Source organism: Hyphomicrobium sp. DY-1 (assembly GCF_047497105.1).
In the GTDB taxonomy this organism is placed as follows: Bacteria; Pseudomonadota; Alphaproteobacteria; order Rhizobiales; family Hyphomicrobiaceae; genus Hyphomicrobium_B.
This window is the reverse complement of record NZ_CP134870.1, coordinates 4,035,185-4,150,527: the sequence shown is the minus strand read 5'-3', so window position 1 is coordinate 4,150,527 and position 115,343 is coordinate 4,035,185. Positions and strand designations below refer to the sequence as shown.

The window sequence follows — 115,343 nt, the reverse complement described above, 5'->3', positions numbered from 1 at the left end:
GACTATGACTTCGCAGGCTCTGGCCAGTCGGAAACTTGGTACGGCAAGGCCGGTATCCGTCAGCGCTGGACGCCGCTTGGCCACACTATCCTGTATGGTGAGTACGAGAACGCCAGAGGTTCCGGCGACTTCTCGCAGTCCGAACTGGCGGATATTGGTGCAACCCATGACCGCACGGAAGTCATCGGCGGCGGTGTAGTCCAGGAAATCGACTCTGCTGCGATGTCGATCTGGGTCAAGTATCGCCACCTCGACTATAGCGACAACAATACCAGCGATATCGGTTACGAAAACTTCCAGTACGTCGGTATGGGCGCTCTGATCAACTTCTGATCCGAAGCCAGAACCACAAAATCGAAATTGAAGGCCGCCCTCACCGGGCGGCCTTTTTATTTGTGTGCACATGAATTCCCTGATGCGTGGAAAACCCACAGTGCGACTTCCGTGGCGCGCACAAAAATAATGCCTTCAAAAACAGTCATTTAGATTAGTTTTCGGGCATTCGCCCAACAATCCGGCCAGTTGCCCCTGCGCCACATTGTCGGATTCGTCGCGGTCGTTTCGCAAACCGCAATTGTTGCCAACCCACGAATCACGGACTTTCCCGGCAAGCGGCGAAGTCACTTGGTAGGTGTTCCGCCGTGGATCGCTTTTGATGCGGCCGACAATACGGCGAACGCCAAGTACCGCGTCTACTACTAGAAGTGATTGAAGACGGGAGAAGGTAGAATGAGGAAGATGAAGGTAGGCGCTTTGGTCGCTGCAGGCGTCCTCGCTGGCGGTTTCGCCGCGACGAACGCTTCTGCGGCAGACTTGGGCGGCAATTGCTGCGCAGATCTAGAAGAGCGGATCGCAGAATTGGAAGCGACGACGGCACGCAAAGGCAACCGCAAGGTCTCGCTCACCGTGTCGGGCTGGGTTGGACAGCAGGTTATGTGGTGGGACGACGGCTCTGAGTCGAACGCCTACGTCACGGACCTCGGCTCAACGCTCGGCAGCCACGTGAAGTTCACCGGCCAAGCCACAATTCTTCCCGGCTGGACAGCAGGTTACGTCCTGCACATCGAAGCCATCGGCTCCGATAGCTTGACGACCAATCAAGATACGCCGGACGGCCGCAACGCACTAAGCCAGAGCGCCGGTCAGACGAACGGCGTTTCGACGCTGCAGTCCTTCTGGTTCATCAAGAGCGACCAGCTGGGCAAGGTCTCGGTCGGTAAGCAGTCGGACGCGGCTGATAACGCAGCGATCTTGGTTGACGGTTCGGGCTCGCTCGTTCCGGCGAACTGGGTGGCGTTCGACGTCAATAGCTTCGGTATCCGCACCAAAGCTGGCGGTTTCGTCGGCGGTCCGACGGCCACTGACTCGGCGCTTCACTGGGGCGGCGCCTACTGCCAAAGCGCTGGTGGCGCCTGGGGTGACTGCTTCGGCGTTCCGCGCAACGTCGTTCGTTACGACTCGCCGACCTTTGGCGGCTTCTCGGTGTCCGCATCGTGGGGTGAAGACGACATCTGGGCCATCACCACGCGTTACGCCGGTGAATGGCATGACTTCAAGGTTGCTGCCGTTGCGTCTTACGCTGAAAGCACGGACGAAGGCCTTAATGGTATTGTCAACAACAACACGCAACAGTACTTCCAGGCCGGTGCTTACATTGAGCATATCCCGACAGGTTTGTTCGCCTATGGCGCTTACGGACATGACGCCTATGCCAACGATGTTGTTGGCTTCGGAGACGGTGGACAGTCTGAGACCTATTATCTGAAGGGTGGCATTCGTCAGCGTTGGGTTCCGCTCGGCCATACGGTTCTCTACGGCGAGTATGAGCACATCAAGGGCTCAGGTGTCTTTTCGCAGTCTGATCTGGCTGGCATCGGCGCCACCGAAGATACCACGAAGGTTTGGGGTCTCGGCGTTGTCCAGGAAATCGACGCAGCTGCGATGTCGATCTGGGTTAAGTATCGTCACCTCGACTACGATGATAATAACCTCAGCGGCATCGCCTACGACAACTTCGACTATGTCGGCATGGGCGCTCTGATCAACTTCTGATCTGAAGCCAGACGATCGAAATACGAGAAGCCGCCCTTTGGGCGGCTTCTTTGCGTTAGAACGTGCTTGCGGCGCTCCGCTCATTGTCTCGACGCTCCAAAACACCTAGTTGTGCCCCCATGTTCCAGGCCTTCTTCACAGAGCTGCGCTCAGCCAAACTACCGGTCACGCTCAAAGAATATCTGACCTTGCTTGAAGCCGTACGCTCGGGCATCGCAGGCGGCCGCGTCGAAGATTTCTATTATCTGGCGCGCGCCACGCTCATTAAGGACGAGAGCAATCTCGATCGCTTCGATCAGATCTTCGCCCATGTCTTCAAAGGCCTCGAAAGCCTGCCCGACGCCGCGGAAGCCGAAATTCCCGAGGAATGGCTGCGCCGTGTGAGCACGCTTCACCTTTCAGAAGAAGACAAGAAGCGCATCGAAGCGCTCGGCGGTTGGGACAAAATCATGGAGGAGCTGAAGAAGCGCCTCGCCGAGCAGAAAGAACGCCATCAGGGCGGCAACAAATGGATCGGCACCGGCGGCACGTCACCCTTTGGCGCGTATGGCTACAATCCGGCTGGCGTCCGTATCGGCCAGAAGGAAAGCCGCCATCGCCGCGCGATCAAAGTCTGGGACAAGCGCGAGTTCAAGGACTTGGCCGGCACGGCGGAAATCGGCACACGCACGATCAAGGTTGCCCTACGCCGCTTGCGCCAGTTCGCCAGGACGGGCGCCGCCTCAGAGCTGGACCTCGACGGCACCATCCGCGGCACCGCCGAAAAGGGCTACCTCGATATTCGCATGCGGGCCGAGCGGCACAACACCGTCAAGCTCCTCATGTTCTTCGACATCGGCGGCTCGATGGACGATCACATCAAGGAAGTCGAAGAGCTGTTCTCGGCGGCCCGCTCGGAGTTCAAGCATCTTGAGTACTATTACTTCCACAACTGCCTCTATGAAGGCGTCTGGAAGGATAACGCCCGTCGCTACACCAACAAGATCGACACCTGGCAGGTTCTGCACACTTACCCTGCCGACTACAAAGTGATCTTCATCGGCGATGCCTCGATGAACCCCTACGAGATCACCGTTGCCGGCGGCTCTGTCGAGCACATGAACGAAGAACCGGGTGCGGTCTGGCTGAAACGTGTTGCTGACATCTACAAGCACACGATCTGGCTCAATCCTGTGGATCCAAGACACTGGCATTGGACACCCTCGATCGGCATTGTGAGCAAACTGCTTGGCGGACGCATGTATCCGTTGACTCTCGACGGTCTTGACGCCGGTATGCGCGCCCTGATGCGCTGATGCCCCGTTTCGGCCCCACTCGTGGCCGATGACGCCTAAAGTTGTATTGCGACTCGTTTGTCTCAAACCGTGGGAAATGGCGCCTGAGCCATTGACCGGCCGCGGCGACTAGGCCATCTCAAATGCGATATCGGGGGTGGGGGGAACATTCCCAATGAGAAACGCCAAACTGATCCTGACCGTGGCCGCGACCGTTGCTCTCGGCGGCTGCGGCGCCTCGCTGCCGAAACTGCCGACCACAGGTTCGCTTCTGGGCGGCTCCAGCACGGCAAAAGAAAACCGCGACCCGAACGACCCCGTCGCCCGCGCCATGGGCGTCGCCGCGACCTCGGCCCGTGCTCTGAAATGCGGTTACAATTTCGATCCGGGCAAACTGAAGAGCCAATACCTCGCCTACGAAACGGCATCCGCACCCACCCTGGGCGAGAAATTATCCAACGTCTACGACACCGCATTCAACGGCGTGACGAAGGCGATCTCCGCGAAGGAGCAGGAAGAAGACTACTGCACGCCTGATCGCACGGCCCGGATTAAGGAAGCACTCAATCGCAATCTTGCCGGCGATTACACGCCTCCTCCCTCCGAAGCGCCAGAAGACAGCGGCGGCTTGTTTAGCGGCTTCGGAAACAGCGGCACCGGCGATGAAACCAGCGAGAAGATGAAGGAAGTCTTCCAGTAATACCGCAGTCACGCTTCTCGGAACGCATGCGTGCAACAGATTCTATGGGCTGAAATCGCGATCAAGGGGACAACCGGCGTCGTACTGGTCGTGGTCCCTCTCATCACATTGACGCTGGCCGGCATCGAGAAGCCAAACTCCGGACTCTGGCCGCGACTCACTGGCGCGCTGATCCTCTCAATCGCAGTCAGCGTCTGGATCGGCCTCACTTATCCTGAAGCCCGCGGCTCCATCGGACCTGCCGCGCTAGTGCCGATCAATCTGATATCTGCAGCAATTCTGATTGCGGCGCTGGTCATGGGCGCCGCTGCCCCGACGCGCCGCGGCAAATTGATCGTCGCTGCGGGTGCCGTCGTCCTGCTTGCCCTTGGATTTCTGGAAATCGCCCACGCCTGAGCGTGGGGAGACCGCGAACGTTATTTCACGCCGAGCTTCTTCTGCAGGCTCGAAGACGACGTCGTGTATTGGAACATCACTTTCTTGTCCGGATAGACGATCCGTTGTGCGGCCTGAGCCATCAGCGCCCCCTCGTGGAAGCCCGACAGAATGAGCTTCAGCTTGCCCGGATAGGTGTTGATATCACCGATGGCGAAGATGCCATGCTCGCTCGTCTCGAAACGCTCGGTATCTACGGGGATGAGATTCTCGTGAAGATTGAGGCCCCAATCCGCGACAGGGCCGAGCTTCATCGTCAGACCGAAGAACGGCAGCATGGCCGTGCAGGGAATTTTTTCGCTGCCTGAGGCCGTTTTTACTTCGAGCGCCGACAGCTGCCCGTCTGCCCCGTCGAGCGCAGTCACCTGGCCGATCATCAACCGGACGGACGCCTCCTCCACCATCTTGCGCATTTTTTCGACGGAATGGGGGGCTGCCCGGAATTCATCGCGGCGATGGATCAGTGTCAGGCTCTTTGCGACCGGAGCAAGGTTGAGCGTCCAGTCGAGCGCGCTGTCTCCGCCACCGACGATGACGATATCCTTGCCGCGCATGGATTCGATCTTGCGCACCGAATAGAAGACCGACTTGCCTTCGAAGGCTTCGATGCCGTTGAGTGGTGGGCGCTTCGGCGTGAACGATCCGCCGCCGGCTGCAATCACAACGACCTTGGCAATGAATTCCGTGCCGGCATCCGTAATAAGGTGATAGCGACCGTCGGCGTACTTCTTCAAGCCATCGATACGCTCGCTAAAATGGAAGACCGGGTTGAACGGCTTAATTTGCTCCATCAGTCGTTCGGTCAATTCCTGCCCCGTCACTATAGGCAGCGCCGGGACATCGTAGATCGGCTTTTCCGGATAGAGCTCGGCGCACTGACCGCCAGGCCGATCCAGAATATCGACAACATGCGCCTTGATATCGAGAAGGCCTAATTCGAACACGGCAAAGAGCCCGCACGGACCTGCGCCGATGATAACGGCATCGGTCTCGATTGGTGCGCTCACTTCGGAAGAAGCGGATGCAATAGAAATCGTTTCGGCCATCACGATCGTCCGTTGAATGTCTTTGATCAGAACTGCTTTGCGGGCACGCGGACGACCAGACCGTCGATCGCATCGGAGATCTTGATCTGGCAAGACAAGCGGCTGCCCTCGCGCACGTCGAACGCGAAATCCAGCATGTCCTCTTCCATGTCGCTCGCCTTGCCGACCTTGTCGCGCCAGGCGTCGTCAACGTAGACATGACAGGTCGCACAGGCGCACGCGCCCCCGCATTCTGCCTCGATCCCAGCAATGTCGTTGAGCTTCGCTGCTTCCATGACGGTCAGACCGTTTTCCGCTTCCACCGTCTGACTCTCGCCGTCAGGCTGGATGAACGTAATTTTCGTCATGGTTGCGCGTGTGTCCTTGAGGCTTGAATGGGCCGTTGAGAACGGCCTCAGACGGATGGGGATCGTTGGTTAGCGGGCACACTTAATTGGACGCCGCCAGTATTTCAAGCCGAACGCGGGGGATGCGGCGGGAGGGCCACAGAAGATCGGTCAGCCGCTAGGCTTTACACGCCGTTTCCTTGACGAAAGTACTGGCTTCTGCGGCGGCGGCCTCAAGTTTTGCGATCGCCTCGGAACAAGCACCGGTCGTCACGTTCGCAGGAAGCGTCTCCGCTTCCTGCGCCAGCGCAGCGATCCGCCACGCTCCAACAGCCCTGCTCGATCCCTTGAGCGCATGCGCCGCGATTTTCCAGTCCCGCTCAGTCTCGGCCGACTTCAGAGAGGCAATGGTTTCAGGCAGCTGCGCGAGGAAAAGCCCGAGAATTTCGGCCTCGAGAGCCTTGTCTCCAAGGGTATATCTCCTCAGATGAGCGAGATCGACCGGCACGTCTATCGGCCTGTCGCTTCTATCCGGGGTGTGCAGATCATACGATCGAGCCCGCGGAGCATCCATACGTCACACCTAAACCGATGGCGGTCAGAAAGGCGTATTCCCGCCATCCTGGCCGCAACTTTTGGGGATAGAATAGTCCCAGAACCGCAATAACTCTGGGTAAACCGGACCGGGGTGTTTCGGCCAACGTCATAAACGGCTACTTAACCTACGACGTGAGGCCGCAGCCGCATCGGAGGAGCGCCTGCCGCCGCAATCCGGCCGTATTATCGGTCCCAATTCGCTAACCCCCTAAGATGCATAGACATTTCTTATGGTTACGCATGTCTTTCCATTTTGCGGGCAATTAAAACTCTTATAGGGTGCGAATGGGAGTTCCGGTGGCCTGAAGCGCACGGGCTTGTGCCGCGTACCGGATCGAGTGGGGGACATTGCGCAATGTCGCAAGATCAGATTGCGAAACTCATGGCTATTGCGGGCAGAACACCGCCCGTCGAACCGTCCCTGGACGGCATCCCTAACGATGCCCAACCCGCGACGGACGCCAAGGAGCCTGCCTCTAGACCGGCGCCCTCCCTTCCCCCGCCGCTGCTTTCAATCGATGCCGCCCAGGCGCCAGCCGCGACGGCCGCGGCCTTAGCTCTTCCCGCGCCAGCGCCGATGCCGCCGCCCGACAAAGAACAGCCCGCAGACGAACCCACCACCGAGCCGCCAGCCCGCCGCGTCGCGCGTCGCCGCCCGGCAGGACCGGTCCGTGGTAAAATCGCCGCCAACGACGACATCCCGAGCATCGGCGGCCTGATCTACGCGCTCGAACAGAAGCCGTCGAACAAGGTTTTTCGTTACGCCGCCATCGGCAGCGCCGTCTGGGCCGTCGTCGGACTGATCGTTGGCGCCTTGACGCTTGCACCCGGATGGCAAGCAGGCGAGCCCCTGTCGTCGCTCCTGCTGCATCCGACGACGTTCTACACCGCGACCGCCATCATCGCGCCGATCGCCATCATCTGGCTGTTAGCCCTTCTGTCGTGGCACATCGCATCGCTGGCACTTAAATCCGCAACGATGAGCGAAGTCGCCATTCGCCTCGCCGAGCCCGACCGCACGGCGGAACAATCAATCGCTAGCCTGGGTCAGGCTGTCCGCCGCCAAGTCTCGTTCATGAACGACGCCGTGTCCCGCGCCCTTGGTCGCGCCGGCGAACTTGAAGCACTCGTGCACAATCACGTCGCCGAACTCGAACGCTCCTACGAGCACAACGAGCGCCGCATCCGCGAGCTGATCAACGAACTCGGAGGCGAACGTCACGCCCTTCTCGACACGTCCACCAACGTCACCGAAACGCTGAAGACGCTCGGCACCGAAATTCCGACGCTGATCGAAAAGCTCTCGACGCAACAGCTGACGCTTCGCGGCATCATCGCTAATGCAGGCGAAAATCTCGCCAACCTCGAAGGCTCGCTTGCCACCGCCACGGGCCGCTTCGAAAATGCCGTCGGTTCGCGCACGCTTCAGCTTCAATCGGTTCTCGAAGACTACACCACTGCCTTCTCGACCGCGCTTGGCGCTCGCACGGAACAGATGCGCGCCACGTTCGACGGTTACATGCAGACGCTCGATACGACGCTCGGCAACCGCACTGAAAACCTCCAGACTGTTTTCGAAGAATATGCGCGCGCGCTCGACACCACTCTGTCTAACCGCGCCCAGGCTCTCGACATCCAGCTCGTCGAACGAACGCGTTCGCTCGATGAAGCCTTCCAGAAGCGGCTTGAGCTATTCGACGATCAGATCATGCGCTCGACGACCGCCATCGACCATGCGGTCAGCGAAAAGGCGTCTCTGCTGACGAATGCCCTGCAGCTCCATTCGCAGACCTTCCGTGAAACGATTGCGCAGCAGGCGACGGAACTCGACGATTCCGTCGTGAACGGCATCAACGCCGTCCGCCGGACGAGCGAAAACATCACACGTCAGACGATGAAGGCCATTGACGGGCTTTCGAAACAGTCGGGCATCCTGCAGGACGTCGCCGATAATCTGTTCCAGCAGATCCACGGCGTCACCAACCGCTTCGAGAACCAGGGCGAGCAGATCCTCAAAGCCGCCAACGTCCTCGACACCGCCAACCTTCGCATCGAGTCGACGCTGCAGACGCGGCACGCCGAGCTTTCGCACACCATCGATCGCCTCTCGGGCAAAGCCGACGAATTTGGCCGCACCATCGCCGGTTATTCATCGAACCTCGAAGGTTCGCTCGAAAATATCGAACTCAAGGCCCGTGCCATTGCCGAGGAGCTGCGCGACACCGCCGAGAGCCGCTCGCGCGCCTTGATGGCCGAACTCGATCGCGTCAAGCATGAGACCGAGGCCCAGAGCGATCGTGCGCTATCCGATCTCCGTCATCGCTTCCAGAACGTATCGGGCGAACTGTCTCGCGAATTCGAAACGCTATCGACCCGCCTCTCATCGGCATCCGAAGAAACCCGCCTCCGGGCAGCCGAGGCCGCCGCCACCCTGGCGAGCGAGCAGGCCCGCATTCGCGAAGAAGCCTCTCGCCTCCCGACTTCGACGCGCGAGACGGCGGAATCGATGCGCCGCGCCCTGCAGGATCAGTTGCGCGCCATCGAACAGTTGACGCAAATTTCCCAACGCGCCAACGCTCCCCGCGAAATCATGCGCCCTGAGCCAGCTCCCGCGCCCGCGCGTCTCGCGCCGACACCGTCGCTGACCTCCGCGCTTATCCAACAGGAAAATGCGCCCAGCCGCAGCCGCGCCAGCGTCCAACAGGACCAACGCGAGGGCTGGTCCCTCGGCGATCTCCTTGCCCGCGCCTCGCACGAAGAAGACCACGCGCCGGTCCGCAACGTTCCGCCAGCGCCGGAACCTGCACCGCCACCGCATTCGGCTCCGCCTCACTCAACCGCTCCGGTGCGCCTCGATGTCGGCATGATCTCCCGCGCGCTCGATCCGCAGACGGCCGGCGCCATCTGGAACCGCATTCGCGCGGGTCAGAGGAACGTCCTGGTCCGCAGCATTTACGCTCCGGAAGCGCGTATGCTGTTCGACGAAATCGCCGCCCGCGCCCAGACCGACGCGGACCTGTCGCAGTCGATTTTCCGCTACCTCACCGACTTCGAACGGATCATCAAGGAAGCCGACACGCGTGACCCGTCAGGCCGCACGGCGCAAAGCCATCTCGTGTCCGATACCGGCCGCGTCTATCTCTTCCTCGCGCACGCAGTCGGCCGGATTCGCTAACCGGCAAAGGCCGCCATGTCGCCTGTCCGCATGCCGCCTATCCGCATCGAAGCGCGACACGAGGCATGGCCACTCAGAGAAGCCTTCGTCATCTCACGTGGCGCGAAAACCGCGGCCGATGTCGTCGTCGTCGAAATAACGGACGGAACGCACAAAGGCCGCGGCGAAGCCGTCCCCTATGGCCGCTATGGCGAGACAGTCGATGGCGTCCTCGACGCCATCCGAACAGCCGCCGGCCGAATTTCAACGCACGCCGACCTGCCGCGCGAGCTCAAACCCGGCGCGGCCCTCAATGCCCTCGACTGCGCCTTCTGGGACCTCGAAAGCAAACAGACCGGCATCCCAGTTTCGAAGCGTGCTGCGCTTCCCGAACCCGCGCCGAAAGTCACCGCCTTCACCTTGAGTCTCGCCGCTCCCGAAGAGATGGCGGCAAAAGCCGCTAGCGTGGCCCCGCTCTCGCTCTTGAAGCTGAAGCTCGGCGGTGACGGCGACGACGCACGCATGCGCGCCGTCCGGCAGGCCCGCCCAGACGCTCATCTTGTTGCCGACGCCAACGAAGCCTGGACAGCAGAAACGTTGACGCCTCTGCTGGCGATCGCGGCTGAGTGTGGCATCGAATTAATCGAACAGCCGCTTCCCGCCAGTCAGGATAGCATCCTCCGTGACACTCCCCACCTCGTCCCTATTTGTGCCGACGAAAGCGTTCATACCGCCGATGATATCCCGCATCTCATCGGACTCTACGACGCTGTGAACGTCAAGCTCGACAAGGCGGGCGGCTTGACCGGTGCAAGCAGCCTCGTCGCAGAAGCACGCCGCAACGGTCTCAAGATCATGATCGGCTCGATGGTCGGAACATCACTCGCCGTTGCGCCCGCGATGCTGCTGGCACCGTGTGCCGACTGGATCGACCTCGACGGCCCGCTTCTGCTGGCGCGGGATCGCGAGCACGGCCTGCGCATCGACAACGGCATCGTTCAGCCGCCAAGCCCTGAGCTGTGGGGCTAACGCGCCTTACACTGGATCCGCCGCCGCCATCGTCGAGCCGCTGCGATTCCGGAGCAGCCAAAGTGCTGCGCCAAGCGCCACCATCGAGATCGCGACCATCCCGAGATACGACAGCGACCCGGCGCGCACGTAGATCCATCCGGCAACCAGCGTCGCCGCACCGAGCGCGACACCGGCAGCCATCGTTGCGTAGAGTGATTGCGCAGTTCCCTGCTTATCGCGCGCCACGTTTTCGTGGATGAAGTGGATCGCGCCTATGTGGCAAGCGCCATAGGTCGCGCCATGCAGCAATTGCAGCGGAATGAGCGCCGCAAGCGGCGGCTCGAACGCCATCCCCGACCAACGCACAATCGACGCCAACGCGGCAAGCGCGATCAGGCGTAATGATCCAATCCGCGCGACCGCCCGTCCGGAAACGGAAAACAGCATGACCTCGGCAAAGACGCCGACGGCCCACAGCGTTCCGCACCACGCCGCCGAAAGGCCCTGCTTTTCCCAAAGCAGAATCCCGAACGTGAAGAACGTAGCGTGCGCTGCCATAACGAGACCAGCCGCTACGAGAAACAGACAAAATTGCTTCTGGCTCAGGAGATCGTGCAATACGGATGACCGCCACAACGGCAGCGCTGGCTTGATCGCATCTTCAAACCGCTCGTCCGGAGGCAGGAAATGTCCGGCAGCAACAGTCAGAACGCACCCGAACGCGATCAGCCAAATACCGGCTCCGCCGCCGAAAGCGTAGATCATCAACCCGCCGATAAAATTTGCCGCCACGAACGATAGGGATCCCCACAGCCGCATTTGCCCATAGTCGAGGCCGCGGTAGCGAACACCCGTCACCGCGATCGTCTCGATCAGCGGCATGATCGTCGAGTTGCAGAGCATCAGCGCGATCGCGAACAACAGCACCGGCCAGAACGATGCTGATTCAGCCAGCGCCAACACCAGCGCGATCGTCAGCCACGTGAGCAGCACGAGATACCGGCGGTGCGCTCCGCTCCGATCTGCCGCCATCGCAACTACGGGTGACACGAACACGCGCAGAAACAGAGGCGCTGCGATTACCGTGCTGATCTCGCCAGCCGACAGTCCGCGCCAGTTCAGCCAGACTGGGAGAAATGGCGTGTGCATGCCGTAAAAGACGAACAACGCACCGTAAAATAGCGCGACGCGCATCGCGAAACTGCGCTTTGCGTCATCCCCGCTGACCATGCCCGTCCTCCCATCTCTATGCTCATGCCACACTATAACGCGGAAGGCGTAGCGCTGCCCGATAAGTCCTGTTTAGTTCAGCCGGAGGTTGTGTCTTCGCCACTTGCGAATCGCATACCCGTTGAGGCGATTTTTTGCGGAGCACAACTGGCATGCAGGCTCTCACTTCGCCCGTTACCGACGATATTGAAACCGAATACCGCGCCATTGAGGCGACACTGCTCGAAACCGCACGCGGGCGCTGGTTCCTGGCCGAGCACGGCCGCCGCGCGCGCCGCCTGGACAGCGCCCTGCTTGAAGACGCCATTCGCCGTCTACAAGGCTCCCTGCGCGAGCCGCCGGCGCTGCTCGGCCAGCTCAAGGCCGAAATCGAAGCCGTCCGATCCCAGATGGCCGAGACCCGAGCCGCCCTCCTGGCACGTCCTACGATGGATGAAAGCGTGCTGCCGACACATGCCATGCTCAAGGCTGCCGAAGATATTCACGACATCGCCTGGTCGCTCCAGGCCAATCCGTTTGATCCGCAAGGCTGCGAGCAAATCGCCCGCAATGCCGGCAAGCTCTATGCCATGAGCCAATCGCAGGCCGCCCAATCGAACCGCGTCGTGGCCGCTGCGAGCGCACTTGAAATATCGGCTAACAAACTCGAAGGCGTTCTCGAAAGCATCCTGCACGAGTTGCAGGTTGATGAGGCCGAGTAGCTGCCGGGCATAGTGACACAAAAAAGCCGGGCGACATGCCCGGCTTTTTTTGTGGGGTAGCTGATCTTACCACCTCGTCCGCATGCCGAACGAGACAAGATCGACAGCAGCTTGCGATTCCCCTTTGAATTCCAAAGTTGGGAGCGGCGCGAGAGTGCCTGTTCCTTCCGGCGTACTAATGTCTACACCGCCGTCCTGAATGAAGATGTGCGAATAGCCGATGTCGAACGTTGTTGCGTCGGTCCATTTGTAGCTCGCGCCGACACTCAGCCAAACGCGATTATTGTCTGGAATTTGAACGATCCGCCCCGTCGCAGAATCGATGGGCGACATTTCGTAGGCGACACCGGTCCGCAACGTCAAATTGGGCGTATAGTCGTATTCACCGCCCACAGAAAAGAACCAGCCGTCAGCCCAGTTTGTCGGCAGGTTGAGGCCACCCCCTATCGATGGCAACGACAGCGGCAGGTTCTTGAATCGGCTCCAATTCGTCCACTCTACGGTACCGAGCAGCCGGGTTGTCGGCGTTATGACCTGCCGCGCACTGAGAGTGACGATATCTGGAAGGTTGACCGTAGCGGTCCCCGGTAGGCCGCCAAGGCCACTGAAAGATCCATCAATGTCATGGGTCAATTGAGACCGATAGCCGAGACCAATGGTTGTTCCGGTAAATGGCTCAAGGGTGATACCCGCGGTGCCTCCGAATGCCCAATCCGCTCCGCCGAACCTATCGAGTTTTTGCGTCAGCAGATCGCGAAATTGAAGCTTCGCTTGCGCCCATTCTATCTGAAGTCCCGCGCCGATCGTAATTCCCGGCGCGATGCGATAGGCGATCGTCGGGTTAGCATTGATCGTCAGAAGTTTGGTCGTCACTCCGAGATAGGAGCCCGGATAGTTCACGTTATCGGGCTTCGTCGCAAGGCCGAACGGCGAATTCATCGCAAGACCAACCCAGAGGTCTTTGTTGATCTGGAGGGCGGCATAACTTGCACCGCTCACCGCATCGATGCCTATGTTGCCACTGCTCCCAGAACCAACCAGCGGATTGCTAACGTCCACATTCGCGTAGGGAAGAATCAATGTGTAGGACGATTCAGTGTTCAAACCCGGAAACTGGGCCGTTGCAGCTGGGTTCCAAAACATCGAGCCGAGGCTTCCGCCTGCCGCCGACCCTGCCGAAGCCGAACCCAGAAACACGGTCGATTGCTCGTGGATATCGAAACCGCCGGCGGAAGCCGCGCCCATGTGCGCCAGCATGGCTGCAGAGCTAATCCCCAAAAGGCGGAACGCATTTTTTATTATATTGATTTTGCTCAAAGACAGCATTCGTGACCCCCAGGACGACTCAGCGCCTTCCCCACAAATGCCACAATAGCTCCATCGCCCCCGCGCCACATCAGGGTTTCAAACATGAAACTCAGTGTTCGGATTTGATGACTAAGCGCTGTGCTTCTTGGGCAACAAAAAACCGGCCCGCCGAAGCGGACCGGTTCTTGCCAAGCCGAGTCTCAATCCCTCGAAACGTCGCTTGGCGCTCCCCCCGGAGTCCTTAAGCGGCGGACGTGCCACCGAAATCGCGCGCAAGCTGCCAAAGTCCTACTGATGGTGCAAGACTTGACTCTTCACGCAGGGGGCGAGTCGGTGCAGGACGATGCGCCCTCGCAACAGATCGCACGTTGGAAACCCAAAAACGTTGAACCCCGAAAATCAGCCTACAGTTTTCTGAGTGCAAAATTGTGGTCAATCGGGCCATTGCGACCTTTTCCAACATGCAAGTGCGAACCCGACGATAACGCGCCCCAAACGAAGCCCTTGGCATCGGCGACAGCCACATCGAGAGGCTTGCCGAGAGCCATACCGGCAGCAATCGCCGCCGATAATGTACAGCCCGTGCCGTGTGTATTGCTTGTGACGATACGTGGTCGACGAAACGACGCATGCGTTTTGCCGTCGAACAACATATCGATCACATCCTCCCCACTCCCATGGCCGCCTTTGAGCAGAACAGCGCCGCAGCCGAACTGCATTAGCGCCTCGGCTTGTGCGCGCATATCAGCCTCGGTCGTCGCTTCCGGACGATCGAGCAAACGGCTGGCCTCGGGAAGGTTGGGCGTGATGAGGCTCGCGCGCGGAAGGAGTGCGTGGCGCACCGCATCAATAGCGTCTGGCTTCAGCAGCACATCGCCGCTGGTCGCCACCATGACCGGATCGACGACGACAGGCGCGGCGCCCATCTCACCCAGAAGCGACGCCACGATCTCGACGGTGGCGACATCTCCGAGCATGCCGGTCTTCATCGCGCCAAGCGAAAGATCCGAGACGACAGACCGGTATTGGGCTGCGATGAAATCCGGAGGGATCGCAAACACACCAGATACGCCGGTCGTGTTCTGCGCCGTCAACGCCGTTATTACGCTGGCGCCGTAAACGCCGAGCGCAGCAAACGTCTTGAGATCGGCCTGAATGCCGGCGCCGCCCGACGGGTCCGAGCCTGCAATCGTCAGTGCAATCGGAGGCGTTTTAGCGCTCATGGCGTCGACAGCTTTCAGTGCGCACCTTGCTTCAAAATCTCGGCACCGAGATCGGCCGGCGTAACGTAGGATTCAATCCTGCCGAGTGCCGGAAAGTTTTCGATCATCCACTGACTGAACCAGTTCTGCGCGCCGAACACGAACAGCAAGCCGGTCACGACGAGCAGCAAGCCCATCACCCGCTCGAGCGTCACGAAGTGCCGCTTGAACTTCTGCATGAAGCCGAGAAACGGCCTGACAGCGACGGCCGCCAAAATAAACGGAACCCCGAGCCCCAGCGAATAGATCAAAAGCAGTTTGACGCCGGTCGCGAGGCTGTTCTCGCTCGCTGCGAGCGTCAGCACGGTTGCGAGCACGGGCCCGATGCACGGCGTCCACCCGAACGCAAACGCAAGCCCCATGATGTACGCGCCGAAGAAGCTTGCCTCCATCTCGGCCGCCGAATAGCGCGCTTCCTTATAGAACGCGTGAATTTTCAAGATGCCAAGGAAGTGCAAGCCGAACAGGATGATGACGACGCCGGCCGCAGTTCCGAGCGCCGCTCGATAGGACAGCAGAACCTGACCGATAGTGCTCGCACCGGCACCGAGGCTGACGAACACCGTCGTGAAGCCAAGCACGAAGAAAACGGCGGACGCGACGACGCGCAACCAGACGCGCCGGTCGATCTTGTCTTCCCCTGTCAGCTGATCGAGGGTCGTGCCGCCGATGTAACCCAGATAAGGGGGCACCAGAGGCAACACACATGGCGAGAGAAAACTTACCAGTCCCGCGAGCGCGACACCGAGGTAGATATGGACATCTGCCAGCATGCTGCCTTCTTTCAAACTGCCCGCGGGCTAATGCACTTTCTCGCGCGTGAGCGCCGCGATGCCGGGCAACTCACGCCCCTCGAGCCATTCGAGGAACGCGCCGCCCGCGGTCGAGACATACGTGAAATCGTCAGTCACACCGGCAGCATTCAAGGCGGCGACCGTATCGCCGCCGCCGGCAACCGACACAAGCTTACCAGCTTTCGTCAATTGCGCGGCAGCGCGCGCCAGCGCGAATGTGCCCTCTCCGAACGGCGAAATTTCGAAAGCACCGAGCGGGCCGTTCCACAGCAGCGTTTTCGACGCTGCAAGCACATCGGTGGTGCGCGCAACGGACTTTGGACCAACATCCAATATCATGGCGTCGAACGGCACCTCGTCGACTGACACCACTTCGTTCGCCGCGCCTTCCTTGAACTCGCGCGCGATGACGGCATCGACCGGCAGAATGATCTCACAACCCTTCTGTTTGGCTTCCGTCATAATATCGCGCGCCGTCGCATGAAATTCGGGTTCGGCTAGCGACTTGCCGACCATCACGCCGGACGCCTGCAAAAACGTATTCGCCATGCCGCCGCCGATGATCAGCTTGTCGACCTTCGCGACGAGATTCGTCAAAACCGGAATTTTAGTCGACACCTTCGCCCCGCCGACCACGGCCGCCGTCGGGCGCTGCGGTATTTCCAGCGCCGTTCTGAGTGCGTTGATTTCTTCCATCAACAGCGGACCTGCGAAAGACGGCAGGAAGTTGGTCAGTCCTTCCGTAGATGCATGAGCGCGATGTGCGCACGAAAAAGCATCGCCCACGAAAATGTCGCCGAGCTTCGCGAGCTCTTCGGCGAATTTCGGATCGTTCTTTTCTTCGCCTTTGTGGAAGCGCAGATTTTCGAGCAGCGCGACGTCACCGTTCTTGAGCGCGCCGACCGTCGCTTGTGCCTGTTCCCCGATACAGTCCGGCCCGAATGCAATCTGCCGCCCCAGAAGCTGCTGCATCGCGTCTGCGATCGGCCGCAGCGACAAGTCCGCTTCCGGTCCGTTCTTCGGCCGTCCGAAATGCGAGATGACGATAACCTTCGCCCCGCGATCAGCCAGCGCCTTCACGCCCGGCAGCACGCGCTCCAGACGCGTCGCATCCGTCACCTTCCCGTCCTTGACCGGAACGTTCAGATCCGCCCGCACGATCACGCGCTTTCCCGCGACGTCGATGCCGTCCGTCGTCTTCAACTTATCGAGGTTCATCAAGACACCACTACGGTTTGCGCTGCGTCTGCGTTTCAGTGCGTCACGAAGTTTTTCCGATCGCCTTGCGCGCAGCCGCTACCACATGCGCCGCGGTAATGCCGAAGTGCTCGTAAAGCTTCGACGCCGGCGCCGAAGCACCAAACCCATGCATGCCGATGAACACATCCGATTTGCGCAGCCATTCGTACCAGCTCTGCGGTACGCCCGCTTCGATCGCAATACGCGGTGCGTCTCCCAAAACTTCGTTCTGGTAGCTTTCGGGCTGGGCGCGGAACAATTCGAACGACGGCATCGAAACCACCGCGGCCTTGATCCCATCCTTCGCCAAAGTAGCAGCGGCTTCGGCAGCGAGACCAACTTCCGAACCGGTTGCAAGAAGCGTCACGTCGCGCGCACCTTCCGTCGGTGTCAGCACATAGGCACCTTTGGCACTAAGGTTCTGATCGCCCTTGGTGCGAAGGTTCGGTACGGCTTGGCGTGAAAGCGCCAGCACCGACGGTGTGTCAGCCGTTACGAGCGCCAACTCCCAGCACTCGGCCGTCTCGATGCCATCGGCCGGACGGAAAACGTGCAAATTCGGAATGACGCGCAGCGCGCTCAAATGCTCGACCGGCTGATGCGTTGGCCCATCCTCGCCGAGGCCGATGGAATCGTGCGTCAGAACGTAGATCACACGCTGCTGCATCAATGCCGAGAGACGGATCGAAGCCCGGCAGTAATCGGAAAAGACGAGGAACGTGCCGCCATAAGGCACGAACGAGCCCGACAGCGCGATGCCGTTCATCGCTGCTGCCATGCCGTGCTCGCGCACGCCATAGTGCATATAGTTGCCCGCGAAGTTGTCGGGCGTAACGGACACATGATGTTTCGTGCGGGTACCATTCGATCCCGAAAGATCCGCAGAGCCGCCGATGATCTCAGGCAGCACCGGAATGAGTCGCTCGATCGTCATCTGCGACCAGACACGCGTCGCGCGCTTGGCGCTGTCGGCCGCGAAATCGTTCTTCGCGGCAATGATCGCATTCGCAACGGTGGCCTTGAGATCGCGACCCGAGACCAGCGCCTTCGTCGCGTCATCCGCTTTGGCTTCGCGCTTCGTCCAGTCGTCACGCATCTTCGCATGGCGGCTTCCGACAGCACGCCACGCCGACAAGATGTGTTCAGGGATTTCGAAAGCCTCGTATGGCCAGCCAAGCTGCGCGCGCGTGGCCTTGATCTCATCCGCACCCAGTGCTTCGCCGTGCGCCGACGATTTTCCAGCTTTGTTCGGCGAGCCATAGCCGATCTGCGTCTTGCACGCGATCAACCACGGCTTCGAAGGATCGGCCCTCGCCGTCTTGATCGCTGCTGAAATCGCCGCCACGTCATGACCGTCAACGCGGATCGTATTCCAGCCGGACGCCTCGAAGCGCTTCACCTCGCTGTCCGACACCGCAAGGCTCGTCGCGCCGTCAATGGTGATCGAGTTGTCGTCCCAGAACACGATCAGCTTGCCGAGCTTCAAATGCCCGGCCAGCGAGATTGCTTCCTGGCTGATGCCTTCCATCAGGCAGCCGTCACCGGCAATGACATAAGTGTGGTAATCGACAAGATCTGAGCCGACACGCGCCGCGAGCAGCTTCTCCGAAATCGCCATTCCAACCGCATTGGCGATGCCTTGGCCCAGCGGCCCCGTCGTCGTCTCAATGCCTGGTGCATGACCATATTCCGGATGGCCCGCCGTCTTCGATCCGAACTGCCGGAAATTCTTGATCTCCTCGATCGTCATTTCCGGATAGCCGGTAAGATAGAGGAGCGAATAAAGAAGCATCGAACCGTGACCAGCCGAGAGAACGAAACGATCCCGGTTGGGCCACTGTGGCGCGCTGGCGTCGAACTTCAGCGCTTCGGTGAAGAGGACCGTGGCAACGTCCGCCATCCCCATCGGCATGCCCGGATGCCCCGAATTGGCAGCCTGAACCGCATCCATCGAGAGCGCGCGGATGGCGTTAGCCATATCCTTGAGGCTCGGCGTTGAGGATGTCTCCGCCACGACTTGAGCTTTGCTCATTATCTTACTTAAGTCCGTTCCGCTAAGCGCCGCTGGCGCGCTGTAAAGTGGTGGGACATTTACCGGGGGATTGCAGCGGCGTCTACCGCGCGCGCAAGGGTAGCGCACGGCAAAAAACAGGGCGTTTCAGGCCTCGCCGCCCCGCGACGGACCAAGTGTCACGCTCAGGACGCGATACCGCCCGCCTTGACCTTGCTCTCCCGCTGGCCCTTGGCGTCGCGTTGGGCCTTCTCAGCCTGCGCCAGCTTGGCCTCCTCGACCTCGTCTTCGCGGAAGAGCTTTTCGAGCATAGCCTGAGACGTCCGAGCCCGTTCCAAGAGCTTCTCGACATCGGTCGCAAGCTTGTAATCCTCGTTCAGACGCCGCTCGTCATGGTCGCGAAACGTCTGCACGGTGCGGTTCGCCACACGCTCTGAATACCCGAGACCAAGCATCAGCGTCCTCGTGAGATCGAGAGATGCCAGAAACGTCTCGCGCCGCATCGCAGCAACGCCGAGATCGAGCAGCCTGTAGGCATGCATGCGATCGCGCGCCCGCGCATAGATCGGCACATGCGGATAATGCGTCTTGACGATTTCCGCCGCACGCATCGACGCTTCCACGTCGTCGATAGCCAACACAAAGGCTTTCGCCTTGTCAGTTTGCGCAGCCTCCAGAACCTCCGGTCGACTTGCATCGCCATAGAAGGCCTTGTTGCCGAACCGTTTGACGAAATCCACCTGCTCGACACTGATGTCCAGCGCCGTAAACGGCACGCCTTTGGCGCGCAACACGCGGGCCACGATCTGGCCGAACCGGCCGAAGCCGGCAATCACCACATGCCCATCGTTGTCAGGCAGCGGATCGAATGCCCGCATCTCGACCTTCGACTTCTTCGAAAATAGCCGATCGACGCCCAGCAACAGCGGTGTCATCGCCATCGACAGCGTTACGATGACCGCCATGATCTGCGACGACCCACTGCCTAGCACACCCGCCGCTTGTCCCACCGACAGCAAAACGAATGCGAATTCACCGCCTTGCGAAAGCGCGAACGCAAGCCGTCGCGCCGGTCCCGACTCAAGCCCCTGCCAGCGTCCGAGCAGATACAGAATGACCGACTTGACCACGATCAGGGTGAGAGTTGCCGATATGATCAGTGCCGGCGCCGAAATCAGCAGCCCGAGATTGAGCGACATGCCGATCGCGGTGAAGAAGATGCCAAGCAGCAAGCCCTCGAACGGCGCAATGTCGGCTTCAAGCTCATGTCGATAGCTGCTCTCTGCGAGCAGCGCGCCAGCGATGAAAGCGCCAAGAGAGGCTGAAAGCCCCACAGCTTCCATGATCAGCGTAATGCCGACGACCGTCAGCAGCGCTGCAGCGGTCATCGCTTCCTTGACGCGCGACAGGGCCACGAGGCGCAGCAACGCATCGAGAACATAACGACCTACGACCACGACCAGAACGATCGTCCCCAAGCCCTTCGCGAGCGCAAAATAATCGATCCCAGTATGGGTCTTGACTGCCGACACGGCGAAGTACGGCGCCAAAGCGATCAGCGGAATGGCCGCGATATCCTGAAACAACAGGATGGAGAACCCTAAACGGCCGTGCCGGGTCGAGAGCTCGCCGTTCTCTTCCATCACCTGAAGCGCGAATGCCGTCGAAGACAGCGCCAGCGCCGTCCCAGCAAACAGCGACGGCTGCCATTCGCTGCCGAGGAAGAAAATGCCGACGCAAGCCAGCGCAAGGCCTGTAATGGCGACCTGCAGCGTTCCGAGCCCGAAAATGGCCTGACGCATGGCCCATAGTCGCCGCGGACGAAGCTCCAGACCGATTAGGAAAAGCAATAGAACGACGCCGAATTCGGCGAAGTGCAGAACCTGCTCGGCGTCCTGCACGGAAAACATGCGCCCAATTCCGTAAGGACCGAGAATGACGCCGGCAACCAAATAGCCAAGCACAGCAGCTATACCGAGCCACCGTGCAAGCGGAGCAGCAAGCGCCAACGCGGCCAACAAGACTGCCAGTTCATTCAGTGTCACATCGTCCCCCGTTGTCGCGGCGCCCTCGCACGCTCAAGGCAATTTAAGCAGAGATCTCCAATACGCCACCCCGCACCGTTGTATGACAACCCAAATCTGGACCACCAATGAACGTGGACTGACTGACGCGCGCAGAATTTCACGTCTTGTCTCGCAGCAGGTGCGACACAGTGAAGTCAATGGATTATTGGCTATCGCCGAAGGAAATCTGCCGGTGATGAATCCAGAGATTTCAATCCGAAATTCTAAGGCAGCGGGTGCGCATCGACGACGAGGCCACCGATCTCTTGCCAACCGTCAGTACCATCGCGAAACCATGAGACATTGGTATAACCAAAGCTCAGCGCCCGTTTCGCGGCATTCCAGCTCATCCAGCAGTTTCGGAGACAGAAAAAGACCAGCGGTTTTGCCTTGTCCCCGGCTGTGAGCTTTTCCAGATTGTGCTTGAAATAATTCTCATACCCGGACGACAGCGCCCCATAGCCGACGTTCGGCAGCCAGACCGCATTTTCGATGGTCATGTGCGTAGTCTCCCGCCAGATCGTACCGGGCGGCAGCCCTGCGGGCTTCGGCGGATGCGGATAAACGTCGATAAACACCGCGTGGCCCTCGGACCAGACTTTCATGGCCTGGCTGCTTGATAGGACCGTAGCGCCCTTCAGCGTCAACGGCACCGGCGACCGATATTTGTCGGTGCGATAGCTATTCGGTTCGGGCGGCGGCGGGCCGACGGGCGACGGCCCGGAAACGTCTTCGGCCAACGCGCGATCAACGGAGACGAGGGCAAGGCAGCCTAACGTACTTGATGCCGCGATCACCGCCGCCAGAAACTTTGGCAAGGCCGATTTCAGCGGCATCCGCGGATCTCCAATGGCAGCCCAAAGAATAGGCCCCGCACCGTCGCCAAACGATGAGCGGGGCCGATATCACTAATGCGTTTTTGCTTAGGGCGTAGCAGCCGCTGGTGCAGGTGTCGTCGCGGCCGCATTCGACGGCGCCGGCAGATCGGTTTCCGACTGTCGCGGCTTGGTGACCATCTCGGTCGATGTATCATCATCGACAAGCAATGGCACGCCGTAGTCGAGCAGCACCTTGTCGATGTCGGCGCGACGCTTGCGGATTACCTCATTGAGTCGCCGCTTCCAGTTGTCGTCTCCGTTACGCACACCCATCGTGATGCGGAACGCGATACGTGCAGCTCCGTTGTCTTTGACGAGGGGAACGACAACCAGCGGCTCACCGTCGCGCTTCGCCCAATAGGCTGCCATCGGTCCCCACAGAATACCGGCTGCAATGTCACCCTTACGGATATCATTCATCATGTCTTCAGCCGGGTTTTCATAGCGGCGATCGACGATCATCGGATAGCCGTGGACGTTGGCCATCAGTCCGTATTTCGCTGCGAGCGTAGCGCCGGCCGAGCCCTGCTGCATGCCGATGCGCTTACCCTGAAGGCGCGGATCGCTGAGCGATTCAACGCCGTCGAGGCCGGTCCCTTTCTTGTAAATGAGCGCCGAGGTCGAACGATAAATGGCGTTGGTGTTGAGCACCATGTCGTCGCCTTGTCCCCACCCGATCACCAGATCGCAGCGCTTGGCGTTGAGCGTCATGCGAACGAAGCCGGTTGCCTTAGGGAACCACGTATAAACGACAGGAAGTTTCAGTTCGTCGCCGATAATGTTTGCGATCTTGTTTTCGAAGCCTTCGCCTTTCTGGTTCGAAAAGGGAAGATCGGCCGGGTCGGCGCAAACGCGAAGCTCTTTGCGATTGACGAGATCGGCCTTGGGAGTTTCAGCGGCCTGCGCCGCGCCTGCGAATGCAAAGATCATAGACACGGTCGTCGCGATCACTCCGAGCGCCAAAGTCGGCGCTGAGAAGTTCGAAATCTTGAGCGCTTGTTTCCTCACGTGAGTAACCTTTTTGTTATGGCGGCGTGAACGTCGCGGCCCTTGATATGGACTGGGGGCACGTCGCGCTTGCGACCCGCCCCCGATCCATTGAATGCCGATAGTCCTGGGCTGCATCACGCGACACCGACGCGCGAGGCAGGCTTCTCATATGAGAAGGTCGGGAAAAACTTCCAGACCTCAGCCGGTGCAGTCGTCGGCAGCTTTCTTGGCTTCCGGCGAGATGTCTTCACGGCCATTCGGGCGACCCGGAGGGAGACCAGTCTTCGGATCGGTTGCGTAGTAGGAACGGGCTTTGATGTAGGTATAGATATCGTCGATGTAGCACATGATGTTCTTATCTTCGCCGAACGACGGCATGACGAACTCTGTGCCACCGCGGTTCACCTTTCGGCCACTCGAAACGGTCGCAATGAAGGTGTTATAATCCATCGTCTTCAGCGAATCGGCGAGAGCCGGAGCGAACGTGCTGCCTAGCGCGTTCGGACCGTGGCAAACGTGGCAGGCGTCGTGATAGCGACGGAAGCCGTTCCAGGTACCCCAGTCCACCATGTAGTCTTTCGTCACGACCGGCATAGGATCGCCGTCTTTGTTGCGATAACGGCCGTCTTCGAATTTGATGCCATCCTTCTTCGCCAGTTCACTGACAGGGTTCGGATAGACGGCATCGCCATCGGGCTTGCGCGAGCCCGGAGGCGGGGCGTTCGGATCGTCCGGATTGGGAGCGGCATCTTCCGCAACTTGCATCAGCTTCGCAGCGGGAGCCGCCGCGTGTGCTTCGTCAGTCTTCGTCTGCTCCTTCGCAGCGGCAGCGCCTGCAGCCCCGAACGTCATCAATGCGACTGCAAGTGTCTTAATCAACTTGTTCACGAGGATCCTCTTCTCCTGGATTGAATTGCGTGGGTCGCCACCGCCCATTGGTCTTTTTTTATAGAGCCCTTTTTCCGAACGGACCCCTTGTTGCTGTCCGATAGAACAGTGCGCAGGATAAATACCTGCGCAAACTTGCCTGTTAGACTATTACAAATTGTCGCCCTCGTAGCAGATTGTGCCATTTTCTTGAAAGATGTTTTTTCGGCCACTGCATTAATTCGGCGCAATTTTCACGGCAAAGAGCCGGCACGGGTTGCCCCGCACCGGCTCCTGTATGTCTAGGCTCGAGCCTATGGGAGAGCGAACACGGTGAGCGAGCCACCGAGGTTCGTGTACTCCGAGAGGCCAGCGTAGCCACCAACGGCACCGAGACCGTCGGTCGGGTTCGTCAAGCCCGCAGCGAGACCGATACCGGCCCAGCCACCAACGCCCGAGAACACGGCTACGTACTGCTTGCCACCCTGCTCATATGTCATGGCGTTGCCGATGATGCCCGACGGCGTCTTGAACTTGAACAGTTCCTTGCCGGTCTTCTGGTCGACGGCTTTGAAGTAGCCTTCGAGCGTGCCGTAGAAGGCAACGCCGCCGGCTGTCGTCAGAGCACCTGACCACACCGAGAACTGCTCAGGCTTCGACCAGACGATCTTACCCTTCGTTGCGTCCCAAGCGATGAAGTTACCCATACGCTCCGGCTTATCCGGGCCAGGGAACATCGAAAGCGTGGCGCCGACGTAAGGCTGACCAGCCGTGTACGAGACCTTGAACGGTTCGTAGTCCATGCAGACGTGGTTCGTCGGCACGTAGAACAGCTTGGTCAGAGGCGAGAACGCCGCTGGCTGCTGGTCCTTAGAACCGAGAGCCGCAGGGCAGATGCCCTTTGTGTTGAAGTCCGCGCCGTTCTTGAACGTCGAGTACTTCGCCACACGGATCGGACGGCCATAGTTCGGGCTCGACTTGTCGAGATCGATGCCGGTCGCCCAGTTGACGATCGGATCATACTTCTCGGCAACGAGCGGTTCACCCGTCACGCGATCCCAGGTATAGCCGAAGCCGTTACGGTCGAAGTGAACCGCAACCTTGCGCTCCTGACCCTTGATGTCGAGGGTGGCCAGGATCGGCTCGTTGATGCCGTCATAGTCCCACTCGTCGAACGGTGTCATCTGGTAGGCCCACTTGGCGATACCGGTGTCGACGTCGCGAGCGAACATCGTCATCGACCACTTCTGGTCGATCGGCTTGCCATCCGGTCCCGCACGCTGAGCGGGGTTCCAGGTCGAGGGGTTACCCGTTCCGTAGTAGATCAGGTTGAGGTCCGGATCGAAGGCCATGTAGCCCCAGGTCGAACCGCCGCCGATCTTCCACTGATCGCCGTTCCAGGTCTTCAGAGAAGAATCCTTGCCGACCGGCTTGCCGAGCGACATGGTCTTCTCCGGATCGACGAGGATGTCGGAGTCAGGACCCATCGAGTAGGCGCGCCACACCTTTTTACCGGTGTTGATGTCGTAGGCGGTGACGTGGCAGCGAACGCCGAATTCAGCGCCCGAGATACCGATGATCACCTTGTCCTTCGTGACGAGCGGAGCACCCGTGCCCGTTTCGCCCTTCTTCGGATCGCCGTCAACGACCTTCCACAGTTCCTTACCCGTCTTCGCGTCGAGAGCGACGAGAGCGGTATCGGCCTGATGGAGGAAGATCTTGCCTTCGGCATACTGCACGCCACGGTTGACCGTGTCGCAGCACATGACGGGGATAACGGACGGATCCTGCTTAGGCGTGTACTTCCAGATGATCTTCTGCTCGTCAGCGAGGTTCAGAGCATAGACGATGTTCGGGAACGCCGAGTGAAGGTACATCACGTCGCCGATCACGAGCGGGCCGCCTTCATGGCCGCGAAGAACGCCCGTCGAGAACGTCCAAGCCACTTTCAGCTGACCGACGTTTTCGGTCGTGATCTGGTCCAGCTTTGAGTAGCGGGTACCAGCATAGTCACCGGACTGAATTGCCCAGTTGTTCGGATCGCTGGACAACTTGATCACATTCTCGTTCGCCCATGCGGACGCCGAGAATGCGGCAGTTGCCAACAAACCGCATGCGAATGCACTTTTGCGCATCGCGCTTCCTCCGTTTAAGACAAATGTCTTGCCACGCTTGCAAGTCGATCCCGCGAACTGCCGATATCTCCCAAATCCGATCTCAGGTTTTGCGGGATTTTTTCCCGTCTTTGCCCGGCCGGAGCAGGAGTTCTTCACGAAACCGTGTAGAAACCGGTAGTCCGCGTGAACGGGGGGCATGTAGACACTTTTTTTTTCAAGCCGCAACACGAAGTGCGACGATCATTCTCGTGCGGCAAATTAGGACAACCCTTCTGACCCAAAAAACCCCTGTGTTTATGGGGGAAAATTGCGTCGCAGCAAAAATGGTGCGCTGCACGTCTAATTGTTCCCGAATGTGAAAATCGCGGCGTCCGATCACACAAACTCGCGCTTTCGTGAAGGGCGTAAATTCAAATGCCGCGGAAAGAGGCGCATACTAGGAGCTGTAATCAATTGGCTCGCATGCATGACCGATTATCCCTTCATCGTTGGAAAACCTTCCCGAAAAGACTTTCTCCGAGGCGCTGCGCTGACAGCACTGCTGCCACTCCTGCCCCAGATCTCGCGCGCCGAGGCTGAACGGATCGGAGTTCTTGAAATCGCTCCAGGAATTTTCGTTCACGTCGGCAAATACCAGCTCGTGAACAAGGCCAACCGGGGCGACATTTCCAATCCGTGTTGTATCGTCGGCTCGGAGGCGGCTGCCGTCATCGACACCAGTGGATCATTCGCTATGGGAAGCGATCTCCACGCCGCCATCAAGCAGATCACGGACAAGCCCATTCGCTACGTGATCAACACGCACATGCATCCCGATCACGTGATGGGCAATGCCGCCTTCAAGGCGCCGAACCTGGAATTCGTGGGCCATTACAAGCTTCCCGCCGCACTTTACGCGCGTAAGGAAAGCTATCTGGCGAATGCCCGCGAGCGCCTCGGCGAAGCCGCTTTTAAAGGCACCGAAATCATCCCGCCGACGGTGCTCGTCAAAGACACTCTCGAACTCGACCTTGGCAGGCGTGTCCTGACGCTCAAGACCCGGCCGACAGCTCACACCGACAATGACTTGACGATCCACGACCAACCGACCGGGACGTTCTTTTTAGGCGATCTCTTGTTCTCGGGGCACATTCCGACGCTCGATGGCTCGATCGTCGGCTGGCTCAAGCTCATTCCCGAACTGATGCAGGAAAAGGCCGAGCGCGCCGTCCCAGGCCATGGGCCAAAGTCCATGACTTGGCCTGACGCCATCCTGCCCGTGCAGCGCTACCTGACAGTCTTGGCAACCGACGTCCGCAAGATGATCAAGGACGGAAAAACGCTCGAACAGGCCGTCGCGACTGCGGCTCAGTCCGAGCGCGATAAATGGGCCCTTTTCGACGAGCACAATCCGCGCAACGTCACAGCGGCCTACACCGAGCTTGAGTGGGAATAAAAGACGATGCCGTGCCCGGCGGCCGGTTCCCCTTTGGGGCGTCGCCGGGCACAAACATCAAAAGCAGCGCAATTCGCCTTCAACCTGCGCGCGGCGCAGGTTTTTGACCTTTTCCTGGAATTCCGGCGCGTGGGTCCACGCGACGTTCTCGCCACCCTTCAGGCCGACGGAGATGAGCGTCTCGGCTTCTTCATACTGCGCATAAGGCAGAATGTTTGCGATCTCGTCGATCGAGCACGAGCACTTTTCGAGCATCGGCCGCGTCTGGCCATTTACGGCCATACACGCGTAAACATAGTCGGCGCGCGCAACAGTCGGATAGTCGTTGGCCGGCAATTCCTGCGCCCACAAATGCGTCGTGAAACCTGGAACGAGAATCGCCGCAATCGCGAGAAAACCGCTCGCGCCGGCATTCACAAGACGGCTTTTCATTTGACGTCTCCTACACCATCAAGGGTCAACGTCTCTTTGAGCGAAGGACCTTTTTTGTCGTTGTTCGTATAGTCCGAAACCATCTTCGCAAAATAGCCCGGGATCTTGTCCGATAGCGCAATCGTGAATACTGAGCCCTCGAAGCCGTTCATCCGTGCCTTCGCCGGATCGTTGATATAGGGCGTGAGGCTCACGCGATAACCATCGATGGCTTGCCCTTTGTAGTCGATCTTTACCGGCGCAATCTTCGCGTCCTGCGCCAAGCTCTTCTTGAACATGTTCTTGAGATAGGCGCCGTCGCCACCGGCAAGAAGCCTGAAATGCGCCACCGCATCGTCGAGATAGACGACGAGCATCGGATTGCCGTCCATGTCGGTGATTTCTTGCGGATCTCTCGCGCGGTCACCCGAATAGATCTGCAGCCGAACGTTCTTTTTGCCCGGTGCGCCATCGCTCTCGACCGTCAGCGTAATGTTATCGGAAAAGCCGGGCCCCAAGGCCTTTGGATCCGATGGCGTGCGCTCGAACTTGTAGACGAGGTTCGTACCCGGCGCGACGGACGCAATGTGAGGCCGTTCGAACAGAATGTCGGCCGGCTTTGGAGTTTCCTCCGCCGATAGGCTGGCCGACGCCATGCACATTACCGCAAGAGCTGCCAGACCGGCATAACGGAATGAAAACTTTGACATAAAGGGCGATCCTCCTAGATCGTCTAGGTAATTTTTCCCGGCTATTTAGCGGGACATGGATCGCTTGAACAGAGATTGAGAGAAATCTGCCAAACACCGCAGGGCCGCTTGCCGGGTTGCAAAACATCCTGAAAGTTGCCGGAAGAACGGCAACTCACAACTTACAAGCCGGTAACCCTGCAAAATTTAACGAAGAAACTTACCGAAGGCGCGCGGCCCGTCAGCGACGGCTGCCCTCCCCGTAACGGCGAGCTTCACGGGATCGATACGAAGCAAAACGTCTTCGCCCCAGCATGAGACGTAAACATTTTTTTCGCCGGGATCGGCTTCAATCCCTTCCGCATGATCGCACGTGTCGATCCGCTTGACCGGAGCGAGCGTTGCCAGATCGAAAACCGTAACCGTCCCTCCGTATTGGTCCGTAACGAACCCTTTCCCCTGCGCGAGCGCCACAGCATAAGGACGGCGTCCTGTCTTGACGCTGCCAACGACTTTCCGCGCTGCAATATCAATGACGGTTGCGTCGTCGCTCTTCACGTTCGCGGTATAGGCACGCTCGCCACGCGCGTCGATCGTAATGCCGAAAGGACGCTTGCCGACCGGAATTGATGCCAGCACCTTACGGCTCGCAACATCAACAATCGAAATTGCATCGCTGTCGCGATCCGCAGACAGGAGCAATTTTCCGTCGGGCGTCACGGCGAGGCCGGAGGGCGAGTCACCGACCCTGATCTCCCCAACCACGGTCAGGCTCTGCGTATCGATGATGCGAACTTTGTGCGTATACCAGTCGGCGACGTACACCTCCGGCCGCATCGGATTGGCTGCGATCCCGAGGGGCCCGCCGTCAAGGAAAAGCCGCCGCTGCACCTTGCGCGCAACGGCATCGACCTCGATCAGCTCCTTGCTGTCGGGCGCAGTGATGTAAGCCGTCGCCTTATCGGGAGAAAGCGCGATGCCGGCAGGCTTGCCGGTCACAGTCAGCCGCGCCGTTTCCTTCATCGTATCGAGATCGACAAAGGACAGCGTATCGGACGTCTGATCCGTCAACAGTGCTTCGTGCGCCGACGCAGGCAAGGCCATCGCGCATACCGCGATCAGGCCTTGCCCAAGCTTCAAAAGGCGCAATTTATGTGCGTTTTTACGCACTCAGCCGCCGCTCTCGACCTTCTTCTTCAGGTCCTGGAGACCTTGCTTGTAGAGGTCAGTCACGGCCTTGAGCGCCACTTCGTCCGTCAGGTTCGGCGGCGGATCGTTCAGCATGTAGCCGCGATAGAAACCACCCCACCACGTCACTGTCGACTTATCGGCGCCGTCAGCTTCAACCGTAATGTGCGAGGAGTAATCGTTGACGGGTAGAACCTTCACATCGACCTTCGTGATCTCGTAGGCGTACATGTGATCTTCCGGGTTGTACTTGTCGAGCATCTCTTCGACCGTACCACCGTTCTTGAGTGTGAGTGTACGCGTGGCGTTAACTTCGTTGCCGCCCTTGCCTTCGGTCTTGGCGACGATACCAAGCCAGCTCATGTCCTGGAAGTTACCGACAACTTTCCAGACTTTGTCGACGGGCGCGTTGATCTCAATTGTTTCCGTAACCTTCTGGCGGCTCGGACCATGTGCCCAAGCTGCCCCAGCGAGCGAGAGCGGCGCGAGTCCGACGATCGTTGCGGCGATCACCAAGCGTTTCAGCATACATTTCCTCCGGAGATTTCTGGTGTGGGACCCAGCCCTGAGCCCGACAACGAGCGGGCGGACATTATGCGTGTTCAGCATCGACGGAAAGACGGCAAAATGTGTCGCATTCGATCTGCCCCTTCGCTGTGCTTGACCGTTAGCGTCGCGTTGTTTTACCTGCGCCGGCGTACTTTGGTCGAATCCCGCGGCCGAGAGGCTCTGGGTCCATGAGGAGCTCGATTTGGAATCCGAAAAGTCGAGGAACGGCGCGAACCACTTTGAGAACGTCCCCTGCCCGTTTTGTGGCATCCTTTGCGATGATCTCGATATCGGCCCTTCCGGTGATGGACTGAAAGTCCTCAAGAACGGCTGCGTAAAATCTGTTGCTGGTTTCGAGCGGCCGCTCAGCGAGCCGAAACCGCAGATCGATGGCAAGGACGTTACGCTCGACGAAGCCGTCGCTGCCGCTGCCCGCCTCATCAATGAGAGCCGTCTGCCGATCTTCGGCGGCCTTGGCACCGACGTCGACGGCATTCGCGCGGCCATTGCCCTAGCTGAAAAAGGCGGCGGCATCGTCGATCATGCGCTGAGCGATGGACAATATCGCAATTTCCGTGTGCTCCAGTCGACGGGCTGGGTTTTGACGACGCTGACGGAAGCCCGCAACCGCGCCGATCTCTTCATCGTTGCGGGCAGCGATATCCATCAGCATCACCCGCGCTTCTTCGAGCGCATCGTGTGCAACGAAGCCTCGATGTTTGCTGACGATCCGCCGAAGCGGACAGTCGTGTTCCTTGGCGATCAGCTCGACCAGTCCGCAGTAAAAGGCAAACGCATCGGCGAAGTTCTGTCGCTGCCCGTTCAGCCCGATCGTATCGCCGAAATTCTCGACGCTATGCGCGCCATGAACAAGGGCGGCACCGTCTCGGGCGATAGCATCGGTGGTCTGCCGCGCGCCGCCGTCGAAGATCTCCTCGCGCGTTGTAAAGCAGCGAGCTACGGTGTTATCATCTGGGCGCCGCCGAGCTTGACCTTCCCGAATGCTGATCTCACCGTCCAGGCGATCTCCGAGTTTGTCAAAGAGATCAACCTGACCTCGCGGTTCGCCGGCCTCTCCCTTGGCGGCCATGACGGCGCAACGTCCGCCGGCGCGGTATGCAGCTGGCAGTCAGGCTTCCCGCTGCGCATATCATATGCGTCCGGAAAACCCGACTATGACCCCGAGCGCTATTCGGCAAACCGTTTGCTCGCGGCGAAAGAAGGCGATCTGCTGTTGTGGCTCTCGTCGTTCTCGTCGAACATTACGGAGCCAGAGACGGACGTCCCGACGATCTTCCTCGGCGCACCTGGCATCAAGCCGTCGCGCACACCGAAGGTCTATATTCCGGTGGGCACGCCGGGCGTCGATCACGCCGGCACAATGGTGCGCGTCGACAATGTCGTCTCACTGCCGTTGAGACAACTTCGCCAGTCGACGCTTCCGCGCGCGGCTGACGTCCTCGAAAAAATTGAAGCTGCCCTCTAGGCACAATTCCGAGATCGCGAATGCTCATCAAGCTCACCGGCGGCAAAGTCTACGACCCCGCGAATGGGGTCGACGGCGAGGTCCGCGATATCTTCATCGAGGATGGCCGCATCGTCTCCCCGGATCCGAATGCCAAGGTCGCGCATGAATACGCGCTCCACGGCAGAGTGATCATGGCCGGCGGCATCGACCCACACTCGCACATCGGCGGCGGCAAGATGACGATCGCCCGCATGATGCTGCCCGAAGATCATATGCACGACACCGTTGCACGCACGGATCTGACGCGCGCGGGCGTCGGCCATGCCGTCCCGTCGACGATGCTGACCGGCTATCGCTACGCCGAAATGGGCTACACCGCCGCGTTCGAACCGGCGATGCTGCCCGCCAACGCCCGCCAGGCGCACATGGAGATGGCCGACACGTCGATCATCGACAAGGGCGCCTTCGTCATGCTTGGCTCGGATGACTTCTTCCTGCGCCAGGTCGCAGGCAAGAAAGACTTCTCCGCAATCAAGGATTATATCGCCTGGACAATGCACGCGGCACAAGCGATCGCCGTCAAGGTCGTCAATCCGGGCGGCATCAGCGCCTTCAAGTTCAATCAGCGCAAGCTCGACCTGAACGAGAAGCACGTCTACTACGGCGTCACCCCGCGGGATATCATCGTCACGTTGGCGCGCGGCCTGAAGGAACTCGGCGTCGTCCATCCGCTGCACGTTCACGGCTGCAACCTGGGCGTACCAGGCGGCTATGAAACGACGCTTGAGACGATCAAGGGCGCGGAAGGCCTGCCGATCCATCTCACGCACATTCAGTTCCACAGTTACGGAACCGAAGGCGATCTGAAGTTCTCATCGGCGGCGGCCCCCATCGCGGAAGCAATCAACGACAATCCGAACGTCTCGTGCGACGTCGGTCAGGTCATGTTCGGCCAGACGTGCACGGCTTCCGGCGACTCGATGCGCCAGTTCGTGACCTCGCGTTCTGCAAGCCCGAAGAAGTGGGTCGTGATGGATATCGAGTGCGACGCCGGTTGCGGTGTCGTACCGTTCAAGTATCGCGACAAGAGCTTCGTCAACGCGCTGCAGTGGGCGATCGGTCTGGAGCTGTTCCTGCTGGTCAACGATCCGTGGCGTCTCTTCCTCACGACCGACCATCCGAACGGCGGCCCATTCACCTGGTATCCGCACCTCATCCGCTTGCTGATGGACAAAGCCTTCCGCAACGACATGATGCAGAAGATCAACCCGGACGCGCTGAAGTATTCGACGCTGGCCTCGCTCGATCGCGAATATTCGCTCTACGAGATCGCGATCATGACGCGCGCCGGCCCGGCACGCAGCCTCGGCCTGAAGGATCGCGGTCACCTCGGCGTCGGCGCCTGGGCCGACATCACGGTCTATGATGACAATCCGGATCGCGAAGCAATGTTCACGACACCCGAATTGCTGTTCAAGAACGGCGAACTCATCGTGCGCAACGGCAAGATCATCAAGGTCGTCAACGGTGCAACGCACGTCGCGCGGCCGTCGTACGATCCCTCGATCGAAAAATCTCTCAAACCTTACTTCGAAGATTATCACACGATCCGCATGGATAATTTCCGCCTCTCCGATGACGAGATTATCAACGGTGGCCGCGGCTCGCTGATCATCCAACCGACCGGGGCGCGCGTAGCATGAGCAAGACCGTTAACGGTATCTCGATCGACGATACGTTCGCCGAAGCCTTCGGCATGAGCGGCACCGGGATCATCATCACCGCCGACTCGATGAAGTGGGCGAAAATAGCGGCGACGGTTGCGACAGGCTTCGGCACCTCCGTTATCGGCGCCGGCGCTGAATGCGGTATCGACAAGGAACTGTCGGAGGACGAAACGCCTGATGGTCGTCCCGGCGTTCGCATTCTGATCTTCGGATTTTCGCCTGATGCCCTGCTCCCGCAGGTCCGCAATCGTATCGGCCAGTGCGTGCTGACGAGCCCCGGCTCGGCTTGCTATGCGGGCCTCAAGGCCGAAAAGACGATGCCTCTCGGAAAAGGCACGCGTTTATTCGGCGACGGCTATCAGACGGCTAAAAAACTCGGCGATAGCCGCTACTGGCGCGTACCCGTCATGGACGGTGAGTTTATCATCGAGGAAGACACTGGCGTCACGACGGATGCTGTGGGCGGCGGCAACATGTTGATCGTCGGCCGCGACCGCAAAGGCCTTCTCGAAACGGCAGAACACGCCGTCGAAGAGATCGCCAAGATCGACGACGTCATCACGCCGTTCCCCGGCGGCATAGTTCGTTCCGGCTCGAAGGTCGGTGCGAAATACGCCGGCATGCACGCCTCGACTAACGACGCGTTCTGCCCGACCCTGCGCGGCACGGTCAAACACAGTGAGCTATCACCTGATACCCTCGCCGTGCTCGAAATCGTCATCGACGGTCTGACGTCCAAAGCCGTCGCCGACGCCATGCATGCAGGTCTCAAAGCCGTGACGGATGTCGGCGCCAGCCGCGGCGTTACGCGGATCACCGCCGGCAATTACGGCGGCAAGCTCGGACAGCATCATTATCATCTGAAGGATCTGATCTGATGAGCGGCCTCACGCTGCGCTTCAAGGCGCCCGCGACGGAGCGGATCACTCTCGACGGCATCACGCCATCTAAGCTCGCTGCGCTATCGGCACACGAGATCGGCAAGCTAAATGTCGGCATCGAAAAGGGCGGCGTCGCCCTAGGTGACGCATTCGATATTTCCGGCAGCGCCGGCGACACCTTGACCATCGAAGGCGCAACGTCGGAGATTGATTTCGTCGGCGGTGGCCTCGATAGCGGCACGATCCGCGTCATCGGCAATATCGGGTCGTTCGCTGCGCGCCTGATGACCGGCGGCAAGATCGAAGTTCGCGGCAATGTCGGTGACTATCTGGCGTCGGGTTCCACCGGCGGCATGATCCTCGTTTCCGGCAACGCCGGAGACAATCTTGGCGGCGTCGCGACCGGCGATCGTTTCGGCATGCTCGGCGGTACCGTTGTCATCGAAGGCAACATTGGCGCCCGCGCCGGAGACAAGATGCGTCGTGGCATTATCGTCGTCAAAGGCAAGACCGGCCCTGGCGCCGGTTCGCGTATGATCGGCGGCACCATGTGGGCGGAAGGCGGCTTCGGTGCCGAACCCGGTCTTATGATGCGCCGCGGCACACTGATCGGCCCGAGCGTCGAAAGCCTGCTGCCGACGTTCGTCGATTGCGGCAAACACGATCTCGTGATCTTGCGCGTCATCGCCCGCTATCTGAAGGAAACGCTTGGCCATCTCGCGCCTAAGCCCATGCCCTTGTTTGTCCAGAAGATTGGCGGTGACACCGCCACGATTGGACGGGGCGAAATCCTATTGCCTGCGGCTTAGCGGCCGGCCTTTGCGGTTGCCGACATAAGAAACGGATTCCCGGTGCGTAGCGTCTCAGTATGATGACGCTTCAACGACGCATCGCCCGGGAAACCTCGCCATGATCGCCCTCATTTTGTCGGCTTGCTTGACGAACGATCCAAACGTCTGCCGCGACTATAAAATCCCGATTGATGCGGACGTCGACGCAAGAACGTGCATGGCGCATGCCCAGCCACAGTTCGCCCGATGGTCTGCAGATCATCCCGGCTGGACTGTTAAACGTTGGCATTGCGGTCCGACCAGCGAAGATAAAATCTGAGCTATCAAGCGGCCTGATTGTCAGCCTTCTCGATTATCGGCCTGACGTGGCGATCGAATACTTTTGCGAAGCCACGCTGCTGACTTCGATGACGAACTTCTGCCGGATCGCCCGCTCGAAATCACCGTAACCCAGCGCCGGCAGAACGAAACTGCTCGGACCGCCCATAACATGCTCGCGATACCATTGTTCGAGCGGCGGCTTCCCCCCGGGAACGGCTTTCGGCAGCAGTGCTGAATCCTCGGGCGTGTCGAGCAAGATCGGCAATCCGTTGATCGTCACGCCATTGCTGACGAGTTCGTTGCGGACTTTATCGATCGGCTCCTCGGCATTGCAATTGTCGGGGCCGTCGCCCGAAACGTCGATGATGATGCGCGAGGCCTTCGCGGGAATCTGCGGCACGATCTTGTCGTTCGCAGATCGCAGCATCCGCGTCATGCAGGTGAATTCCCCGCCCTGCTGCGGCAGGGATCGCACGCGCTTCGCCGCAGCCAATGCGTCAGCCTTGTTCGCAATCCTGATCCACGGAATGACGAACGACGGCGTGTCGGCCCACGTCACCATGGAAAACAGAATGCCGCCCGCCGAACCGCCGGTAATGGCATCGATGACGCCGGGATCTTCCAGCGCCTTCGCAATACCTTCCATCTGCAGCTTATAGCGGCCTTCGTCGACGGAGTTCGATACGTCGACAGACACAACCAGCGCCGTATCGACCGGCGGCCCTTCTTGCGCGTTGGCAGACGTCACAGCGAAGCCAACACCGGCGACAATAGCCAAGATCGCTGCGATGGTCGCTCGTCCCTGTCCGACAAAATTAAAAATGCGAGGCTCCTGCAGGCGCAAGCGCGGCGCGAACGCCGAATTCCTACCAAGCTAGCAAACAGGCATGATTGCGCAAGCCATCTGCGCCAGTCGTAATACTCGCGCTTGCTACGCGCCATTTCTTCACTGAAGAGGCATCCTTGTGCATCGCCACATATTTTCTCCGTCGCGCGAGAGAGCTCGGACTAGGCCAAAAGGTCGATAAGGCTCACGACGAAACGCTAGTAAGCGTTCCTGCCCGTCAGCAATGAAATCGGCGTCATCGCGATGATGTAAAGATCGAGAAGCACCGACCAATGGTCGATGTAATAGAGGTCGTGCTCGACGCGCCGGACAAGCTTCTCGTGGGTATCGGTTTCCCCACGCCAGCCGTTGATCTGCGCCCAGCCGGTGACACCCGGCTTCATGCGGTGGCGCGCGAAATAGCCCCGCACGACATTTTCGTAGAGATCTCGCTCCGCGCGGGCGCCCGTTGCATGCGGCCGCGGTCCAACGAGAGACATCTGCCCTTGCACTACGTTGATGAGCTGCGGAAGCTCATCGAGACTCGTGCGCCGAATGATCCGGCCGACACGAGTGACACGCGGATCATCGCGCGTAACGAGCTTGCTCGCCGTGGCGTCCTGCTGATCGACATACATCGAGCGGAACTTCAGGACTTCGATCAGCTCATTGTTGAAGCCATATCGCTTCTGCCGGAAGAAAATCGGTCCGCGGCTTTCGAGACGGATCGCAATCGCGACGATCGCCATGATTGGCGACGCCAGAATCAATAGCAGCGAACCGATCAGCCGATCTTCGACCGCCTTGAGCATATGATCCCAGTCGCCGAGCGGCTTGTCCATCGCCGCCAGCATCGGCACCTGACCGATGAAGCTATAGGCTCGCGAGTTGATCCGGAGCTTTGAATTCAGCGCCGAGATCCGTACATCGACTTGCAATGCAAAAAGCTTGTCGAGAATCTGCATCAAACGCTCTTCGGCGCGCGCCGGCACCGTAACGATCAAGAGATCGACACTCGACTTGCGGCAGAAGTCTGCCAGGTCTTCGAATGTCCCGAGCCGCGCGACACCTCCGAAGTCGCCGGCTGAGCGATCATCTTGCCGGTCGTCGAAGATGCCCAGAATGCACAAGTGATTGTTCGGGTCGTTGTTCAACTCGCGGATAAGATGCTCCGCATCCTTACCGCCGCCAACTATGACCGTCCGACGGACCAGGACGCCCGCGCGTGTCAACCGACGAGCCACCAACGCCGCAACGAAACGCACGAAACACAAAAGGATGGCCGACAGCTCCATCCATCCACCGACGTCCTCCGGCGACACCGACGTCTCGCCCGCAAGAAAAATCACGCCCGATACCGCGAGAGAGACGACGGCAACGGAAATCAGAACCTTCCAGACTTGCTGCACAAACTTGCGGAGAGATGGAATTGTATATGACCACTGCACGCGCAGCGCGGCAATGAACAACCCAGCCACAAAGACCGTCGCCCAGAAGCTGCGCCACGTGGGCGTGAAAGATTCATGAAGTAGTAAGTTGACCAGCGGCCAAGCGGCCATCACCGACAGGGCGTCGGCGCATGCGACGGCGAATAGCAATTTTGGCCGTGAGGCGTTGCCACGGCGGTCGAAAAACAGCGACCTCAGCCGAGGCGCCCACTCCGACACGTGAGCCGAAGCATCCTTCTCGAAAATGGATCGGGCTCGACCCGTTTCCTCAATCATTGCGCAAACCGCGTACCCGCCAACTGCCAAAATGGGCATACGCGCATGCCAGTGAGGCTCTGGTAAATGAAAGCGCCGGAGGCATCCGTAGAATAGAAAAGGGTCACAAAACAAAATCGGCACGGCAAAGATAACGTAATTGTGTGCCGCAAAATGATACGCTCGGCCGCGGTCCTTTGATCTCGACATCAATCCTGATGCGCGGGCTGTTCCCTTGGGAACAGGTAACCCCGCCACCGCTTCCTACCTTATGGCTAACGGAGAGACGTTCCGTTCGTCGGCCTTCCCGACCCGACGCAACTGCGCCCCCACGCACGTCCCTGAATCCTCAGACCTGCGCGCGAAGGCCCCGTCACTCGACGGCACGAAGGCCGAATGCACTCGCATCTGATCAAGGAGACAGCAATGTCGAAACGATTCTTATTTCCGCTGGTCGCCGGAGCTTTCGCTCTAGCTGCCGGCGCCTGCGCCGCGGTGGCGGGGCCAATAACGCCACTAACAACCCTGACGTCAGGCGACGTTCAAGGATTCCTCGTCCCAGTGCACGCCGGTGGCGGTGGCGGGTTTGGAGGCGGTGGTGGCGGCGGCCACGGAGGTGGCTTCGGTGGCGGCGGAGGCCACAGCGGAGGCTTCGGGGGCGGAGGCTTTCATGGCGGTTTTGGCGGTGGAGGGTTTCACGGTGGTGGGTTCCATGGTGGCAGCTTCGGGGGCTTCCACGGCGGTCACCTTCACGGTGGACACATGGCGGGACGATCGCACGTCCGCACCCAGTCTCTGGCCCGCGCGAACCTAAATCACGGTCGCCATTTCCATCACGGACATGGACACGGTCATCACCACCGTCACCGCTTCTTCATCGGCGGCTATCCCTACTTCTATTATGACGACGGCTACTATGATGACGACTATGGCGACGATTGCTGGTGGAGCAGCCGCTATGATCGCTGGGCCTGCCCGGATTATTGAGCGCAACTGATACCCAATTTGGCCAGCGCCCCCGAACCTTTTCGTTCTGGGGCGCTTTCCCTATCGGCCGTCAAGCGATGGTCTTGATTGGTCGTTAACCTGTATTCTGAGGTTTTCGAGCCACACGCCCTGGCAGAGACAACGATTACGGAGCATGCGCTAATCAATAGGCAACCTGATTGAGATTATGTTGGAGGCCTCTGTTTTCTCGCATCAGCTGCATATTTAAGGTCTGACAAATGTTCAGTTTGCGTCTTCAGTGGAAGCGTTCGATCGTCCGGTTGGCAACCATCGCGTTATCAACCCTGGCCATCAGTGCCGCCCTTACCCCCGCAGACGCCGGAAAACGCAATCAGCGCCCTATCGAAGAGACGGCCCGGGAAACCCTATCCGGCCCTCCCGTCATCGCGATCGTCTCCATCAAAGATCAACGCGTTACGGTCTATGACGCAAACGGTGGCTCCATGAGCGGCCGGGTATCGAGCGGCCGCGACGGCTACGAGACTCCGGTTGGTGTCTACAGCGTCCTTCAAAAAGAAGAAGAACACTATTCGAACCTCTACGATGACGCCTCGATGCCCTTCATGCAGCGGATTACATGGTCGGGCATTGCCCTGCACGCCGGTCAGTTGCCCGGTTATCCCGCGTCCCATGGCTGCGTTCGCATGCCCGACAGCTTTGCCCAGCGCCTTTTCCCGCTGACGAAACTCGGCATGCGTGTCGTTGTTGCTTACGATGACGTCGCGCCGGTCGAGATTTCTCACCCGCTGCTAATGAAGCCGACGCCGCTGCAATCCGTCCAGACCGCGACGGCCATCCCGATGTCGTACCAGGATCCGATCGTGAACGATCCCGATTCCAGCCCGACGTTCTCTCCTGACCTACGCGCATGGCCGGAACGCCAAGTGGAACTCAATGCCCTGAAATCAATCGCCGAGGGCAAGCAGATCCTTGCCGACGCCGCCCTCGATCAGGCCAAGGAGATGGAGCAGATCATCGCCGACAAGAAGGCGCCCCGAGACAGGGCCGCGAAAGCGCTGCGCAAAGCCGAAGCGGTCAAAAAGTCCGCCGACAGCCGTTTGGCCGCGATCGACAAGCGCCTGGCGAACGCCAAGTCCGATAAGCTCAAGAAGAAATGGACAACAGAGAAGGAACGCGCCGCCAAGAAATCCGATGAAGCTGCTGCAAAAGTTGCTACGGCCACAGAAGCTTTGCAGGCCGCCGAGGCCGAATTGCAGAAGGCAACAGATCAGGCCGCCCCGGCATTGGCGGCACGAGATCAGGCGGTTGCCGTTCTCAATGAAGCCAAACGCAAGGCGTTGCCGATCTCCGTCTTCATAAGCCTGAAGACGCAACGGCTCTATGTCCGTCAAGGCAACGAGCCCGTTTTCGACGCGCCCGTCACCATCGCCGATCCGCAACAGCCCATCGGCACGCACGTCTTCACGGCCGTTGGATACAAAAATGGCGGCAAGGACGTGAGCTGGACGGCTGTTTCGCTCGAACACACCGACAACGCCGATTATGCGTATAACGAAGACCGCCGGTATAGGCTCAACGATGCCAACACGCCTCCCCCGACGAACGTGGCCGAAGCGAGCGCAGCACTCGATCGCATCACTATCTCGCCGGAGGTGTCCGCCAGGTTGAGCAGCGCCGTATGGCCGGGATCATCGCTGATCGTCTCGGACGAACCGATGAGCAAGGAAACCGGAAAAGCCACGGATTTTATCGTCCTCATCAGCACGGAACCTCAGGGCGGCATCAAGAAGCGGCCAAAGCAGTTCTTCCGCAACGATAACTTCATGAGCGACAGCGCCGATGACTACTACTACGGCTATGATCGCTACGGACGCCGGACCTATCCTCGCCAACGATCAATGTTTGGCTGGTGGTGAAACTATCCCAAATCTTGGCGCGCCCGCGTTACGGCACGGATCGATTTCAAAGTGGCGTCCGCCGTTCCGCGGCCCGGCATGGTTGCAAGCACGACCTTTAGCGGCGGTGCCATGACGTTCCCCGTGCCCAATTGCCCTGAGGGTCGCTCCGACATATGCAGGCGGCGTATTCCTTGAAATTGCCGCGAGAAAGATATTGCCTCCCGGAATAAGGGCCGGGAGGAACCACAATGAACGCGCACGAACGTCTTCCGAACGACATCACCGCATTGGGTGTTATCGAGCAGCTTCGGGACGCCCTGAAGTTTGCCGACAACGAGCTTCAGAAACGCTGCGTCATCTCAACTAAGGTGCGGGAGGCACTCGACTTAGCGGAACGCATACTTGCGAGCGCCCAGCACCGGTACGACTGACCGAAATAGGCATTGGCATAATCGAACGACGGCCGGCGACGGAACGGCTGCCCCGCGCAGCGATGCGCTGTGAACTGCACCGACCACCATGCTCGGATCGTCAGCGGCGAAAGCAGCCAAGGCGCCAAGACCGCCGCATGCGGGCCATCAACACCGAGCTATGCGACAGAAGTCGATCCCAGACGCCCAGGTTCACCGTCTCGTCGAACAACTCTTCGAATTCAGCGCGACGGCTAAGGCCTAGTCGGCTCCGATGCGGATAATAAAAGACCAGGGCGGGCGAACGCCGCCACCAAACCTTGAATTCTGCGTCCGACATATTTTTCGGTGAGACCGGCCAAAGCAGCCCGCCGATCTTGGCCATATCGGCCGTGATAAGATCGTAAACTGCGCTCGCGATGCCCTTGCGCTGACAAGACCGCGAAACCTCGGCGCTGCTAATGACGCAGATGCCGTTCTTCGGCTTTACGATATCGCAAAACCCGATCGGCTCCTCGCCGATGATAGCCGACAGCTCCGTTCGGAAGACACGATAGACCACACCGACGTCGGAGATTCCACGGCTCACGAAGAAAAGCCGCTGGCTTTTCGTCATCAACTCAACGATCGGCTCCTGGCGAATAAGCGTGGCCAGCCGCCTATCGACGTCGTCCGATTCCTGAAGTGTCTTCGTGCGCTGCGCTAAGAGACGCGAATATGTCGCCTCAGCCTCATCCAATCGCCCCGAAACGATCACGACGGGAGTATCCTTTTGCAATACGGATGGTTTTTAAAGTCAGCTTAGGAATGAGTGCAATTATTGCGCCCCCAATCGCTCCCGATCCGTTAACGCCGGGGCTAGCTCCTTCGACCAGTTAAAACTTCGGTTTCTGACGATGCACGCATCCTGGAACGACCGTTAACGCTGCCCCACCCGGCCCCACCCCGCCTCCGCCAGCGGAAACAGCCGGAACGATCCGCAAAGCCGGCCGTTTTTCAGGTCGAAAGCGCCAGCCGAAGGTGAACGGCGGGCCTCGCCCGAAAGCCCCTACCGCGACATTTCGGCGACCCCGCACGCGTAATCGTCGCGTTGGTGACAAATCCCCTAAGAGCCTATAGAGGGGGCATCGATTGTCTCTTTTTGTGCGCCGCGTCGGGATAAACCTCCGCGCCGGTGGCAATCAAAAAGCTCAATATTTCGGCCGGGCCAGTCGTATACCGTGATTGGGCGTCGGACGGCGTGCGTGCCCATTTTGCCTGTTGCGGCAGACATTCCCGTTCCTGGCAACTGCAAAAGGACTACGAAAGTTGCAGCCTTCGAATAAACGGAAGAAGCCGATGCAAGAGCGATTGCCAGAAAAAAAACCACCGGCCAACGGTGGCCAGGTCACGCCTTCCGATAAAAAGCCGCTGCTTTCGAAGCGGGGCATAGGCATTCTTGGCTTTGTCTGCCTGCTCGCCCTCATCGCTGCCGGCTACGCGTATTGGCAGCACGAAACGCTCTATCCATCGACGGACAACGCCCAGGTCGAAGCTAACATCATCCAGATCACGCCGTTGGTGACAGGCCTCATCATGGACGTGAAAGTCAAGGAATTCGCGACCGTCCAACAAGGCGACGTTCTGGTCGAGCTCAATCAAGCGCCCTTCCGCGCCACCCTTAAACGCGCTGAAATTCGCCGCGACATCGCCAAGCAGCAAGCCGCCCAGGCGACGGGCCCCCAGGCCGCAGCCGCCAAAGGCAATGCTGAAGAGGCCGATATCGCCGTTGCCGAAGCCAATGCTGAACTTTCGCACGCGACGATCAAGGCGCCGGTCGACGGCACGGTCGGCAAAGTCCGCATCCAACCCGGCGAGGTCGCGAAAGCCGGCGTACCGCTCTTCCCGCTCGTCGATACTTCGACGTGGTGGGTCGATGCGAATTTCAAGGAAACCGACCTTGCCCGCATCAAGCCCGGCCAAACGGCGTCTGTCTGGCTTGACAGCGATTCGTCGAAGAAGTTGACCGGGAAGGTCGAAGCCGTGAGCCGCGCTAGCGCCTCGGCATTCTCGCTGATGCCTTCGGAAAATGCGACGGGGAGCTGGGTCAAGGTCGTCCAGCGCTTTCCCGTCAGGATCGCGCTTACGGTCGAACCTGGCGACCTGCCGCTCGGCGTCGGCGCGTCTGCGTCTGTAACCATCGACACCACGTCCGATGGAGCGGGTAGTGCCACCAAATAATCAGGCCGTGGCCCCAGCCGACGCCCCCGCGGGACCGAGCAGGCTGCTGAGTTCGCTCGCGGTGCTGCTGGCGGTGCTGATGGTCATTCTCGACATGACCATCGTCAATGTCGCCCTGCCCGACATGATGGGCACTCTTGGAGCGACGCCCGATCAGATCACCTGGGTTTTAACGTCCTACATCGTCGCCGAAGCCATCGTCATTCCGATGAGCGGCTTTCTCGCTGAGCGCTTCGGCCGAAAACGCGTGCTGACAGTCAGCGTCGCAGGCTTCGTCGTGTCCTCGATGCTCTGCGGCCAATCGCATTCACTGATGCAGATGGTCATCTTCCGCTTGCTTCAGGGTGCATTCGGGGCAAGCGTCGTCCCTCTCTCACAAGCGACGATGGTCGACAGTTTCGAGCCGGAGAAGCGCGGCAAGGCCATGGCGATCTGGGGTATCGGCGTCCTGCTCGGCCCGATCATGGGGCCAACGGTCGGCGGCTTCATCACCGACCACCTCGGTTGGCAATGGGTATTCTACGTCAACCTTCCCATCGGCATCATCAACCTGCTTCTGATCGCCGCCTACATCAAAGCGACGCCCCATTCGGGCTCGCCGATCGATTGGCTCGGCGCTGCGCTCCTGGCAATCGGTGTCGGCAGCCTGCAGATGCTGCTCGACCGCGGCAACAGCGAAGGCTGGTTTGCATCGCAGATGATCGTCAGCCTCGCGCTCCTATCCTTCGCATGCCTAACCTGGTTCGCGGTTCGCAGCTTCAATCGGCCGGACGCCATCCTGAAGCTCAATCTTCTGCGAGACCGCAATCTGGCGACGTCGACATTCCTGATCATGGCGTTCGGTGTCGGCATGCTGAGCACCATTGCGCTGCAGCCGCTGTTCCTGGAACATTTGCTCGGCTATCCGGCAAGCACCGCCGGTCTGGTGATGGCACCGCGCGGTATCGCCGTCGCCATTGGCATGGTCGTCGTCGCAACGCTCATCCAGCACATCGATTCCCGCTGGCTGGTATTCGTCGGACTGACACTGTCCGCCGCCGGAACCTACGTGACGACGACATATAACCTCGACGTCGATCGCTTCTGGATTATCGCGCCGAGCATCGTCCAAGGCATCGGCATGGGCATGATCTTCGTGCCACTCTCGACACTCGCCTATCAAACGCTACCGAAAAACGCTTCGGATCAGGCCGCGAGCATCTTCAACATCGCACGTACGATTGGCGGCTCGCTGGGCATCGCGATAGGCGCAACGGTTCTGACGCGCGCGACGCACGAGAACCTTCAGACCCTCTCGGCCGGGATCAATCCCTACAATCCCGCCCTGCACATGTGGCTTAACTCGACGGGACTGTCGCCAACCGATCCGCGTGCGATGCAGATTCTGGGCTATGAGTTGACACGCCAATCGACAATGATCGGCTTCATCGAAGCCTTTGGCTTCGTAACGCTGAGCTTCCTGTTGCTTATTCCATTCGTGCTGTTGCTGCGGCAAACCGGTGCCGCTTCACCCTTCGGTGACGTCGGCAAGCACTAGGGCGCTTGCCGAACTTTCAGCACCCTGGCTTATCGCTGCTGTGTCTGATAGTTCGGATTGAACCACACCGGCACCTCTTCCGCCGGCAGTGGCGGCCGTCCACGGATTGCATCCGCCAGCTTCTCGGCCATCATGATGGTCGGCACGTTGAGGTTACCACTGACGACATCCGGCATGATCGACGCATCGACCACCCGCAATGCTTCGACGCCATAAACCTTGCCCGTACCGTCAACGACGGCCATCTCATCGGTGCCCATCCGGCACGAGCATGACGGATGATAGGCGCTTTCGGCCTTCGCACGGATGAAGGCGTCGATGGCTGCGTCACTCGTTTCGGATGGCCCCGGCGCCAATTCGGCACCACGGTACTGATCGAAGGCCTGCTGCGAAAAGATCTCGCGCGTTAAACGGATGCCCGCCCGCATCTCTTTGCGGTCCTGCTCCGTCTGCATGTAGTTGAAGAGTACTCTTGGATACTCGCGCGGATCGGCTGATTTAAGCTTCACATAGCCCCGGCTCGTCGGTCGCATCGGCCCAATATGCGCCTGGAAGCCATGCCCCTTCGCCGCCGACGTGCCGTCGTAGCTGATGGCCATCGGGAAGAAGTGATATTGTAGATCGGGATGCAAAACGCCCGCTTCACTGCGGATAAAGCCGCCGGACTCGAAATGGTTCGTCGCCCCTAGGCCCTTCCCCGTCAGCAGCCACTCGATGCCGATCTTCAATTTTGCCAGCGGATTATTGGCGCTGTAAATCGAAACCGGCTTGGTGCATTCGTACTGGACGTAGGCCTCGATGTGGTCCTGCAGGTTTTCTCCAACGCCGGGCAGATCCTGCACGACCGGAATGCCATGTTTTTTCAATTCATCCGCATTGCCAATACCCGACAGCATCAAGATTTGCGGTGAATTGATCGCGCCGCCGCTGACGATCACCTCGCGCGTTGCGCGCGCCGACTGCAGATTGCCGCCATGGCTGAACTCGACGCCGACGGCACGACGTCCTTCGAACAGGATGCGCGTGACGAGCGTTTTCGCCTTGAGTTCAACGCCGCCACGCTTCTGCGCTGGCCGCAGAAACGCCTGAGCGGCGCTCCAGCGGCGGCCTTTGTAGACCGTCATGTCCATGCGGCCGAGGCCTTCCTGCTGGTAACCGTTCATATCCTCGGTCACCGGATAGCCCGCCTGCCGGCCGGCCTCAATGAAGGTATCGTAAAGCGGGTTCGTGCACGGCGCCGTCGTCACATAAAGCGGCCCGGAATTGCCGCGATACTTATCGCCGCCCTTGAGCCGCGTCTCGGCCTTCTTGAAGTACGGCAGACAGTTGAAATACGACCAGTCCTGCAAGCCCCGATGACGCGCCCAAGCGTCGTAATCGAAGGCATGACCGCGAATATAGATCATGCCGTTGATAGACGACGAGCCACCGACGACGCGTCCACGCGGACAGTACATCCGCCGATTATCGAGATAAGGCTCCGGCTCCGACTCGTACCACCAGTTGTATTTCGTGCCGGCCAGCGGATAGGCGAACGCCGACGGCATATGAATGAAAATGCTGTTGTCTTGCGGCCCGGCTTCGAGAACGAGAACGCGAACCCCTTCGTCTTCCGTCAGGCGGTTGGCGAGGACGCATCCCGCCGACCCGGCACCGACGATGATGTAGTCGAAGTCTTGGGTTTTGCTCATCGTTCCTTGGACCTCAGTCTTTCTGTCTTAATCTGAAGATGCGTCATTCGTACGGGCACTGCACATCGCCCAGTTCCACATAGACGCTCTTCAACTGCGTATAGTGCTCGATGGCAGCCTGGCCGTTCTCGTGACCGAAGCCCGACTCCTTGATGCCGCCGAACGGCATCTCGACCGGCGTGATATTATAGTTGTTGATCCAGCAGATGCCCGCTTCGAGGCGCGCTGCGACGCGATGCGCGCGGGCAAGATCGCGCGTAAAAAGCCCCGCGGCCAATCCGAAGCGCGTCGCGTTCGCACGCGCTATGACATCGTCCTCGTCGCGGAACCGCAAAACCGACATGACCGGCCCGAAGATTTCTTCTCGCACAATGCTCATCTCGTCCGTGCAGTCGGTGAAAACGGCCGGACGCACATAGTTGCCGCGATCGAGCGGAGCCTCATCAACTCGTTCGCCACCGTAGCAGAGCCGTGCGCCTTCCGCCTTTCCGGCTTCGATGAAACTCAAGACCCGTTCCATATGCGGCCGCGAAATCAACGCCCCTACTTGTGTTTCAGGATCGAGCGGCAAACCGATGCGCAGCTTTTTCGTCCGCTCCACCACCATATCGACGAAGGCATCGTAGATGTCGTCGTGGACAAACACGCGCGTGCAGTTCGTGCAGATTTCGCCCTGCGTGTAAAAATTGCCGAGCATTGCCGCGGAAACGGCCTGCCGAAGATCAGCGTCCTGGAACACAAGAAGTGCCGACTTGCCGCTGAGCTCCATCGTTGTACGCTTCAAAGTAGCAGCCGCCGCAGCGACGATCTTCTTGCCAGTGCCCACCGAACCGGTCAGCGAGATTTTGGCAACGCGCGGATCTGTCGTCAGCATTGAACCGGTGCGTGCGTCTCCGTGCAAAACATTGAAGACGCCATCTGGCAACCCTGCTTCCGTGTAGATCTCGGCAAGCTTGGCGGAGGTCGTCGGCGTCATCTCCGACGTCTTGAAGATCATCGCATTGCCGCATGCCAGCGCCGGCGCCGACTTCCAGCACGCGATCTGGATTGGATAGTTCCATGACCCGATACCGACACAAATTCCTATCGGTTCGCGGCGGGTATAAACGAACGCATTATTCAGTGCGATCTGCTCGCCGTGCAACGTGGCTGCCACCCCGGCAAAATATTCGATGCAATCGGCACCGCTGACGATATCGACGACTTCCGCTTCTTGAATTGGCTTGCCGGTGTCGCGAACCTCGATCTCGGCCAACTCGCGATTGCGGTCGCGAAGAATCCGTGCCGCCTTGTTCAGAACGCGCCCACGCTCCGCACCGGACATGCCAGACCAGCGAGCGAGCCCTTCTTTTGCTGATTGCAGCGCAGCATCGATTTCAGGCGCAAGCGCGATCTCGACCTGTGAAATCAACTCGCCCGTCGCCGGATCGACATTCGCGAACGTCTCCCCGTCCGATGCCGCAACAAAACGGCCCCCGATATAGTTTTGGAGAACTTTCGCCATCGACCACACTCATTGAATTTGCCCATGCTGCAAACCGAGCGCGGCACCCTTCGTTCGCAGCAACTTCCGGCGCCAAAGCCTCGCCGATCACCCATCACGCTATGCCGGTCCAGAGGCCTGAAAGCATTGTCAGATACGACACAAATGTTATCCCCCGCGACAGTCCAAACCGCGCCGGAAGACCGACGAAAGTAGAACGATCTCGCGCCGCAACCGCCTTCTTTTGCAGCACCGAAAGCCTGTTTCTGCGGCAGGAATTGAACTTTCTGGAACTTGTCAAAACACGGCGCGGTGCTAAGATTTTCTCATGATCTGCTCGATGTCATAGTCAGGCGTAACGATCACCTCCGCCTCGGTCTTTGACTAGAAGCGGAGGCCATAGATTTGCGGAGCATCCGGGAGCTTTGCTGCGTGAATGAGGTTCCGTCGAAACTCAGAACGATCCGTCGGATCGGGTTTCTGACACTGAACGAATACACCATGATCGCACTTTCCAGTGCGATCGAGGTTTTGCGAATGGCCAACCGTTTGAGCGGGCAGGACCACTATTCGTGGACCATCCTTTCCGTCGACGGCAAGCCGACGTCCTGCAGTAATGGCCTGTCTTTCGCCGACGCTAAAACCTACGATGATGCCGGCGATCTCGATATGGTACTCGTCTGCGGCGGCACGCACGTCGAGCGATACGTCAACGACAAACTCATCAATCTTCTCCGCCGGATATCGCACGATGGCATCGTGCTTGGTGGCCTGTGCACCGGCACCTACGCGCTCGTGAAATCCGGCCTTCTCGACGGCTACAAATGCACCGTCCATTGGGAAAACATGGCGGGTCTTCGCGAATTCCATCCGCGCGTGCAGTTCCAGGAAGAGCTTTTCGTTATTGACCGCGATCGCGTCACCTGCACAGGCGGAATAGCGCCCGCCGACTTGATGCTCTCCGTTGTGAAAAGCGCATTCGGTAAAACGCTGGTTGCCGATATTTCCAACCAATTCATTCTCGAACGCGTGCGCGACGGGTTCGACCGGCAGCACATCCCGATGGCGGCGCGCCTGGGATACAACAACAGTGCGCTGGTGGACATCGCCGCACTCATGGAAGCCAATTTCGAAGAACCGCTGACAGCCGTCGAATTGGCAAAATTGGCGGGCCTTTCGTTGCGCCAAGTCCAGCGCATGTTCCAGGTTTCGCTCGAAACAACACCGACGAAATACTATTTGCAATTGCGTCTCCGTCGCGCCCGCGAGCTGCTTGTGCAATCGCAAATGTCGATCACGCAGATCGCTATTTCCTGCGGTTTTCAATCGACCTGCCATTTCAGCAAATCATATCGGGCCCTTTACGGACGTACGCCACGCAGCGAACGCCAGCCCCAGACGGTCCCAGCTGAATTCAGCGCGCCGCCGCTGCCACGACAGCGTAAGTCTGTGGTGCGCGCACGCGTCCCCTCGATTTAGATCGACGCTCGCGAACACCGGAAGACCGTCGATTTACGCAGGATCAAATGGACACCCTTCGCGAAAGGAGTGTAGCCTGAGGCGCGTAAGCGCTAGATCGCGTCGCAATTGCAAAAATAGGTAGGCCGCCGCTGCTATTAGCTGGTGGGGTCGCCCTCGCCGGGTGGCGCCTTCAACAGGCAACCGACAGAAGGGCGATCCGATTTCAGATCCCCCAGCAAGCGGACTGTTGTCCATCACGCCTGCCATTGCCAACAACAGGAGTTGTCATGACACGCATAGCGATTGGGGCCACTTTCGCCCTCGTCCTGGCCGCAACCGCGGCGCACGCTGCCGACAGTGCCACTTGCAAAAAAGTCCGCTTCGCCGACGTCGGCTGGACCGACATTCAAGTGACGACCGGACTGACCAGCAACATTCTAGAAGCGCTCGGCTATGAGCCCGAGGTCAAGACGCTCTCCGTTCCCGTCACCTACGCCTCGTTGAAAAACAAGGACATCGACGTTTTCCTGGGCAACTGGATGCCCAGCATGACCGCCGACATCAAGCCCTACATCGACGACAAGTCCGTTGAGGTGCTTGGCGTCAACCTCGATAACGCCGGTTACGGTCTCGTCGTCCCCGACTACGTCGCCGATGCAGGCGTCAAAAGCCTTAAAGACCTCGGCACCCATAAAGATCAGTTCGACGGCAAGATCTACGGCATCGAAGCCGGCAATGACGGTAACCGTATCATCAGCACAATGATCGCCAAGCCGGAGAACAACCTCCAGGGCTTCGAATTGGTCGAAAGCTCCGAGGCAGGCATGCTCACCGAAGCCGAAAAGGACATGAAGAAGAAGAAGTGGATTGTCTTCCTCGGCTGGACACCCCACCCGGTCATGGGTGCCATGAAAATCCACTACCTCGACGGCATGGGCGATTCCGGTTTCGGCGCTGCAACCGTCAGCACCAACGTTCGCGCCGGCTACGAAAAAGAATGCCCGAACGTCGCCAAGTTCCTGAAGAACGAAAAATTCAATCTCGCCATGGAAGGCGCTATGATGGAGCCAGTGCTGAAAAGCGGTGCCGATCCGAAGGCGACCGCGCTTGAATGGCTCAAGAAAAATCCTGAAGCCGTAACACCGTGGCTGGCAGACGTAACCACGTTCGATGGTGGCGACCCACAGGCTGCGCTGAAGGCGTACCTCGCAAAGTAGGGGTCCTGCCACTATCCGCCCGGCAAAGGACAGGACGGCTGCTTCACAAGCGGCCGTCCGTCGCCGAATGAAGCTTGAGCACTGGGAATGGCGCAGATGGACCCCGTATCGAAGCTTGTAACTGCCTGGAAAATTCCGGTCGGACAATTCGGCAAAGCGATCTTCGACTTCGTCACCGACTATTTTCAGTGGTTCTTCGATGCCATATCGACGGTTCTCGAGACGTTCGTCGACGGAACGTCCGATTTCCTGCTGCAAATCCCGCCTCTCGTTCTGGCGGTTATTCTCGCCGGTCTCGCCTATTGGCTTCGGCGTTCCGCCGTTCTCGCGGTCGGCGTTTTGATCGGCCTGCTGTTCATTCTGAACCAGGGCTTGTGGAAAGAGACCGTCCAGACGCTTGTACTGGTTTTGTCGGCCACCGCGCTCTCAATGATCATCGGCGTGCCCATCGGAATTTGGGCGGCGCATAAACCTCACGTCTGGCGCATCACGCAGCCTATCCTCGACCTGATGCAGACGATGCCGACCTTCGTCTACCTCATCCCCATTCTGATTCTGTTCGGCCTCGGCGCTGCGCCCGCACTGATCGTCACGATCATTTTCGCCATGCCCGCCCCCGTGCGCATGACGTATCTCGGCCTGACCTCGATCCCAAAGCCAATGCTGGAAGCCGGAGAAAGTTTCGGCGCCACGAAACGCCAACTCTTATGGAAGGTTGAGTTGCCCGCAGCGCTTCCGTCCATCATGGCCGGTCTCACCCAATGCATCATGCTATCGTTGTCGATGGTCGTCTTCGCCACGCTGATCGGCGCACCGAGCCTCGGCAATCCGGTCAACCGCGCGTTGGCCAACCGCAACATTCCGCTGGGCATCGAAGCCGGCCTTGCGATCGTTATCCTCGCCATCATCCTTGATCGCGTCCTTGCCATTAAACCGGAGGTCCGCAAATGAGCGTCGCGGTCGATTTCAAAAACGTCGATATCATCTTCGGCAAGGACGTTGCCCGCACGCTCGCTATGGTCGATGCCGGTGCGACGCGGGCTGAGATCCTTGCCAAAACGGGAGCCGTGCTAGGCGCCGCCGGTGCGAACCTGACTGTCAACGAGGGTGAGATTTCAGTTCTGATGGGCCTGTCCGGCTCCGGGAAATCGACCCTCCTGCGCGCTGTCAACGGCCTTAACAAGGTCTCGCGTGGTTCGCTCCTGGTGAAGGACGGCGACCGCATGGTCGATATCGCAACCTGCGATGCAGCAACCCTTCGCCACATGCGGCAGAACCAGGTCGCGATGGTGTTTCAGCAGTTCGCGCTACTGCCGTGGCGCACCGTGCGCGAGAATGCTGGCCTTGGCTTGGAGCTGGCAGGCGTCCCGGCCGCCGAACTCAAGGAGCGCGTCGATCGCCAGCTCCATCTCGTCGGGCTCGATAGCTGGGCCGACAAATACGTACACGAACTTTCCGGCGGTATGCAGCAGCGCGTCGGCCTCGCTCGCGCCTTTGCGACAGACGCTCCAATCCTGTTGATGGACGAGCCTTTCTCCGCGCTTGATCCGCTGATCCGCACCAAGCTGCAGGATGAGTTGCTGCAGCTTCAACAGACCATCAAGAAAACGATCATCTTCGTCAGTCACGATCTAGAAGAAGCGCTCAAGATCGGCAACCGCATTACCATCATGGAAAGCGGACGCATCGTACAGTCGGGGACGCCGGAAGACATCGTCCTTAACCCGGCCGACGATTACGTCCGCGACTTCATAGCCAACGTCAATCCGTTGTCCGTGCTGACGGCCTGGAACGTCATGCGCGACAAACGCGACCTTGAAACAGCTGGCGACAACTGGCTCTGGCTCGACCGGCGGCAAACGACCAAATTTAGGATCGATAGCACAGGCAAAGTTGAAGCCGCCGAATGCCGCGGAAAACAAGCAAGCTGGGTGACGTGCGGCGACATCGAAGAACAAGTGTCCGATGAGTTCTCACCAGTCTACTGGGCAAGACCCGGCACCAGCCTAAAGACCGTGATCCTCGCGATGCATAAATCGGGCACAGCTCCGGTTGCGCTGTTCGATGACGACGACCGCTTCGTCGGTTCGATCGGCGTCCGCGACGTACTGCAGGCCATTCTGCGCCGTTCAGATTGATTTTCCGGCGGAGGCGCCGTCCGCGACCTCAGTTATTTTTCGATCGTTACATCACTGAGCGGCTTGCTGCAGCAGATCAGGATCATGCCCGCATCGATCTCGCGTTGCCGGATGCCGCCGCCATGCGTCATCACCACCTGACCGTCGACTTTCTTGCTTTTGCAGGTGCCGCAAACACCTTTGCTGCACGAAAACGGCAGACGCAGGCCAGCGGCCTTCGCCGCTTCGAGAATGAATTGATCGGGACGGCAATCAATTGTGCGACCCGACTTGGTGAACTCAATTTTGAACCCGACGCTTGGCACCGATGCTGCCGCAACGGCCTCCTGCACTTCCTCTTTCTCAACCGAACTTAATCGTTCGAACGAGAAGCTTTCTTCATGATAGCGCGTCATGTCGAAACCGGCGGAGGCCAGCATAGCGCGAATATTCGCCATGTACGCTTCAGGGCCACAGCAAAAGATTTCGCGCTCTGACAGATCCGGTACAATCGACTTCAAGAGCGGCAGCGTCAGAAAACCCGTCGGCGCGCTCCAGTCGCGTTGCTCGCCGATATTTTCGCAGACGAATGCCGTTCGAAATCGGTTCATCCCATGTGCCATGGTGGCAAGTTCGTTGCGGAAAATAATGTCCCGCGGCGTCCGCGCGCTGTGAACGAAAACAACGTCGCGATCTTCGCCAAGATCGTAAAGCGCACGTGACATAGACATCAACGGCGTGACACCGGACCCGCCGGACAAGAACAGGTACTTCGGTGCTGCGTGCAACGTGCAACTGAATTCGCCGGAGGGTCCGAAAGCTTTGATGGCAACGCCAGCTTTCAGATTGTCATGGAGCCAGTTCGAAACCTTGCCGCCCGGCACGCGCTTCACGGTAATCGACAGCGTGTCAGGCCGCGTCGGCGATGACGACATCGTATAGCAGCGATTGATCGTCTCACCATCGATCTCGAGTTCGAGGGTGATGAACTGCCCTGGACGAAAACGAAACAGCTTTGCCGTCGGCGTGCGAAACAAGAAGCTTTTGACGTCGTGCGTTTCCGCCCGAACATGCGTGCAGACAAGCACATCGTCTTCGTCAGAATTCCACTTGCCCGGCACGGCATCCCACTGCGCCGGATCGAGCCTGTCCTGCATCTCGTTCATGTCGTTCAGGCGCTCGCGGCAAACGGGCTGACGGTCGCCGATTCATATCCGGTTGCCGTCCGAAGCCGCTGGAAATACCAGGACATGAACTTCTCGACCAGTTCTTCCGTATAAGGCGAATAAGGCCCAGGAACATACGCTGCACTATGCGAACCGATCTGCGTCCTCTCGACGAGCGCTCCATCCTGCATATTGGTCGCGTGCCAAACAGCGCTGAGCGCCTTGGGATCGTAGTCCTGCCCTTCCACGGCATCCTTATGAACAAGCCACTTCGTCCGCAGCAACGTACGTTCCGCATCGATCGGCAGCACGCTGAACGTCACGATGTGATCGCTCATAAAATGGTGCCACGAATTCGGCTGTGTCCAAAACGACAGGCCGCCAAGATTGCGCAGAGAAAGATCGCCGAGCAATTTCTTGCACGCAACCTTGCTGTCGAGCGTCTGGGATTCTCCCGCCTTATCGAGTGGAAGCCGTTCCGTTCGGAACGCCGTCACGCGACTGTCGAGAAACTCCAGTTCGACGGACGGTAATCCGCATGATTCCCACCTTGCATGCTCGCGCGTCGTCAGATCCTTGAACGCGCGCACGTCGTCTGCATTCTCTGGGGACGGCTGATACCCGAATCCGAACTCATAGAGCGAAATCGTAAGTTCCGGATGATTGCCCTTGCAATGGTAGCATTCGCGATTGTTCTCCATCGTGAACTTCCAATTGCCGTTCTCGATGAGATCTTCCTCATACGCGACTTTGCAATCACTAATGCGGTGCGGAAGAATATAGGGTTCCATCTCGCGCCGCATCTGCTCGAAGTCGACAGGCGGATTGTCCGCAAGGCAGACGAAGATCAGCCCAGCAACATTCCCGACGTGGACCATCTTCAGACCGAATTTACTCCGGTCGAAGTCATCGCCCATGTGCTCCGTGTGAATCAGATTGCCACGCAGGTCGTAAGTCCACTGATGGTAAGGACAAACGACATTGCCAACGCTACCCTTGTCTCCATCGCAGAGGCGCGCGCCCCGATGGCGGCACACGTTGTGAAACGCCGTGATCGACATGTCGTCGTCACGAGCCACGACGACTGACGTCTTTCCGATCGGAACTGTGAAATAATCGCCTGGCTCGGGAATGTCAGGCTCGCAGCCGACGTAAATCCACGTCCCGCCGAAAATGACCTCCATATCGAGATCGAAAATTTCCTTGCTCTGATAGAATGACGCTTCCAGGCTATAGCCCGGTCGCCGTCTGGCTATCAGGGACCGCAGTTCATTTGATAATTGCATGTGGTCCTCCCATTGCAGGGGCTCAGCTCAAAAATCAACGAGGCGATGTTCTCTCAGATAATTCAGCACCACTTGTGCTTTATCGACGGATGTCCCCTCAAAAGCGACAACACCGCCTTTCACCTCAGACACGATCGCCGAGATCAATCGAGCGTGTGCCGCCTTTTTTTCCTGGGCCTTAAGACGCTGGGGATGACGCGGCTCGGCTTCCACTGCCCAGCTTGGCTGGAGCATCACGCTCTCATCCAGACCAGCGCTCGGCAATGGCTCGATTTTTCCGGAAGTACGGCGCGCATAGGCATATTTCAAACGCACAGGCGCCAAGGGATGCACGGCGACAATGACCGGCAACGGGCAGGCCACCCGCCGCCTCTGCCCCCTGGGAAGAAACTGGCGGATCGTCGCCTCGCGTCCCGACGCGCCGACTTCAATTTTGATTTCGAGCGCATTTGAGATAATCGGCCGCCCGAGCGTCTCGGCCAGAACATACGGCAACAGACCACTGCCTGCGCCCTGCTCGGCCCGGCTCCCCGTCAGGATGATATCGGAGTTTCTCAACGCCTCACACAGCGCCGAAATCGAAACACCGCCGGATGTCCCCTCCAGCACGTCGATCCTGCTGGCTCCGAGGGCCATATAATCCTTGAGTGCGGGTTCTTCTTTTTCTCCGGCGTGAACGATGCGTAAGGCATCGCCGGATAAAGCCTTGCCGACGGCCATGGCAACCGTATCGCCGCGACAGGCGCGCGCCGCACCGCTCACCGGATGGCGACCGGCGGAAACCAGTACCGCGACGGAAACGGGCGCGCTCATACCTGCCCCTCCGGCGTTTCCGACTGAGCTCGTGCTTGCCCGACGCGCGCGATCAAAGCTTGCATCACCTCTTCCGCGTCACCAACCACCGTTAAATCCGCGCGCTTGATTATCGGCGCACCTGGATCGCTGTTGATTGCGATCACGTGACGGCACGCCTTAATGCCCTGCAAATGCTGGACAGCGCCGGAGATGCCAACCGCGATGTAAGTCGTCGCGCTGACGGACTTGCCCGACGCACCGATCTGTTTGCTGCGCGGAAACTTCCCATCATCCACCGCAACGCGACTGGCACCCACCGCCGCATCGAAGCAACCCGCCAGCTTTTCGAGCGTCGCCACGTTGGTCACGCCATTTCCCGCCGAAACGATGAAGTCGGCTTCCTCCAACGCGATGGATCCCGTTTCCGTTGCTTCGAGACCGAGATCTCGGCACACGTCCTTGACGTCGGCAGCCAACCGCACGGACAGAACCTCTCCGGCGCCAATAAAAGGCAGGTTACTATCGACCGCGCCTGCCTGCAGCAGCACGAAACGCGGCAGCGGCGCATCCGCCAGACACCCACCGCCGGACCATCCGACGGCGACGTGCTTGCCGCTGATTTCTGAAACGTGTGTCGCTGCAGAAGCACGAAGCTTCGCAATCAGCCGTCGCCCGAGATCGCCATCACCCAGCGCGTTGTCAGGCATGAAAATGTGCTCTGGCTGATAAACATTGATGAGCGCTTCGACCACACCCTCTTCACGCCGAGGTTCGAAGCGGGCGGCATCGAGATCATCCACGATCACGACCTTATCAGCGCCCAGCGCCGCCGCATTCTCATGAAAGGCACCGAGAATCACGGCAATCACGCCCGTCTCCGACGCCGCGAGAATGGCAGCTGCTGCAATCGCCTCGCGGGCATGGTCGTCGAGCCGTCCTTGATAGGCATGCGCGATGGCCATATGCCAACTTGTGGCGGCGACTTGGGTCCGCAAAGGTTTCGCCCGAGGCGCTTCCGAATTTCGTGAAGCGCCAACGGCGAGGTCCCCCGCACCGGTCTCGCCAAGAACGATCCTACGCAGGCCGTTCGGTCCGATGCGATACGGACGGCGCGGATCAACCCGTTTCGCCCCGCTCATGGCCGTTCCTCCAGCGAAGCTGCGACGAGTTCCGCGATATCGAGCACTTCCGCACGATCGCCAGCCACGCCCTCCAGCATTGCCGTACATTGCGGACAGGCCACAGCCACAACTTCGGCGCCGATAGCGCGAATATCATCCATGCGCATATCCGGAATGCGCAGTTTACCGGGGATGTCGGTCAGCGGCGCACCGCCGCCACCGCCGCAACACCGCGCGCGAAACCCGGAGCGCTCCATCTCTCGAACGGTCGCACCGAGCTTTCGCAGAACCGAGCGCGGCGCTTCGAACTCGCCGTTATAGCGACCGAGATAACAGGGGTCATGATAGGTCAGTGCGCCCGCATCTTGCCGCTCGACCAATTGCAATGCGCCACGCTCCATCAACTCGTCGATCAGAGCGGTGTGGTGTACGACAACGTAACGCCCGCCAAGCGCCGGATATTCGTTGCGAAGACTGTGCAGCACGTGCGGATCTGCCGTCACGATGCGCTTGAAATCGAGCTTGGCCAACGTCGCGATGTTCTTTTGGGCGAGGGATCGAAAGGTTGCTTCATCCCCCAACCGACGCGCCGTATCACCGGTATCCCGCTCATCTTCGCCGAGCACAGCGAAATCCGCGTTAGCAGCTTTCAGAATTTTCACCAGCGAACGAAGCGTCCGCTGATAGCGCATGTCAAACGCGCCCTCCCCGGCGAACAGCAACAGATCGACCGGCTTCCCAGGTTCAGCGGTCGGCGCGTCGAGGTCAATTGCCCAGTTGTATCTCGCAGTTTTTGCGTAGCCGCCTTGCGTATCGGTCTCGCGTAAATTGGCGAGAACATCCGGCGCCGTCCCAGGGACATCGCCCTGCGTCAGGTTTAAGCTCCTGCGCATGCCGACGATCGCGTCGACATGCTCGATCAACATCGGACATTCCTCGACGCAGGCCCGGCAGGTCGTGCACGACCAAAGCGTTTGCGGCTCGATAAGCTGCGGAACGATCGCGTCATCCGGCGCGCCGTGATGCGTACCGATTGCGATGCCGGGATAGGGACTGCCCGCATAACTCACGTCGCTTCTGCCCGAGAACCCGCAGACGAGATCTTGAATAAGTTTTTTCGGATTGAGCGGTTGTCCCGCAGCAAAGGCCGGACATGCCTGTTCGCATTTTCCACACTGAACACAGGCGTCAAAGCTCAAGAGCTGATTCCAGCGAAAATCACTCGGTGCGTTGACCCCATATTCGCGTTCGTCGAGATGCAACGGCTTGAGAGCAGTTGATCGGACGCCCGAGAACCGCTCAGGCCGCGGATGAAACGCGAGATGCAGAAGACCTGCCACGGCGTGCTTCATCGGCGCCGCAAAGCCGATCCCAAGAACCAGTTCAGCCGAGCCAATAAGCAGAAAAAATATCGCCAGCGTTGCAATCGCAGCCGAAAGCATTCCCGGCGGTACCGCCACGGCAATGAGCAGCCCCAGCGCGAACGCTGCAAGCGTGAACGGCAGGCGATCCCACGCCCCGCGTGACAGACGTGAGGGCGGATTCCGCCGCCGTTGCCAAACGCAATAGACGCCGACAAGCATCACGGCGGCGCCCAGAACGATGCCCCAATCGAGAAGCCGCGAATAAATCCCCAGCCCATAATTGACAGCAACTAACCCGATTGCGAGCACCGCGCCGCCTGCTGTCGCAACGTGCGTGTGTGCAATGTGGGGCTCGCGCGCAACGACGTGGTGCAAGTCAACGAAGTAGCGCTTCGGAACGGCAAACAATCCCGACCATGCAACCGCGGCCGGCTGTCCTGCACGCCACAGCACCGCGCGGCGCGTTAAACCGAGTGCCAATGTCACCACCGACACCCAAAACAGCACGGTGATGACATGCGCGACAGACACGATCAGAAATCCTTGCAGAGCCGGAGCGAGTCATAGATCGCCGCGTGGATATTGTGCATCGACACGCAATCGCCGACGCGGAACAGCACGAAACGGTCCCCTTCCGTCGAGTCACTCAGCACAGGTTGTGGCGTATTAGAATAGAGCGCATCAAGATCGACCTGACCGCGGTTGATCGACTTCTCTTTCAGAGACCAGTAAAGCTCAGTGTTCGGCGTGATGCCGTTCTCGATCACGACCTGATCGACCGCCCGCTCTTCGAGTTCATCAGTATATTCGTTGCGCAGAACGGCGATCTTCTTGTTGCCCTCCGCATAGACGCGATCGAGCCAGAAGTTCGGTGTCGGAATGATGCCCTGCGCGTACATGCGCCGGTAGAAGATCGGAAACGTCGTGCCGCCGACATCGTCGCCGACCTTGACGTCCGGCGTCACGATCTCGACCGTACAGCCGCGGCTCGCGAGAAAATCTGCCGTCCCGAAACCCGCGTGCGTGCTGATCCCGTCATAGACCAGCACGTTCTCGGCAGGCGGCACTTTCTCGGAAAGAATGTCCCAGGCGCTGACGGAGAGCCCTTCAGCGGCACCCCACCCCTCTACCTGCTCGACGTGGCTTCGCCCGCCCGTCGCCAGAACAACAATATCCGGCCGTTCGCCGACGATCATTTCGGGCGTCGCCTCAACGCCAAGGCGACGATCGACGCCAAGCCGCTTCGTTTCGAGATCGAACCAACGAACGATACCCGCCATCTGCTCGCGCTGCGGTGCTTTCGATGCGAGATTGATCTGCCCGCCGACAGTTTCGTTCCGTTCGAACAAAATGACGTCATGTCCGCGCGACCGCGACACGCGCGCCGCTTCAAGTCCAGCGGGACCCGCGCCAACCACGACAACGCGCCGCTTTGCGCCAGTTGTCGGCGTGATGATGTGAGGCATAGTGGCTTCGCGCGATGTTGCCGCGTTTTGCACGCACAGCGTATCCGAACCCGAATACATGCGATCAATGCAATAGTTGGCGCCGACGCATTGGCGGATCTGATCCTCACGACCTTCGCGCACTTTCTTCATGATGTGCGGATCGGCAATATGCGCTCGCGTCATGCCGACGATATCGACCATGCCGTTTGCCAGAATACGCTCGGCCTGTGTGATATCGCGAATGCCCTGCGCATGCAGGATCGGAACCTTCACGACCGACTTGATGCCCGCTGCCAGATGCACGAACGGTTCAGGCGGTAACGCCATCGGCGGCATGCAGTTGGCAAGCGTGTTGTGCGTATCTGCGCCCGAGCCGATGACACTGATGAAATCGATAAGCCCCGTCTCGGACATGGCCTGCGCAATTTCCTTCAGCGTCACGTGATCAAGGCCGTCGTCATGAAACTCGTCGGCGCACATTCGCATGCCGACACAATAGTCGCGGCCGACAGCTTCACGCACGGTCTGCAGCACCTCGATCCCGAACCGCATACGATTGGTGAGACTCCCGCCCCATTCATCCGTTCGCATGTTGGTGCGTGGTGACCAGAACTGATCAATGAGTTGCTGATGCGCAGCTGAAATCTCAATCCCGTCGAAACCCGACTTCTGCACGCGCTTCGCGGCCGCTGCGAAATCGCCGATGATCCGCCGAATGTCTTCGATCTCGATTGTCTTGGCATTGCCGCGATGCACCGGCTCGCGCACGCCCGACGGCGACACCAGATGCGGCCAGGGGTCGCCTGCGTAAGCGGAACGCCGCCCCATGTGCGTCGCCTGGATCATGATCTTCATGCCATGGCGATGAACCGTGTCTGCCAAACGCGCCATCGGCTCGATCACGCGATCCGTCGTCAGATTGACGGGCCTCCACGCCCCTTGCGGCACGTCGATCGAAACAGGGCTCGACCCGCCGCAGATCGCCATGCCGAGACCGCCCTTGGCCTTCTCTTCGTAATAGCGGATGTAACGGTCGCCGGGCATGCCGCCTGCATCCGCATAGACCTCGGCGTGCGCCGTCGAATAGATGCGGTTCGGCAATGTCAGCTGATTGAGCTTGATCGGGGTGAAGATATGCGGATAAGCCGCCATCGCCTGATCCTTGCACCGCTTCGCGTCAACAATAAACGACCGTCGCGGCGAGGCCGCCAAGCGACGTTTCTTTGTATTTCGATTGCAAATCGTGACCGGTCTGCCGCATCGTCTCGATCACAGCATCAAGCGAAACGAGGTGGCCGCCGTCATCCATCATTGCGAGGCGCGCGGCGTTGATCGCTTTCATCGCGCCCATGCTGTTGCGCTCGATGCATGGTACCTGCACCAGGCCGCCGATCGGATCGCAGGTCATGCCGAGATTGTGTTCCATGCCAATCTCGGCCGCGTTCTCAATCTGCTCTGCCGTGGCACCCATAACGGCGGCAAGTCCGGCGGCCGCCATCGAGCAAGACACACCGATCTCACCCTGGCAGCCCATCTCTGCGGCAGAAATCGAAGCGTTCTTCTTGTAGAGCATGCCGATGCCCGCTGCCGTCAGCAGGAAGGTGACGATATGATCGTCGCGGGCGTCGGCATCAGGCGCCGCATCGCAAAAGCGCGTGTAATAGGCAAGCACCGCCGGAATGACGCCTGCCGAACCATTGGTCGGCGCCGTCACCACGCGCCCGCCCGCCGCGTTCTCTTCGTTGACGGCTATGGCGAAAGCGCTGACCATATCCATCGCGCGAAAATCAGCAGTGAGCTTGCCATCGACATCGCTCGCCTGCCGATAAAGCGCCGGGGCACGACGCTTCACTCTGAGACCACCAGGCAGAACGCCCTCTGTCGCAAGCCCGCGCTGCAGACAATCGTTCATCACCTGCCAGACTTTCAAAACCTTGGCGCGGGTCGCAGCTTCGTCCTGGTAGGCAAGCTCATTGCGCCAGACGATCTCGGCGATCGTCAGGTTGTGGCGCTGACAGAGCGCGAGAAGCTCCTTCGCACTACTGAAGGCATAGCGCACCGGCCGATGCGGAACCTCATCCGTGCTGCGACTTGCAATCAGCGCCGCCTTATCGAGAACGGCACCGCCGCCGATTGAGAAATAGGTGTTTCGGTAGAGCGAAACGCCAAGCGCGTCGAACGCCTCGATGATCATGCCGTTCGGATGCTCGCTGAGCATCTTATCGCGATGGAACAGAAGGTCCGTTTCGGGCGTAAAGGCAATATCGCCTTCACCGCCGAACGCCAGACGTTTCGTCCGCCGGACATCATCGACGCGTTGCGCCAGCGTTGCAGGGTCCGCGTCTTCCGGCGTTTCGCCGAGCAAACCGCCGATGACGGCAAAATCGGTCGCGTGGCCGACGCCCGTCAACGCCAGAGATCCATAAAGATCGACGACAACGCGTTCAACCAAGTGCATCAGGTTCGCCGTCCGAAGCTCCGCGATAAAACTGTTGACCGCGCTCATCGGCCCGACCGTATGCGAGCTTGATGGGCCAATCCCAATGCGAAAAACTTCGAAGACGCTGTAGTTCATCCTGCCACTCCATCCCCGGCGTGGCCCGTTGCCTCGATAGCGGCAATCCCCAGTCCATACGGCGCCGCGGCGCGGGCAAGATAGCGCCAAATATAGTCGGCGAAACTGCGGCGCATTAAAAGGCAGAAGCCATTGCCCGAACGATAGGCATAGACGGATGATTTACCGAACGTCGTCCCGACAACCCGTCCAGGCTGCAAGGCCGCAAAATTGTAAACGCTGGCGTGCTGAAGTACGTCGAGCGCGTTCCGGCCTTGAAGCAGAACCTGCGTGTACCCGCCAGAATTGTCTACGACCTGGCTTCTGATCCCCTGAAGACCGGCCTTGAGGGCGGCAATCAACTCACCCAGCCGGGACCGTGCGCAAACGACCATCCACTCATCCGGCGAGATCCACAGCACTTTCACCCCATTAGCCACGGTGAACGTACACGGATCGACCGGAAGCGGAACGCCGATCGCCGTCGACACCTTCTCGACGAAGGCCGGATCTGCGGAGTTGCCCCGCAGGCTGACATAGCCCAGCAGCGGAATTTCATTCGCCCACGCACCGCGAACGTCGTCAGCGGGCTGCGCCTGAGCCGCAAGATCGAAAGCATGAAGCGGCGATTGCATGGTCGGCTCAGCCATTCTGCCGCTCCCCCTTCGGATCGACGAAAACGGGTGACACCAGTTTCACTTTGTGCGTCTTGCCGCCTGCATATGCAAACAACGTATCGCGCCCGGCGCTCCGACCGTCGTCCCCTCGCCGGTTGATGCCATCGCGCACGACGGCCATTGCTATCGACCGGCCAAGCTCGGCACTGAAATAGCTCGACGTCACATGACCTAACATCGCGACAGGAGGCGTCACATCAGGTTGCTCGATGATTTGCGCCCCTTCCGCCAGAACTACAGTCGGATCATCTGTCAGCAAACCGACGAGCTGCTTGCGGTTCGGCGCGGCCGTGTCGCTGCGCGCAAACGACCGTCTGCCGATAAAGCTGAACGGCTTTTTCATCGACACGGCCCATGCCATGTCGAGATCGAACGGCGTCTGCGAACCGTCCGTATCCTGGCCAACGATGATGAAACCTTTCTCTGCGCGCAGCACGTGCATGGCATCGGTGCCATAGGGCGTGATGCCGAATTCGTCTCCCGCGGCCATCAGCGCTTCCCAGACATGACGGCCATAGCTCGCATCGACATTCACTTCGAATGCCAGCTCGCCCGAAAAGCTGATCCGGAACACGCGGGCCGGAACGCCCGCAACCGTCCCTTCGCGCCAGTCCATGAATTTGAATGCCGACGGCGAAAGATCGATGTCAGTGCAGACCTTCGCCAGCACCTCGCGGCTCTTCGGCCCAACCACGGCGGCTGTTGCCCAATGATCAGTGACCGACGTCATATAGACATCAAGCTCCGGCCACTCGGTCTGGTGCCAGTTCTCCAGCCACGTGAGCACGCGTGCAGCGCCTCCCGTCGTTGTCGTCATCACGAAGTGATCGTCCGCGACGCACGCCGTGACGCCGTCGTCCATTACCATGCCGTTCTCATCAAGCATCAAGCCGTAACGGCACTTGCCCGGCGCGAGCTGCGTCCACGCATTCGCATAGACGCGATTGAGGAATTCGCGGACGTCCTTACCCTGAAGGTCGATCTTGCCGAGAGTCGAGGCATCCATGATGCCGACGCCGCGGCGAGCCGCCAGACATTCCCGACGCACGGCAGCGTCCTGATCTTCGCCGCGATGAAGAAAGTATTGCGGCCGGAGCCACTGCCCAACGTCTTCGAACACCGCGCCGCGCGCCACGTGCGAAGCATGCATCGCCGTCGTGCGCCGCGGTTCGAACGTCTCACCCTCGTTCGCGCCAGCCAGCGTCCCGAACGTTACCGGCGTGTAGGCCGGACGATACGTCGTCGTGCCAACCTCAGGAATGCTTTTGCCGAGCGCGTCCGCTGCGATCGCAAAACCGTTGACGTTCGATAGCTTGCCTTGATCCGTCCCGAACCCCAGGGCCGTATAGCGCTTGATGTGCTCGATCGAGCGATAGTTCTCGCGCACGGCAAGATGAATATCGGCCGCTGACACATCATTTTGGAAATCGACGAACGCCTTCTTGCCATGTCCTTCCGGCTTGCCATCCGGAACACGGAAGATCCGTCGCGCCGGTGTGGCCTCTGGCTCATCGGTTTCCAGGCTCCGCGTTTCGGCGGCCGGCTCCTTGCCAAAGGAGGCAATCAATGCAGCCGTCACTTTTTCGGCTTCCGTCAGGGCCGCCTGCAGTCCGAACGTTCCCGTGATCGCGCCGGCACAATAGATACCAGCAGCGGCACGCCCCGTCGCAGGCGCGACGAACGCCAGCTTGCTCTCGTCCCAATATGGACGGCCGCCGTCATGGCAATAGAGATGCACTGTTGGTGACAAACCGCCGGAGCTTCCCAGCGCATCACACTCGAATGACGCGCCCTGCCCTGCAACGTCGTTGCGGTTGCCATCGAGCTTGACGAGCTGCGCACCCTTGACCGCCCTGGCGCCATGCGCCACCGCAATCCCGCATCCCGGTCGGACATCGACACCTACTGCATGGGCGCGTTGCTCCCAAGTGGTGTTCGGCCGCATTCGCGTATCAGCAAGCACGACCGAGCACCCGGCGAGCGCCAGATCGCAAGCCCCTTGATAGGCGTAATCGTTGCTCGTCTGCAAAAGCACGCGCTTGCCGACCGCGACGCCATAGCGATTGAGATAGGTCGTCAAAGCCGAGGCCGTCAGAATACCCGGCAGATCGTTGTTGCCGAACACCAGCGGCCGCTCGATGGCGCCCGTCGCCAGCAGAATGCGTTCTGCCCGGATGCGATGCAGCCTCTGCCGCGGCGTCGCCTCATCGCGGTCTTTCAACGGCAGATGATCCTGAAGCTGCTCGACAGCCATGATCAGGTTCATGTCATGAAGAGCAAACGCGCTTGTCCGCGTCATGACCTTCACATTGGCGAGGCTCTGCAGCTCGCCGATGACCGCCTTCAGCCACGCGGTCCCCGATTCACCGCCGATGACCGTATTCGGCGATGACAATAGCCATCCGCCCAACTCGTTTTGTTCATCGAGAAGCACGACGTCCAGTCCCGCGCGCCCGGCATCGAGCGCCGCCAGCAATCCACAGGCTCCGCCGCCGACGATGACGACCTGAGCATGGCTGTTACGATGATTGTAGCTTTCGCTATCGGCCTCTTCTGGCGCCGAGCCGTATCCCGCAGCCTGCCGGATGATGTGTTCGAAGCGGGGCCAGAGCTTCTGATTTTGAAACGTCTTGTAGTAGAAGCCTGCGGGCATGAAGCGCGCGAAAGGCCCGCAGAAACTCTTGAGATCGAACTCCAAGGTCGGATAGCCGGTCGTGCGCCGGGCGATCAATTGATCGTACAGCTCAACCTGCGTGGCCTTGAGATTTGGAATCGTCAGCGCGCCAGTCTCGACCTGCGTCAGCGCGTTCGGCTCTTCCGGTCCAGCGCCGACAATGCCGCGTGGCCGCCCGTACTTGAAGCTGCGGCCAATCATGCGCACGCCGTTGGCCAGCAACGCCGAGGCCAGTGTATCGCCAGCATATCCGGTGTAGGACTTGCCATCGAACGAGAACGACAGCGGGCGCTCGAAATCGACACGCGCATTGGCGTGCTTGACGCGATAATCCGTCATTGCGCGCCACCTTCCGCATCATAGGCCTTGCGGCCTTCGGCAAGCGTCCAAGAGCCTGCTATGGTGTTCGTCGCAGTATTGCGCTTCACAACTAAAAACTTCCGGCACCCGGTTGCGTGCGACCACAGCTCCCAATGCCAGCCTTTCGGATTGGTCCGCATGAAGAGGTAGTCGCCCCAGGCTTCATCGCTGACGGTTTCAGGCGTTGACGGGCGAACGCGAAATGCTTCGCCCGCATACCCAAACTCCTCTTCCTCGCGTTTTTCCTGGCAGTGCGGGCAGAACAGAACGAACATCGAATTATCCCGAATTAGTGTGCGACAGCAGCGGCGCCGTGCTCGTCGATGAGATGTCCCGTCGCGAAGCGATCGAGACTGAAAGCCTTGTTGAGCGGATGCGGATCGTCTTTCGCAATCGTGTGTGCGAAGACGTTGCCGGAGCCTGGCGTAGCCTTGAAGCCGCCCGTGCCCCAACCGCAATTGAAGTATAGGCCCTTTACCTTCGTCTTGCTGATGATGGGACAGGCGTCCGGCGTCGTATCGACGATACCACCCCACTGCCTGTTCATCCGAACGCGCGAGAAAATCGGGAACATCTCGATGATCGCCGCCGCGGTGTGCTCGATGATGTGCGGACTGCCGCGCTGCGTATAACTTGTATAGGAATCGATGCCGGCGCCGATGACAAGCTCGCCCTTGTCGGACTGGCTTGCATATCCATGAACCGCATTCGACATGACGACCGTGTCGAGCACGGGCTTCATCGATTCCGATACGAACGCCTGCAGCGGGTGACTTTCGATCGGAAGTCGGATACCGGCCATTTTCGCCAGTACCGATGAATGGCCGGAAGCTACGCAGCCAACCCGTTCGGCTCGGATCGGACCGCGCGTCGTCTCAAGCCCCTGAATGCGGCCGTTGACAATATCCATGCCGACGACTTCGCAATTCTCGACGATGTCGACGCCATACTTGCTGGCCGCTCGCGCAAAGCCCCACGCCACCGCATCGTGGCGCGCGACGCCCGCGCGCGGTTGATAGCTCGCGCCAAGCACAGGGTAACGTGCGTTCTTCGACGTATTCAGGATCGGAATCATCCGCTTGACTTGCGCTGTGTCGAGCATTTGCGCGTCAATGCCGTTCAGGATGTTCGCGTTCACGCGCCGCTCGATGTCGCGCATATCTTGCAGTGTATGCCCGAGATTAAAGACGCCGCGCTGGCTGAACATCACGTTGAAGTTCAGATCCTCGGTAAGACCTTCCCACAGCTTCAACGCATGCTCGTAGAGCATCGTCGCTTCGTCCCATAAATAGTTGGAACGAACGATCGTCGTGTTGCGCGCCGTGTTACCACCACCGAGATATCCCTTCTCGATGACGGCGATGTCGCGAATGCCGTACTCTTTCGCCAGATAGTATGCCGTCGCAAGCCCGTGCCCGCCTGCACCAACGATTATGACGTTATAAGAGGGCTTAGGGTCCGCGCTGCGCCAGGCCGGGTCCCAGCCCTCGTTGTGGCCCAGACCTTTCGCGAAAAGCGACCAGATCGAGTAGTCCTTCTTCATCGCAATTCCCCGACGATATGGCCCGGCGCGAACGTGGCGCGGCTTCTTCGGGCACGAACTGAGAGTTAGACGACCGCGCCGAATATCGGCCTTCCAGGGAAGACGCGAATTTTGCTAATTACGACATGTCGCAACGGCGACCTCGTTCCCAGGTCCGCAGGCCACCTAACACATTGAAACAGCTACATATCGCCTATGCGTTTATGCTGCCCGCATCGCCGCGATAAGGGCCACAGTTGGCGCGATCGAAATGTCCGGCCGCCCTGCGAGTTCGAGGTCACAAAAGGCTTTCGTAACGACCTCATGCTCGGTCAGAAATCGTAAGGTCTTGGCATCTTCGGGAGCGCACAGCTGCTCAAGCTCACCATAGCGGGCAATGACCGGCACCAGTTCCTTGCTATAAAGCGCCATGAAGTCGGCCCAGTGCAGGCTGACGTACTTCTGCACATTATTGACGCCCCTCTGCCGGAAGACCTCGCTCTCGGCCGTATCCCCGCCGAGCTTCGCCACCAGATCGTGCATCCGGGCCTTGGTCACGACCTCAAGCTCGGCCAGCACCCGCCATTTTTCCGCCCGCTCCGGATCATCGAGAGCCTCGGCAATGCCGCGATAGAGCGCCTCGCCGTAGACTTCGCCCTGGTAGGCGCGCTCGACACGGCTCAGATAATCACCCGATGTGTCGACAGACATGACGACCTGCCCCTCGCAAACAAATCAAGATCGAAGCCAAGGCTAGAGCTTGAGCGTGCCGGCCTCAAGACGCTTGGCTCGGCACGGCTAAGCTCTAAGAGGAAAAAGAAGCCGGTATCATCCAGCGGGTGCCCTGCCGTATCGCCCCGCGCCGATAGCGTCGACGACGAAGGCGAGCACGCTGGCGCTGCAAGAACCGAGCTGTCCGGTCCTTGGTATGTCTCCAAGGGCTAATTTCATAGCCAAATTCATGACCAATTGTCCCTATTGGACATCCAAAGAGACATCTTTATTTGGCTATGAAAATTGAGCTAAATGCTTTTCGGCACACAACAATTTCAACCAAGTATCTTTTCGAACTGGACATCCAAAATACCCCTACGGCCTCCATCTTTATTCATCACCTCTATTCATCGCGCTTGCCCGACTGGCTCTGTGAATCGAGGGCATCTCGCCACTGGCTCACAAACGACTGCGGGCTTAGCGAAGCGATCTCCACGTTAAGGTTAATAGCCATCATTGCCGTCTTCGCCCGGCGCAGACGGGTGCTTGATATGGCTTTCCATTTTAACCACATAAGGGCCTGCCGCGACGGTGAGCATCTTGCGAATATGTGAAGCTAGACAGCAGATTCGCAAAGGAAGTAGCTGATGGCATCACCTCAAAAACGCAAATCCTACAAAGCAAGCCGGCAAGGGCAACACGCTAGGTCGCGCCGAACGAAGCGGACAGATAAGGAAACAGCGATCGCAATTCTGAAGACGGATTTCCGTCAAAACAATTCAACGGCACCGCGGCGCAGCCTCAAACATTACGACCAATTCCACGATGAGATGATAGAGAGGCACGAGCCATATCTCCCTCTGCATTTCGACATGGTGAGACGTGCGACGCAATTAAGATACGGCTTGGAAAGAATGCACCGATTTAAGGATCAATTCTTTGCCTCGCTCGAAGAAGTAGCCGACGTGAACACTTCGGTGGATCCGGAGAGAAGACAGTGGTTCACAGACCTTCTCGAAATGATATTGCGAACCGATGGATTGAAAAAACTTTCGCAATACGAGGCTGACTTGTCGGAAGAAGTCCGGAAGAACAACAAGGAGCTTGAAGAACTCGCAGACTGGCAGCACCGCGAAGGATTTAAGCGCGGACAAATCGGCTATCAGTTCTCACAGCCATTAGGTTCGGACACACGCATTTGCTATGACGAACCTGCACCACGCGCCCCGCAAAATGCGCCACCGCCACAACTGAGTGCGAGGGAACAGGATGAAGCATCGCGGACCGATCTCGACCCTTCGAAGGGTACAATCCTAACACCGATAACCGCATATAAGACACCAGAGTAGGCGCCTCGCTTTAGGAAACTGATAGTGGAGCGGGCTCCCGCGGCCTGCTCTATATCCCCGTCCCTGCTTCCTTACGCAAAGGAAGAACCTCGTCGACATCGCCGGCAGCGCCGCGTTCGTTGTTTCCGATCGCCCTGTTGTCGTTGTCGTTGTCGTTGTCGTTGTCGTTGTCGTTGTCGTTGTCGTTGTCGTTGTCGTTGTCGTTGTCGTTGTCGTTGTCGACGCATGCTCAAAAGCTGGCTGAAGCGCAACCTCGACAAACATCAAAGATGAGCTAAATCAACACATCAACAAACCGCACCGCATGCAAGGCGCATCTAACCTGGATGAAAAGCACGTTGCCCCCTGAGCACCTGACAGGACCTTCTGGGCAAAACCTTACAACTCGGCGACGAAACATTTAGAGCGAGTATCGCAACCCGATAGCGGCGAGCGGGATCAAGCCCACCGCAAAAAGCCCGGCAGAGACTGAAACCATCAGCGCGCTTCAACGCGTTTGAAGCATCGCAAGTCGTGGCGCAATTGCCGCCGCCGGAGCATGAACCCCAACCGTTGGCGCAAGCAGATCCCTTTCCGGTTAGAAAGCTCGGTCGAGAAGAAGTTACGAGGATGAAGAGACTGATGCAGTCTTGCAGGACAACAGACCCGCTACCCCATAGCGAGACACCATAATTTCTACAGTAAATATTCGCTTTTTCAATGACTTAGGCCGCCAAAACTCTACGATCATCTGCACCCATAACCTTCAAAGAGTGCACAATCGTGAGCAACAAAACTGAAATCGAAACCGACCTGATGGCCACTCTCGCCGGATCCGGCCTGATTGATGTCGCCCAGTCTCTTCGCCAGATCGAGGACGAACATCCCCAGCAACTTCCTCTCGTTGCTAAGCTCCTAGGAATAGAGCGTCGCGACGCTGCTTACATGGCGCGGATAGCTCGCACCTTCAAAGAACTGGAATTGGACGAAGAACGGCTGCTCACACTGGGATGGCCCAAGCTCGTAATCCTGAGCGACTACATCTCTTTCTCAAATAAGGACGAACTGCTCGAGCTTGCGGAACAAATGACGGCAAAAGACCTCGCAAGAAATCTTGCCCTGCAACCCGCTGGCACAAGACCTCTGGTCTTATATCTGTCCGATGAACAGTACAGGCGCCTGGAAAAAGTCGTTTTGGCCCACGGCGCGGTGCGCAGTAGGCGATCTCAATACAGTCTCTCGGGCAAGGAAGAGGCCCTTCTGAGGGCCCTTTCCCCAGAAGCCGACTAGCGGCGCGCGAAGATCCGAGGCGAGTTCGGCACTGCCAATGCAGCGTCGTGTAAAAAGCGAGAGTACAGGCAGCACTATGTTGGTCAGCCGAACAACTGACGATCAAACATATCAATGGAAGGTAGGACTAAATAATCTGCGTAGCGAGTAATTCAACATGACATTTAGCGACGAACAAACACGGCTTCTCAAGGCAAAATTGAAACGGCGTCACGTGAAAACACGAACCATGGACGGCGAACGCCTTTCCTATCTCGAAGGATGGCATGTCATTGCCGAAGCCAATCGTATCTTTGGCTTCGCACAGTGGGATCGCCAGACGCTTGCTCCGCACTGTCACTGGACGCTCCAGCGATCCGGACAAACCGTTTGTCTTTATTCGACTCGCGTCCGCGTCACAGTCAGGAGCGGCGATACCGTGACGATCCGCGATGGTTTTGGAACCGGGCTCGGACGATCAGCGCAGCCCGAAATCGCCCACGATGTGGCGATCAAGTCGGCCGAAACAGATGCGACGAAACGGGCTCTGGCGACTTTCGGCAATGCCTTTGGGCTGGCACTCTACGATCCTGAGCAAACGCACGTCACGAGAAGCAAGAAGCGTTGGCGAAAAGGCACCAAGCCCGAACTCGTCGTCGTCAGCCTGAGCGGCAAAGAGTGCAGCTTTACTGATCCACTAGCCTTCAGCCAGGAAGTGCTTCGCCAAGCTGAGGAAGTGGCCACCATAGACGATCTGTATACCTTGTGGGCCCTTAATGCCGCCACGATGAAAGTGCTCGCTGCCGATCCTCATGGAGGCGAGCTTAATCAGAGAATTATTAGCACCCTGAAAGATCGGGCCCGCCGCCTAACGACAGACAAGCTTCAATCGAGTCCGGTCGCCGATGAGAGACATCCAATCTCAGATGGGCGTCCTCCCCGCTCCTTTCTTCTGCCAAAAGAAAAGCGGATCCGCGATCGCCAGCACCTGGCATTTGTGGCAAGCCAGCCTTGTCTGATCTGCGGTCGACGCCCAGCGCAGGCGCATCACTTGCGCTTTGCTCAATCGCGAGCGATGTCACTGAAAGTCTCTGATGAGTTTACGGTGCCGCTTTGCGTTACCCATCACGATCAATTGCACAGAAGCGGCGATGAACCGGCCTATTGGCATAGCCAAGAAATTTCAAATCCGCTGGAACATGCGGCCAAATACTGGGCACTATCGCATCAACAGAACAAGCCGTCGCCCAGTCAAGTTTTCAATCCTGACACGGAAGAAGAGTTCAATGAACCACCGCTCCGAAAACCAGCCACCAAAATCATGGAATGAGCAGCAGCTTGCATTGGTTCACCAGACCTTGCACCGGCTCGGAGGGCCGCAGTGCGGCGCACGCTCACAACTGCCGCAGTGAACAGAACGGTGATTCTGTCGAACCGCGATCCGTTGCCGGATGAAGCCGGTCGCAGCGAATTGTCTTTGCCTCTCCGTAAAAGATGCGATGCATGGGACGTAGATAATACCCTCAGGATATGAGCATTCAACCGACTATGGCAGTGGACCGCCGGTGAGCCCACGCCGCGCCCTCCTAATACCCGCCTCCATGGGATTGGGACGCCTGGTCGCTTGGCTCGTGCGCGCTGCTAGCAATTGAGCTAGCTCTCGCCAAAGAAGGCCACGCGCAACAGGATTTCTGCGCTGGCGCCCGTGTGGCTCGTCTGCAGGGTCAAGTCTGGTTAGTTGAGTTTCTGTTCGACAGCAAAGGACAAGCGCAGAAGCAGCTTATCGACTTCATGCCTGTGATCTAGCAACGTCTTCCGAATAGCGAACAGCAGGTCTCGGTCCATCGCTTTCAGCGCGTCCGGCGACGATTGCTCAAGTTCATAGATGATTGCGAGGACGCGCGTTGGATCAGATGGCATCAGGCAGGTCCTTTGGCAATCACAACCGCAAAATCAGAAAGGCATCAGAAACGACCAGGAAACAACTGACCGCCTCCACGTTGTATTGGCCGTGTCACATAACCAGCGTAGCTTATTCCTACCCAAGGTCCATCCAGCAAGTAACGGGTAACAGCCCGTGGGATTTCGTGCTGCCGAATATGTTCGGATGTCTACCGAACATCAAAAATATTCGACGGAAAACCAATCCGAAGCCATCCGGCAGTATGCAACGCGCCGTGGCTACGAGATTGTTAAAACCTATTCCGATCGAGGCAAGAGCGGCCTGCGCATCGATGGCAGGAACGGCCTGAAGCGGCTCATCGATGATGTGCAATCCAATAATGCTGATTTCGAAGCTATTCTTGTCTACGATATTAGCCGCTGGGGTCGGTTCCAAGACGCTGACGAGAGCGCCTACTATGAGTATATCTGCAAGCGCTCCGGCATTCGCGTTGAGTATTGCGCCGAACAATTCGAAAATGATGGCAGTCCCGTCTCGACAATTGTCAAAGGCGTTAAGCGGGCTATGGCCGGCGAATACAGTCGCGAATTGTCCGCTAAAGTGTTCGCCGGACAATGCAGGCTGATCGAGCTAGGCTTTCGACAAGGCGGGCCACCCGGCTACGGTCTCCGTCGAAAACTCATCGACCAAGCGGGAAATGCTAAGGGCGAACTAGCGCCGGGCGAACACAAAAGCATCCAGACAGATCGCGTCATTTTAGTCCACGGGCCGCTCGAAGAAGTCGATACCGTGCGCTGGATTTACAAGAGCTTCATTAGCGATCATCGCTCCGAGTCGGAAATCGCAAAGCTTCTAAATGCCCGGGGGTTCCTCACCGACTACGGAAGGCCTTGGACGCGCGGAACGGTCCACCAACTCCTCACGAACGAGAAATATGTCGGCAACAACGTTTGGAACCGACGCTCTTTCAAGCTCAAAAGAAAGTACGTCACCAACTCTCCGGACATGTGGATACGTGCAACGGGCGCCTTTGCGCCCGTCATAGCTGCCGAAGATTTCATCGCTGCAAGAGAGATAATTGATAGGCGCGCCACCAAACTTTCGGACGACCAGATGCTCGAGATTTTGCAGCAAATCCTCGACGCAAACGGCCAACTATCGGGAATAATCATTGACGAGTGCGAAAACGCCCCCTCCAGTCAAAGCTACGCACGTCGTTTCGGAGGTCTAAGACGTGCTTACAAGCTGATCGGATATGCTCCGGACCGCGATGAGCGGTATGTCGCGATTAATCAGGCCTTTCGCCGCCTTCATCCAGAAATCATTTCAAACATAGTTGAGGGCATCGTTAGCCGAGGCGGCCGGGCGCGCGTTCTTCAAGATACCGGTACGCTTCTCATAAACGAAGAAGTGTTTGCTTCGATCTCTATTAGCCGGTGCCGGGCGACCCAAGCGGGAACGCCGCGTTGGATCATAAGATTGGAACGCGATCCGCGTCCCGACCTAACGATCGCCGTGCGTATGGACAGCACCAACGAGCGCCCCCGCGATTACTATCTTCTGCCGCGCATGGACATCCTCGAACAAAAGCTCCGGCTGGGTGAAAGCAACGGCATTTGGATCGAGGCTTATCGTATAGAAGATTTATCTGTTCTCTTCGAACTCGCAGCCAGGAACAAGGTAGCGGAGTTGGCAGCATGACAGAAGAAGCGGCTCAGGAAATTGAATTAATCTCCGTCGATCTAATCGACGTTCTAAATCCTCGCGTACGCTCCTCGCGTTCGTTCGATCAGATAAAGAGCAACATTTCGGTTGTAGGTCTCAAGCGGCCCATCACCGTAGCTAAACGTATCCAATCCGTTGGTGTGAGATACGATCTCGTGTGCGGCCAAGGAAGGTACGAGGCGTATTTGGCCCTCGGCGAGAAGCAAATTCCCGCGGTCGTGATTGAAGCCGACGAGCATGATTGTTTGGTTAGAAGCTTGGTAGAAAATTGCGCTCGCCGTCGCCGTGGCGCCCTGGATCTTTTTAAAGACATTCAACGCATGAAGATCCGCGGCTACTCGGTGGGAGAGATTGCCACCAAAACTGGCTTGCACTCGAACTATGTCAGCGACATCAATAGGCTTTTCGATCGCGGGGAAGAACGGCTTTTACAAGCCGTCGAAGCCGGACAGATCCCGATTAGCGTCGCGATCGAGATAGCGGAATCCGACGACGTCGGCGTGCAGAAAGCGCTCACACATGCTTACGAAAAGAAAATTCTTCGCGGCCGAAAGCTGATGGCGGTAAAGCGCCTCATCGATCGCCGCCGCCAGTACGGCAAGGGCTTCCCATCAAAATACCCGAAGCGTCAAACGGCCCTGACATCTCATGCTCTCGTCAAGACGTTTCAACAGGACGTCGACCGAAAGAGAGTGCTCATACGAAAAGCAACAGCGACCAAAGACAAGCTGATTTTTGCTGCGCACGCGCTGCGCACGCTTTTTCGCGATCAGCAGTTTCAAGCTTTGCTGCAATCCGAAGGCCTAGACAGTCTTCCTAAAAACTTGGCGTCTCGCATCGAAACAGGAGCAGTGTCGGCACAATGAACCAGAAAGCACGCGCTCCCGTTAAGCTCAGCTTCGAACGCACCACACTTCACATATCAATTCACGATATCGCGCCGCTTCATCAGATAACGCCAGCGATCAAGAAGGGCATAAAATACCGGCAAATCTGCTCATCAATCAAAGAGATTGGAATTATAGAACCACCTGTCGTCATCCGGTCGGGCCAAAAGGGCAAGTACATCATGCTTGACGGCCATCTCCGTTTAGAGGCCTGCAGGGATCTAGGTCATGAACATCTGGTTTGCTTGATCGCCACTGACGACGAAGCCTTCACGTACAACAGGCACATCAGCCGCCTCGCCAGCGTCCAAGAACACAAGATGATCATGCGAGCAATCGAGCGAGGCGTCCCGGAAAAGACCATCGCAAAGGCGTTAGACATTCGGATGCCAACGTTGCACGCCAAAACTCACATGCTTCAGGGAATATGCCCCGAAGTGGTGGAACTGCTAAAAGATAAGCACGTGCCGATTCACACGTTTGGCGTGCTCAAGAAGATGACCCCCCTTCGGCAAATCGAAGCGGCGGAGTTGATGATTTCCATGAACATCTTCTCCCAAGGATATGCCGCTTCTTTGCTTGCGAGCACGTCTAAAGAGCACCTTGTAGAGCCCGACAAACCAAAAAAGGTAAAAGGCCTGACTGAGCGACAGATGGACCTGATGGCCCGCGAATCCGCCAGCCTCGACAAAGAATTCAAAATCGTCGAGCAAACATACGGCGGCGACCACTTGGATTTGGTTTTAACGATCGGGTATCTCAGAAAGCTTGCCGATAACCCGCGAATTTCTCGCTACCTAGAACGCAACTACCAAGAAATACACGCTGAGTTCCGTCGACTGATTGATTCCGGTCAGGGAGCCGCCTGAGCCATCAATTTTCAGATTTCAATTTTCAGATTTGAAGTCCGTCTGATTGATGAGCATCGCCGCGCGCGTACGATTTGGGAGCTTGAGCTTCTGAAGCACGGCTGTAACGTGACGCTTAACAGTGTTGAGGGAACAAGACAGATCTTGCGCGATCTCAACATTGCTTTTTCCCATTCCGATAAGCTTCAGGACGTCACGCTGGCGTGCGGTCAGACTTTCGATGCCGTCATAATGAATCTTCGATCTGCGCGACTTCGGTTCCTCCGCATCAAGCCGCACAAACGTTGTTGCCATCGCTTTTTGCACAAGATCCATGCTCAGCTTTTCTGGTTGAGCTTTCTGCGCTCCAGAGTTCGTCACCCAAGCCGAGATATCCGTGTGGACGAACAACGCGCCGCTTTCTTTAGAATCGGAAAGAGGCACGCCCACAACCGCAAACCAAACATCAAGGCCCAGAGTCGGCGGCGGCATTACGGCCGACAGAAGCGGACGCTCTCGGTTGAGCAACTCCTTGATCGCCGGACGATAACGTGACGCGCATTCCTGCGTGTACGCCCGGCCGATTATCCTAGGGTCGAGGGGCCTCGGCCCACAATGCTGAGCTCGTATGTCCATGATTTCCCCTACTGCGCTGACCAGTACGGCATAGGTCGGAAGATCGACAGACTTAGGATCTCGTGTTTTCATGGAATCGAGCGTAGCCAGAATCGGATGGGACTAAGCAGTTAGTACCACAAACTTCTATGCGCTCCAGCATGCGATGGCTTCGCGCTATTGAAAAACCTCCACAGAAGAACGCCAGAGGAACGCCCGTGCAAGGCGCCATCTATCTATCGACGGCATCCGCGACATGGTCCGTTATCTGCCTCTGAGAGAAAGAGGAAATAGTTCTCGGTAAAGAGCACCCCTGCAAGAAGCCGCGAAGCTGATGGTAGGCCATACGGAGCAACCGCCCGCTCGGGGTAACAGCACACAAAAATGACCTTCGTGGTGTTGATGACTTTGCGACTGATCGGGATCTCTCCGTCCGGCTTGCTCCGACACGGGTCGCGGCGGATCGCGCGGATCCTTCTTGAAGCAGACGGCATATTTGCCGCGCTTGTTATGGCAGTGGCGGTAGGTTCGTGTGTCAACCAAGACTAAAAAGCGTTCCGGGTGCGGCCTCGTGATCCAACCGACTCCCGTCTGAGGCGCGGTTGCAAGCAGCGTGCTCGATACGACGACGCCTGTGAAGAGAGACAACATGGGTGCCTCCATAAAGCTCAATTTTGATTTTGTCTGAATTGCGGATGGCCAGCGGGGGTCATGCCGGCCATCCGCGCGGTCACTTGGCCTTCTCGACCATCATGACCGTGATCTGTCCGTTGATCTTGTCAGCGCTGAACTTGATCTTGTCGCCCGCCTTCACCGTTTTCAGCATCGCTGGATCATTCGCCTTAAAAACCATCGTCATGGCGCCCATATCGAGATTGGTGATCGCCTGATGCTTGATCGTCATCTTGCCGGCAGCTGAGTCGATCTTTTTCACCACGCCGTTGATGATCGGCAGGGACTTGGCATCTTCCGCGCTCGCCGCAACGGATATCAAAGAGGCGACCACACTAGAGATAAGAAGCGCTTTCGATCTTTTCATCATACAAACTCCAGTTCACAGTTGATGTTGAGTTGTTCGCCCCATCCGGTCGGTGTCATTTGACGACGGCCTTCCCGTGCATCCCAGCTTCGTAATGGCCGGGAATTAGACAGGCGAACTCGAATTCACCCGGCTTCGAAAATCGCCAGAGCATAATAGCGTCCTTTCCGGGCTGGACGGTCTGTACATTCGGATCGTCGTGCTCCATCTCGGGATTTTTCTGCATTTCAATGCGGTGGTTCGCGTTCTGCTCCACCGATGCCAGATGGAACTCGTGCTTCAGCGAACCGCCATTGTGAATGACGAACTTCACTTGCTCTCCGAGCTTCACGTCGACTTCGGCGGGCTCATAAAGCATCGCCCCGTCCTTCTCGGAGATGGTGATCTCTTGCACGCGGAAGGGCTTGCTGGGGTCGCCGGCTTCTCCAGCGGCGAAATCATCGTCGTCTGCTGCTTCATGCGCATCTGCATAAGATATGAGTTGCGGCATCGTGCCGATTTGCGTCACGCAGCTGAAAGCGATCACCGCCGCGAACAATTGTGCCTTAAGAAGCATGAATGGTACGTCTCCTCGATTTTTCTGATCAGTGATTCATCGATCCCTTGGGCTTGATGACGCGAAGTTCCGTGTCGTTGGGCTTGACGCGGGCGGGCGCAGCCTCCTCAGCATCGGCGAGATTGCCGTTCCAGGGTCTGGCGACTGTGCCCTCAGGATGCTTGAACCAGCCCGGGTCCTTGTAATCGTTCCGGTCCAGGCCTTCCCTGATCTTCACGACTGTGAACATGCCGCCCATTTCTATTGGGCCGTATTGGCCGAAGCCCGTCATCATAGGCAGGGTGTTGTCAGGCAGCGGCATCTCCATCTCGGCCATATCGGCACCGCCGGCTTGGCCCATTGGCATGAAGCCATCCGGCACCGCCTTGGAGATCTTCGGACTCATGCTTTTGAGATCGACGCCAATGTAGGTGTTAACGTCGTGCCCCATCGCGTTCATCGCGTGGTGCGTCTTGTGGCAGTGGAAGGCCCAATCGCCGGGGTTGTCCGCAACCACGTCAAAGGCGCGCACCGCGCCAACAGGCACGTCAACCGTGGTCTCGGGCCATTGCGCGCTCTCCGGCACCCATCCACCATCGGTGCAGGTGACCGCGAAGTGATGGCCGTGCAGATGGATGGGATGGTTGGTCATGGTGAGATTGCCCATGCGCACGCGAACGCGGTCGCCAAGGCGCACGGGAAGCACGTCGATACCGGGAAAGACGCGGCTGTTCCACGTCCACATGTTGAAGTCGAGCATCTCGTTGACTTTTGGGAGGTAGGCCCCGGCGTCGACGCGGTACGCGCTCATGATGAAGACAAAATCACGATCAACCGGCCGGTACGCCCGGTCTTTGGGATGGACGACGAACATGCCCATCATTCCCATCGCCATTTGCACCATCTCGTCGGAGTGCGGATGGTACATGAAGGTGCCGCTGGCATTGAGCTGGAACTCGTAGACGAAAGTTTTTCCGGGCGGGATGTGCGGCTGAGTGAGCCCCCCGACTCCGTCCATGCCGTTGGGAATGATCATGCCGTGCCAGTGGACAGTCGTGTGCTCGGGAAGTTTGTTGGTGACGAAGATGCGGACCTTGTCGCCCTCAACCACCTCGATCGTGGGGCCTGGCGCTTGGCCGTTATATCCCCAGAGGTGGACCTTCATGCCGGGTGCAAACTCTCGCACCACCGGCTCAGCGACGAGATGGAACTCCTTCCAATCTCCGTTCTGCCGCCAGGGCAACGTCCAGCCATTGAGGGTAACCACCGGCTGATAATCAGGACCGCTCGACGGATGGAGCGGCGGTTGCATCAGTGGCGAAGCCTGAATAGGCGCTTCCGGAATTGACGCGGCGGCAACGCGGCCGGTCACTTGTGTTACGCTCGCTAGCGCGAGCCCGGAGGTGGCGAGAAAATTACGACGCGTGACGCTCATGACGGCATGTCCTCGTTAATCGGATTGAGATGAAACTTGCTGCGCCTCGACGGGACTGGCACCGAGCCCCCCTCCGCCGATCATCGCTACATGGAGGTCAACGTCGGCGAGCCAGAAATCGCGTTTGGCATCGATCGCCTGCATATTCGCGGAAATCCGTGCGCGGGCGTCGGTAAGAAGCCCGAACAAGTCCGAGAGCATGCCGTTGTAGTTGAGCAGCGTCTGCTCCGAGATTGTCTCGCGGAGGGGCAGGATCGTTTTCTCGTAATAGCGTGCGATATCATAAGATCCGCGATATGCCTGATAGGCCTGCCTGGCATCCGCGCGCACGTTGACTGCCTTGGCAACCAGCATGTTCACTGCATGGAGATAGGTCTCTTCCGCGCGTTTGACCTTTACCTCGCCAAAATCGTAAATCGGGATCTGGAAGCTGAGTTCGTAACCGCTTCGCGGCGTCCGCTCGCCCGGTTTGATTTCATTGCGGTCGACACCGCTGGCCTCGAGAACATCGACGAAACGCGTTGCGCGCGTGAGACCGTAATCCTTTGCGAGCGCCACCAGATTCATGCGCGCAATTTGCAGATCAATACGCGACGCCACCGCCTCAGTCTCAATCTCCGGAGCTGTGCGCGGTCTGGCAGGCAACGCCGGGAGCTTCTGAGGAAGCCGATACGCAAGTGTGCTGCCCCAAAGACCAAGTACTCTATTGAGTTTCTCACGCTCGCTACGCTGTCTCAGCCGCGCGACGGCTAGCTGGCCACTAACCTCAGCGTAAAAGGCATGTTCGCGAGCCTGTTCGAGTTTCGGCATCGCGCCGGTCTCGCCGAGTTTCTTTGCGAGTTCAGAGCTGGCATCGGCAGATGCGCGTGATTGCTCTAGGAACCTTACTGTCTGCGCGGCTGCCACCGCACGGTAATAAGCGCGGCGTGCCTCGGCAGCAGTTTGAAGCGTCGCCTCAACCGCCTTCAACTGTGCAACTTTGAACCTATCTTCGGCGATCTGTCGTCTACGCGGTAACGTCAACAGCGCGAGGATATTTTGTGTGACCTGCCGCTCGATCTCCAGCTCTGCGCCGGTCAAGTGTACGAATGAAAACGACGGTGCCGGAGGAACACTAGCTTCAATCATCTCCGCCTCTGAGACGCCGAGGTCGTTGTAAGCCGCCTGCAGCGTGCGGTTATTGAGCAAAGCCACCTCTACGGCCGCTTTGGCCGATAACGGCGCCGACAAAAGCGATTTGACCCGCGCCTGCGCAGCGGCGGCTTCCGCTTCATTTCTGATTTTTACCGCCGGCGTGCCGAGCACGCTGCCAGTTTGGTCTGCGACGAGTGTCATCCCGCCATCCTTCGAAAAATGCGCGCATCCCGCGAGCAGCAGCCCTGAGATCCCGGCCAAGACACGAGTGCAGGTGCGTCTACACGTGCGCGTGTGCCAATCATTCCCCCAAATCATTCCATCCCCTCATCGCGCATTCCGGCGCGGCTAGTTTCCCTTTTGACTAGGCTTCGATTGCTGAGGGGCGACGCGCTTGTTCGCGTCTCCCCATGGCATCGGTTCGACCGGCACATAGACCTTGGTTCCCGCCCCCACATTGCTGTAATGGGCGGACGGAACGCGTGCGGGGCGGTCCGGCATTGGCCCGCTTACTGGCCATGGCGGCGGTGGTTCACCCCAAGCGGACATTGTTAAGACAACAGACGTGGCGACGAAGACGCGCACGAGCATCGGTACCTCGCGGAAGAGAGGTCTGACGACGAACCGATAGGTTCGACGATGACGCGTCAGACCGATTGTGTTTTTCGCTGAAAAATTCGCGTAGCGCTAAATCATGCCGCCACGACCGGCCTTTGCTAGGCCGCGCGCAAAAAGGCGCAATTAGACTCTGGGGGGCCTTTCGAGACCGAATATACGGTCAAGACTCGCGATCCCGCCGAGAAATGCTCGGACCTTCGCTCCAGCGTCAGTTAAATCATGCGCAGCGACTGACGCGCTGTTGAGGGCGGATGGCGTGCCACACGAGGAGCTGCAGTGCGACATCCCCTGGCAGCAGCACGGACCATTGCAATCGGAAATCGGAGCCCCGACATTCGAAGCTTCGATCACTGTTTCAGCAGCTAACTTTGTTTGCGTCGCTTGGTGCAAGGACCTAGCGGCGGAACTTGGCGACGAACGCTGCCCGACATGAGACACACCGCCATGCGCGCTAGCAACGGACGACCAACCGACAACGGTTAGTGCGATCACCGCCAGCATTTTAAGTAAAGCGCGCATGCTTCCAACTTATTACCAGTTCGATTCTGAACCTAAGAAATATTCCCTGGCGGTGCAAGTTAATCGCAATTCATGTGGCCGTGGGCTCCCGGAATGTGGCCGCAGCACCACGAGCTTTGAATGCAACTGCGCTCGCGACGGCCGCATTCGCCGTCGGCGATGATTTAGAAACCCTCGCGACGGTTCGAATGCTCAAATCCACGGCATACTGATGATCCCTTACCCATGGCGTCACCGCGCCGACTCGCACTTCGATGTCGTCATGAGCGGTCATAGGGCCCCAAGAGCAATCATGGGCATCACCCGTTTTGCACAAACCTTCGACGCGAATTCTGCTCGACGCACGCAGAACTCAAATGTCTTCCCGGTCAAAACCGCTTTTGGCCCGTTGCAGACATCAGGGTTCGCCGTGACACCTGACCGGTGGAGTCAGCAGTGCCGAGAAAGCGGACATTGGCTGAAATTTGGCGAGAGTGGATTACGGCGGATGAGGCAGATCCGCAGTTCACTGCTAAGCAGACCTGCCGGTTCTTCCACTCAGGGCCACAAGCAGACAATAAAGTCATCGCCGATTAAGAAAATGCCTTGGCTAGAAGCATTATGCCCCGTCGGATCGCTCGCTCATCGAGGGCCGCGTAACCGACGACGAAACCCGCAATTCCACGCTGCCTACGTCGTTTCGCTTCTGAGTATAGAGGGGAAATCGGATAGATGCCCACGCCTGCTTCTCGCGCCGTCTCGGCGAAACGCGCTTCCTGGTTCTGAGACAGGCCATTGACCCATACGACCACGTGCAATCCCGCATCTGAACCTTCGATCGTCACCGCATCACCAAAACCGTCGGAGAACGCTGCGAGTAGCGTCGCGCGACGATCAGCGTTGCGTCGTCGTGCTCGTCTGATATGGCGTTCATAAGCTCCCGTGTTGATTAGTTCTGCCAACGCCCGCTGCTCGAGTGCCGGTGCGTGGCGGTCGGCAAGGCGCTTCGCTGCCGAAAAAGCGGCCACGAGCTCGCCCGGCACCACCAGATATCCAAGCCGAAGCAGCGGAGACAGGGTCTTAGAGACCGTGCCCAGGTAGATGACATTCGCGCGGTGATCGAGCGCCTGCAGCGGCGGAACGGGACGGATATCGTAGCGAAACTCGCCATCATAGTCGTCTTCCACGATATAGGCGCCCGCGCGTTCTGCCCAGGCCAGCAGTTGCTGCCGGCGCGGCGCGGTAAGTACTCCGCCCAGCGGAAATTGATGTGAAGGCGTCACATAACAAAGCCGCGCCTGCTTGATTTCGTTCAAGCCGGTGGTCTGCATCCCCTCGTGATCTACCGGAACCTCGACCGGAACGGCGCCAACGGCTTGAAAGATCTGCCGAGCGGAAACATAACATGGATCCTCGATGATGAAGCGGTCGCCTGGATCGAGAAGGAGTCTCGCACAAAGGTCGAGGCCCTGCTGTGAACCGTTGACCACAACGATCTGCTCTGCCTCGCAGCGGAGACCTCGCCCCCGCCAGAGATAGGCTTGCAACGCGGAACGTAGCTCGATTATTCCCTGTGGAGCGCCGTAGCGCAGGCTTCCCCGCCGCTGCTGTGACGCGACCTTGAGCGCGCGCCGCCAGACGGAAAGTGGGAAATCGGATGCAGCAACGTCGCCGTAGCGGAAATCAACCGCCAATCGCCCCGCCTCGACAGGAGAAGGAGATCCTTGAAACGAGGTTATCAGTCCGGCGAGACGAGACAGCCGTCGTGGCTTCGACCGCCCGGATCTACGGCTGGATGAAGAGGGCTTTGGCGCAGGTCTTGTCGACACACGTGCGTGTCGACCTTGCGAGGTGTCGATATAGCCTTCTGCAGCCAGTTGTTCGTAGGCCGCACTGATGGTCGTCCGGGATGCGCCAAGTTCCAGCGCCAGCATTCGTGTCGAAGGCAACCGCGCGCCGAGGCCGTAAAGACCTTCCTCGATTTGTGCCTTCAGGGTCTCGTAGACCGTTCGGGTACTCGTCGTTCTATGGCTACGCGACTGGCCCATATGTTTTTCTCATAACTGGCTCTTCTCGCGGGCCAGTCTGCAGGTTATTTCCGGTCATAACAAGATCAGTCAACATCTGGAAAGTTCTCATGTATATCCCGCCTGCATTCCGGGACGATGACCTGACTCGCATTCATCAGACCATCCGCGAGTCTGGCCTTGCTACGCTTGTCACAGCGGCTGAGGGCGGCCTAACAGGCACGCCGCTGCCAATGTTCCTCGACACGAGCGAGGGCGAGAAGGGAACGCTCTACGCCCATTTGGCGCGCGCCAATCCCCAGTGGAAGGTCGCACCTTCAGGCGAAGCTATGGCGATCTTCATGGGGCCGGATGCCTACATCACGCCGTCCTGGTATGCGACCAAGCAGCAAACCGGCAAGGTCGTGCCGACATGGGATTACGTGGCCGTACACGCCTATGGTCTGGTCGAGTTCTTCGAGGACGCCGATAGCCTGCTCGATGTTATCACCCGGCTTACGAACCTGCACGAACAGACGCGTGCCGAGCCATGGGCCGTGTCCGATGCGCCTGCTGATTACATCAAGGCCCAATTGAGGGGCATCGTTGGGGTTCGGATGCCGATCACCAAGCTCGAAGGTAAACGCAAGCTGAGCCAGAACTACAGCGCAGCAGATCGAGCGGGCGTCATTGAGGGGCTTTCGCGCAGTGGTAATGCTCAAGAGGCAGCCGTCGCAGCGCTTCTGCCGCGCTGACCAACCAAATATCATTGTGGCCGACTTTTGCAGCAAGCGACGTCCGAGACGGCGCAGCAGCATGCTTTGCCGAGTTTGCTGACGTTGACGTCGACTGCGGTCTAGGTTGCTGAATCAAGGGACCTTATGACCGCATACAGCCAATGAGCGGACATAGCCTTCCGACGCAAACGGCCAAAAACAGTCGGACCGCTCGTCAGTGTTGTCACGCAGCCCGCTGCATGCGTCTCTAAATGGCCGGCGATTTTCTATTTCTATGTGCAGGCTCTTTATTTGCGTTCCAGTTGGGCACATTCTCGCTCATTTGTCGTTGACGCCATTGAGTGGGCGTCTCGCCGGTTGCCTTTCGAAAGAACGTCGAAAAATGCGCATGGGAGTGGAAGCCTGCCTCTAGAGATATCGCGCAAATCGACTGATCAGTGGTTAGGAGCAAAAATTGAGCGCACTCTATACGGCGGAATTGAACATACGCGTGGGGACTTTTGCCGGTGGCCGCTCGGAATTTTCGCGCGAAGTACATCCGGCTCATCCCCGCAACAGCAGCTAAATCAGAAAGACGGAGCGGCTCCGAGAGTTTTTCGTCGATGTAAAGTAGTACTCGCTTTAATCGCCATTTCTGCAGGGGCGACGAGGTTACCAGACGAACCTGAGATTCCGCATTGGGCGGAACATTCGACGGAATGCCGACCGAGTACGAGTTCGTCACCGCGAGCAGGGTCTGCTCAGGCTTCGTGGAAAGTCCTGGGCAAACGTCAGCGTCTGACAGGTTTTTCTCCAATCTCGATGGAATAAACCGTGACCGGCCAATATACCGCGTCGACGCTGTCATTTAGCCCGGCGACGCGATTAAGTTGCGCAGCCGGCATCCAAAGCTTCCCGCTGTCATCGATCCACATTGCGTCTACCCAGGCGAGCCGCGGGTCCGCGATAAGCGTCGAGATGCTGCCGTCTTCCGCTATTTTCAAAATGCGCGAGCGATTGGTATCGCTTGAATAGATTGTGCCGTTCGCATCGATTGCCGTGCCTCCCGTCGAAGGGGTATCGGCAAAACTTTGAACATTCCTGTCCAACGCGTCTGGCGTCAACGTCGGATCGTCCAGATAGCGCGTTTCGATCCTCGACATAGGCCCTGTGCAGGGTTGATAGAAAAGCCATTTGCCATCGGCAGAGACTTCAAGCTGATCGGCATGGATGATGATCGGTTTGCCTTCGGAGTCGCGGAGTTGCTTGCCTTCAGCCGTTAGGGGGCGATGCGCCACCGTTGAAGGATGGTTTTCCAGAATGCGGCGCGCGTTGCCGGTTTCGAGGTCTAGAACGATAATTGCCGGGCGGCCTGCGTCGGTCAGATAAGCATGCTTGCCATTAAACCTTACGTCATCGACGAAGCTCTTGCCTTGGGCGACAGTCGAAAGGTCATAGATACGCGTCACCTTGTTGTTCGCCAGATCGATGCGAATGAGTTTTGGACCTCCTGGAACGAGGGCTTTTCCAATCCCCGGCGCCCCCCGGTCGACAACCCACAACATGCCATCGGGGCCAACACGCAACGAATTTACGCCTACAAAACGGATACTACCGTCCTCGCTTGGCTTCCTGCCATTCCAGGCAGCATTCGGATAGGCAATCGGCTCGCCTGTAGTGATTTCCGCTACCTGCGGCTGCTTCGCCGTTAGGGGCTGAATAACGACAAATTTCCTCCCGGACGGAGTCGTCGTGATGCCATTGATAATTAGCGATGGCGATTGAAATTCAACGGTGAGATCGCGCATCTGTTGTGCGTTGGCCGCCGACGCCCCGCAAGACAGAAAAAACAACAATACCGGCCCCAGCGTGGATGCCGCAACGCCACGTCGTCTTCCGGCGATTGAAGTTCTCTTCATGACGCGGTCTCTATGGATGCTCACTTCAGCAACACGGGACCGGCACCAATTTTGATGCGGAATAGCGTGTAAGGCTTTTGCCGCTGGTCCTGTCCTTCATGAAATTGAGGCTGACGATGAAGCTGGTTGGCAGCGAAGTAGAGATAGCCATCGTGCGCCACCGAAAGTGTGTCCGGCCACAGGATGCGAGGATCGTGGGCGATCGTGATCCATTCGCCATCGATCTGTCTTTGCCGAATACTGTTGCGCTCGTAGTCGCCTGCGTAAACGTGACCTTGGTCATCCGCCTCAAGACCGTCGGAAGCACCTTTTTCGCCGAGATCTTTCACTGCTTTCGCGACGTCCCCGTCGTTAACAGACCGATCTCGGAGCAGTCGCGTCGGGACAGAAAAGAGATGGCGACTGGAAAGGGGACAGAAGAACAGAGTTTCGCCATCCGCTGACAACGCGATTCCGTCGGAGGCAACTGCAAATGGCGAAGGCTTGCTACCTTTCGCACGCACCGCTAGGCGTTCTCCCTCAACAACCGGAATAAAATTTGGATCGGGAGACGTGGATTTATCGCCTGTAAGTGTTCGCCAGCTTTCTCCACTGTCCAGATCGACGACGATAATGCCGCCTGGACCGCTGACGGAAGAGTCTGTGATATATGCGAATCCCGCCTTGCCCTTGCGGAGATCGAAGCGCACGTCGTTGATGTACGTTGTTGGCAGAACCGAGGAGGAGGATAGCGCGATCGTCTTCACAACCTTGTTCGTCTCAAGATCGACGGCCATCAGCTTCGCAGCACCGATCAGGGGCTTGGAGAATTTTGGAGCGGCGGTATCAAGAATCCAGAGCTTGTCATCGGGACCGATAACGACACTTTGCACGCTGCTCAATGTTTGGGCGGCGCGACTGGGATCGAAGGTGTTCGTAGCCAAGTCGGGAAATGCAACGACTTTGTCGTTGCGAATTTCGCCAACCGTGAAGGGAACATTGTCACCCCATCTGGGAAAATTGATGAACATGCGGCCTTTCGCCGACACAGTAACACCGGTTGGCATGGCTTCGCGGAATTCAAAAACGGGTTCGATCGTGCCGATGGTCCGGTCGCTCGGAAGTGACGCGGAAGCGTCTGTGCTTTCTATTGTCTGCTTCTCGCCGGCTATGCTTGCGCCTAGGGTCGCACAGGAAAAGAAAATTGCAATCGTTGTTGCTTGTAGAGTTCTCATGCTCTGTCTCGCCCGTCAGGTTTCAGATGCCAGTGCGTGAAGGACAGCGTCGCGTCCGGCCGTTGCGACAGCTATATCTTGTTCGGTTGTCCCAGAACCGACGCCGATTGCACCGATAATCTCATCCTGGAATATGATCGGAAGACCGCCCCCGAGGTTGACGATATCGCCATGGCTTGCAAAGCTTAGATTTGCACCAAACTCAAATGGGATTTGTCCTGTCGGAATTCCCAGCGACGCGCTTGTGACAGCTTTTGAAATGGCTGGGTCTCGCGCTAGCGTCGCTGCACCATCGACGCGTGCGAATGCTAGAAGATTGCCGCCCGGGTCGACGACTGCGATGCATTCGGGGGCGCCTATTTCCTTTGATTTGGCGACAGCAGCCATTACCGCCGCGGCGGCGCCCTCATATGTGAGCTGTCGTTTGGCTTTCGAAAGCGACATGCGCATAATTTCTGCTCCAAGCTGAAGTATCGATGCGTGCCAACGGCGGCACTTCACTTTCCGGTGGCGGCGACAGAGGGCGCACCGTCGATCCAATCCTGCCGTTGCGGTGAAAAGAAATCCATGTCGACGGTATCTTCGGGGCAGACAAACTCGTGAGGGATGTTCGGAGGAATAACGAGAAGCGTCCCGGCTGTTAAAGTGAACTTCTTTCCCTGCGAATAGACATCGCAACGCCCCTTGAGAATCCAAGTGATCTGCTCGTTGGCGTGGTGATGAAGCGGAACCGTGCCGCCCTTTTTTACAATCCATTTCACGAACGTGGACTGTGTTCCATGGATCACTTGCCGTTGGATGAGAGGCGAGATCTGCTCGACGGGCTGATCGTCCAGCTGATAGGGGATTGGCATCATAGCGCTATGGCTAGTGATACTCGGTTGAACCCCTCGACCCGGCGCATTCGATACGGCGCTAATCAGCGATCGCGCTGGCACCATCTCATCCGCATATACAGGCCATTGTGATGAAAGGCTGAAGGCAAAAGGCAACACCGCTGACCGACGTGAACAAGACCATCTTCTGATTTTTGGCTTTTTGACATGCGCACACACGGCTCAGAAACCCTCCAGAACCATCTTGCCGAACGCTTTCCCGCTCTCGACGATCTGATGGACGCGCTTCAAAGTATCGGCGTTTATCGGACCAGCAATTTCAGAAAGCGTCGTCTTTAAAACGCCGGTGTCGACGAGGTCCGCAACGTTATCGAGCAGCTTGTGCTGCGCGACCATGTCAGCCGTCTGATAGAGTGGACGCGTAAACATCAGCTCCCAATGGACGGAGATGCTCTTTCGCTTGAACTTCACGATATCGAGCACAGCAGGATCATCGATGAGCGCAAGCTTGCCCTGCGGCAGCAGAACGCGTTCAATCTCCGGAAGATGCTTGTCCGTCGCTGTCAGACCCGCAACGTACTCGACACCAGAAATCCCAAGCGTCGCTATTTGCTCCATAAGCGGTTTGTGGTGGTCGACGACATGGTGCGCACCCATCGTCTTGCACCAAGCAATTGTTTCCGGCCGGGAGGCCGTGGCGATAACTGTCAACCCGGTCAGCTTACGAGCGATTTGGGTCAGGATGGACCCCACTCCGCCCGCTCCGTTGATAATGAGCAGCGAACCCTTCTGGTTCGTATTTCCAAATGCGACGCCTAGCCTATCGAACAAAAGTTCCCACGCCGTAATCGAGGTCAGCGGCAGGGCTGCAGCTTCGGCAAAATTCAACGTCTTTGGTTTTCTGCCGACGATGCGCTCATCGACGAGGTGAAGTTCGCTATTGGTGCCAGGGCGATCGATCGTGCCCGCATAAAATACCTCGTCTCCTGGCTTGAACATGGAGACATCCGAGCCGACGGCTTTCACAATTCCCGCAGCATCGAAGCCAAGGATTCTTGCTTGGTCGCTCGGATGTTTGCCATCAAAGTCAGGTGGCGACACAGCCGCGCGCAATTTGACATCTGCTGGATTAACCGACACGGCCTTCACCGCCACCACAATATCTCGTGGACGGGGTGTTGGATCCGGAAGTTCGATATCGATCAGCGCATCCTTAGCCGTAATCGGACCCGCAACCCTGTAGCCAATTGCCTTCATCGGAATTTCCAATAAATTCGTTTCGATGCGGCGTATATCGACGCTGCAGCAGTGCATGTGAAACGCATATTTCTAATAGGGTCAGTAAGGCTGCTAATGACATCCGCCACGCCTGATCTCGAAATCGATCTCCTTCGCGCGCTTGTTGCAGTCGCGGACGGCGGCAGCTTTACCGCCGCTGCGGACACGCTGGGGCGTACGCAATCTGCAGTGAGCCAAAAGATCAAAAGACTTGAGGATCTCGTCGGGTTGCCTGTGATTGATAGGAACAGCCGTATTTTGTCGCTCACCGCAACCGGTGCTCAGCTTCTGGTAGGGGCACGACGATTGCTCGAACTCAATGATGATATTATTCGCTCGCTGCGGGCGCCAATATCCAGCGGAACGCTTCGCGTTGGTATCTGTGAGGATTTCGTCCCTCATCAACTCTCTCGCTTACTACTGCGTTTTCAGCGGCTCTATCCCGATGTGCATCTCAACATCAACACAAGCCTCACTCACGAGCTCATGGAAGCATTCGATAACGATTCACTTGATCTCGTTATCGGAACCAAACAGTTTGATGACAGAGGGCGCATTATTTGGCGGGAGCCTATGGTCTGGTTTGCCGCCGATGATTTTCAATTCAATCTCGATCGCCCGGTTCCGCTCGTCTTGTTGCGAGAGCCGTGCATGTATCGCGATTTGATGTTCTCGACCCTCGATGCCGCCCGCCAAGAATGGACGATAGCTTGCACCGTCAGCAGCTTGATGGGCGTGCAGGCCGCGGTTGAAGGCGGGCTGGGCATATCGCTTCTCGGTCAGTCCTTCATCAAATCCAATATGAAGATTCTGCGCGTTCCCGACCATTGGCCTCCTTTGCCGAAGACGGAAATCGTCGTTCTTGGGCAAGACAACGCGCGCAGAGATCTTGCCCAACCACTCATTCAGTTTCTGATCGACGGCATGAAGGCGCCGGCGACGGTGGTCGTGTAGTCGTTCGGTCGATTGCTCCAAAGCCAAGCCTACGCTCCCTCGTACACAAGCTGCGTGAAGAAGTCCGGATCTATGACGAACTGTCCCCACTTGGCGTCGAATGCAGCAGTCGGCTTCGCCGCTATTGTTTCGTCGAGCGACTTACCGCTCTGTTTAAGCTTGGCGACAATTTCATGGATGGCTAGCAGCATATCGCGATAGGCCTGAAGCTCAGTCCGATTGCTGACGGGGTGGCCGTGCCCCGGAACGATAATGGTTTTGTCCGTTGTGGCGGCGAGGTTTGCATCAGCCGCTTTGATCATTCCCTGAATGTTGCCACCAGTTGAGTAATCAATGAACGGATAGATCCCGTTCCAATACGTGTCACCACAGTGAAGAATGTCGGCGTTGGAAAACATGACCGAGATATCGCTATCCGTATGTGCCGGCCCATAGTGCTTGAGCGCCAATGTCTCGCCATTCAGCTTCAGGGATTTCTCCGACGAAAAGACCTCCGTCGGAATGGCCGCCAAAGGCGACTCTGGGAAATTGAAGTTCCAGTCTTCGACACGTTGCGCCGAGAGAAGACGCTTGTGCGTATTTTCATGCGCAACAATTGCGGCACCCTCAGCGTTCAGCCAAGCGTTGCCATCGGCATGATCGAAGTGCCAATGCGTATTTATCAAATAGCGGATGGGCTCACTGCTGAGAGCGTTCGCCGCGTCGAGGATGCGCAGACGGGAAGCGGTAATGCCGGCGTCGATGAATACCTTTCCATCTTGCCCATGCAAAAACGCGATATTTCCTCCAGATCCTTCAAAGACAGCAACGTTCCCGCGGAGTTTGTATGTCGAGATCGGAGTCTTCGCGGCCGAATCTCTAATGAGGTCGACGAGACTGCGAGAAGCTGCAAAGGCCTCTCTTGGCGACAGCCAACCTTTGGCAAGGACACTGGCCGCACAGCACATACAGAAGCCGCGCCGTGTTATCGCGCTCGTGATTGTCGAGGTTGTCACCGAAGGTCTCCGTTCACAGGGATATTTGCGATCGACGTGGCCATGGATGCCACCCGTAAGGCAGTCCGGGTTGGCTTGCCAGCCAGCCAAATAAAAATGTTATAGGGCTGACAATTTCGTGCTTGTTCGCGCGGCGGAGGTATTCATTTCGCCAAGCAATCGCCGCGCCGTATCGACAAGCACCAACCAGGCACCGGCAAGAATGACCGTGTCTTTCAAGACAAGACGGCCTGCGCCGGACAAAAATGGAAATCCATGCTCAGTATCCCCGAGCGCCGGCACCCAAGCCTCAGGCGTGGTAAGCAAGAACGACAGCGTTACGAATGGTGTGGCGAAAGCGAGTGCTGTACCGACAAGGCCCAGACGCATCGAGAATAGTCCGGCCAATGTCAGGAAGCCGATAACAAGTTCTACGGTGCCTAGCCCCTTGGAAAAGCCGTACGTGTTATTTGATGTCTGCCATGCACGTTGCTCTGGCTTCAATTCACCCTCGTGTGTGAGGTGAATTTTGTAGTCTGCAGGATGCTCATAAAAGAACGACATCAGGGGGCTGTTCGCGACGAACGGCGTAATGCTATCGGCTTCGTACGGCACAAATTTCAGCGCGCCGATCCAAATAAACACGATTGCTATTGCGATTTTTGTAGCTGCGATCCCCATACGATAAGAGAGGGGGGATGCGATGAACTCCAAGATAGACCAGAAAAAAGTGTACATCGCCGAAAGCTCCGAGTGAACGAGACAGACCATCTCTGTTTCGCTCATCGCGAAGATACGTGTCTTTCAATTCCGCATCCAATTCTTGAAGAGCCGACGTCCGCGAGTGTTTCTAGGCGACAGAATTCATCGAGTGGCGAGCTTTTGGATGAGAAATGCACTCGACTTGCGGGCTTCCAATCTTCAGATCCTTGGCAGACGCGTACGCTTTCTTGGCCGAGCGCTGCCTCGAGCTATAAGGTGCTACGTTTGCGTGATTGCCGCTTAGGGTCGAAGATACCTGGATCGTTTGTGACGTCGGCTCCTAACCCAAATGCCGACGTCTGCCAGTGGAAGCCGACGGTAGCTCCGCATACCAAGCCGATGTCTGTAATTGGGACGGAGCGCGGGATCGTATTTTCCAACGATAAACAGTCGATTTAAGCCGAAAGCTGACAAGGATATCGGCGCTGAGGGCCAGAAGCGATCATGTCCGGCAGAGCTTTCGTAGTCGGCCACTAAGGCGTCGGAGCTTTCCGAGCGACTCGGAGGCGGCTCAGCCGTCGCCTGCGACGACCTTCGCCTCGTACTCCTCGTAAGACATGAGGCCCAATTTCTTCGCAGCCTCACGGTCTTCCGGTGAAAGGACATCTTGAACCGCAGGCAGCCGTTTCCATTCGGCGAGCGCTGCGGTCCCATCCTCCTTTGGCACATATCTTGATGTTTCGACGCGCTTGTACTTGTGTACGTAGCGTGGGCAGTTGACGAAGATCTGCAGCGGGGCCACGCGAATGAGAAAGATGGCGCCCGAATAGGCTTCGCACGATGAGCTTTCGTCGAGCCGCGCCGTCCCTTGAACCCGCAAACGGTGCGGCCGCTCGAAGTCCATGAACAACAGACCGACTTTGGGGTCTGCCGTTATGTTGCCAGCGGACAGGAACATGCCGTTGCCATCATAGCAGGGAAACACCAGCTCGTTGTTCTCGATCTGCACGAAGCCAGGCGCGCCGCCCTTGTAAGACACCGTGGGATGGCCCGTTGCGTCTACGGTGGAGAGGAAGAAAAAGTCGCGCGCGGTGATGAAGGCAATTTCCTGCTCGGTAAAGGTCGGATGGACAATCAACTCCGCCGTGCGGTCGGCGAGAGCGCGCTGATCGTAACGATCTTGGATTTTCCGATGCCAGTCGGAATATATCTCCTCGTTTTCCATCGTTCCTCCTCTCCAGCTTAGGCGGTTGGGGGCGCGGCACTCACCAGCCGAAACCCTGCGGCGCGCCTTTCCTTGACGAGTGCAAACAGCTCCTCGACGCGGCGTCGCTCCTCCTCCGTTTGCGGGATAAAATAGGCTGCCACGACGTAAAGCGCGAGGTTCACGAGCAGTCCGACCGCGCCCGACGTCAGTCCGTACGCCCACGGGAGGTAACCCGGATGGGCAAGCTCGAGTGTCACCGCCACCGCAAAGCCAGCGACCATACCAGCTATGGCCCCGTGCTTGTTTCCGCGTTGCCAGAAGATGCCGAGGAATTGCGGTACGGCGAGCTGGATGATGCCCTGATAGGCAAGCACGGCCAGCTGAAACAGGGCCGGCAACTCAAGGCATGCCAGCCAGGACGACAGGATCGTCAGCCCCAGCATGCCGAGCTTGGCGATGACGATCAGCTGGCGCTGGTCGAGGTCCCAATAATTTCCAACGAGGTCGTTGGCAATCTGCGCCCCCGTCGCCTGAATGTTGCCGTCGGTGTGCCCCATAGAGGCGGCAAGCACGATGACACCAGCGAGGCCAAGGAGCCAAAGGCCGCCAGCAGCCTGGCTGACGATAAACCACACGTCATTGGGCTGCGCGGCGACACCGGCGACCTGCGAGCCCAACATGCCGAACACCAGCAGCGACACGCCGAAGATCAATGACAGCGGCACGGCGAGGGCGGCTGATTTCTTCAAGCTGTTGACGCCATCGGCAGTGAACAGCCGGACGAAGATGTACGGCCAGCACCAGCCGCCGATAGCGCCAGTCAGAATGAGGCTGAACACGTAGAGCGGGCCTTCCTTAGAGCCGACGCTTGGGATGTTGAACATGCGCTGATCGAGCGAGCCAAAGCTGATGCCTTGGGCCACGACCATCCAGACGATCAGCCCGATCAGGACCGCACTGCCGATGATGTAGGCGAGGACGCCCTGCGCCATATCGGAGATCACCACCCCGCGCATACCCATGCGCACAGTCCAGAACTGGCGCAGCGCGATGATCGCGACGCCGACGATCACCGCCTCCGAGAACGAGAGTGCGCCAAGCGACATGTGCTGGAACAACGTACCGAGCGCCTGCATGCCGAGTACCAGCCATGGAATGCCCGAAACAATTCCAATGACGGCTGCGATGGTCTTGATGTGGCGCGAGTTGAAGCGAAGAGCAAGCAGGTCCGGCTGGGTTCGCAGGTCGAACGCCTTGCCCCAGACCCACACGGGCCGAGCCATCAAATACATGAGCACAACGGTGAGCAAGCTGTAGGACAGCACGTAAAAGGAGATAACTCCGGCGCTTGCGGCCATGCCGCCGAAAGCAGTAAACATGGCGCCGGGGTACCAAGTGTTGAGGAACGACATCGCTTGGTAGTTGGCTCCGAACGAGCGCCCGCCGACGGCATATTCGGTGAAGCTGCGGTCGCGGATGCCGCTGAGCTGGAGGATGGCGACGATAACTGCGAAGAATGCAGCAATGCATCCGAAAGTGATGAGCATCAGCTGATCTCTCCACTGCGGGCTTCTGCGACGTAGGCGGCCACGATGCTCGCCGCGATACAGGCTGATACGGCCACAAAGTAGAGGACCGAAGCGGGAACTCCGTAAATCGGAGTGCTACTGCCATCGAAAGCCCAGTAAAGCGGGGGCGCCAGCGCCACGATCGCGTCGACGACGAACCATGCCGTCACCCAACGTAGCTGTGCGCGATCGATATTTCCGGCAGCTGCCATTGAACACCTCCCTGCGCTTGTTGCTTTTGTTATTGACGTTTCGCGGCTGCCACCGCTCGATCGAGCTTGGCGAAGCAAGTCGGCCAGCCGTCACCGTAGGCTTCGGCTGCCTCCGGCGTCGCGATGCGGGTCTGCGTGAGGGTCATCGCGGTCTCGCCGCCGTTTGTTGCGCTAAGGTCGACCTCGAGCAGTGTCTCCATCTCACACAACAGTTCGACCGAGCCTGAATAGCTCCACGTCATGACGATGCGGCGCCCAGGCGCAAGCTCGCGATAGCTTCCATCGATTGTGTGTAGGGTGCCGTCAGGCGCGATAGATCGGATGCGGAAGCGTCCGCCGACGCAGACGTCGGTGGTGACTTCGATGACCTCATTGTCGCCGGGAGCCAGCCATTGGCGCATCACGTCGGGCTGCGTCCATGCATCGAAGACCTCGTCGGGCGGCCCAGGGATGTGGCGCTTGAATGTCAGAGCAGCAGTTGGAATCATTTCTTCTTCTTTTTCTTTTCGCGAAACAGCTGCTGGAGCGCATCAAGACGCTCTCCCCAAAACTGCTCGTAGAATTTAAGCCATGTCTGCGCGGCGGCCAGAGGCTCCGCATTGAGACTGCACGTATGGGTGCGCCACTCTACGGACCGGCGCACCAGACCCGATTCCTCCAGCACCTTGATGTGTTTCGACACTGCCGCCAGCGACATCGGTAGCGGCTTAGCCAGTTCGCTGACGGTGCGCTCGCCGGTCGCGAGACGGGCGAGTATCGCCCGCCGAGACGGGTCCGCGAGAGCGTGAAATACGCGATCGAGCACAGCTTCGCTTCGTTCAACCATATCGTTAAGCTATACGAATGGCCCGCGACGTCAAGGCTCAGATTCGGCACGACAGAGAACGCCCGGAGATGTCCGCGACGGGGCAAACTCGTTCACTAGTAACCAATCCAAGGAAGAATCGGGCCGATAGCGACCGCTAAATCGGTCCGCAAGGCCGTCGCGGACGCATGGTCATTCGTCTCTCTAGAAAGGAGACACACCATGGAACAGGAACATGCTCCCAAGACAGGGACCCGACTACCGTGGAACAAAGGGAAACTCGTCGGGGCGAAGCCGCCGCTGAGGCCGAGCCATGTCTGGTCGATTAGGACCAAGCTGCAAATCGAAGGCAAGAAGAGGGATCTTGCGCTTTTCAACCTGGCGATCGACAGCAAACTTCGCGGCTACGACGTTGTTGCCGTCCGCGTCGATGACGTTGCTCCGAGTGGTTACTCAGTGGATCGGGCAACCATTCGCCAGAAGAAGACGGGGCGGCCGGTACGTTTCGAGCTGACCGATCAGACACGACAGGCCATCGACGAGTACCTGCATTTGACGGGGCGCAAGACGGGCCAGTTCCTCTTCGCGGGTCGTGGCGATAGAGGCGGGCTGACAACGCGGCAGTACGCGCGGCTGGTGTTGGGGTGGATTGCCAGCATCGGTCTCGACCCGGCAAAGTTCGGCACGCACTCGCTGCGGCGGACGAAGGCAGTGCTCATCTACCGGCGAACCGGAAATCTTCGGGCAGTGCAACTCCTGCTCGGGCATTCCAAGATCGAAAGCACAGTCAGGTATCTGGGCATCGAGGTCGACGACGCGATCGAGATAGCTGAAAAGATCGACATTTAAGCGACTGCCGGACTTCCTCCGATACCGGACGTGGTCGGCGGCACCGGTTGCGTCGCCGATCGCTGTCCCGCCATGGCAGCTATTGGGACCGAGCGGAGGTGGCACAAGACCAATCCGCAACGGTCGCGATCATCCGAAAAGCCGCCATTACCTCGGCGACATTACAGGCCAAAAACCAGAGGAGTGGCCCCAGATAGGAAGTGCCGAACCACCGTTTCAAACCAGATGTATAGGTTATTGAACCTGAAGCTTCCGTTGTCGTCCGTCACAACGGCGAAGTCCGAAGATCGAGACTTCGCCCCCGCGACGGCATTTTTGTTGCAGAGTTTGATAGCGCCAAGCCCAAACGGAATGAGTGCTATCGATAGCCGCCCTTGCCTGCTGGCTTCACAACAAAGAGCGTGATGATGGTATACACTAGGCCGCCGATGAGCGCGGTAGGTAGCGAGGCGGTCAAATACTCGTATGGTGTCCTGCTCGCGTATGTAACAGGATTGAGCAAGTAGACATAGGTTGCGAAGCCTGCGGCCATTCCGAGGATGGCTGCTGGATTGAACCCGGCCCAGTAGGCGTATGCTGATCCCTCGCCCTGCTGGTAGATGGCCCGAATGTCGATCCGTTGCCCCCGCAGGAGAAAATAATCGACGATCTGGATTGCGCAAAGCGGCGCAAAGAAGACCCCGATAAAGGCAAGAAACGTTCCGAAATTGTCGAAGAACAGGTCAGGAATAAAAAGTCCGATGCCCAACACGGGTAGGAGCCCGAATAGGATAATGACGCTCCAGGGGAGCTTAGACAGGCCAGGCACCTGGCGCAGGCCGATGCCGGTCGCGTAGACCCCCGCCATGGTCGTACCGAGGTTCGCTGCAATGACGAACAAGAGGGCAACCGCGCCGTATATCGTACCGCCGAGCTGAACCATCCAAGCCGACGGATCTGAAACTTTAAGAGCGAGAATCGCCGCGAGGCCGACCAGCGACAACAGCGGCACGGGCAATCCCATGCCCAGCATCGCCGGCAGCGTAGCCGTATGGGCGTTCGGAGACTCGCGGACCATGGCGCCGATGTAAGGCCACCAGCTCAAGAGGCTCACGATCCCAATTTCCAGACCCGTCACGTAGTCCCACCGCAAATTGCCGGAGGCATAAGCAGGTTTGGCTGCGGCAATGGCTCCAGACTGTTGAGTCAACAGAAGCCACGTCATCCAGAAGCCGATCCCGACGATGAAAAAGAAGAGAACTTTGGCAACACGCTCGAGACCAGTGGCTCCTCCAAGCAGCACGACAAATACGGAGATACAGGCGAGCGCCGTAGAAACCCTTACTACTGTTCCGACGTTCTCGGCCGTCGTCACACCAAGTGTCGATAGGAGCTGAGCGACCGATTTCCCAAAGAAGATGAGGAGCAGAGAATTCCAACCTATAATCGACGCGTACTGAAGAAACACCGTTAGGAGCCAGCCACGGTTCCCGAACTGCGGCGTAGCACCTGCAATGGAATCGACACCATAGCGCGTTGCCACGGGGACGACGGCAAGCGTCACGAGTAGCATGCCGATCATGGAGCCCGCAGTCATAGCCGCAAAGCCCATCTTAAGATTAAGATAGTAGCCGACATATTCGCCGATGATGTAGCACCACGTCGCTGCCGCCGCGACGAGTAGGACGACGAACAGCTGCCACTGAGTCCAATGTCGGTCACGCGTCGTGAGTGGCCATCCCGATTGTTCGACGCTTGTCGTTTCACTGCTCATGACGGCCACCCCCAATATAGAAGGAGCATTGGGCCGATCACGCCCAACGAAACAAGCCAGAACCAATCAACGGGCGTAAATCCCGCTTCCTTATTCTCTTCGTTCTCGAGCTCGGCAATTCGCCGCTCAAGCTCCGGATCCAGTCTATTCGCGGTCATTGCATTCTCCTCCCTTGCCGATGCTGGTCATGTTTTGGCGTCCTTCGAAGCTCTCCGCGTCGGCGTACGGAAACCACCAGAAGTCCTGGTTCGACGCTTTCGGATCGATCATGACGAACTTAGTGTTCTGGAACTGAGCGAGGCCTTCGGGTCCAAGCTGGCGACCGCTGCCGGACAGCTTTCGGCCGCCGAATGGCAGCGCGTCATTATCGAGGAGCGGCGCATTTACCCAGAGAATGCCGGACTCGATCTCGCGCACCGCGCGGAAGGCTTCGTCGATGTCGAGGGAGTAGAGATTGGAGCCAAGGCCAAAGCGCGAACGATTAGCAAGCGTGATCGCCTCGTCGAAGTCCTTGACCTTGCAAATTGGCGCAACGGGGCCGAACGGCTCCTCGTTGATGATCTCCATATCGGGCGTAACATCGGTCAACACGGTCGGCTCAACGAACCAGCCGCGGTTGAGCTCGGCCGGACGGCCACCTCCGGTCGCGACCTTCGCGCCCTGCTGACGTGCGCGTGCGATCAACCCTTCGTAGCGGTCGCGCTGTTTACTCGTTGCGAGTGGACCGAGGTCGACCGCGTCGAGGCCATTACCTATGCGAAGTCTTTTTGCCTCGGCAACGAGGCCTTCAACGAATTGGTCGTGAATCTTTTCATGCACATAGAACCGCTCGGCCGATGTGCACACCTGACCGCAATTCAGATAGGCCGCGAACGCGGCACCGCGCACGGCCATATCCATCGGAGCAGATGGCATGACGATGAAAGGATCGTTGCCGGAAGCTTCGATCAGACAGGGCTTGAAGGTTTCGGCACAGGTGCGTGCCACGGCCTGTCCGACAGAGACGGAACCCGTATAGGCGACGCCGTGCGTCCCCGGACTTGCGATCAGACGCTGGCCAACGCGCGCGCCTCCAGTCACGACTTGCATCAATCCGGGTGGAAGAGTGGCAAACGCCTCCATAAACCTGAGAGTCGTGAGGCTCGTCTGCTCGTGAGGCTTGATGATAACGGCGTTGCCAGCGGCAAGAGCTGCGGCCGCCTCCCAACACAACAGGACGAGCGGATAGTTGAAAGGCAGCACGATCACAATGGTGCCGAGCGGCTCCTTTATGCTGAAGTGAAATTGCCGAGGCACTGTCGCGCCGGCAATACGCCCCGACTCGTGGCGTGCGAGTTCGGCGTAGTAGTCGATGGCCGTTGCACACCACGACACCTCGTCTACCGATTCTTTGTAAGGCTTTCCTTCTTCGCGCGTGAGGCACTCCGCGTAGGGAGCCTTGTCTTGTCTCAAGCGCGACGCGATGTCGTGCAGGATGACGGCACGGCTACGCGCGTCCATGCCCATCCACACGCGCCGCGCGGAGTTGGCACGCTCGATCGCGTAATCCACCTCGTCATTGGTAGCGTCAGCAATACCTCCTGCGCGCTCCTCGGTTGCGGGATCGATCACGTCTAGGTGCTCTGTCGCCCGACTGGCCACGAAGCGACCGTCGACGTAGATCTTTCCCGAGAGTCGTTCGAAATCCTGCGGAGCCACCATGACCTTCCTCCTTACGAGTGTGCTCGTGAAGGTCGTCGATGGCGTGCGCCATAACTCCCTCCATAGTTTCCACCGTCAGGCTTTGACGCGTTCTGATTTGGGGTCGTACCAGGGTCCGAGTTGGACCTGTGCTGGGTACCGCTCCCACGCGATCTCCACCTCGAAATTCTGCTTGGCCAAGAGTTCCGGAGTAACGCCACCTTCATGGTCGATGTAGCCGAGGCCGAGCGCCGCGCCGACGCGATGGCCATACGCGCCCGACGTTACGGAGCCTACAATCCGGTTCCCGCACCAAATGGGTTCGTCGTGATGCAAGAGTTTGTCGCCAGCGTCCCGAACGGCGATTTGAACGAGCCGTCGTGCCTGTGGGCCGTTCTGGCGCTGACGCAGCAGCGCCTCGCGGCCGATGAACCCGCCCTTTTTGTCAAAGGCAACGGCGAATCCAAGCCCGGCCTCGAGCGGAGTGTCTTCCTCACCGACGTCGTGGCCCCAATGCCGATAGCCCTTTTCCATGCGCATGGAGTTGATTGCGAAGAACCCTCCATGGCGTAGGCCGAGATCTGCGCCGGCGGTCAATATTGTATCCAGCACATGCGATGCAAATTCCGTAGGGATCGCGAGTTCCCAGCCGAGTTCCCCGACGAACGTCACGCGGCTCGCTCTTGCACGCGCGTACCCCACCTCAACGTCGCGGCTCGATCCGAACGGGAATGCGGCCGTGGAAAAATCATCCGGCGACACTCGCGATAGAAGCTCCCGCGACTTCGGACCCATGACAGCCAAGGTCGACAAGCCCGATGTAATATCGCGTGCGAAGACATGAGCTTCGCTCGGCAGATGGCGCTGGAGCCAAGCAAAGTCGCGCGTTTGGGAGGCTGCGATACTGACAATCAGGAATGACGTCTCGGACAACCGAGTTACGGTGACATCCGCCTCGATGCCGCCGCGCTCGTTGAGCCATTGCGTGTAGACCAGCCGACCAACGGGAACATCGATGTTGTTCGCGCAGATTCGGTTGAGCGCGCGGCACGCGTCCCGCCCGTCGACGATGAACTTTGTAAAGCAGCTCTGGTCGAACAACGTGACGTGGTCTCGCGTATTTCGACACTCTTCGCCGCAGGCGTCGAACCAGTTTTGCGGGCCGTAGGAGTAGACCAATTCCGGCTTCACTCCCGCCCCCGCAAAGAAGCCTGGCCGCTCGTAGCCGGCGACCTCTGTCATGCACGCTCCGAGTGCCAGAAGCTTGTCGTGTAACGGACTGCGCCGAACATCTCGCGCCGTGACATACTGGCGATTTGGCCAGTGCATATCGAAGAGAAGCCCGAGGGTTTCTTTCGTGCGATTGAAGAGGTAGCGCCTGTTCGACTGAAAATGAGCCATGCGACGGACGTCCACGTCCGACAGTTCCATCGGCGGATGTCCGTCTCGGATCCAGAGCGAGAGCGCTTTGCCTACTCCTCCCGACGATAGAATTCCAACGGAGTTAAACCCGCAGGCGCAGAAGAGGTTTTCGACCTCTGGCGTCTCACCGAGTAGATAGCGGTCGTCGGGCGTAAAGCTCTCGGGCCCGTTGAAGAAGAGTTGGATGCCGGTGCGCGCCAAAATCGGCACGCGACTGATGGCCTGTTCGAGTATCGGCTCGAAGTGATCATAGTCCTCGGGCAGGGTGTCGAAGCAGAAGTCTTCTGGAATTCCCGCCTCGCCCCATGGCTTTGCGTGTTTTTCGAAGCAGCCGACGAGCAATTTGCCCGCATCTTCCTTGTAATAGGTCTGCTCGTCAGCGACGAAGAGGACAGGCAAATCTCTGGGCAGTCCAGGTATAGCCTCGGTCACGGCATAGAAGTGCTCCGCCGCATGAAGTGGAAGGGAAACTCCAATTTGCGCAGCGAGCTCGCGCGACCACATTCCCCCACAGATTACGACTTTTTCGGCGCGGATCTCGCCCTTGTCGGTCAAGGCACCCACAGCGCGACCATGCTCAACGAGAATGCGACGAACCGTTGTATTCTCTGAAATACGCGCCCCTCTGGTTCGCGCACCCTTCGCGAGGGCCATCGTTACGTCCGTGGGGTTCACCTGACCATCGTTGGGCGACCAAAGACCGCCGAGGATTTCGTCCGTCTCAAGCGGGTTCCAGCGCTCTTTGATCTCCCCAGGCGTGACCACATCGATCACGAGGCCAAAATTGCGCGCCATGGAGGCACCACGTTTGAGCTCCTCAAATCGACCCTGGGTCTTGGCGAGCCGCAGCGCTCCGTTCTGCTTGAATCCCGTCGATTGTCCGGTTTCGCCTTCGAGTTCGCGGAAAAGTTCTCCGGTATACTTCGCGAGTTCCGTCATGTTGCGCGTCGCGCGCAATTGTGTAACGAGGCCGGCCGCGTGCCACGTTGTCCCGCAGGTCAGCTGCCGACGCTCGCAGAGAAGCACATCACTGATGCCAAGCTTCGTCAGATGGTAGGCGACCGAGCACCCGGCAATCCCACCGCCGATGATCAGAACCTCTACCTTTTTCGGCACATCCAGCGTCATCGTGAAGCCCTAGTAGCTGGGCGGTGTAATCGCCCAAATCACGACTGTCTTTGTTCGTCCGGGATTGCGATAGCGATGGGGAAGATGGCTTTCGAAGGCAAAGCTGTCTCCCTCCTCAAGCACGAAATGTTTGTCACCAACCCACACCTCGAGACGGCCTGATATGACGATACCGGTCTCCTCGCCGCGATGGGAGTAAGCCGCTTCACCACTTGTCGCGCCAGGCGCGAATGTGCAGCGCAGCAGCTCGAGCTGGCGATCAAGATTAGGAGAGAGAAGTTCGTCGGTTATACCCGAATTAAACTTGAGCCGACGCCTTTGGCCTGCGCGGACGACGATATCTCGTTCGATGGCCGATTGCTCGTCGCTCGGCTTGAAGAACCAGCTGATGGTAACGCCGAGTGCTCGGCTGATAGCGTAAAGAGCGTCAACGGCAGGGCTCGATAGACCACGCTCTACCTGACTCAAATAGCCGATCGACAGTCCTGTTGCGGCTCCTAGGTCCTGCAGTGTGATGTCGCGCGCGTTGCGCAGAGAGCGTATCTCGCTCCCAACGAACACCGCGTCTTGATCCAATTTTCCCGATTCGACAGGTACTTCGTCGAGATTTGTGGGCCGCAACATTCGTGGAAGAGACATGATAGGCGCACCTCTCTGGAGCCAGAGTAGGACGTTTAGTGAAAATCACAACAAGAATTTTCATGAAATGCGATTGCATATATTTCATGAGACGAAATAAACGCTACAGCCCGAGCGCAGCGGATAAGCAGCGGCGGCCGCTAGCTTCTTGGCGCCAGAAAGGCGCAGTGCGACGCGCCTGATGTGCTTCCGGGCGGAGCCGGCTAGGGGTCTGGGTAGTGAAAAAAACGACTCCGATGATAACGTGGCCGTAAAACTGCCAAATGGCGATTCCCGACGCCTTAGCGCCGGCCCCTGCTCCGAATTGACGAAGCAGGTCATTGAAATCTTTGCGCCGCGCTTCCCAAAAATGCCGACCGTCATCTTCATGACCTGATGAGGTCTTTGCAGATCTCCAAGCATTGGGAACTTGAGTAAAATTAATCAGGGACCGGCAGAACGGCATCACTTAGGTAATGGTCTTCGCCGGATGCTTAACAAGATTAGAAGGGCCGATGTTTTTCACATAGCCAGGGTCAGAAGCGGTCATTGACGTGGCTGGAAAGGCTTCCGCTCTGTGCTCGAAAACGGACTTCCGCGTTGCGTGTATGCAGACCTCGTCAAACGCCAAGCCGATGTCGGCTAATGGGACCGAGCGGTCATCGTGGATCGGGAAGCCCACAGCGATGGCAGTTCCACTTCTGGCCCGAAGCCGTCATGGCAGGCGCAGATCATTCCGGCTCGTTTCGAAGGAAGTACGGAAACTTCGCGATCGATAATTCGAGAGTCAGCAGAAAGTGCAAAACCGTCAAAAAAAAAAAAATCCCCGGAATTTCTTGCGTTTAGTGGGTGATGAAGGAATCGAACCTTCGACCCACTGATTAAGAGTTATTATTCACGCTAATAACTTCAATAAGTTGCATAAATTTCTATAGCCATGCTTTATAGTCGTTGGCTCCAGCCTCAGCTTGCTCTCTTCCAATGCTCAAACGCTCTCCTCACCGTTTGAAAGGCTCGATCATCAAGCTTCGTAGGAGAATAGCGCTCTACCAAACTCACGCCAGCCCGTACTATTTCGCTCGTATCCTGGATCCAAGGACGGGAGCCTACAAGGTCCGTTCGACTAAGGAAACTAGCCGTGTCGAAGCCTGCCGATTAATCGAAGAACTGGCTCAGAAAATCAGTCGAAAGGATGCCGCCTGCTCTCCGGGAGTTCAGCTTCAAGACCTACGCTCAAGGGCTGGTTCAAAAGGACCAGGCGAATAGAAACTCAAATCAGATGACTTCTGATTTTTTTTGACGTGCCCGCCGCCATCGACACGGAAAAGCGCGATAGTCATTGGGCCTCAGAATTAGTGACAGCGGTTGTCTGCATGCCCGTCTGCCACTGGGAACCAGTAAGAACGCTTCTCCAAATGGCGACAAATAGGGAATTAGTTGTTCACAATGCTGGCGTCTATAAGCCATTCTCGCGCGAAGCAGGTGGCGGTTATCGTAACGGCGGTCGTGTTGGTCTGTTCGCTGCAGCAGGCTTTCGTGCTGTTCCGCGCTTTCAATTTCGGCCGGCTCACGGGATTATTGTTGTGGGATGACTGCGCGATCGTTCAAAAGGCGCTGGTTTCACTCACTGCGGTTTCAGAAAAGGAAACGCTGTATGGCCTCGTCCGGAGTGCGCGGATTTTGGCTCCGCATAGCCCGCTGGCAGATGCGCAAGCATTCTTCGGGCTATTGCTTTCGAATGGGAATGTCCGGGCGCCATATTTCTTGAGCATTTGGGCTCCGATCGTTGCGCTATCAGCTATTCTTCTGGCTCTGCGAAAGTTCGAACCTCTTCTTCTCCTGGCGCTGACCATAATCTTTCTCCAACAACCTCTTGTAGTTCATTCCCTCATCGTTCTGAAAAGCGATTTACGAGGCGGCGTCTTGATGGCGGCGGCAATCTTTGTCCTGTGCCAATCAACCATTTATCAGAACAACCGGCTTTGGCTCTTGGGTGCCTCGCTCTTAGGGCTAGCGATTATATCCAAACTCACGACGTTCTATTTTCCGGTGCTCGCAATTTGCGTCCTGCTCTGCTTTGAGCTCTCGCGTTTCTTTATGGATTCCCAGATTTCAAGTTTCGGGTCGATGTCGGCTAGCTCACGGGTGGCGGCGATTGCTGATTATTTGTCTCGTAATCAGAGGCGTCTGTGTATCGGATCAGTCATCGCGACGCTACCGTTCGTTGTTTTCTTTGCCTGGGCCTCGATCGGCTATGACAGCATTATCGGGTATATCCGCTATGGCCTCAGCAGTACCTGGTATGACGGATTGTCGGCGCCGGAACGCCTTCGAGTTTATCTTCCCGGAGGTGAGCTGGCATGGGGCACGTTGCAGTATTTGCTCGTGCTGCTTTTGACGGCTCTAATTGTGCATGTTTGGGTGACTGGGAAATCGGATTCTCTCAAAGTATGGTTCGCCAGTTTTTTCGCTGCTCTGATGTTTTTGCTGCCTCTTGTGCTGGCGAGAACTTCGGGCGGTTCTTACGGATCGACATTTCTGGGCGTCGTCATGGGCGGCGTTTTGTTTCTAGCGTCATACGTCGGGTCGTTAAACCGAACGTGTCGGGTTCTTGTTTTCGGCGTAGCGAGTGTGATGGCGTTTGGCACATACTACCCGCTCGAAGGCAAATTGGACGACGCGCGGAAACAATCGAGGGCGACCTACGTCCAGCTCGTGAATGATATCATCGCCCGTGAAACGTCGGCACATCCTTCGGTGCTGGTGACGTTCGAGGACGAGATCGCGGGATATCCGAATATCGCTCTATTGCATTTCGAGAAGAACCGCATGCTTCCAGATGTCAGCCGGATGGACAATCTCATTCCAGCAGCAGACGCACTAGGCCAAATCCGTCGCGCCAATTTTGTGTTGACGCTCGATCCGGCAGGCGCGAACGATGTTGCGGGCTATATGCTTGGCAAGCAATTTCCTGCTTCGCAGAACCTCAAAGCGGTTGATCACTTGGTGGCCTCTCAGTCGGGCAAAATTCTTTTAAAGACATACCCTTGGAAAAATTCGACGCTCAAGCTTTATGGCGAGGCCGTGCAAAACTCGCAGTGACGGGATGACGATCAGTAACAAGCCAGGCTAACTCGCCAGTAGAAAAACTCGCATTCAGCTGGATCAACAGACTCCAGCTTTCCGGTTCGCGGCGTTCGCCCGAGGATAAGTTACGCCCCGTAACTTGACGCTCTCCACCTTGCTAAACCGCAAGAGGCATTCGGAAACTTCCGAGGGCCGATGGAAAGCCCCTACTCAGCTCATCTGCAATCCCGTTTCCGGGCTCATTTCGTTTTACTTGACCCGCGATGAAAAAGAGCTTTCCGACACGGCAGGAGCGGATCGTGTCGAGTAAACCTGCCAACGTGGAGCTCTAATTCCGGATGGAGACGCGCAAAGACTTCCAACTTAGATTTCATATGTCTTTGTTTTGCCTCACCGACTAATTTCGCCCCAAAATGTTCGACGAAAACATCGCCAGCCACTCGGCGTCGCCATCCAACCTTCCGCGCTCGGTAACAGAAATCGCTTTCCTCTCCGATCGCAAAATAGCGCTGCGGACAAGCTTGAAAAACGGCCACTGTCCCAAGTCGGCAGTTTTCGTCTGCTGTTTCAATAATCAATAGTCGCGATCGGTGATCGAAGTATCAAATATCCTGTAGAGCCGCCCGACGACCTTATCGAAGATAGGTCAGCACATTCTAAATGAGAGTTTGGGCGACTAGTGGGCTCTACGCTGCCGGCAATTACAATTATCGGCAGTTCAAAATGACCATGAAACGACATCGAATGACTCACACGGTCTAGGCATTGCCGGAGATGAGCAAAGCATTTGATCGGGTATCTTCTGAATTCCGTCTCTAACGCTCCCTGAAAGACCGATAAATCTGATCGGACATCGGCTTCATAATAAAGCTCAACGCTGTACGCTCGCTTCCCGTCAGCATGACTTCCGCTTCCATACCAGGCCCGATTGCTGCACCCTTGAGGCGCGCAATCTCACCAGCATCGAAGCCGATCCGGACTCGGAAGGCCGGCCGTTTGTATTCGCCGACGAGTTCCTGGTCCGGTGAAATCCACATCACCTTGCCAGTAAGCTCGGGAGTCGTCGTGCGGTCAAACGATGTGAAACGGATACGCGCCGATGACTCGCTATGAACACGGTCAATGTCCTTGGGGGGCACGAGCGCATCGACGATCAACTTATCATTGTCGGGAACGATATAAGCTAGCGTATCGCCCGCGGAAATGACGCCACCGACCGTATGAACTGTAAGCTCATGAATGCGTCCGGAGGCAGGCGCACGGACGTCGAGACGCTGCAGCTTGGTCTCAATCGCAACACGCTTCTCCGAGAGTTGACTGAGTTCACCCTCGACAGCCTGCAAATCTACAAGCGCCTCTTTTCGATAGTCCTGCTCAAGTTCGATTAATTTGAGCTCAAGCTCAGAAATTCGTCCCTTCGCCCTTGCCTTTTCCGCGTGTGCCTGACCGACTTCGCCCACCAGCCCTGCCTCTTCGCGCTGGATTGGCCCCCATCGGGTCAATGGCACCAAACCGTTTTTTGCAAGCTCGGAGAGCTTGCCGATTTCCTCGCGGGCAATGTCAAGCTGCTTGTTGCGTGCATCTTCCGCAAACGTCAAGCCAACGACTTGTTGCTGCAGCTGATTGATCTGCTCTCTGAGTTGCAGCCTCTGCTGCTTCAAAACTTCGAGCTTGGTTGCGAACAGTTGCCTCTGCCCATCGACGATAGCTTTCAAATCCGCATCTTCTTCGTTTCCCCCGCCAGCTTCCTGCGGTGGGATCCAATCAGGCAGCTTCTCAAGACGGTCGCGTTCGGACTGCAGGCGCCATCGCTTCGCCGCAAGTTCGAAAATGCGTCGGCGCACCGTACCCATATCGGCCGAGAGCTGCTTGCCATCGAGCCGGAACAAGACGTTTCCCGCATCGACGTGCGAGCCGTCGTCGACGTAAATCTCAGAGACGATGCCGCCGTCGCGATGCTGCACTTTCTTTTTCTGAGAATTGACGGCAACGGTCCCAGGCGCGATCACCGCGTCCTGAATTTTTGCGAAGGATGCCCAACTTCCCGTCGCGCCGACGATCACCATTGTCCCGGCGATTCCGAGCGCCGCATGGCGATTGAGGCTTCTGACGGCACCTTCCAGATTATGCGCCAACGACATGAAGACCCCGCTCCGCCTGCTTTCGTGCATTTGCCGCGAGTTGGGCAAGGACATCTTCCTTGCTTCCAAAGACGCCAGGCTGGCCACTCTCAAGCAAAAGCATCTTATTGACCTCAGATAGAATGGCGGATCTGTGCGCGGCGACGATGACGATGGAGCCGGCGACACGCAGATTGTGCAGAACGACAGCAAGAGCGTCCTCCCCGTGCCGGTCGAGGTGCGCGTTTGGTTCGTCGAGCACGATCAGGAAAGGCATTCCGTAGACGGCTCTTGCCAATCCGAGACGCTGCTTCTGTCCCGCTGATAAAGCAAAGCCGTTCGCCCCAACGAGGGTGTCGTATCCATCTTGAAGCGATAAGATAAGATCGTGAACGCCCACCATTTCCGCCGCAGCTATGACCGCCTCCGAAGATACGTCTTTCTGAAATCGGGAGATATTCTGTCGGATGGTCCCATCCAGCAGCTGAACATCTTGCGCCAGATAGCCGATATGCTTCGCGCGCGCCGCCTCGCTCCATTGATCGAGCGTCGCGCCGTCAATGCGAATCTCACCGGAAACCGGCTGAGACGATCCGACCAACGCGCGCAAGAGTGACGATTTTCCGGCGCCGCTCGCCCCGATGACACCAAGACAATCGCCAGCCTCTACGCGAAATGAGACGTTGGGTAAGAGCAGCTTTCTGCTGCCTTGGGTACCGACAGCAATATTCGATACGGCAAGGGAGCGGCTCGGCGGGCGGAGTTCCGTTCGATCACCTAAATCCGGACCGCGTAACGTCAGTACGCTGAGCCTCTTCCAGCAGCGACGTGCGGTAAGAATGGTGCGCCAATGAGCCACCGCCTGATCGACGGGAGCCAATGCTCGCGCGAAAATAATTGACGAGGCAATCAGGGCGCCGCTTGAAAGCTCCATCTGCATGGTCAAATAGGCGCCGAGCCCAAGAATCGTAGACTGCATGATGAGACGCAGATTACGCGACACCACAGCGTAGGATGCATTACGGTCGCTGCCGCCCTGAGTGCTTTCGATCGTGCGTGCATGGGCCAAGTTCCAATGGCGCCGAAGATTCGGAGCCATTCCCATACCATCCACGGTATCCATGTTTGAGCGAACGTCTGAGACGAACTGTTCTTCACTCCGTGATTGGAGTTCCGCAGATTGCGCCGGCTTGCGGCTTGTCCATTCGTTAAGTCCCGCGATGACCAGGAAGATCACCGCGCTTCCCGCTGCCACCCAGCCGATGAGAGGATGCAAAAGAAAAATCAGAGCCATGTAAAACGGCAGCCACGGAATATCCAAGAGACCTACGGCAGCCGGGCCACTGAGAAACTGCCGCACGACGGCGAGATCTCTGAGCGCATAGCCCGCGCCATCGCCCGGCTGGCTGCGCATCGTGCTTCGATCAAAGGCTGCGTCCGCAAACTTCATATCGATAACGGAGCCGAGACGCGCCATAAGACGCGTCCTGATGAGATCTAGAAAGCCATAGGCGATGAACAGCATAAGCGCCAAGGCGCTGAAGGCGACAAGCGTCGGAAGACTATGTGCCGGAAGCACGCGATCATAAATTTGCAGCATGTAGAACGGTCCCGTGAGAACGAGGACGTTCATCACTATGCTTATGAGAACCGCCCCAGCGATCCCCAGACGACACGTGGACCAAGCCGCTTTCATTAGGCTTGTTCCTGTCCCTAAATTCGATGAATTCGCTGTTTTAAGATTCATTGGAAAGAACGCTCCCGCGTGACAGACGGCAAGGAGCAAGCGGCGTGCCGCGAAAAAGCACCAATCTGGAACAAAATGCGGAAAAAAGTCGGCTCTGTCGGCAGCCGGAAAGAGCGATCACAATTATTAATCAGACGTCGTCCCAATTTGAACCGACGGATTTTTATCGCAAGCATCTCATCCGGCGAGCCGCTTACAGCCTGCTCCCTTATTGCTGACGGGCGGTGGCAAGACCATGACGCTCCCAGATCGCGGCCAGCTCCTTATTTGAGGGCGAACAGTAATTGAAGACGACATAGTCTTCTGGATTCTCGTACCCTGTGAGCTGCGCCATAACCAACAGCGAATCTCGCTGCTCACCAGCCTGTGCGTCCATCCACTGCCGAACATTCTCGCGAACCTTCTGTCGGTCGGATTGCGAAAGTCCTGCGTACCACTGGGAAAGCTCTTCACGATGGTTATGAACTCGCGCGGAATAGAGTCCTGCAGAAATGGCAACGCCCAGCGCAAGACCGAATAGCGCCACCTTGAAACTTGGCAATTGGCTACGACCAACGAAAACCCATCGTGCGCCGATCGTTGCCAGATACACCAATATGCCAAGGATAAGCGTGGAGCGGAGGTCATGGCCAATCGCGAACACGGCACCACCTAGGACCACGTTCGACAAGGCCGTAAAGAAACACGCTGCATGTGCGGCCAACTGGCTTCCCGCGCCGATCGCGCATTCCGCGAGCGAGGTTCTCCAACCAACAATTGGTACAATGCTATGGCATTCCGAGTACGACACGGCAGCGGGCTCCTATCCGCGATGCCTCTGGGCAGGTTCTGCCCAAGCTGACTTTAGTGGTTGACCGGATTGCTGCTACTCGCCTTTCCTTGGCGGCAACGCCCCGTGCATCCCGTCTTAACGCAAGATGCACAAAGCACCCCGTTCGGTGGACATGATCCAGAATGGTCGCAGTGATCTGGTTCGGATGTGGCGACGACAGATACGGCCGACGCGTTCACTTCCAGCAAAATCCGCTTTCCTGCACTATCGAGAGAACGCACCTTGACTGTTCGCCCCGCGAGGATGCTGTCCAAAACACTTTTGACAAGCGCGTGACCCGTTCGCATATCGCCGATCATATCGGTGATCCAAAGGATATCACCCGATTTCCACTCGTCCGGACGCAAACGAATGGGCGCTTCAAGGTTGGAAGACAGGCGTTGGTCGATTTCGGGAGAGACAGAAGCCCAAAAGAGCACAGCAAGAGGCTCCCGCAGGCCGCTCTGATCCGGCTTCGTTTCAGCCATGGCTAGCTGCCCCGTGCTCAAAGCGGGCAGCACCATCCATTCAAGGTCCGACAAGCTGAAATGCCGATGATTAGGCGACTGAAGCATCAGCCTGACGATCTGAGCCAATGCCATCGATGAGTTCATGATCGCGCGCCGACTTTGCGCGGGCTCATCAGATGTCAACCGAGCGACATTCGCATCCTGAGAGCAAATATTCGTGCTCGCATCATTCATCAGCATTCTGCGATACTCCGAGACGCGCCGCTGGCCGAAAGGCCATGATGCCGATGCGCGAACGCCGCCGGCCAGCACACCAAAACGCTTCGTCCGAAAATATCCTCACACTGATTTTCATCAATTACCGATTCAATTTGAAGTTAATTTGCGCCGAGGCCCATGGCGTTTGAAAACAGAGTGCGTCGCATCGCAGAAGATCGACTTAACTTAAAATGCAATCATTTTCTGTCACCCATCTTCAAGTTAGTCCAAACCGCCGCTAGTAGTTATCGCCGCTCAGGTTTTTCACTGCCCCAAAATGAAACGAAATTCATGGGGGCGCACAGTCATATCTTCGGCAGCGAGGAACGGGCGCCGAGATTTTCTGTGACTTGAAAGCAGGAGCGGGACAGCGATGAGTTCTGGCAGTTGGAGTGACGTTGCACCCTGGCCTATCGTGGCCATTCATTCCGTCATGACGCCGGACGGAAAGATCCTCACATTCGGCACGGATCAAAAAGGCGTACAAGGCAGTCACATGCTGTACGATCTTTGGGATCCAGCAACCGGCGTCCATACGACACTCAGCTACACACAGAATACGAACATCTTCTGTTCATGCTGCGTGATCGATCCCATCACCGATCACATCATCATAACGGGCGGTGATGCAAGCACCCTCGGAAATGTGAATGGCGGCGTCCCATACGTCCATACGTTCGATTATCAGACGGACCAGCTCACTCAAGACAAAGCCGACTCGCTCCACTATTCCCGCTGGTACGCCACGACCATAACACTTGCTGATGGCAGGATCCTCGCGCTTGGCGGCTATGATGCCAAGCACCTTGGCGTCGGCACGCCAGAAATTTACACGAGTGGATCCGGTTGGCAGACGCTTCCGAGCCTCGCGAGCGCGGATATTGCCAACCACTGGTTTTATCCGCGTGCATGGGTATCGAGTAGCGGGGCTATATTTGGGTTTTCAACCAGTGCCGACGGTTCCTACGCCGGAGCTCTTTTTAAAATTACCACCGACGGCATCAGTACGCTCACTCAAGCCGGACATACGCCATTCGCCTCAGAAAGGTACGATCCAGCGACGATGTTTGCAGAGGATAAGATCCTCACGATTGATAAAAACGGCAACGCATGGATCATGGATATCAGTGGCGAGACGCCGACTTTTACTCAGACCGCTGCGCTCGGCTCCAATCGAGCTTGGTCGAACCTCACAAATCTCGCCGACGGCACGATATTATTGACTGGGGGCAGCAACGGCCTCGGCCCGGGCGGCTACGGCAATATCGCGACCCAGACAAACCGCGCCATGATTTGGAATCCTGACACGGGTCAGTGGACCAACGATTCGAGTGCCGCAATCGGCCGCTTCTACCATTCAACCGCGATATTATTGACAGACGGTACTGTACTCTCTGCAGGAGGCGGCGCTCCGGGACCACTGACTAACTTGAATTCCGAAATCTATACGCCCGGCTATTTGCTGAACTCTGATGGAAGTTTGCGCACAGACAGACCTGTGATAACGAATGCTCCCCAAACGCTTCAGCAAGGCCAGACATTCACACTCACTCTCGACAACGCCGACGTTATTCAGAAACTTGAACTAGTAAAGTTCGGCTCTACGACACATGCCTTCGATGCAGAGCAGAGGTCATTCGACCTTACGTTCACGCATATAGACGCTCACACGCTGCAGGTAACCCTTCCCTCTAACGTCAATGCCCTGACGAACGGCCACTGGATGCTGTTTGCCAATAACAACAACGGCACCCCTTCGATCGCGGCGACAATCAAAATCAGTCAGTTCGGGGTGGATACGAGCGCACCCAGCATCACGGGCACGAACCTGATGCTGAATGGAACCGCGTCTCACGTCTTCGGAAGCGATGTCTACACCTTGAATGTCGATAGTGGCGGCCAGACCGGATCCGTTATGAGCGACAAACGCATCGACCTTACGCACGACTTTGGTTTGTCGTTTAGCATTTACTTGGGCGCCAAGGGTGCCGGCGGCGACGGAATGGCTTTTGTCCTGCACAATGATGCGTTTGGCAACGATGCCATAGGATTGGGGGGCGACGCCCTTGGCGCAAACGGCTTGCGCAATGGCATCGCCATCCAATTCGATACGTTTCAGAATATAAGCCGCGGTGATATTGCCACCCCTCACACGGGTTTTGTCGACACGGATTTGAACGCCGCAACTTATCGGCTCAGTAGCCAGACTGAACTAGATGCCTTGACCGACGGGCAGTGGCATTCAGTGAACGTGATATGGAATGCCAGCGACCGATCTCTGAGCTATACGTTCGACGGCAATAAGATCGGAAAACTTGAGCTCACGGCGGCACAGTTTGCAAGCTACTTTGGTCGCTCCAACTACGCTTACTTCGGCGTCACGGGCGCCTCAGGCAGCGTGAGTGCTCTCCATCAGGTTCAATTCAATTCCATATCTGCGACTT

The 115,343-nt window shown here is 58.1% G+C and carries 98 protein-coding genes and 1 pseudogene (2 of these 99 running past the window's edge); 34 read left to right on the top strand and 65 right to left on the bottom strand.

Annotated features, from left to right (window positions below):
* From RLW41_RS20115 to RLW41_RS20095, 5 genes are all read left to right on the top strand, one after another.
* On the top strand, positions 1-333 hold the 3' end of the coding sequence (locus RLW41_RS20115; RefSeq protein ID WP_414462630.1) for a porin. The gene continues 990 nt to the left of window position 1, outside the view; the window shows 333 of its 1,323 coding nt (coding positions 991-1,323); its start codon lies off the left edge, out of view; its stop codon occupies positions 331-333.
* Between the two features lie 396 nt (positions 334-729).
* The gene (locus RLW41_RS20110; protein ID WP_414462629.1) at positions 730-2,052 is read left to right on the top strand and encodes a porin; all 1,323 of its coding nucleotides are present in this window, start codon (positions 730-732) and stop codon (positions 2,050-2,052) included.
* Positions 2,053-2,171: 119 nt separating this feature from the next.
* Entirely contained in the window at positions 2,172-3,347 is a 1,176-nt protein-coding gene (locus tag RLW41_RS20105; RefSeq protein ID WP_414462628.1) for a vWA domain-containing protein, read from the top strand.
* 154 nt (positions 3,348-3,501) lie between these two features.
* On the top strand, positions 3,502-4,026 hold the full coding sequence (locus RLW41_RS20100) for a hypothetical protein (RefSeq protein WP_409559817.1): 525 nt from the start codon (positions 3,502-3,504) through the stop codon (positions 4,024-4,026).
* A 30-nt stretch (positions 4,027-4,056) separates the two neighbouring features.
* On the top strand, positions 4,057-4,422 hold the full coding sequence (locus RLW41_RS20095) for an ABC transporter permease (RefSeq protein WP_409559816.1): 366 nt from the start codon (positions 4,057-4,059) through the stop codon (positions 4,420-4,422).
* Positions 4,423-4,442: 20 nt separating this feature from the next.
* Here the strand turns inward: RLW41_RS20095 and RLW41_RS20090 are convergent, their stop codons facing one another.
* The 3 genes from RLW41_RS20090 to RLW41_RS20080 form a co-directional block, all read right to left on the bottom strand.
* Complete coding sequence (locus tag RLW41_RS20090) at positions 4,443-5,507, bottom strand: NAD(P)/FAD-dependent oxidoreductase (protein ID WP_409559815.1); 1,065 nt, start codon at positions 5,505-5,507, stop codon at positions 4,443-4,445.
* Between the two features lie 26 nt (positions 5,508-5,533).
* Positions 5,534-5,854 (bottom strand): 2Fe-2S iron-sulfur cluster-binding protein, encoded by a 321-nt coding sequence (locus RLW41_RS20085; RefSeq protein WP_013947537.1) that lies wholly within the window; start codon positions 5,852-5,854, stop codon positions 5,534-5,536.
* Positions 5,855-6,011: 157 nt separating this feature from the next.
* Positions 6,012-6,341 carry an Hpt domain-containing protein gene (locus tag RLW41_RS20080; RefSeq protein ID WP_409559814.1) on the bottom strand — a complete coding sequence of 110 codons (330 nt, stop codon included), beginning with the start codon at positions 6,339-6,341 and terminating at the stop codon, positions 6,012-6,014.
* 444 nt (positions 6,342-6,785) lie between these two features.
* Between RLW41_RS20080 and RLW41_RS20075 the strand changes: the two genes are divergently transcribed.
* Complete coding sequence (locus RLW41_RS20075; RefSeq protein WP_414462627.1) at positions 6,786-9,605, top strand: hypothetical protein; 2,820 nt, start codon at positions 6,786-6,788, stop codon at positions 9,603-9,605.
* Between the two features lie 15 nt (positions 9,606-9,620).
* Positions 9,621-10,613 carry an N-acetyl-D-Glu racemase DgcA gene (dgcA, locus tag RLW41_RS20070; RefSeq protein WP_414462626.1) on the top strand — a complete coding sequence of 331 codons (993 nt, stop codon included), beginning with the start codon at positions 9,621-9,623 and terminating at the stop codon, positions 10,611-10,613.
* 6 nt (positions 10,614-10,619) lie between these two features.
* Here the strand turns inward: dgcA and RLW41_RS20065 are convergent, their stop codons facing one another.
* Positions 10,620-11,825: an MFS transporter gene (locus RLW41_RS20065; RefSeq protein WP_414462625.1), complete on the bottom strand. Its 1,206-nt coding sequence runs from the start codon at positions 11,823-11,825 to the stop codon at positions 10,620-10,622.
* A 152-nt stretch (positions 11,826-11,977) separates the two neighbouring features.
* Between RLW41_RS20065 and RLW41_RS20060 the strand changes: the two genes are divergently transcribed.
* Positions 11,978-12,526: a hypothetical protein gene (locus tag RLW41_RS20060; RefSeq protein WP_414462624.1), complete on the top strand. Its 549-nt coding sequence runs from the start codon at positions 11,978-11,980 to the stop codon at positions 12,524-12,526.
* 66 nt (positions 12,527-12,592) lie between these two features.
* Here RLW41_RS20060 and RLW41_RS20055 read toward each other — a convergent pair whose 3' ends face one another.
* The 10 genes from RLW41_RS20055 to RLW41_RS20010 all read right to left on the bottom strand — a co-directional run bounded on the left by RLW41_RS20055 (position 12,593) and on the right by RLW41_RS20010 (position 26,076).
* Positions 12,593-13,783 carry an OmpP1/FadL family transporter gene (locus RLW41_RS20055; RefSeq protein WP_409559809.1) on the bottom strand — a complete coding sequence of 397 codons (1,191 nt, stop codon included), beginning with the start codon at positions 13,781-13,783 and terminating at the stop codon, positions 12,593-12,595.
* Between the two features lie 455 nt (positions 13,784-14,238).
* Complete coding sequence (gene thiD / locus RLW41_RS20050; protein WP_409559808.1) at positions 14,239-15,057, bottom strand: bifunctional hydroxymethylpyrimidine kinase/phosphomethylpyrimidine kinase; 819 nt, start codon at positions 15,055-15,057, stop codon at positions 14,239-14,241.
* Between the two features lie 14 nt (positions 15,058-15,071).
* Entirely contained in the window at positions 15,072-15,869 is a 798-nt protein-coding gene (locus tag RLW41_RS20045) for a cytochrome c biogenesis CcdA family protein (protein ID WP_013947529.1), read from the bottom strand.
* Between the two features lie 27 nt (positions 15,870-15,896).
* On the bottom strand, positions 15,897-17,108 hold the full coding sequence (locus RLW41_RS20040) for a phosphoglycerate kinase (RefSeq protein WP_414462623.1): 1,212 nt from the start codon (positions 17,106-17,108) through the stop codon (positions 15,897-15,899).
* A 43-nt stretch (positions 17,109-17,151) separates the two neighbouring features.
* Positions 17,152-19,161: a transketolase gene (tkt, locus tag RLW41_RS20035; RefSeq protein ID WP_414462622.1), complete on the bottom strand. Its 2,010-nt coding sequence runs from the start codon at positions 19,159-19,161 to the stop codon at positions 17,152-17,154.
* Positions 19,162-19,325: 164 nt separating this feature from the next.
* Positions 19,326-21,185, bottom strand: a complete 1,860-nt coding sequence (locus RLW41_RS20030) for a monovalent cation:proton antiporter-2 (CPA2) family protein (protein WP_414462621.1) — start codon at positions 21,183-21,185, stop codon at positions 19,326-19,328.
* A gap of 245 nt (positions 21,186-21,430) precedes the next feature.
* A complete protein-coding gene (locus tag RLW41_RS20025; protein WP_409559804.1) occupies positions 21,431-22,042 on the bottom strand; it encodes a PQQ-dependent catabolism-associated CXXCW motif protein in 612 nt (203 codons plus the stop codon).
* 87 nt (positions 22,043-22,129) lie between these two features.
* Complete coding sequence (locus RLW41_RS20020; protein WP_414462620.1) at positions 22,130-23,092, bottom strand: substrate-binding domain-containing protein; 963 nt, start codon at positions 23,090-23,092, stop codon at positions 22,130-22,132.
* Positions 23,093-23,272: 180 nt separating this feature from the next.
* Complete coding sequence (locus RLW41_RS20015; protein ID WP_409559802.1) at positions 23,273-23,962, bottom strand: c-type cytochrome, methanol metabolism-related; 690 nt, start codon at positions 23,960-23,962, stop codon at positions 23,273-23,275.
* A gap of 293 nt (positions 23,963-24,255) precedes the next feature.
* Positions 24,256-26,076 (bottom strand): methanol/ethanol family PQQ-dependent dehydrogenase, encoded by a 1,821-nt coding sequence (locus RLW41_RS20010; protein ID WP_409559801.1) that lies wholly within the window; start codon positions 26,074-26,076, stop codon positions 24,256-24,258.
* Positions 26,077-26,524: 448 nt separating this feature from the next.
* Here RLW41_RS20010 and RLW41_RS20005 point away from each other — a divergent pair, with 448 nt between their 5' ends.
* Positions 26,525-27,493, top strand: a complete 969-nt coding sequence (locus RLW41_RS20005; RefSeq protein WP_414462619.1) for a quinoprotein relay system zinc metallohydrolase 2 — start codon at positions 26,525-26,527, stop codon at positions 27,491-27,493.
* Between the two features lie 57 nt (positions 27,494-27,550).
* On the opposite strand, the gene RLW41_RS20000 is transcribed toward RLW41_RS20005, so the two are convergent.
* From RLW41_RS20000 to RLW41_RS19985, 4 genes are all read right to left on the bottom strand, one after another.
* On the bottom strand, positions 27,551-27,925 hold the full coding sequence (locus RLW41_RS20000; RefSeq protein WP_409559799.1) for a hypothetical protein: 375 nt from the start codon (positions 27,923-27,925) through the stop codon (positions 27,551-27,553).
* Positions 27,922-28,614: a hypothetical protein gene (locus RLW41_RS19995; RefSeq protein WP_414462618.1), complete on the bottom strand. Its 693-nt coding sequence runs from the start codon at positions 28,612-28,614 to the stop codon at positions 27,922-27,924. Before RLW41_RS19995 ends, RLW41_RS20000 begins: the two co-directional genes overlap by 4 nt.
* A 186-nt stretch (positions 28,615-28,800) precedes the next feature.
* Positions 28,801-29,763, bottom strand: coding sequence for a beta-propeller fold lactonase family protein (locus RLW41_RS19990; RefSeq protein ID WP_409559797.1), 963 nt, complete (start codon positions 29,761-29,763; stop codon positions 28,801-28,803).
* Positions 29,764-30,309, bottom strand: a complete 546-nt coding sequence (locus tag RLW41_RS19985; RefSeq protein ID WP_013947515.1) for an SRPBCC family protein — start codon at positions 30,307-30,309, stop codon at positions 29,764-29,766.
* Positions 30,310-30,532: 223 nt separating this feature from the next.
* On the opposite strand from RLW41_RS19985, the gene RLW41_RS19980 reads away from it, so the two are divergent.
* From RLW41_RS19980 to RLW41_RS19965, 4 genes are read left to right on the top strand one after another with little or no spacing between them, the layout of a single operon-like run.
* Positions 30,533-31,816 (top strand): formylmethanofuran dehydrogenase, encoded by a 1,284-nt coding sequence (locus RLW41_RS19980; protein ID WP_414462617.1) that lies wholly within the window; start codon positions 30,533-30,535, stop codon positions 31,814-31,816.
* 20 nt (positions 31,817-31,836) lie between these two features.
* Positions 31,837-33,501, top strand: coding sequence for a formylmethanofuran dehydrogenase subunit A (locus RLW41_RS19975; protein ID WP_409559795.1), 1,665 nt, complete (start codon positions 31,837-31,839; stop codon positions 33,499-33,501).
* A complete protein-coding gene (fhcD, locus tag RLW41_RS19970; protein WP_409559794.1) occupies positions 33,498-34,403 on the top strand; it encodes a formylmethanofuran--tetrahydromethanopterin N-formyltransferase in 906 nt (301 codons plus the stop codon). Before RLW41_RS19975 ends, fhcD begins: the two co-directional genes overlap by 4 nt.
* On the top strand, positions 34,403-35,215 hold the full coding sequence (locus RLW41_RS19965) for a formylmethanofuran dehydrogenase subunit C (protein WP_414462616.1): 813 nt from the start codon (positions 34,403-34,405) through the stop codon (positions 35,213-35,215). Before fhcD ends, RLW41_RS19965 begins: the two co-directional genes overlap by 1 nt.
* Positions 35,216-35,549: 334 nt before the next feature.
* Here RLW41_RS19965 and RLW41_RS19960 read toward each other — a convergent pair whose 3' ends face one another.
* A complete protein-coding gene (locus tag RLW41_RS19960; protein WP_414462615.1) occupies positions 35,550-36,296 on the bottom strand; it encodes a DUF1194 domain-containing protein in 747 nt (248 codons plus the stop codon).
* 266 nt (positions 36,297-36,562) lie between these two features.
* Positions 36,563-38,068, bottom strand: a complete 1,506-nt coding sequence (locus tag RLW41_RS19955) for an undecaprenyl-phosphate glucose phosphotransferase (RefSeq protein WP_409559791.1) — start codon at positions 38,066-38,068, stop codon at positions 36,563-36,565.
* 405 nt (positions 38,069-38,473) lie between these two features.
* Between RLW41_RS19955 and RLW41_RS19950 the strand changes: the two genes are divergently transcribed.
* The 3 genes from RLW41_RS19950 to RLW41_RS19940 all read left to right on the top strand — a co-directional run bounded on the left by RLW41_RS19950 (position 38,474) and on the right by RLW41_RS19940 (position 41,345).
* Complete coding sequence (locus RLW41_RS19950; RefSeq protein ID WP_414462614.1) at positions 38,474-39,034, top strand: hypothetical protein; 561 nt, start codon at positions 38,474-38,476, stop codon at positions 39,032-39,034.
* A gap of 239 nt (positions 39,035-39,273) precedes the next feature.
* Positions 39,274-40,932 carry a L,D-transpeptidase family protein gene (locus RLW41_RS19945; RefSeq protein ID WP_414462613.1) on the top strand — a complete coding sequence of 553 codons (1,659 nt, stop codon included), beginning with the start codon at positions 39,274-39,276 and terminating at the stop codon, positions 40,930-40,932.
* Between the two features lie 230 nt (positions 40,933-41,162).
* Positions 41,163-41,345 (top strand): hypothetical protein, encoded by a 183-nt coding sequence (locus RLW41_RS19940; RefSeq protein ID WP_409559788.1) that lies wholly within the window; start codon positions 41,163-41,165, stop codon positions 41,343-41,345.
* Positions 41,346-41,445: 100 nt separating this feature from the next.
* Here the strand turns inward: RLW41_RS19940 and RLW41_RS19935 are convergent, their stop codons facing one another.
* Positions 41,446-42,081: a GNAT family N-acetyltransferase gene (locus RLW41_RS19935; protein ID WP_414462612.1), complete on the bottom strand. Its 636-nt coding sequence runs from the start codon at positions 42,079-42,081 to the stop codon at positions 41,446-41,448.
* A gap of 581 nt (positions 42,082-42,662) precedes the next feature.
* Between RLW41_RS19935 and RLW41_RS19930 the strand changes: the two genes are divergently transcribed.
* Both RLW41_RS19930 and RLW41_RS19925 read left to right on the top strand, forming a co-directional pair.
* Positions 42,663-43,544 (top strand): HlyD family efflux transporter periplasmic adaptor subunit, encoded by an 882-nt coding sequence (locus RLW41_RS19930; RefSeq protein WP_414462611.1) that lies wholly within the window; start codon positions 42,663-42,665, stop codon positions 43,542-43,544.
* Complete coding sequence (locus RLW41_RS19925) at positions 43,531-45,081, top strand: DHA2 family efflux MFS transporter permease subunit (RefSeq protein WP_414462610.1); 1,551 nt, start codon at positions 43,531-43,533, stop codon at positions 45,079-45,081. Before RLW41_RS19930 ends, RLW41_RS19925 begins: the two co-directional genes overlap by 14 nt.
* 29 nt (positions 45,082-45,110) lie before the next feature.
* Here RLW41_RS19925 and betA read toward each other — a convergent pair whose 3' ends face one another.
* Positions 45,111-46,772, bottom strand: coding sequence for a choline dehydrogenase (betA, locus tag RLW41_RS19920; protein WP_414462609.1), 1,662 nt, complete (start codon positions 46,770-46,772; stop codon positions 45,111-45,113).
* Between the two features lie 43 nt (positions 46,773-46,815).
* Positions 46,816-48,276: a betaine-aldehyde dehydrogenase gene (gene betB / locus RLW41_RS19915; protein WP_414462608.1), complete on the bottom strand. Its 1,461-nt coding sequence runs from the start codon at positions 48,274-48,276 to the stop codon at positions 46,816-46,818.
* Positions 48,277-48,687: 411 nt separating this feature from the next.
* Between betB and RLW41_RS19910 the strand changes: the two genes are divergently transcribed.
* From RLW41_RS19910 to choV, 4 genes are all read left to right on the top strand, one after another.
* A complete protein-coding gene (locus RLW41_RS19910; RefSeq protein WP_392683786.1) occupies positions 48,688-49,734 on the top strand; it encodes a GlxA family transcriptional regulator in 1,047 nt (348 codons plus the stop codon).
* A gap of 269 nt (positions 49,735-50,003) precedes the next feature.
* Entirely contained in the window at positions 50,004-50,933 is a 930-nt protein-coding gene (choX, locus tag RLW41_RS19905; protein ID WP_409559782.1) for a choline ABC transporter substrate-binding protein, read from the top strand.
* A 96-nt stretch (positions 50,934-51,029) separates the two neighbouring features.
* Positions 51,030-51,884: a choline ABC transporter permease subunit gene (gene choW / locus RLW41_RS19900; RefSeq protein WP_024275816.1), complete on the top strand. Its 855-nt coding sequence runs from the start codon at positions 51,030-51,032 to the stop codon at positions 51,882-51,884.
* Entirely contained in the window at positions 51,881-53,071 is a 1,191-nt protein-coding gene (gene choV, locus RLW41_RS19895) for a choline ABC transporter ATP-binding protein (RefSeq protein ID WP_409559781.1), read from the top strand. The genes choW and choV overlap by 4 nt, the downstream gene beginning before the upstream one ends.
* Positions 53,072-53,103: 32 nt before the next feature.
* On the opposite strand, the gene RLW41_RS19890 is transcribed toward choV, so the two are convergent.
* From RLW41_RS19890 to RLW41_RS19835, 12 genes are all read right to left on the bottom strand, one after another.
* Positions 53,104-54,216: an FAD-binding oxidoreductase gene (locus tag RLW41_RS19890; protein ID WP_414462607.1), complete on the bottom strand. Its 1,113-nt coding sequence runs from the start codon at positions 54,214-54,216 to the stop codon at positions 53,104-53,106.
* Positions 54,217-54,221: 5 nt separating this feature from the next.
* Positions 54,222-55,502 carry an aromatic ring-hydroxylating oxygenase subunit alpha gene (locus RLW41_RS19885; RefSeq protein WP_409559779.1) on the bottom strand — a complete coding sequence of 427 codons (1,281 nt, stop codon included), beginning with the start codon at positions 55,500-55,502 and terminating at the stop codon, positions 54,222-54,224.
* A gap of 27 nt (positions 55,503-55,529) precedes the next feature.
* Positions 55,530-56,222, bottom strand: a complete 693-nt coding sequence (locus tag RLW41_RS19880; RefSeq protein ID WP_414462606.1) for a hypothetical protein — start codon at positions 56,220-56,222, stop codon at positions 55,530-55,532.
* A gap of 89 nt (positions 56,223-56,311) precedes the next feature.
* Positions 56,312-57,436 (bottom strand): electron transfer flavoprotein subunit alpha/FixB family protein, encoded by a 1,125-nt coding sequence (locus tag RLW41_RS19875; protein ID WP_414462605.1) that lies wholly within the window; start codon positions 57,434-57,436, stop codon positions 56,312-56,314.
* The gene (locus RLW41_RS19870; protein WP_414462604.1) at positions 57,433-59,313 is read right to left on the bottom strand and encodes a (Fe-S)-binding protein; all 1,881 of its coding nucleotides are present in this window, start codon (positions 59,311-59,313) and stop codon (positions 57,433-57,435) included. Before RLW41_RS19870 ends, RLW41_RS19875 begins: the two co-directional genes overlap by 4 nt.
* Positions 59,314-59,315: 2 nt before the next feature.
* Positions 59,316-61,382, bottom strand: a complete 2,067-nt coding sequence (locus RLW41_RS19865) for an FAD-dependent oxidoreductase (protein ID WP_414462603.1) — start codon at positions 61,380-61,382, stop codon at positions 59,316-59,318.
* 25 nt (positions 61,383-61,407) lie between these two features.
* Positions 61,408-62,805 carry an L-serine ammonia-lyase gene (locus RLW41_RS19860; RefSeq protein WP_013947487.1) on the bottom strand — a complete coding sequence of 466 codons (1,398 nt, stop codon included), beginning with the start codon at positions 62,803-62,805 and terminating at the stop codon, positions 61,408-61,410.
* The gene (locus RLW41_RS19855) at positions 62,802-63,434 is read right to left on the bottom strand and encodes a sarcosine oxidase subunit gamma (protein WP_414462602.1); all 633 of its coding nucleotides are present in this window, start codon (positions 63,432-63,434) and stop codon (positions 62,802-62,804) included. Before RLW41_RS19855 ends, RLW41_RS19860 begins: the two co-directional genes overlap by 4 nt.
* On the bottom strand, positions 63,427-66,474 hold the full coding sequence (locus RLW41_RS19850; protein WP_414462601.1) for a sarcosine oxidase subunit alpha family protein: 3,048 nt from the start codon (positions 66,472-66,474) through the stop codon (positions 63,427-63,429). Before RLW41_RS19850 ends, RLW41_RS19855 begins: the two co-directional genes overlap by 8 nt.
* A complete protein-coding gene (locus RLW41_RS19845) occupies positions 66,471-66,770 on the bottom strand; it encodes a sarcosine oxidase subunit delta (protein WP_409563212.1) in 300 nt (99 codons plus the stop codon). Before RLW41_RS19845 ends, RLW41_RS19850 begins: the two co-directional genes overlap by 4 nt.
* Before the next feature lie 14 nt (positions 66,771-66,784).
* Positions 66,785-68,038, bottom strand: a complete 1,254-nt coding sequence (locus RLW41_RS19840) for a sarcosine oxidase subunit beta family protein (protein WP_024275812.1) — start codon at positions 68,036-68,038, stop codon at positions 66,785-66,787.
* A 201-nt stretch (positions 68,039-68,239) separates the two neighbouring features.
* The gene (locus tag RLW41_RS19835) at positions 68,240-68,728 is read right to left on the bottom strand and encodes a hypothetical protein (protein WP_414462600.1); all 489 of its coding nucleotides are present in this window, start codon (positions 68,726-68,728) and stop codon (positions 68,240-68,242) included.
* Between the two features lie 650 nt (positions 68,729-69,378).
* Between RLW41_RS19835 and RLW41_RS19830 the strand changes: the two genes are divergently transcribed.
* The 3 genes from RLW41_RS19830 to RLW41_RS19820 all read left to right on the top strand — a co-directional run bounded on the left by RLW41_RS19830 (position 69,379) and on the right by RLW41_RS19820 (position 72,658).
* Positions 69,379-70,080 (top strand): hypothetical protein, encoded by a 702-nt coding sequence (locus RLW41_RS19830; protein ID WP_024275809.1) that lies wholly within the window; start codon positions 69,379-69,381, stop codon positions 70,078-70,080.
* 762 nt (positions 70,081-70,842) lie between these two features.
* A complete protein-coding gene (locus RLW41_RS19825; RefSeq protein ID WP_013947478.1) occupies positions 70,843-71,349 on the top strand; it encodes a hypothetical protein in 507 nt (168 codons plus the stop codon).
* 157 nt (positions 71,350-71,506) lie between these two features.
* Positions 71,507-72,658 carry an RAD52 family DNA repair protein gene (locus RLW41_RS19820; protein WP_414462599.1) on the top strand — a complete coding sequence of 384 codons (1,152 nt, stop codon included), beginning with the start codon at positions 71,507-71,509 and terminating at the stop codon, positions 72,656-72,658.
* Positions 72,659-73,062: 404 nt separating this feature from the next.
* On the opposite strand, the gene RLW41_RS19815 is transcribed toward RLW41_RS19820, so the two are convergent.
* On the bottom strand, positions 73,063-73,248 hold the full coding sequence (locus RLW41_RS19815) for a hypothetical protein (protein ID WP_024275807.1): 186 nt from the start codon (positions 73,246-73,248) through the stop codon (positions 73,063-73,065).
* Positions 73,249-73,405: 157 nt separating this feature from the next.
* On the opposite strand from RLW41_RS19815, the gene RLW41_RS19810 reads away from it, so the two are divergent.
* From RLW41_RS19810 to RLW41_RS19800, 3 genes are read left to right on the top strand one after another with little or no spacing between them, the layout of a single operon-like run.
* Positions 73,406-74,932, top strand: a complete 1,527-nt coding sequence (locus RLW41_RS19810) for a recombinase family protein (protein WP_280949179.1) — start codon at positions 73,406-73,408, stop codon at positions 74,930-74,932.
* On the top strand, positions 74,929-75,822 hold the full coding sequence (locus tag RLW41_RS19805) for a ParB/RepB/Spo0J family partition protein (protein ID WP_024275805.1): 894 nt from the start codon (positions 74,929-74,931) through the stop codon (positions 75,820-75,822). The genes RLW41_RS19810 and RLW41_RS19805 overlap by 4 nt, the downstream gene beginning before the upstream one ends.
* On the top strand, positions 75,819-76,712 hold the full coding sequence (locus tag RLW41_RS19800; RefSeq protein ID WP_024275804.1) for a plasmid partitioning protein RepB C-terminal domain-containing protein: 894 nt from the start codon (positions 75,819-75,821) through the stop codon (positions 76,710-76,712). Before RLW41_RS19805 ends, RLW41_RS19800 begins: the two co-directional genes overlap by 4 nt.
* An 18-nt stretch (positions 76,713-76,730) precedes the next feature.
* Here the strand turns inward: RLW41_RS19800 and RLW41_RS19795 are convergent, their stop codons facing one another.
* The 7 genes and pseudogenes from RLW41_RS19795 to RLW41_RS19765 form a co-directional block, all read right to left on the bottom strand.
* Positions 76,731-77,399 (bottom strand): helix-turn-helix transcriptional regulator, encoded by a 669-nt coding sequence (locus RLW41_RS19795; RefSeq protein ID WP_029670954.1) that lies wholly within the window; start codon positions 77,397-77,399, stop codon positions 76,731-76,733.
* Between the two features lie 637 nt (positions 77,400-78,036).
* Entirely contained in the window at positions 78,037-78,348 is a 312-nt protein-coding gene (locus tag RLW41_RS19790) for a copper-binding protein (RefSeq protein ID WP_348623349.1), read from the bottom strand.
* A gap of 52 nt (positions 78,349-78,400) precedes the next feature.
* Positions 78,401-78,901, bottom strand: coding sequence for a plastocyanin/azurin family copper-binding protein (locus RLW41_RS19785; RefSeq protein WP_024275801.1), 501 nt, complete (start codon positions 78,899-78,901; stop codon positions 78,401-78,403).
* 28 nt (positions 78,902-78,929) lie between these two features.
* Positions 78,930-80,315 carry a multicopper oxidase family protein gene (locus RLW41_RS19780; protein WP_024275800.1) on the bottom strand — a complete coding sequence of 462 codons (1,386 nt, stop codon included), beginning with the start codon at positions 80,313-80,315 and terminating at the stop codon, positions 78,930-78,932.
* A gap of 15 nt (positions 80,316-80,330) precedes the next feature.
* A complete protein-coding gene (locus RLW41_RS19775; protein WP_245261495.1) occupies positions 80,331-81,650 on the bottom strand; it encodes a TolC family protein in 1,320 nt (439 codons plus the stop codon).
* Between the two features lie 1,508 nt (positions 81,651-83,158).
* On the bottom strand, positions 83,159-84,259 hold the full coding sequence (locus RLW41_RS19770) for a PLP-dependent aminotransferase family protein (RefSeq protein ID WP_414464622.1): 1,101 nt from the start codon (positions 84,257-84,259) through the stop codon (positions 83,159-83,161).
* A 144-nt stretch (positions 84,260-84,403) separates the two neighbouring features.
* Positions 84,404-84,613 (bottom strand): annotated as a pseudogene (locus RLW41_RS19765) (GntR family transcriptional regulator); the annotation flags it as partial.
* An 89-nt stretch (positions 84,614-84,702) separates the two neighbouring features.
* On the opposite strand from RLW41_RS19765, the gene RLW41_RS19760 reads away from it, so the two are divergent.
* A complete protein-coding gene (locus tag RLW41_RS19760; protein ID WP_024275792.1) occupies positions 84,703-85,326 on the top strand; it encodes an FMN-binding negative transcriptional regulator in 624 nt (207 codons plus the stop codon).
* A 229-nt stretch (positions 85,327-85,555) separates the two neighbouring features.
* Here the strand turns inward: RLW41_RS19760 and RLW41_RS19755 are convergent, their stop codons facing one another.
* From RLW41_RS19755 to RLW41_RS19730, 6 genes are all read right to left on the bottom strand, one after another.
* Positions 85,556-86,155, bottom strand: coding sequence for a helix-turn-helix domain-containing protein (locus RLW41_RS19755; RefSeq protein WP_081740971.1), 600 nt, complete (start codon positions 86,153-86,155; stop codon positions 85,556-85,558).
* Positions 86,079-87,206 carry an L-dopachrome tautomerase-related protein gene (locus tag RLW41_RS19750; RefSeq protein WP_024275791.1) on the bottom strand — a complete coding sequence of 376 codons (1,128 nt, stop codon included), beginning with the start codon at positions 87,204-87,206 and terminating at the stop codon, positions 86,079-86,081. The genes RLW41_RS19755 and RLW41_RS19750 overlap by 77 nt, the downstream gene beginning before the upstream one ends.
* 20 nt (positions 87,207-87,226) lie before the next feature.
* Positions 87,227-88,420, bottom strand: a complete 1,194-nt coding sequence (locus RLW41_RS19745) for an L-dopachrome tautomerase-related protein (protein ID WP_024275790.1) — start codon at positions 88,418-88,420, stop codon at positions 87,227-87,229.
* Between the two features lie 15 nt (positions 88,421-88,435).
* Positions 88,436-88,864 carry a heme-binding protein gene (locus RLW41_RS19740; protein WP_024275789.1) on the bottom strand — a complete coding sequence of 143 codons (429 nt, stop codon included), beginning with the start codon at positions 88,862-88,864 and terminating at the stop codon, positions 88,436-88,438.
* A 53-nt stretch (positions 88,865-88,917) separates the two neighbouring features.
* Entirely contained in the window at positions 88,918-89,277 is a 360-nt protein-coding gene (locus tag RLW41_RS19735; RefSeq protein ID WP_024275788.1) for a cupin domain-containing protein, read from the bottom strand.
* Positions 89,278-89,478: 201 nt separating this feature from the next.
* Positions 89,479-90,513 carry a zinc-binding alcohol dehydrogenase family protein gene (locus tag RLW41_RS19730; RefSeq protein ID WP_414462598.1) on the bottom strand — a complete coding sequence of 345 codons (1,035 nt, stop codon included), beginning with the start codon at positions 90,511-90,513 and terminating at the stop codon, positions 89,479-89,481.
* Positions 90,514-90,609: 96 nt separating this feature from the next.
* Between RLW41_RS19730 and RLW41_RS19725 the strand changes: the two genes are divergently transcribed.
* A complete protein-coding gene (locus RLW41_RS19725) occupies positions 90,610-91,488 on the top strand; it encodes a LysR substrate-binding domain-containing protein (protein ID WP_024275786.1) in 879 nt (292 codons plus the stop codon).
* A gap of 29 nt (positions 91,489-91,517) precedes the next feature.
* Here the strand turns inward: RLW41_RS19725 and RLW41_RS19720 are convergent, their stop codons facing one another.
* The 7 genes from RLW41_RS19720 to RLW41_RS19690 all read right to left on the bottom strand — a co-directional run bounded on the left by RLW41_RS19720 (position 91,518) and on the right by RLW41_RS19690 (position 96,977).
* Positions 91,518-92,435 (bottom strand): MBL fold metallo-hydrolase, encoded by a 918-nt coding sequence (locus tag RLW41_RS19720; RefSeq protein ID WP_414464621.1) that lies wholly within the window; start codon positions 92,433-92,435, stop codon positions 91,518-91,520.
* 147 nt (positions 92,436-92,582) lie between these two features.
* Positions 92,583-93,248, bottom strand: a complete 666-nt coding sequence (rclC, locus tag RLW41_RS19715; protein ID WP_280949178.1) for a reactive chlorine resistance membrane protein RclC — start codon at positions 93,246-93,248, stop codon at positions 92,583-92,585.
* A 487-nt stretch (positions 93,249-93,735) separates the two neighbouring features.
* A complete protein-coding gene (locus RLW41_RS19710; protein WP_414462597.1) occupies positions 93,736-94,389 on the bottom strand; it encodes a pyridoxamine 5'-phosphate oxidase family protein in 654 nt (217 codons plus the stop codon).
* A 17-nt stretch (positions 94,390-94,406) separates the two neighbouring features.
* Entirely contained in the window at positions 94,407-95,918 is a 1,512-nt protein-coding gene (locus RLW41_RS19705) for a sodium:solute symporter family protein (protein ID WP_414462596.1), read from the bottom strand.
* Positions 95,918-96,151, bottom strand: a complete 234-nt coding sequence (locus RLW41_RS19700) for a hypothetical protein (protein WP_414462595.1) — start codon at positions 96,149-96,151, stop codon at positions 95,918-95,920. The genes RLW41_RS19705 and RLW41_RS19700 overlap by 1 nt, the downstream gene beginning before the upstream one ends.
* Positions 96,152-96,180: 29 nt before the next feature.
* The gene (locus tag RLW41_RS19695; protein ID WP_414462594.1) at positions 96,181-96,639 is read right to left on the bottom strand and encodes an SRPBCC family protein; all 459 of its coding nucleotides are present in this window, start codon (positions 96,637-96,639) and stop codon (positions 96,181-96,183) included.
* Entirely contained in the window at positions 96,636-96,977 is a 342-nt protein-coding gene (locus RLW41_RS19690; RefSeq protein WP_414462593.1) for an ArsR/SmtB family transcription factor, read from the bottom strand. The genes RLW41_RS19695 and RLW41_RS19690 overlap by 4 nt, the downstream gene beginning before the upstream one ends.
* A gap of 201 nt (positions 96,978-97,178) precedes the next feature.
* Between RLW41_RS19690 and RLW41_RS19685 the strand changes: the two genes are divergently transcribed.
* The gene (locus tag RLW41_RS19685) at positions 97,179-97,805 is read left to right on the top strand and encodes a tyrosine-type recombinase/integrase (RefSeq protein ID WP_414462592.1); all 627 of its coding nucleotides are present in this window, start codon (positions 97,179-97,181) and stop codon (positions 97,803-97,805) included.
* Between the two features lie 358 nt (positions 97,806-98,163).
* On the opposite strand, the gene RLW41_RS19680 is transcribed toward RLW41_RS19685, so the two are convergent.
* The 5 genes from RLW41_RS19680 to RLW41_RS19660 all read right to left on the bottom strand — a co-directional run bounded on the left by RLW41_RS19680 (position 98,164) and on the right by RLW41_RS19660 (position 104,427).
* Positions 98,164-99,558, bottom strand: coding sequence for a cytosine permease (locus RLW41_RS19680; protein ID WP_414462591.1), 1,395 nt, complete (start codon positions 99,556-99,558; stop codon positions 98,164-98,166).
* Positions 99,555-99,716 (bottom strand): hypothetical protein, encoded by a 162-nt coding sequence (locus RLW41_RS19675; protein WP_414462590.1) that lies wholly within the window; start codon positions 99,714-99,716, stop codon positions 99,555-99,557. Before RLW41_RS19675 ends, RLW41_RS19680 begins: the two co-directional genes overlap by 4 nt.
* Positions 99,703-101,259, bottom strand: coding sequence for an aldehyde dehydrogenase family protein (locus tag RLW41_RS19670; protein ID WP_414462589.1), 1,557 nt, complete (start codon positions 101,257-101,259; stop codon positions 99,703-99,705). The genes RLW41_RS19675 and RLW41_RS19670 overlap by 14 nt, the downstream gene beginning before the upstream one ends.
* A 75-nt stretch (positions 101,260-101,334) precedes the next feature.
* Positions 101,335-103,788: a GcvT family protein gene (locus RLW41_RS19665; RefSeq protein WP_414462588.1), complete on the bottom strand. Its 2,454-nt coding sequence runs from the start codon at positions 103,786-103,788 to the stop codon at positions 101,335-101,337.
* Between the two features lie 9 nt (positions 103,789-103,797).
* Positions 103,798-104,427 (bottom strand): helix-turn-helix domain-containing protein, encoded by a 630-nt coding sequence (locus RLW41_RS19660; RefSeq protein WP_414462587.1) that lies wholly within the window; start codon positions 104,425-104,427, stop codon positions 103,798-103,800.
* Positions 104,428-104,608: 181 nt separating this feature from the next.
* On the opposite strand from RLW41_RS19660, the gene RLW41_RS19655 reads away from it, so the two are divergent.
* Both RLW41_RS19655 and RLW41_RS19650 read left to right on the top strand, forming a co-directional pair.
* Positions 104,609-104,803 (top strand): BsuBI/PstI family type II restriction endonuclease, encoded by a 195-nt coding sequence (locus RLW41_RS19655; RefSeq protein ID WP_414462586.1) that lies wholly within the window; start codon positions 104,609-104,611, stop codon positions 104,801-104,803.
* Between the two features lie 1,139 nt (positions 104,804-105,942).
* Positions 105,943-107,508 (top strand): hypothetical protein, encoded by a 1,566-nt coding sequence (locus RLW41_RS19650; protein WP_414462585.1) that lies wholly within the window; start codon positions 105,943-105,945, stop codon positions 107,506-107,508.
* Between the two features lie 800 nt (positions 107,509-108,308).
* Here RLW41_RS19650 and RLW41_RS19645 read toward each other — a convergent pair.
* The 4 genes from RLW41_RS19645 to RLW41_RS19630 all read right to left on the bottom strand — a co-directional run bounded on the left by RLW41_RS19645 (position 108,309) and on the right by RLW41_RS19630 (position 112,881).
* Positions 108,309-109,634: an HlyD family type I secretion periplasmic adaptor subunit gene (locus RLW41_RS19645; RefSeq protein WP_414462584.1), complete on the bottom strand. Its 1,326-nt coding sequence runs from the start codon at positions 109,632-109,634 to the stop codon at positions 108,309-108,311.
* Complete coding sequence (locus RLW41_RS19640; RefSeq protein ID WP_414462583.1) at positions 109,618-111,309, bottom strand: type I secretion system permease/ATPase; 1,692 nt, start codon at positions 111,307-111,309, stop codon at positions 109,618-109,620. The genes RLW41_RS19645 and RLW41_RS19640 overlap by 17 nt, the downstream gene beginning before the upstream one ends.
* 259 nt (positions 111,310-111,568) lie before the next feature.
* Complete coding sequence (locus RLW41_RS19635) at positions 111,569-112,150, bottom strand: hypothetical protein (RefSeq protein WP_414462582.1); 582 nt, start codon at positions 112,148-112,150, stop codon at positions 111,569-111,571.
* Between the two features lie 53 nt (positions 112,151-112,203).
* A complete protein-coding gene (locus tag RLW41_RS19630) occupies positions 112,204-112,881 on the bottom strand; it encodes a toxin-activating lysine-acyltransferase (protein WP_414462581.1) in 678 nt (225 codons plus the stop codon).
* A 391-nt stretch (positions 112,882-113,272) separates the two neighbouring features.
* Between RLW41_RS19630 and RLW41_RS19625 the strand changes: the two genes are divergently transcribed.
* A protein-coding gene (locus RLW41_RS19625; RefSeq protein WP_414462580.1) for a lectin-like domain-containing protein crosses the window boundary here: on the top strand, positions 113,273-115,343 show its 5' portion. Its footprint extends 2,747 nt past the window's final position; the window shows 2,071 of its 4,818 coding nt (coding positions 1-2,071); its start codon is at positions 113,273-113,275; the stop codon falls past the right edge of the window.

What these genes read in the sequence shown, in the direction of transcription:
- RLW41_RS20040 (WP_414462623.1), bottom strand. Translation starts at nt 17,108, where the DNA reads ATGAACCTCGATAAGTTGAAGACGACGGACGGCATCGACGTCGCGGGA.
- thiD (WP_409559808.1), bottom strand. Translation starts at nt 15,057, where the DNA reads ATGAGCGCTAAAACGCCTCCGATTGCACTGACGATTGCAGGCTCGGAC.
- tkt (WP_414462622.1), bottom strand. Translation starts at nt 19,161, where the DNA reads ATGAGCAAAGCTCAAGTCGTGGCGGAGACATCCTCAACGCCGAGCCTC.
- RLW41_RS19710 (WP_414462597.1), bottom strand. Translation starts at nt 94,389, where the DNA reads ATGGAAAACGAGGAGATATATTCCGACTGGCATCGGAAAATCCAAGAT.
- RLW41_RS19720 (WP_414464621.1), bottom strand. Translation starts at nt 92,435, where the DNA reads ATGTGCTGTGCGGCCAGTGTCCTTGCCAAAGGTTGGCTGTCGCCAAGA.
- RLW41_RS19630 (WP_414462581.1), bottom strand. Translation starts at nt 112,881, where the DNA reads ATGCTGATGAATGATGCGAGCACGAATATTTGCTCTCAGGATGCGAAT.
- RLW41_RS19660 (WP_414462587.1), bottom strand. Translation starts at nt 104,427, where the DNA reads ATGTCTCTTCCACGAATGTTGCGGCCCACAAATCTCGACGAAGTACCT.
- RLW41_RS19815 (WP_024275807.1), bottom strand. Translation starts at nt 73,248, where the DNA reads ATGCCATCTGATCCAACGCGCGTCCTCGCAATCATCTATGAACTTGAG.
- RLW41_RS19845 (WP_409563212.1), bottom strand. Translation starts at nt 66,770, where the DNA reads ATGTTCGTTCTGTTCTGCCCGCACTGCCAGGAAAAACGCGAGGAAGAG.
- RLW41_RS19940 (WP_409559788.1), top strand. Translation starts at nt 41,163, where the DNA reads ATGAACGCGCACGAACGTCTTCCGAACGACATCACCGCATTGGGTGTT.
- RLW41_RS20000 (WP_409559799.1), bottom strand. Translation starts at nt 27,925, where the DNA reads ATGAAAAGCCGTCTTGTGAATGCCGGCGCGAGCGGTTTTCTCGCGATT.
- rclC (WP_280949178.1), bottom strand. Translation starts at nt 93,248, where the DNA reads ATGAGCGAAACAGAGATGGTCTGTCTCGTTCACTCGGAGCTTTCGGCG.
- RLW41_RS19695 (WP_414462594.1), bottom strand. Translation starts at nt 96,639, where the DNA reads ATGATTCCAACTGCTGCTCTGACATTCAAGCGCCACATCCCTGGGCCG.
- RLW41_RS19750 (WP_024275791.1), bottom strand. Translation starts at nt 87,206, where the DNA reads ATGAAGAGAACTTCAATCGCCGGAAGACGACGTGGCGTTGCGGCATCC.
- RLW41_RS19820 (WP_414462599.1), top strand. Translation starts at nt 71,507, where the DNA reads ATGACATTTAGCGACGAACAAACACGGCTTCTCAAGGCAAAATTGAAA.
- RLW41_RS20105 (WP_414462628.1), top strand. Translation starts at nt 2,172, where the DNA reads ATGTTCCAGGCCTTCTTCACAGAGCTGCGCTCAGCCAAACTACCGGTC.
- RLW41_RS19950 (WP_414462614.1), top strand. Translation starts at nt 38,474, where the DNA reads ATGTCGAAACGATTCTTATTTCCGCTGGTCGCCGGAGCTTTCGCTCTA.
- RLW41_RS20090 (WP_409559815.1), bottom strand. Translation starts at nt 5,507, where the DNA reads ATGGCCGAAACGATTTCTATTGCATCCGCTTCTTCCGAAGTGAGCGCA.
- RLW41_RS19775 (WP_245261495.1), bottom strand. Translation starts at nt 81,650, where the DNA reads ATGACACTCGTCGCAGACCAAACTGGCAGCGTGCTCGGCACGCCGGCG.
- RLW41_RS20055 (WP_409559809.1), bottom strand. Translation starts at nt 13,783, where the DNA reads ATGCTGGCGCACATGGGCGCGGCTTCCGCCGGCGGTTTCGATATCCAC.
- RLW41_RS19755 (WP_081740971.1), bottom strand. Translation starts at nt 86,155, where the DNA reads ATGACAGCGTCGACGCGGTATATTGGCCGGTCACGGTTTATTCCATCG.
- dgcA (WP_414462626.1), top strand. Translation starts at nt 9,621, where the DNA reads ATGTCGCCTGTCCGCATGCCGCCTATCCGCATCGAAGCGCGACACGAG.
- RLW41_RS19880 (WP_414462606.1), bottom strand. Translation starts at nt 56,222, where the DNA reads ATGGCCGTCGGCAAGGCTTTATCCGGCGATGCCTTACGCATCGTTCAC.
- RLW41_RS19665 (WP_414462588.1), bottom strand. Translation starts at nt 103,788, where the DNA reads ATGACGCTGGATGTGCCGAAAAAGGTAGAGGTTCTGATCATCGGCGGT.
- RLW41_RS19985 (WP_013947515.1), bottom strand. Translation starts at nt 30,309, where the DNA reads ATGCTGAAACGCTTGGTGATCGCCGCAACGATCGTCGGACTCGCGCCG.
- RLW41_RS20085 (WP_013947537.1), bottom strand. Translation starts at nt 5,854, where the DNA reads ATGACGAAAATTACGTTCATCCAGCCTGACGGCGAGAGTCAGACGGTG.
- RLW41_RS19760 (WP_024275792.1), top strand. Translation starts at nt 84,703, where the DNA reads ATGTATATCCCGCCTGCATTCCGGGACGATGACCTGACTCGCATTCAT.
- RLW41_RS19965 (WP_414462616.1), top strand. Translation starts at nt 34,403, where the DNA reads ATGAGCGGCCTCACGCTGCGCTTCAAGGCGCCCGCGACGGAGCGGATC.
- RLW41_RS19675 (WP_414462590.1), bottom strand. Translation starts at nt 99,716, where the DNA reads ATGACCGCGAATAGACTGGATCCGGAGCTTGAGCGGCGAATTGCCGAG.
- RLW41_RS20060 (WP_414462624.1), top strand. Translation starts at nt 11,978, where the DNA reads ATGCAGGCTCTCACTTCGCCCGTTACCGACGATATTGAAACCGAATAC.
- RLW41_RS19835 (WP_414462600.1), bottom strand. Translation starts at nt 68,728, where the DNA reads ATGTCTGTCGACACATCGGGTGATTATCTGAGCCGTGTCGAGCGCGCC.
- RLW41_RS19725 (WP_024275786.1), top strand. Translation starts at nt 90,610, where the DNA reads ATGACATCCGCCACGCCTGATCTCGAAATCGATCTCCTTCGCGCGCTT.
- RLW41_RS19875 (WP_414462605.1), bottom strand. Translation starts at nt 57,436, where the DNA reads ATGAGCGGGGCGAAACGGGTTGATCCGCGCCGTCCGTATCGCATCGGA.
- choV (WP_409559781.1), top strand. Translation starts at nt 51,881, where the DNA reads ATGAGCGTCGCGGTCGATTTCAAAAACGTCGATATCATCTTCGGCAAG.
- RLW41_RS19670 (WP_414462589.1), bottom strand. Translation starts at nt 101,259, where the DNA reads ATGGTGGCTCCGCAGGATTTCGAACGACTCTCGGGAAAGATCTACGTC.
- RLW41_RS20100 (WP_409559817.1), top strand. Translation starts at nt 3,502, where the DNA reads ATGAGAAACGCCAAACTGATCCTGACCGTGGCCGCGACCGTTGCTCTC.
- choW (WP_024275816.1), top strand. Translation starts at nt 51,030, where the DNA reads ATGGACCCCGTATCGAAGCTTGTAACTGCCTGGAAAATTCCGGTCGGA.
- RLW41_RS20065 (WP_414462625.1), bottom strand. Translation starts at nt 11,825, where the DNA reads ATGGTCAGCGGGGATGACGCAAAGCGCAGTTTCGCGATGCGCGTCGCG.
- RLW41_RS19830 (WP_024275809.1), top strand. Translation starts at nt 69,379, where the DNA reads ATGGCATCACCTCAAAAACGCAAATCCTACAAAGCAAGCCGGCAAGGG.
- RLW41_RS19655 (WP_414462586.1), top strand. Translation starts at nt 104,609, where the DNA reads ATGTGCTTCCGGGCGGAGCCGGCTAGGGGTCTGGGTAGTGAAAAAAAC.
- betA (WP_414462609.1), bottom strand. Translation starts at nt 46,772, where the DNA reads ATGAGCAAAACCCAAGACTTCGACTACATCATCGTCGGTGCCGGGTCG.
- RLW41_RS19995 (WP_414462618.1), bottom strand. Translation starts at nt 28,614, where the DNA reads ATGTCAAAGTTTTCATTCCGTTATGCCGGTCTGGCAGCTCTTGCGGTA.
- RLW41_RS19645 (WP_414462584.1), bottom strand. Translation starts at nt 109,634, where the DNA reads ATGTCGTTGGCGCATAATCTGGAAGGTGCCGTCAGAAGCCTCAATCGC.
- RLW41_RS19740 (WP_024275789.1), bottom strand. Translation starts at nt 88,864, where the DNA reads ATGTCGCTTTCGAAAGCCAAACGACAGCTCACATATGAGGGCGCCGCC.
- RLW41_RS19690 (WP_414462593.1), bottom strand. Translation starts at nt 96,977, where the DNA reads ATGGTTGAACGAAGCGAAGCTGTGCTCGATCGCGTATTTCACGCTCTC.
- RLW41_RS19790 (WP_348623349.1), bottom strand. Translation starts at nt 78,348, where the DNA reads ATGATGAAAAGATCGAAAGCGCTTCTTATCTCTAGTGTGGTCGCCTCT.
- fhcD (WP_409559794.1), top strand. Translation starts at nt 33,498, where the DNA reads ATGAGCAAGACCGTTAACGGTATCTCGATCGACGATACGTTCGCCGAA.
- RLW41_RS19700 (WP_414462595.1), bottom strand. Translation starts at nt 96,151, where the DNA reads ATGGCAGCTGCCGGAAATATCGATCGCGCACAGCTACGTTGGGTGACG.
- RLW41_RS19785 (WP_024275801.1), bottom strand. Translation starts at nt 78,901, where the DNA reads ATGCTTCTTAAGGCACAATTGTTCGCGGCGGTGATCGCTTTCAGCTGC.
- RLW41_RS19685 (WP_414462592.1), top strand. Translation starts at nt 97,179, where the DNA reads ATGGAACAGGAACATGCTCCCAAGACAGGGACCCGACTACCGTGGAAC.
- RLW41_RS19890 (WP_414462607.1), bottom strand. Translation starts at nt 54,216, where the DNA reads ATGAACGAGATGCAGGACAGGCTCGATCCGGCGCAGTGGGATGCCGTG.
- RLW41_RS19955 (WP_409559791.1), bottom strand. Translation starts at nt 38,068, where the DNA reads ATGATTGAGGAAACGGGTCGAGCCCGATCCATTTTCGAGAAGGATGCT.
- RLW41_RS19735 (WP_024275788.1), bottom strand. Translation starts at nt 89,277, where the DNA reads ATGATGCCAATCCCCTATCAGCTGGACGATCAGCCCGTCGAGCAGATC.
- RLW41_RS19865 (WP_414462603.1), bottom strand. Translation starts at nt 61,382, where the DNA reads ATGGCGGCTTATCCGCATATCTTCACCCCGATCAAGCTCAATCAGCTG.
- RLW41_RS19680 (WP_414462591.1), bottom strand. Translation starts at nt 99,558, where the DNA reads ATGAGCAGTGAAACGACAAGCGTCGAACAATCGGGATGGCCACTCACG.
- RLW41_RS19975 (WP_409559795.1), top strand. Translation starts at nt 31,837, where the DNA reads ATGCTCATCAAGCTCACCGGCGGCAAAGTCTACGACCCCGCGAATGGG.
- choX (WP_409559782.1), top strand. Translation starts at nt 50,004, where the DNA reads ATGACACGCATAGCGATTGGGGCCACTTTCGCCCTCGTCCTGGCCGCA.
- RLW41_RS19795 (WP_029670954.1), bottom strand. Translation starts at nt 77,399, where the DNA reads ATGAAAACACGAGATCCTAAGTCTGTCGATCTTCCGACCTATGCCGTA.
- RLW41_RS19930 (WP_414462611.1), top strand. Translation starts at nt 42,663, where the DNA reads ATGCAAGAGCGATTGCCAGAAAAAAAACCACCGGCCAACGGTGGCCAG.
- RLW41_RS20025 (WP_409559804.1), bottom strand. Translation starts at nt 22,042, where the DNA reads ATGCCGCTGAAATCGGCCTTGCCAAAGTTTCTGGCGGCGGTGATCGCG.
- RLW41_RS20045 (WP_013947529.1), bottom strand. Translation starts at nt 15,869, where the DNA reads ATGCTGGCAGATGTCCATATCTACCTCGGTGTCGCGCTCGCGGGACTG.
- RLW41_RS20005 (WP_414462619.1), top strand. Translation starts at nt 26,525, where the DNA reads ATGACCGATTATCCCTTCATCGTTGGAAAACCTTCCCGAAAAGACTTT.
- RLW41_RS19850 (WP_414462601.1), bottom strand. Translation starts at nt 66,474, where the DNA reads ATGACGGATTATCGCGTCAAGCACGCCAATGCGCGTGTCGATTTCGAG.
- betB (WP_414462608.1), bottom strand. Translation starts at nt 48,276, where the DNA reads ATGGCGAAAGTTCTCCAAAACTATATCGGGGGCCGTTTTGTTGCGGCA.
- RLW41_RS19945 (WP_414462613.1), top strand. Translation starts at nt 39,274, where the DNA reads ATGTTCAGTTTGCGTCTTCAGTGGAAGCGTTCGATCGTCCGGTTGGCA.
- RLW41_RS20010 (WP_409559801.1), bottom strand. Translation starts at nt 26,076, where the DNA reads ATGCGCAAAAGTGCATTCGCATGCGGTTTGTTGGCAACTGCCGCATTC.
- RLW41_RS19745 (WP_024275790.1), bottom strand. Translation starts at nt 88,420, where the DNA reads ATGAGAACTCTACAAGCAACAACGATTGCAATTTTCTTTTCCTGTGCG.
- RLW41_RS19885 (WP_409559779.1), bottom strand. Translation starts at nt 55,502, where the DNA reads ATGCAATTATCAAATGAACTGCGGTCCCTGATAGCCAGACGGCGACCG.
- RLW41_RS19640 (WP_414462583.1), bottom strand. Translation starts at nt 111,309, where the DNA reads ATGAAAGCGGCTTGGTCCACGTGTCGTCTGGGGATCGCTGGGGCGGTT.
- RLW41_RS20075 (WP_414462627.1), top strand. Translation starts at nt 6,786, where the DNA reads ATGTCGCAAGATCAGATTGCGAAACTCATGGCTATTGCGGGCAGAACA.
- RLW41_RS19805 (WP_024275805.1), top strand. Translation starts at nt 74,929, where the DNA reads ATGACAGAAGAAGCGGCTCAGGAAATTGAATTAATCTCCGTCGATCTA.
- RLW41_RS20110 (WP_414462629.1), top strand. Translation starts at nt 730, where the DNA reads ATGAGGAAGATGAAGGTAGGCGCTTTGGTCGCTGCAGGCGTCCTCGCT.
- RLW41_RS19730 (WP_414462598.1), bottom strand. Translation starts at nt 90,513, where the DNA reads ATGAAGGCAATTGGCTACAGGGTTGCGGGTCCGATTACGGCTAAGGAT.
- RLW41_RS19840 (WP_024275812.1), bottom strand. Translation starts at nt 68,038, where the DNA reads ATGAAGAAGGACTACTCGATCTGGTCGCTTTTCGCGAAAGGTCTGGGC.
- RLW41_RS19855 (WP_414462602.1), bottom strand. Translation starts at nt 63,434, where the DNA reads ATGGCTGAGCCGACCATGCAATCGCCGCTTCATGCTTTCGATCTTGCG.
- RLW41_RS19860 (WP_013947487.1), bottom strand. Translation starts at nt 62,805, where the DNA reads ATGAACTACAGCGTCTTCGAAGTTTTTCGCATTGGGATTGGCCCATCA.
- RLW41_RS19705 (WP_414462596.1), bottom strand. Translation starts at nt 95,918, where the DNA reads ATGCTCATCACTTTCGGATGCATTGCTGCATTCTTCGCAGTTATCGTC.
- RLW41_RS19800 (WP_024275804.1), top strand. Translation starts at nt 75,819, where the DNA reads ATGAACCAGAAAGCACGCGCTCCCGTTAAGCTCAGCTTCGAACGCACC.
- RLW41_RS19780 (WP_024275800.1), bottom strand. Translation starts at nt 80,315, where the DNA reads ATGAGCGTCACGCGTCGTAATTTTCTCGCCACCTCCGGGCTCGCGCTA.